General features: G+C 72.8%; 100 protein-coding genes, 3 tRNA genes, 1 rRNA gene, 1 other RNA gene and 1 pseudogene (1 of these 106 running past the window's edge). 61 read left to right on the top strand and 45 right to left on the bottom strand.

What is annotated here, in order from left to right; all coding sequences use genetic code 11:
• Window positions 1-77 (top strand): 5S ribosomal RNA (gene rrf / locus D7147_RS33775); the annotation flags it as partial.
• A gap of 158 nt (window positions 78-235) precedes the next feature.
• Window positions 236-862: pseudogene (locus D7147_RS19975) on the top strand (NADPH-dependent F420 reductase); the annotation flags it as partial.
• Between the two features lie 52 nt (window positions 863-914).
• Here the strand turns inward: D7147_RS19975 and D7147_RS19980 are convergent.
• Entirely contained in the window at window positions 915-2714 is a 1800-nt protein-coding gene (locus D7147_RS19980) for a VanW family protein (RefSeq protein WP_120679944.1), read from the bottom strand.
• A 287-nt stretch (window positions 2715-3001) separates the two neighbouring features.
• Between D7147_RS19980 and nudC the strand changes: the two genes are divergently transcribed.
• The 3 genes from nudC to D7147_RS19995 all read left to right on the top strand — a co-directional run bounded on the left by nudC (window position 3002) and on the right by D7147_RS19995 (window position 6597).
• Window positions 3002-3925, top strand: a complete 924-nt coding sequence (gene nudC / locus D7147_RS19985) for an NAD(+) diphosphatase (RefSeq protein WP_233563252.1) — start codon at window positions 3002-3004, stop codon at window positions 3923-3925.
• Between the two features lie 435 nt (window positions 3926-4360).
• A complete protein-coding gene (locus tag D7147_RS19990; RefSeq protein WP_120680605.1) occupies window positions 4361-4921 on the top strand; it encodes a DUF6230 family protein in 561 nt (186 codons plus the stop codon).
• A gap of 80 nt (window positions 4922-5001) precedes the next feature.
• The gene (locus tag D7147_RS19995) at window positions 5002-6597 is read left to right on the top strand and encodes a DUF6114 domain-containing protein (RefSeq protein WP_120679946.1); all 1596 of its coding nucleotides are present in this window, start codon (window positions 5002-5004) and stop codon (window positions 6595-6597) included.
• A gap of 53 nt (window positions 6598-6650) precedes the next feature.
• On the opposite strand, the gene D7147_RS20000 is transcribed toward D7147_RS19995, so the two are convergent.
• The gene (locus tag D7147_RS20000) at window positions 6651-8321 is read right to left on the bottom strand and encodes a DUF885 domain-containing protein (protein ID WP_120679948.1); all 1671 of its coding nucleotides are present in this window, start codon (window positions 8319-8321) and stop codon (window positions 6651-6653) included.
• 52 nt (window positions 8322-8373) lie between these two features.
• A complete protein-coding gene (locus D7147_RS20005) occupies window positions 8374-8970 on the bottom strand; it encodes a Uma2 family endonuclease (RefSeq protein WP_120679950.1) in 597 nt (198 codons plus the stop codon).
• Between the two features lie 108 nt (window positions 8971-9078).
• Between D7147_RS20005 and D7147_RS20010 the strand changes: the two genes are divergently transcribed.
• On the top strand, window positions 9079-10059 hold the full coding sequence (locus D7147_RS20010; protein WP_120679952.1) for a DMT family transporter: 981 nt from the start codon (window positions 9079-9081) through the stop codon (window positions 10057-10059).
• A gap of 141 nt (window positions 10060-10200) precedes the next feature.
• Here the strand turns inward: D7147_RS20010 and D7147_RS20015 are convergent, their stop codons facing one another.
• Together D7147_RS20015 and D7147_RS20020 are read right to left on the bottom strand one after the other, a co-directional pair.
• Window positions 10201-11271 carry a PHP domain-containing protein gene (locus tag D7147_RS20015; protein WP_120679954.1) on the bottom strand — a complete coding sequence of 357 codons (1071 nt, stop codon included), beginning with the start codon at window positions 11269-11271 and terminating at the stop codon, window positions 10201-10203.
• A 28-nt stretch (window positions 11272-11299) separates the two neighbouring features.
• Entirely contained in the window at window positions 11300-12037 is a 738-nt protein-coding gene (locus tag D7147_RS20020) for a M23 family metallopeptidase (RefSeq protein ID WP_120679956.1), read from the bottom strand.
• 61 nt (window positions 12038-12098) lie between these two features.
• On the opposite strand from D7147_RS20020, the gene D7147_RS20025 reads away from it, so the two are divergent.
• The 4 genes from D7147_RS20025 (at window position 12099) to D7147_RS20040 (ending at window position 14024) form a co-directional block, all read left to right on the top strand.
• A complete protein-coding gene (locus D7147_RS20025; RefSeq protein ID WP_120679958.1) occupies window positions 12099-12491 on the top strand; it encodes a hypothetical protein in 393 nt (130 codons plus the stop codon).
• Between the two features lie 76 nt (window positions 12492-12567).
• Complete coding sequence (locus D7147_RS32710; RefSeq protein ID WP_199716648.1) at window positions 12568-12735, top strand: hypothetical protein; 168 nt, start codon at window positions 12568-12570, stop codon at window positions 12733-12735.
• Between the two features lie 124 nt (window positions 12736-12859).
• Window positions 12860-13387, top strand: a complete 528-nt coding sequence (locus D7147_RS20035) for a tRNA adenosine deaminase-associated protein (protein WP_120679962.1) — start codon at window positions 12860-12862, stop codon at window positions 13385-13387.
• A gap of 184 nt (window positions 13388-13571) precedes the next feature.
• A complete protein-coding gene (locus tag D7147_RS20040) occupies window positions 13572-14024 on the top strand; it encodes a nucleoside deaminase (RefSeq protein ID WP_199716670.1) in 453 nt (150 codons plus the stop codon).
• A gap of 80 nt (window positions 14025-14104) precedes the next feature.
• Here the strand turns inward: D7147_RS20040 and D7147_RS20045 are convergent, their stop codons facing one another.
• Window positions 14105-15328, bottom strand: coding sequence for a sensor histidine kinase (locus D7147_RS20045; protein WP_120679966.1), 1224 nt, complete (start codon window positions 15326-15328; stop codon window positions 14105-14107).
• Window positions 15325-15981 (bottom strand): response regulator transcription factor, encoded by a 657-nt coding sequence (locus D7147_RS20050; RefSeq protein WP_199716649.1) that lies wholly within the window; start codon window positions 15979-15981, stop codon window positions 15325-15327. Before D7147_RS20050 ends, D7147_RS20045 begins: the two co-directional genes overlap by 4 nt.
• Before the next feature lie 130 nt (window positions 15982-16111).
• On the opposite strand from D7147_RS20050, the gene D7147_RS20055 reads away from it, so the two are divergent.
• The 4 genes from D7147_RS20055 to D7147_RS20070 are packed head-to-tail and all read left to right on the top strand — an operon-like array spanning window position 16112 to window position 19621.
• Window positions 16112-16639, top strand: a complete 528-nt coding sequence (locus tag D7147_RS20055; protein ID WP_120679970.1) for a hypothetical protein — start codon at window positions 16112-16114, stop codon at window positions 16637-16639.
• Complete coding sequence (locus D7147_RS20060; RefSeq protein ID WP_199734213.1) at window positions 16636-17718, top strand: peptidoglycan-binding protein; 1083 nt, start codon at window positions 16636-16638, stop codon at window positions 17716-17718. The genes D7147_RS20055 and D7147_RS20060 overlap by 4 nt, the downstream gene beginning before the upstream one ends.
• A complete protein-coding gene (locus tag D7147_RS20065; RefSeq protein ID WP_120679974.1) occupies window positions 17715-18413 on the top strand; it encodes an ABC transporter ATP-binding protein in 699 nt (232 codons plus the stop codon). Before D7147_RS20060 ends, D7147_RS20065 begins: the two co-directional genes overlap by 4 nt.
• Window positions 18413-19621, top strand: a complete 1209-nt coding sequence (locus D7147_RS20070; RefSeq protein ID WP_120679976.1) for an ABC transporter permease — start codon at window positions 18413-18415, stop codon at window positions 19619-19621. Before D7147_RS20065 ends, D7147_RS20070 begins: the two co-directional genes overlap by 1 nt.
• A gap of 85 nt (window positions 19622-19706) precedes the next feature.
• Here the strand turns inward: D7147_RS20070 and deoD are convergent, their stop codons facing one another.
• On the bottom strand, window positions 19707-20414 hold the full coding sequence (deoD, locus tag D7147_RS20075; protein ID WP_120679978.1) for a purine-nucleoside phosphorylase: 708 nt from the start codon (window positions 20412-20414) through the stop codon (window positions 19707-19709).
• A gap of 75 nt (window positions 20415-20489) precedes the next feature.
• On the opposite strand from deoD, the gene D7147_RS20080 reads away from it, so the two are divergent.
• A tRNA-Ser gene (locus D7147_RS20080) sits at window positions 20490-20576 on the top strand.
• 310 nt (window positions 20577-20886) lie between these two features.
• Here the strand turns inward: D7147_RS20080 and D7147_RS20085 are convergent.
• The 3 genes from D7147_RS20085 to D7147_RS20095 all read right to left on the bottom strand — a co-directional run bounded on the left by D7147_RS20085 (window position 20887) and on the right by D7147_RS20095 (window position 22322).
• Window positions 20887-21378, bottom strand: a complete 492-nt coding sequence (locus tag D7147_RS20085; RefSeq protein ID WP_407663381.1) for a hypothetical protein — start codon at window positions 21376-21378, stop codon at window positions 20887-20889.
• 83 nt (window positions 21379-21461) lie between these two features.
• Window positions 21462-22028: a hypothetical protein gene (locus D7147_RS20090; protein ID WP_120679982.1), complete on the bottom strand. Its 567-nt coding sequence runs from the start codon at window positions 22026-22028 to the stop codon at window positions 21462-21464.
• Between the two features lie 209 nt (window positions 22029-22237).
• Window positions 22238-22322 (bottom strand) — tRNA-Ser (locus D7147_RS20095).
• 81 nt (window positions 22323-22403) lie between these two features.
• Between D7147_RS20095 and ffs the strand changes: the two genes are divergently transcribed.
• From ffs to D7147_RS20140, 9 genes are all read left to right on the top strand, one after another.
• Window positions 22404-22493: signal recognition particle sRNA small type (ffs, locus tag D7147_RS20100), an RNA gene on the top strand.
• A 191-nt stretch (window positions 22494-22684) separates the two neighbouring features.
• Complete coding sequence (locus D7147_RS20105; RefSeq protein ID WP_120679984.1) at window positions 22685-25285, top strand: DNA polymerase III subunit gamma and tau; 2601 nt, start codon at window positions 22685-22687, stop codon at window positions 25283-25285.
• A 117-nt stretch (window positions 25286-25402) separates the two neighbouring features.
• Window positions 25403-25711, top strand: a complete 309-nt coding sequence (locus tag D7147_RS20110) for a YbaB/EbfC family nucleoid-associated protein (protein WP_233563284.1) — start codon at window positions 25403-25405, stop codon at window positions 25709-25711.
• Window positions 25712-25718: 7 nt separating this feature from the next.
• Window positions 25719-26312 (top strand): recombination mediator RecR, encoded by a 594-nt coding sequence (gene recR, locus D7147_RS20115; protein ID WP_120679988.1) that lies wholly within the window; start codon window positions 25719-25721, stop codon window positions 26310-26312.
• A gap of 254 nt (window positions 26313-26566) precedes the next feature.
• Window positions 26567-28240 carry an ABC transporter substrate-binding protein gene (locus D7147_RS20120; RefSeq protein ID WP_120679990.1) on the top strand — a complete coding sequence of 558 codons (1674 nt, stop codon included), beginning with the start codon at window positions 26567-26569 and terminating at the stop codon, window positions 28238-28240.
• Window positions 28241-28337: 97 nt separating this feature from the next.
• Window positions 28338-29345 carry an ABC transporter permease gene (locus D7147_RS20125; RefSeq protein WP_120679992.1) on the top strand — a complete coding sequence of 336 codons (1008 nt, stop codon included), beginning with the start codon at window positions 28338-28340 and terminating at the stop codon, window positions 29343-29345.
• Entirely contained in the window at window positions 29342-30355 is a 1014-nt protein-coding gene (locus tag D7147_RS20130) for an ABC transporter permease (RefSeq protein WP_120679994.1), read from the top strand. The genes D7147_RS20125 and D7147_RS20130 overlap by 4 nt, the downstream gene beginning before the upstream one ends.
• 73 nt (window positions 30356-30428) lie before the next feature.
• The gene (locus D7147_RS20135) at window positions 30429-31415 is read left to right on the top strand and encodes an ABC transporter ATP-binding protein (RefSeq protein WP_120679996.1); all 987 of its coding nucleotides are present in this window, start codon (window positions 30429-30431) and stop codon (window positions 31413-31415) included.
• On the top strand, window positions 31412-32509 hold the full coding sequence (locus D7147_RS20140) for an ABC transporter ATP-binding protein (protein WP_120679998.1): 1098 nt from the start codon (window positions 31412-31414) through the stop codon (window positions 32507-32509). Before D7147_RS20135 ends, D7147_RS20140 begins: the two co-directional genes overlap by 4 nt.
• Before the next feature lie 216 nt (window positions 32510-32725).
• Here D7147_RS20140 and D7147_RS20145 read toward each other — a convergent pair whose 3' ends face one another.
• Both D7147_RS20145 and D7147_RS20150 read right to left on the bottom strand, forming a co-directional pair.
• Window positions 32726-33184: a hypothetical protein gene (locus D7147_RS20145; RefSeq protein ID WP_407663371.1), complete on the bottom strand. Its 459-nt coding sequence runs from the start codon at window positions 33182-33184 to the stop codon at window positions 32726-32728.
• Complete coding sequence (locus D7147_RS20150; RefSeq protein WP_120680000.1) at window positions 33181-33825, bottom strand: HNH endonuclease family protein; 645 nt, start codon at window positions 33823-33825, stop codon at window positions 33181-33183. Before D7147_RS20150 ends, D7147_RS20145 begins: the two co-directional genes overlap by 4 nt.
• A 108-nt stretch (window positions 33826-33933) precedes the next feature.
• Between D7147_RS20150 and D7147_RS20155 the strand changes: the two genes are divergently transcribed.
• On the top strand, window positions 33934-35427 hold the full coding sequence (locus D7147_RS20155) for an MFS transporter (RefSeq protein WP_120680002.1): 1494 nt from the start codon (window positions 33934-33936) through the stop codon (window positions 35425-35427).
• A gap of 40 nt (window positions 35428-35467) precedes the next feature.
• Here D7147_RS20155 and leuA read toward each other — a convergent pair whose 3' ends face one another.
• On the bottom strand, window positions 35468-37219 hold the full coding sequence (gene leuA / locus D7147_RS20160) for a 2-isopropylmalate synthase (RefSeq protein WP_120680004.1): 1752 nt from the start codon (window positions 37217-37219) through the stop codon (window positions 35468-35470).
• 236 nt (window positions 37220-37455) lie between these two features.
• Complete coding sequence (locus D7147_RS20165; protein ID WP_158609368.1) at window positions 37456-38727, bottom strand: MFS transporter; 1272 nt, start codon at window positions 38725-38727, stop codon at window positions 37456-37458.
• 79 nt (window positions 38728-38806) lie between these two features.
• On the opposite strand from D7147_RS20165, the gene D7147_RS20170 reads away from it, so the two are divergent.
• Window positions 38807-39805 (top strand): ArsR/SmtB family transcription factor, encoded by a 999-nt coding sequence (locus D7147_RS20170; RefSeq protein ID WP_120680007.1) that lies wholly within the window; start codon window positions 38807-38809, stop codon window positions 39803-39805.
• On the opposite strand, the gene D7147_RS20175 is transcribed toward D7147_RS20170, so the two are convergent.
• Window positions 39806-40333, bottom strand: coding sequence for a nitroreductase family protein (locus D7147_RS20175; protein ID WP_120680009.1), 528 nt, complete (start codon window positions 40331-40333; stop codon window positions 39806-39808). It lies immediately after the preceding gene.
• Between the two features lie 84 nt (window positions 40334-40417).
• Window positions 40418-41314, bottom strand: a complete 897-nt coding sequence (locus D7147_RS20180; protein ID WP_233563256.1) for a hypothetical protein — start codon at window positions 41312-41314, stop codon at window positions 40418-40420.
• A gap of 307 nt (window positions 41315-41621) precedes the next feature.
• Here D7147_RS20180 and D7147_RS20185 point away from each other — a divergent pair, with 307 nt between their 5' ends.
• Entirely contained in the window at window positions 41622-42887 is a 1266-nt protein-coding gene (locus D7147_RS20185; RefSeq protein ID WP_120680611.1) for an aspartate kinase, read from the top strand.
• A gap of 5 nt (window positions 42888-42892) precedes the next feature.
• Entirely contained in the window at window positions 42893-43954 is a 1062-nt protein-coding gene (locus D7147_RS20190) for an aspartate-semialdehyde dehydrogenase (RefSeq protein ID WP_120680011.1), read from the top strand.
• A gap of 49 nt (window positions 43955-44003) precedes the next feature.
• Here D7147_RS20190 and D7147_RS20195 read toward each other — a convergent pair whose 3' ends face one another.
• Window positions 44004-45425, bottom strand: coding sequence for a sensor domain-containing diguanylate cyclase (locus D7147_RS20195; protein ID WP_120680013.1), 1422 nt, complete (start codon window positions 45423-45425; stop codon window positions 44004-44006).
• 215 nt (window positions 45426-45640) lie between these two features.
• On the opposite strand from D7147_RS20195, the gene D7147_RS20200 reads away from it, so the two are divergent.
• Window positions 45641-46420: a phosphodiesterase gene (locus D7147_RS20200; protein ID WP_120680015.1), complete on the top strand. Its 780-nt coding sequence runs from the start codon at window positions 45641-45643 to the stop codon at window positions 46418-46420.
• 228 nt (window positions 46421-46648) lie between these two features.
• A complete protein-coding gene (locus D7147_RS20205; protein WP_120680017.1) occupies window positions 46649-48349 on the top strand; it encodes a bifunctional metallophosphatase/5'-nucleotidase in 1701 nt (566 codons plus the stop codon).
• Window positions 48350-48628: 279 nt separating this feature from the next.
• Here D7147_RS20205 and D7147_RS20210 read toward each other — a convergent pair whose 3' ends face one another.
• Window positions 48629-49921 (bottom strand): MFS transporter, encoded by a 1293-nt coding sequence (locus D7147_RS20210; protein ID WP_120680019.1) that lies wholly within the window; start codon window positions 49919-49921, stop codon window positions 48629-48631.
• Window positions 49922-50046: 125 nt separating this feature from the next.
• On the opposite strand from D7147_RS20210, the gene D7147_RS20215 reads away from it, so the two are divergent.
• Together D7147_RS20215 and D7147_RS20220 are read left to right on the top strand one after the other, a co-directional pair.
• Window positions 50047-50520: a hypothetical protein gene (locus D7147_RS20215; protein WP_199734215.1), complete on the top strand. Its 474-nt coding sequence runs from the start codon at window positions 50047-50049 to the stop codon at window positions 50518-50520.
• 57 nt (window positions 50521-50577) lie between these two features.
• Entirely contained in the window at window positions 50578-51786 is a 1209-nt protein-coding gene (locus D7147_RS20220; RefSeq protein ID WP_120680022.1) for a low temperature requirement protein A, read from the top strand.
• 24 nt (window positions 51787-51810) lie between these two features.
• Here the strand turns inward: D7147_RS20220 and D7147_RS20225 are convergent, their stop codons facing one another.
• Entirely contained in the window at window positions 51811-52236 is a 426-nt protein-coding gene (locus D7147_RS20225; protein WP_120680024.1) for a glutaredoxin domain-containing protein, read from the bottom strand.
• A gap of 198 nt (window positions 52237-52434) precedes the next feature.
• Here D7147_RS20225 and D7147_RS20230 point away from each other — a divergent pair, with 198 nt between their 5' ends.
• A complete protein-coding gene (locus D7147_RS20230) occupies window positions 52435-52959 on the top strand; it encodes a GNAT family N-acetyltransferase (protein WP_120680026.1) in 525 nt (174 codons plus the stop codon).
• Window positions 52960-53063: 104 nt separating this feature from the next.
• The gene (locus tag D7147_RS20235; RefSeq protein WP_120680028.1) at window positions 53064-53885 is read left to right on the top strand and encodes an alpha/beta fold hydrolase; all 822 of its coding nucleotides are present in this window, start codon (window positions 53064-53066) and stop codon (window positions 53883-53885) included.
• Window positions 53886-54021: 136 nt separating this feature from the next.
• Here D7147_RS20235 and D7147_RS20240 read toward each other — a convergent pair.
• Window positions 54022-54098: transfer RNA gene (locus D7147_RS20240), tRNA-Pro, on the bottom strand.
• Between the two features lie 281 nt (window positions 54099-54379).
• Window positions 54380-55273: a metallophosphoesterase gene (locus D7147_RS20245; protein ID WP_120680030.1), complete on the bottom strand. Its 894-nt coding sequence runs from the start codon at window positions 55271-55273 to the stop codon at window positions 54380-54382.
• Window positions 55274-55298: 25 nt separating this feature from the next.
• Here D7147_RS20245 and D7147_RS20250 point away from each other — a divergent pair, with 25 nt between their 5' ends.
• The gene (locus D7147_RS20250) at window positions 55299-55754 is read left to right on the top strand and encodes a GatB/YqeY domain-containing protein (RefSeq protein ID WP_120680032.1); all 456 of its coding nucleotides are present in this window, start codon (window positions 55299-55301) and stop codon (window positions 55752-55754) included.
• Between the two features lie 297 nt (window positions 55755-56051).
• Here D7147_RS20250 and D7147_RS20255 read toward each other — a convergent pair whose 3' ends face one another.
• Window positions 56052-58493 (bottom strand): penicillin-binding protein, encoded by a 2442-nt coding sequence (locus tag D7147_RS20255; RefSeq protein WP_120680034.1) that lies wholly within the window; start codon window positions 58491-58493, stop codon window positions 56052-56054.
• 404 nt (window positions 58494-58897) lie between these two features.
• Between D7147_RS20255 and D7147_RS20260 the strand changes: the two genes are divergently transcribed.
• Window positions 58898-59209: a WhiB family transcriptional regulator gene (locus D7147_RS20260; protein ID WP_120680036.1), complete on the top strand. Its 312-nt coding sequence runs from the start codon at window positions 58898-58900 to the stop codon at window positions 59207-59209.
• Here D7147_RS20260 and D7147_RS20265 read toward each other — a convergent pair.
• The 3 genes from D7147_RS20265 to D7147_RS20275 are packed head-to-tail and all read right to left on the bottom strand — an operon-like array spanning window position 59196 to window position 61999.
• On the bottom strand, window positions 59196-60347 hold the full coding sequence (locus D7147_RS20265; protein ID WP_199716652.1) for an ArsA family ATPase: 1152 nt from the start codon (window positions 60345-60347) through the stop codon (window positions 59196-59198). The genes D7147_RS20260 and D7147_RS20265 overlap by 14 nt on opposite strands.
• 54 nt (window positions 60348-60401) lie before the next feature.
• Window positions 60402-61379, bottom strand: a complete 978-nt coding sequence (locus D7147_RS20270) for an ArsA-related P-loop ATPase (protein ID WP_120680039.1) — start codon at window positions 61377-61379, stop codon at window positions 60402-60404.
• Between the two features lie 26 nt (window positions 61380-61405).
• A complete protein-coding gene (locus tag D7147_RS20275; RefSeq protein ID WP_233563287.1) occupies window positions 61406-61999 on the bottom strand; it encodes an Rv0361 family membrane protein in 594 nt (197 codons plus the stop codon).
• A 573-nt stretch (window positions 62000-62572) separates the two neighbouring features.
• Here D7147_RS20275 and D7147_RS20280 point away from each other — a divergent pair.
• The 7 genes from D7147_RS20280 to D7147_RS20310 all read left to right on the top strand — a co-directional run bounded on the left by D7147_RS20280 (window position 62573) and on the right by D7147_RS20310 (window position 70527).
• Window positions 62573-63061: a hypothetical protein gene (locus D7147_RS20280; RefSeq protein ID WP_120680041.1), complete on the top strand. Its 489-nt coding sequence runs from the start codon at window positions 62573-62575 to the stop codon at window positions 63059-63061.
• Between the two features lie 43 nt (window positions 63062-63104).
• Window positions 63105-63260 (top strand): DUF4177 domain-containing protein, encoded by a 156-nt coding sequence (locus D7147_RS20285; RefSeq protein WP_120680043.1) that lies wholly within the window; start codon window positions 63105-63107, stop codon window positions 63258-63260.
• 52 nt (window positions 63261-63312) lie between these two features.
• A complete protein-coding gene (locus D7147_RS20290; protein ID WP_120680045.1) occupies window positions 63313-63774 on the top strand; it encodes a RidA family protein in 462 nt (153 codons plus the stop codon).
• Window positions 63775-63901: 127 nt separating this feature from the next.
• Window positions 63902-64735, top strand: a complete 834-nt coding sequence (locus tag D7147_RS20295; protein WP_120680047.1) for an MBL fold metallo-hydrolase — start codon at window positions 63902-63904, stop codon at window positions 64733-64735.
• On the top strand, window positions 64732-68322 hold the full coding sequence (locus D7147_RS20300; RefSeq protein WP_120680049.1) for an adenylate/guanylate cyclase domain-containing protein: 3591 nt from the start codon (window positions 64732-64734) through the stop codon (window positions 68320-68322). The genes D7147_RS20295 and D7147_RS20300 overlap by 4 nt, the downstream gene beginning before the upstream one ends.
• A 141-nt stretch (window positions 68323-68463) precedes the next feature.
• Window positions 68464-68967 carry a hypothetical protein gene (locus D7147_RS20305; protein WP_120680051.1) on the top strand — a complete coding sequence of 168 codons (504 nt, stop codon included), beginning with the start codon at window positions 68464-68466 and terminating at the stop codon, window positions 68965-68967.
• A 30-nt stretch (window positions 68968-68997) separates the two neighbouring features.
• Complete coding sequence (locus D7147_RS20310; protein ID WP_120680053.1) at window positions 68998-70527, top strand: serine/threonine-protein kinase; 1530 nt, start codon at window positions 68998-69000, stop codon at window positions 70525-70527.
• Window positions 70528-70702: 175 nt separating this feature from the next.
• Here D7147_RS20310 and D7147_RS20315 read toward each other — a convergent pair whose 3' ends face one another.
• Window positions 70703-71026: a hypothetical protein gene (locus D7147_RS20315; protein WP_147434680.1), complete on the bottom strand. Its 324-nt coding sequence runs from the start codon at window positions 71024-71026 to the stop codon at window positions 70703-70705.
• A gap of 215 nt (window positions 71027-71241) precedes the next feature.
• On the opposite strand from D7147_RS20315, the gene D7147_RS20320 reads away from it, so the two are divergent.
• The 3 genes from D7147_RS20320 to D7147_RS20330 all read left to right on the top strand — a co-directional run bounded on the left by D7147_RS20320 (window position 71242) and on the right by D7147_RS20330 (window position 75192).
• Window positions 71242-73041 (top strand): alpha/beta hydrolase, encoded by a 1800-nt coding sequence (locus D7147_RS20320; RefSeq protein WP_120680057.1) that lies wholly within the window; start codon window positions 71242-71244, stop codon window positions 73039-73041.
• 121 nt (window positions 73042-73162) lie between these two features.
• Window positions 73163-74101 carry a transporter substrate-binding domain-containing protein gene (locus tag D7147_RS20325; protein WP_120680059.1) on the top strand — a complete coding sequence of 313 codons (939 nt, stop codon included), beginning with the start codon at window positions 73163-73165 and terminating at the stop codon, window positions 74099-74101.
• Window positions 74098-75192 carry a hypothetical protein gene (locus D7147_RS20330; protein WP_120680061.1) on the top strand — a complete coding sequence of 365 codons (1095 nt, stop codon included), beginning with the start codon at window positions 74098-74100 and terminating at the stop codon, window positions 75190-75192. Before D7147_RS20325 ends, D7147_RS20330 begins: the two co-directional genes overlap by 4 nt.
• A gap of 65 nt (window positions 75193-75257) precedes the next feature.
• Here the strand turns inward: D7147_RS20330 and D7147_RS20335 are convergent, their stop codons facing one another.
• From D7147_RS20335 to D7147_RS20375, 9 genes are all read right to left on the bottom strand, one after another.
• Window positions 75258-76421 carry an acyl-CoA dehydrogenase family protein gene (locus D7147_RS20335; protein ID WP_120680063.1) on the bottom strand — a complete coding sequence of 388 codons (1164 nt, stop codon included), beginning with the start codon at window positions 76419-76421 and terminating at the stop codon, window positions 75258-75260.
• The gene (locus D7147_RS20340) at window positions 76418-78493 is read right to left on the bottom strand and encodes an acetyl/propionyl/methylcrotonyl-CoA carboxylase subunit alpha (RefSeq protein WP_120680065.1); all 2076 of its coding nucleotides are present in this window, start codon (window positions 78491-78493) and stop codon (window positions 76418-76420) included. The genes D7147_RS20335 and D7147_RS20340 overlap by 4 nt, the downstream gene beginning before the upstream one ends.
• 127 nt (window positions 78494-78620) lie before the next feature.
• On the bottom strand, window positions 78621-80222 hold the full coding sequence (locus D7147_RS20345) for an acyl-CoA carboxylase subunit beta (protein WP_120680067.1): 1602 nt from the start codon (window positions 80220-80222) through the stop codon (window positions 78621-78623).
• Window positions 80219-81415: an acyl-CoA dehydrogenase family protein gene (locus D7147_RS20350; protein WP_120680069.1), complete on the bottom strand. Its 1197-nt coding sequence runs from the start codon at window positions 81413-81415 to the stop codon at window positions 80219-80221. Before D7147_RS20350 ends, D7147_RS20345 begins: the two co-directional genes overlap by 4 nt.
• Entirely contained in the window at window positions 81412-83022 is a 1611-nt protein-coding gene (locus tag D7147_RS20355; protein WP_233563289.1) for an acyclic terpene utilization AtuA family protein, read from the bottom strand. The genes D7147_RS20350 and D7147_RS20355 overlap by 4 nt, the downstream gene beginning before the upstream one ends.
• Before the next feature lie 56 nt (window positions 83023-83078).
• Complete coding sequence (locus tag D7147_RS20360; protein WP_120680073.1) at window positions 83079-83912, bottom strand: TIGR03084 family metal-binding protein; 834 nt, start codon at window positions 83910-83912, stop codon at window positions 83079-83081.
• A 39-nt stretch (window positions 83913-83951) separates the two neighbouring features.
• A complete protein-coding gene (locus D7147_RS20365) occupies window positions 83952-84557 on the bottom strand; it encodes a TetR/AcrR family transcriptional regulator (protein WP_120680074.1) in 606 nt (201 codons plus the stop codon).
• Window positions 84558-85396: 839 nt separating this feature from the next.
• A complete protein-coding gene (locus tag D7147_RS20370) occupies window positions 85397-86140 on the bottom strand; it encodes a metallophosphoesterase family protein (RefSeq protein ID WP_120680075.1) in 744 nt (247 codons plus the stop codon).
• 133 nt (window positions 86141-86273) lie between these two features.
• On the bottom strand, window positions 86274-86951 hold the full coding sequence (locus D7147_RS20375; protein ID WP_076467173.1) for a Crp/Fnr family transcriptional regulator: 678 nt from the start codon (window positions 86949-86951) through the stop codon (window positions 86274-86276).
• Between the two features lie 215 nt (window positions 86952-87166).
• On the opposite strand from D7147_RS20375, the gene D7147_RS20380 reads away from it, so the two are divergent.
• The 6 genes from D7147_RS20380 (at window position 87167) to D7147_RS20405 (ending at window position 92460) form a co-directional block, all read left to right on the top strand.
• Complete coding sequence (locus D7147_RS20380) at window positions 87167-87829, top strand: adenosylcobinamide amidohydrolase (protein WP_120680076.1); 663 nt, start codon at window positions 87167-87169, stop codon at window positions 87827-87829.
• Window positions 87830-87885: 56 nt separating this feature from the next.
• Entirely contained in the window at window positions 87886-89040 is a 1155-nt protein-coding gene (locus tag D7147_RS20385) for a CapA family protein (RefSeq protein WP_120680077.1), read from the top strand.
• A gap of 65 nt (window positions 89041-89105) precedes the next feature.
• On the top strand, window positions 89106-89894 hold the full coding sequence (gene nth, locus D7147_RS20390) for an endonuclease III (protein WP_120680078.1): 789 nt from the start codon (window positions 89106-89108) through the stop codon (window positions 89892-89894).
• On the top strand, window positions 89891-90529 hold the full coding sequence (locus D7147_RS20395; RefSeq protein WP_120680079.1) for a TlpA family protein disulfide reductase: 639 nt from the start codon (window positions 89891-89893) through the stop codon (window positions 90527-90529). The genes nth and D7147_RS20395 overlap by 4 nt, the downstream gene beginning before the upstream one ends.
• A complete protein-coding gene (locus D7147_RS20400) occupies window positions 90526-91218 on the top strand; it encodes an NUDIX hydrolase (protein ID WP_120680080.1) in 693 nt (230 codons plus the stop codon). The genes D7147_RS20395 and D7147_RS20400 overlap by 4 nt, the downstream gene beginning before the upstream one ends.
• A 63-nt stretch (window positions 91219-91281) precedes the next feature.
• A complete protein-coding gene (locus D7147_RS20405; protein ID WP_120680082.1) occupies window positions 91282-92460 on the top strand; it encodes a MarP family serine protease in 1179 nt (392 codons plus the stop codon).
• Between the two features lies 1 nt (window position 92461).
• Here the strand turns inward: D7147_RS20405 and D7147_RS20410 are convergent, their stop codons facing one another.
• From D7147_RS20410 to eccCa, 3 genes are all read right to left on the bottom strand, one after another.
• The gene (locus D7147_RS20410; protein WP_120680084.1) at window positions 92462-93232 is read right to left on the bottom strand and encodes a phosphatase PAP2 family protein; all 771 of its coding nucleotides are present in this window, start codon (window positions 93230-93232) and stop codon (window positions 92462-92464) included.
• Between the two features lie 39 nt (window positions 93233-93271).
• The gene (mycP, locus tag D7147_RS20415) at window positions 93272-94603 is read right to left on the bottom strand and encodes a type VII secretion-associated serine protease mycosin (protein ID WP_120680086.1); all 1332 of its coding nucleotides are present in this window, start codon (window positions 94601-94603) and stop codon (window positions 93272-93274) included.
• Window positions 94604-94679: 76 nt separating this feature from the next.
• Window positions 94680-98660 carry a type VII secretion protein EccCa gene (gene eccCa / locus D7147_RS20420; RefSeq protein ID WP_120680089.1) on the bottom strand — a complete coding sequence of 1327 codons (3981 nt, stop codon included), beginning with the start codon at window positions 98658-98660 and terminating at the stop codon, window positions 94680-94682.
• A 103-nt stretch (window positions 98661-98763) separates the two neighbouring features.
• Here eccCa and eccD point away from each other — a divergent pair, with 103 nt between their 5' ends.
• Window positions 98764-100161: a type VII secretion integral membrane protein EccD gene (eccD, locus tag D7147_RS20425; RefSeq protein WP_120680091.1), complete on the top strand. Its 1398-nt coding sequence runs from the start codon at window positions 98764-98766 to the stop codon at window positions 100159-100161.
• A gap of 34 nt (window positions 100162-100195) precedes the next feature.
• Here the strand turns inward: eccD and D7147_RS20430 are convergent, their stop codons facing one another.
• Window positions 100196-100702, bottom strand: a complete 507-nt coding sequence (locus tag D7147_RS20430) for an inorganic diphosphatase (RefSeq protein ID WP_120680093.1) — start codon at window positions 100700-100702, stop codon at window positions 100196-100198.
• Window positions 100703-101064: 362 nt separating this feature from the next.
• Here D7147_RS20430 and dacB point away from each other — a divergent pair, with 362 nt between their 5' ends.
• The 3 genes from dacB (at window position 101065) to tilS (ending at window position 104913) form a co-directional block, all read left to right on the top strand.
• Window positions 101065-102759, top strand: a complete 1695-nt coding sequence (dacB, locus tag D7147_RS20435; RefSeq protein WP_120680095.1) for a D-alanyl-D-alanine carboxypeptidase/D-alanyl-D-alanine endopeptidase — start codon at window positions 101065-101067, stop codon at window positions 102757-102759.
• Between the two features lie 92 nt (window positions 102760-102851).
• A complete protein-coding gene (locus tag D7147_RS20440) occupies window positions 102852-103919 on the top strand; it encodes a zinc-dependent metalloprotease (protein ID WP_120680097.1) in 1068 nt (355 codons plus the stop codon).
• Window positions 103920-103929: 10 nt separating this feature from the next.
• Window positions 103930-104913, top strand: a complete 984-nt coding sequence (tilS, locus tag D7147_RS20445) for a tRNA lysidine(34) synthetase TilS (RefSeq protein ID WP_120680099.1) — start codon at window positions 103930-103932, stop codon at window positions 104911-104913.
• Window positions 104914-105005: 92 nt separating this feature from the next.
• Here tilS and D7147_RS20450 read toward each other — a convergent pair whose 3' ends face one another.
• The gene (locus D7147_RS20450; protein WP_120680101.1) at window positions 105006-105968 is read right to left on the bottom strand and encodes a GlxA family transcriptional regulator; all 963 of its coding nucleotides are present in this window, start codon (window positions 105966-105968) and stop codon (window positions 105006-105008) included.
• A gap of 100 nt (window positions 105969-106068) precedes the next feature.
• Between D7147_RS20450 and D7147_RS32150 the strand changes: the two genes are divergently transcribed.
• The 4 genes from D7147_RS32150 (at window position 106069) to folE (ending at window position 110185) form a co-directional block, all read left to right on the top strand.
• Window positions 106069-106257, top strand: coding sequence for a hypothetical protein (locus D7147_RS32150; protein WP_147434681.1), 189 nt, complete (start codon window positions 106069-106071; stop codon window positions 106255-106257).
• A gap of 101 nt (window positions 106258-106358) precedes the next feature.
• Complete coding sequence (gene hpt / locus D7147_RS20455) at window positions 106359-106934, top strand: hypoxanthine phosphoribosyltransferase (RefSeq protein ID WP_120680103.1); 576 nt, start codon at window positions 106359-106361, stop codon at window positions 106932-106934.
• A 531-nt stretch (window positions 106935-107465) separates the two neighbouring features.
• A complete protein-coding gene (gene ftsH / locus D7147_RS20460) occupies window positions 107466-109481 on the top strand; it encodes an ATP-dependent zinc metalloprotease FtsH (protein WP_120680105.1) in 2016 nt (671 codons plus the stop codon).
• A gap of 38 nt (window positions 109482-109519) precedes the next feature.
• Window positions 109520-110185 carry a GTP cyclohydrolase I FolE gene (gene folE / locus D7147_RS20465; RefSeq protein ID WP_120680107.1) on the top strand — a complete coding sequence of 222 codons (666 nt, stop codon included), beginning with the start codon at window positions 109520-109522 and terminating at the stop codon, window positions 110183-110185.
• A 69-nt stretch (window positions 110186-110254) separates the two neighbouring features.
• On the opposite strand, the gene D7147_RS20470 is transcribed toward folE, so the two are convergent.
• Together D7147_RS20470 and D7147_RS20475 are read right to left on the bottom strand one after the other, a co-directional pair.
• Window positions 110255-111019, bottom strand: a complete 765-nt coding sequence (locus D7147_RS20470; RefSeq protein ID WP_233563258.1) for a hypothetical protein — start codon at window positions 111017-111019, stop codon at window positions 110255-110257.
• Window positions 111016-113640 (bottom strand): FtsK/SpoIIIE domain-containing protein, encoded by a 2625-nt coding sequence (locus D7147_RS20475; protein ID WP_120680109.1) that lies wholly within the window; start codon window positions 113638-113640, stop codon window positions 111016-111018. Before D7147_RS20475 ends, D7147_RS20470 begins: the two co-directional genes overlap by 4 nt.
• 193 nt (window positions 113641-113833) lie before the next feature.
• Here D7147_RS20475 and D7147_RS20480 point away from each other — a divergent pair, with 193 nt between their 5' ends.
• Window positions 113834-114388 (top strand): hypothetical protein, encoded by a 555-nt coding sequence (locus tag D7147_RS20480; protein WP_120680111.1) that lies wholly within the window; start codon window positions 113834-113836, stop codon window positions 114386-114388.
• Window position 114389: 1 nt separating this feature from the next.
• On the opposite strand, the gene D7147_RS20485 is transcribed toward D7147_RS20480, so the two are convergent.
• Complete coding sequence (locus D7147_RS20485; RefSeq protein WP_120680113.1) at window positions 114390-114989, bottom strand: hypothetical protein; 600 nt, start codon at window positions 114987-114989, stop codon at window positions 114390-114392.
• Window positions 114990-115002: 13 nt separating this feature from the next.
• On the bottom strand, window positions 115003-115343 hold the final stretch of the coding sequence (locus tag D7147_RS20490; RefSeq protein ID WP_120680115.1) for a M23 family metallopeptidase. Its footprint extends 829 nt past the window's final position; only the last 341 of its 1170 coding nucleotides appear in the window; its start codon lies beyond the right edge, outside the window; its stop codon occupies window positions 115003-115005.

Consider the following 115343-nt stretch of genomic DNA (forward strand, 5'->3'; position numbering starts at 1 on the left):
CGAACCCGGAAGCTAAGCCCTCCAGCGCCGATGGTACTGCACTCGGGAGGGTGTGGGAGAGTAGGACACCGCCGGACATTCTTTCCGTTCAGGGTCACCCCTTTCAGGGGTGGCCCTGAACGCGTTTTCTGGGCAATTCAGGTATGGCCTGGACGCCCTCCGCCGAACCCACGAATCAGCAGGCCCCCCTCGGTAGCGTCGAGCACGGACCACGTCTCGACGATCAGAGGAGCGGCCCATGAAGATCGGCGTCATCGGCTCCGGCCATGTCGGCGGCAACCTGACCCGCCGGCTGACCGCAGTAGGGCACGACGTCACGGTGGCGAACTCACGTGGCCCGCAGACGCTGCGATCGTTGGGCGGCGAGACCGGCGCGGAGACCGGCACGGTAGAGGAGGCGATCCAACACTCCGACGTGGTGGTGGTCGCCGTACCGCTCGTGGCCGTCCCCGACCTGCCGAGCGAGCTCTTCGCCGGGAAGGTTGTGGTCGACGCAGACAACTACTACCCGAACCGCGACGGCGACATCCCGGAGCTGATGGACGGCACGGCCTCCAGCCGATGGACGGCCGACCACTTCCCCGGCGCCCGCCTGGTCAAGGCGTTCAACACCATCGCCGCCCAGCACCTGCTGGAGAACGGCACCCCGCCCGGCACTCCTGGACGGATCGCCCTGCCCGTGGCGGGCGACGACCCCGACGCCAAGCGGATGGTCATGGACCTGGTCGACGCGATCGGGTTCGACCCGGTCGACGGCGGCGGCCTCGACGACAGCTGGCGTCAGCAGCCCGGTACCCCGATCTACCTGGCCGACCGGGACGCGGACGGCGTACGGCAGGGTCTGGTCGAGGCGCGGCGCTGAGCCGCGTTGCCGCTCGGCGAGCGCGCCCCGACCACGGTGCCGGCGGCGACCGTCAGGGCTCCTGGCCGCAGATGTAGCGCGGCTCGGCGTCGTAGCGCCAGCTGAACTTCTCCCGCTTGATGACCTTGCCGTCCTTGCGGATGACCCGGAAGGCGTCCTGGGCGAAGCCGTTGATGCCGCTGCTCGCAATGCAGGAGGGCCCGGGCGTCAGGTAGATGGTCTTCGGCGTGGTGATGTCGCGGCGCGGGCCGTACTCCGTCTTGACGCTGTCGTAGATCTTCGTGCTCCAGATCGACACGGTGATGGTGCTGGACGTGTACGAGGTGTCGATCAGCAGCCCGTACTCGGTGTCGTTCCGGAACCTGAAGTCCAGGTTCGGCCAGAAGATGGTCGACTCGATGACCGCCGGATACCGGGAGAACCAGTACGAGTGCGGCTTGTGCTCGACGTCCTCCAGGCCCGCGTAGTAGGTGGCGTTGAAGAACGTGGTGGTGAACTGCGAGATGCCGCCGCCGACGCCGGGCACCAGTTTGCCGTCGAGGATGACGGGCGCGTCCCGGTAGCCCTGCGCGTAGCCGCGCTCACCGGTGTGCCCGTTCAGCGAGAAGGTCTCACCGGGCAGCACGACCGTGCCGTCGACCTCCCGGGCGACGGTGACGATGTTGTGGCTGCGCGACGAGGACAGGCCGCCGGTGAATCGGGTGGTGAAGGAGGAGACCTTCTCCTTGATACCCAGGCCACCGAGCTTCTCCGCGGTCAGCTCCGGTTGCGCCGGTGCGAGCGTTCCGGTCACCACGCGCCCGTCCGCCTTCGGCAGAACGGCGAGCAGGTCCCGGGCGAGCCCCGCCGTGTCCAGCTGCCGACCGGGACGGCCCGGGTCGACCACCTTCGGCCGGCCGGCCGTCACGGCCATCCGCGCGTCCTTCGGCGGCACCTCGACTGACGAGAGGTCGTCGCCGAGTGCGGCGCGCAGCCGCTTCACGTCGACCCGTGCGGTCAGCTTGCCGGTCCGGTCCGCCGTGAACCGCAGGCTCTTGGCGATCGCCTTCGGCGCAATGGTCACCGAGCCCTTGTCGGTGGTGAGCTCGACCGGGGCGGCGACCGCCGGCCGGGCCAGCTCCTTCATCAGCCGGTCCACCTCCTCGCCGGTGGTGGCCGGGTGCGACTCGAGCAGCGGTACGGTCACCGGTCCTCCGGCGAGCCAGCCGGCCCGGACCACCTCGGCGGAGCGTTGCGGGTCGAGCGCCAGGCCGGGTTTCGGGTGCACCGCCTTCGGGGTCGTCCCGGCGTACGTGATCGCCGGCAGGGTCATCTTCCGGCCCTGGTCACCGGCCATCTTCTGCAGGGCGGCGTGCAGCCGGTCGACGTCGACTGAGACGACGGGCTGCACCGACCGGGAGCCGACCAGCCGGCTCACCGGATGCGCCTCGGCCTCGGCCGCGGCCGCCACGGTAGCCGCCACGTCGACCGTGAGGCCGACCTCGGCGGGCACGATCCGGAGATCCCGCTCCCCCACCCGCAGGGCGAGCGGCTCGGCGAGCGCGGCGGCACGCCGGTCCAGCTCGGCCCGCAGCTCCCGGACGGCGTCCGCGCGACTGCGACCGCCCAGCTCCGCCCCGAGCACCGTGGTGCCGCGTGGCACGTCACCGGCGTACGCGTAGGCGCCGACTCCGGCCACCGAGCCGAGCACGGCGACTGCGGCGCCGGCCGCGACCAGCAGCCGGGTCCGGTGTCCACGGCGTGGCGGGACCGGGGCGGTGGGTTCGGACTCGTCGACGGGCCAGGTGACCGCGGTGACCTGGACGGTGGGACGGTCGTCGGCGGGCGGACTCTTCTCGCCGTACAGCGTCACAGCAACCTCGATCGCGACCGTGTCCCCGGGGGCCTTCCCCGAACGGACACCTACGGTAACCAACGCCCGGCCGGGCGGGCAGTCGTCGTCGGGTCCGCCCTGCCCGGCGTGTCGTCCGGCGTGTCGGGCACTTCCGCCGACCGGCGGACGCGACGCCGGCCACCTCGGCACCGTGCCGGCCAGGGCTCGCCGAACATGTCGACCAGGGGCGGTACTACCCGGCTGCCACGCAACCCGGTGGCCTGGCGGTCCTGGTGGCCGCCGACCGTACGTGGCAACGTGGCGGGGTGCGGATCGACGACGGGGTGTTCGCGTACGGCGGTGGGTGGCTCGATCGGGCGGGGGCGCTGCGCGCCGACGAGGACCGGATGGCGGCGTTGCGCGCCGACGAGCGGAGCGTCGTGCTGCCGCACTGGCGTGACCGCTGTCTCGTGACCGCCGAGAACGTTCCGGTGCGGCTCAGCGGGGTCGACGCGGTCCGGGTGCTCGAAGCGGCGGCCGAGACGGCCTTCCTCGGTCTGGACGGCGGCGTGGCGGTCTTCGCGGCCGATCTCAGCGGGCACGCGGAGACGGACGCGGTGGCGCTGGCCGGCGCGGTGTCGACGGTGGACGTGCGGAAGCTGGCCGGTCATCTCGCCCCGGCGGAGGCGGCCGCGCAGGCGTACGCGCGGGGGTTGTTCTACTGGCACCGCCAGCAGCGCTGGTGCGGCAGTTGCGGCGCCGTCACCACCGCCGGTGGTGGCGGGCACGTGCGGGTCTGCTCGGGGGCGGAGTGCGGGCGGCTGTTCTTTCCCCGTATCGAGCCGGCGGTGATCGTGCTGGTCCAGGCCCCCGAGGTGGACCGCTGCCTGTTGGCGCGGCACGCGGGCGCGCCGGAGGGGTCGTACTCGACCCTCGCCGGGTTCGTCGAGGTGGGCGAGAGCCTGGAGGACGCGGTACGCCGGGAGATGACCGAGGAGGTCGGTGTCGAGGTGACCGACCTGGCGTACCAGGGTTCGCAGGCGTGGCCGTTTCCGGCCGGTTTGATGGTCGCCTTCCGCGCCACGGCGGCGTCTGTGGAGGTCAAGGTGGACGGTGTGGAGCTGATCGAGGCGCGCTGGTTCACCCGGGACGAACTGGCTGCTCGGGCCGCCGCCGGGCGGCTCGGCCGGGTGGACTCGATCGACCGCCATCTGCTCGGTTCGTGGCTCACCGCCGGCCAGCCCGGCTGACCCGTACGTCCACTCGGGCCGCCCGTACGGCAGAGGATCCGCTATCCCCAGCGCATTGACAGCTCTTCGTTACTTAACTGTGACTTTCGTCGGCCTCGGCTACCGCAGGTGAAATTCGCCGACCAGCTCGTCCAGATCTGAACCCTTTGTCGCGCACGGATGCGCGATGGCTCGTCGACGCTTCGTGATGCTCGGGGGCGGCCCTGTCACGCCTGGGTTACCGGTCAGTAGCCAGGCCCTTGTGAGCTAGGTCGCTTCGCGAGAGCATCCATCCGCGCACTGCGCCGCCCGTTGGCAACGGCCCCGCAGCGCCTTGCTCTCCCTACCCGAGTCACGTCCCTGACTCGTGACGACATTCCCGTCGAGGAGGATCCCGTGAGTGAATCGGAAGACCGCCAACCCAACGGCGGTACCCGGTGGCGTCGCTTCGCCGCCATGATGGTTCCGGCGACCGCGGTCGCCGGCGGCATCATCCTCGGCATGGCGAACGGCGCCATCGCCGCCTCGTTCGACGTGTCCGGCCAGACCTTCAAGGTCGGCGCGTCGCGACTGGTCGGCGAGGGCTTCGAGCAGTACGGCGGGATGGCCAAGGAGAAGAACGGCACCATCCACCCGGTGGCGGTCTCCGAGATCGCCGACGCCAAGCTCTACGACCTCTGCCAGTCCGTCAACGCCAGCGTTCCCGGCCTGAAGATCGTGCTCACCATCAACGCCGGCGGCGGCGGGAAGCCGGCAACGGCCAAGGGCCTGCTGATCGACATGGACTCCCTCGAGGGCGACGCGACGTTCACCAACATCCAGATCGGCCGTGACGCGACCGACCTGAACGAGCACGCCCAGCCGAAGTCCTTCGGGCAGAGCGCGGACAAGGTGGTCATCAAGGACCTCCGGCAGGTGGCCCGCTCCACCAGCGCCGGCACGTTCACCCTCAACGGCCTGAAGCTCAAGGTCAACGTGGGCGACAAGGCCAAGGAGTGCTTCCCCGACCCCAAGTGACCTGACGCCGAGGCCCGCGGAGGGCGCCCTCCGCGGGCCTCGTCCATGTCCCACCCCGTCAGCAGCGCCAGGAGGAGCACGTGACAACCGCCGAGTCGCAAGAAGCCCGCACCGGCCCGTCCGGCTGGCTGGGCCGGGCGTGGCGCGGATTCCGCCGTTGGCGGCGGCAGCGGCCGTTCTGGGGCGGTCTCTTCACCATGCTGGCCGGCCTGGTGATCTTCGGCAGCACCCAGATGAGCCTCAACGGCCTCGTCTTCAAGATGGGGCCGACCGGCTTCCTGACCTGGTTGATCCCCGCCATCCTGATCACCTGCGGGCTGCTCTTCTGGTTCAGCCCGGCACAACGCACCTTCTACGCCGTGGTCGCGGCGATCACCGCCGTCTACTCCCTGATCGGGGTGAACCTCGGCGGCTTCTTCCTCGGCCTGCTGCTCGGCATGGTCGGCAGCGCGCTCGGCTTCGCCTGGGTACCGAGCAAGACCCCGGCGGCGCCGACGAAGACCGAGGAGCCGTCCGAGGCGGAGGCCGGGCACGACCGGGAGGCCGGGACGGAACCGGCCGACGTCGACGACGCCGCGCTGGTGGACGAGCTGATGCCGCGACAGCGGGACGAGGAGCCGACCGGTGTCCTCGCCGACGTGCCGCCGCCGCCGCGTAACCCGCTGCGGGAGCCGGCGCCCGCCGAGCCGTCCGCGAAGAGCGGGGCGGAGACCAGGCAGGGGCCCGACGTCGACCCGCAGCCACCGGCCGGCGGCCGACACCGCGGTCCGAAGACGTACGCGATCCTGCTCGTCGTCACGGTGTCCGCCGCGGCCGGGCTGGTCGGGTTCCGGTCCGTCGAGCCGGCGGCCGCCGCCCCCGCCTGCCCGAGGCCGACGGCGACCGCGGAGCCCACCGTGAAGCCGAGCGCGTCGGGCTCGCCGAGCCCCTCGACGTCGAGCGCCGCGCCCGCCCCGGACGAACCGTCGGACGGCAACCTGCTGACCGACATCGTCGACGGGATCACCGGCCTGATCACCGGAGACGACTCGGACGATCCCGACGAGAACCGCGAGGCGTCCCCGTCGACCGCCACCCGACCCGGTGCCGGCGCCGCGAGCACACCGACCCGGGCCGCTTCGCCCGGTGTGCCGTCGGCGAAGCCGGGCAAGCCGGCCCGCGACACGTGTGGGACGCCCGCCCCGGGCCGACCGAAGCCGGTCGAGGTCGGCAAGCCGCTGCCCCGGGTCGCCACCGACCCGGACGTGCCGAAGGTCGCCGCCAAACCCGGAAAGCTCACCGGTTCGAAGCAGACCATGACCGGCCTGCACTTCGCGGGGATAGCCGAGCTGGACACCGCCGACGGCAAGCTCAAGACCCTGATGTTCACCATGGACAAGGCCGTCACGAACGACTTCGTCCTGAAGGTGGGCGGCCCGCGGGGCAAGACGGTCCGGTACGTCACCGAACAGCTGACCGTGAAGGGCGAGGTGGCCTTCTACGCCACCCGGTACGTCGGGCGGCTCGCCGGGGTGAAGGTCACGCTCACCCCGGACCTGCCCTTCCCGGACGGGATACCTGTCACCTCACCGGTGCCCATCACCTTCACCGACGTCGAGGTCGACCTGGCGTACATCGCTTGCGACACCCTGACCGCGAAGAAGCCCGCCGGGCCCCTGCACATCGACCTGGCCTGACGCGGGCGACGGCCGGGCGCGGCAACCGCCGCCCCCGGCCGTCCCAGCGGTGCTCAGAGCCGGGCGAGCGCCCGACGCAGCGGGTCCAGACCGAGCGCGCCCAGGTCGAGCGCCTGCCGGTGGAACTCCTTGAGGTCGAAGTCGGCGCCCTTGCGGGCCTTCGCCTCGTCCCGGGCCTGCAGCCAGATCCGCTCGCCCACCTTGTACGACGGCGCCTGCCCCGGCCAGCCCAGGTAGCGGTTCAACTCGAACCGCAGGTTCTCGTCCGGCACCCGGCAGTGCCCCCGCATGAACTCCCAGCCCAGCTCCGGCGTCCACCGCTCACCCGGGTGGAAGCCGAACGGGTTGTCCCGAGGGATCTCCAGCTCCAGGTGCATGCCGATGTCGACGATGACCCGGGCCGCGCGCATCGCCTGCCCGTCGAGCATGCCGAGCTTGTCGCCCGGATCCTCCAGGTAGCCCAGCTCGTCCATCAGCCGCTCCGAGTAGAGCGCCCAGCCCTCGCCGTGCCCGGAGACCCAGCAGAGCAGCCGCTGCCAGCGGTTGAGCAGGTCGGCCCGGACCGCGGTCTGCGCGACCTGGAGATGGTGACCCGGCACGCCCTCGTGGTAGACCGTGGTCACCTCGCGCCAGGTGGAGAAGTCGGTGATGCCCTGCGGCACCGCCCACCACATCCGCCCCGGGCGGGAGAAGTCCTCGCTCGGCCCGGTGTAGTAGATCGCCCCGTCGCTGGTCGGGGCGAGGCAGCACTCGATCCGGCGGACCTGCTCCGGAATGTCGAAGTGGGTGCCGTGCAGCTCGCTGATCGCCTTGTCGGCGAGCGCCTGCATCCAGTCGCGGAACGCCTCCTTGCCCCGGATGGTGCGGGCCGGGTCTGCGTCCAACGCCCGTACGGCGTCGTCGATGCTCGCGCCCGGACCGACGATCCGCGCGGCCACCGCCCGCATCTCGCCCTCCAGCCGGGCCAGCTCCGCGAAGCCCCAGGCGTACGTCTCGTCCAGGTCGATCTTGGCACCGAGGAAGTACTGCGAGGCCAGTTCGTAGCGCTCCCGGCCGGCCGCCTGCTTCTCCCGCCCCTTCGGGGCCAGCTCGGTGCGCAGGAACTGGCCGAACTCGGCGGTCGCCGCGGTGGCCGCCGCCGCGCCCCGGCGCAGCTCGGCGCCGATCGTGCCGTCCGCGCCCAGCCGCTCGACCAGACCGTGGAAGAAGTTGTCGCCGTCCGGGTCGACCCAGACGTCACACTGCTTGGCCACCTCGACCAGCTGCACCTTCGAGCTGACCCGCCCGGCGGCGGCCGCCTCACGCAGCGTGGTCTTGTAGCCGTCGAGGGCGGCCGCGAAGCCGTTCAGCCGGGCCGCGATGTTCGCCTGGGCGTCCGCGCCCTCGTTGGGCATCAGGTCGAAGACCATGCGCAGGTCGTGCAGCCCACTGGCGATCACGTTGACCTCGCTGGTCGTCTCACCCGCCTCGTGGCGGGCGAGGTCGAGGCCGAGCCGCTCCTGCATGGCCTCCTTGGCGGTCCGTTCCGCCTCGGTCTCCGGCTCGGTCACGTCCAGGTCGGCCAGGGTGCGGCGGGTCAGGTCGGCCCGGGCCGCGTACCCGTCGGGCGTCAGGTCGTCGAGCTTGTCGTCGTAGCCGGCGATGCCGACGTAGGTGGCGCCGGTCGGGCTGAGCGGCGCCCATTCGGCCACGTAGCGGTTCGCGAGTTCGTCGATTCGTCCCACACGGCGACCCTACGGGACCGGTCCCGCCCGGTGTCGAGCCCGTTTACCGAGTTCAGGGCAGCAGGTCCGCCGGATCGAACTCGATCGGGAACGGTAGGTCGACCTTCAGCAACTCTCCGCTCACCGCCTGAGCGGTGCTCACGTACGCCCCGCCCGCGAGGGAGAAGAGCTCGACCGCCACGTGCCGTAGGCGACGGGAGATCTCCACCCGCATGAAGTGCGGCACGCCGCCCTCCGCGCAGCGGCGCGGCTTGTCGACGAAGTCCTGTCGCCGGCTGCCCGGCGAGACGAACTCCACCGCCATCGAACAGTAGTCCGCCGGGATCCACCGGTCCTCGTCGTCGGTGGCCGGCACGGTGTGCAGGACGGTGACGTCCGGTTGGATCCAGCGCTGCGGGTTGAAGGTGAGGTTGACCTGGCCGTACACGTAGAAGCCGGCCGCCTTTGCGGCGGGCTTCAACAGGTGGATCAGCTCGCCCTCGGCGTAGCTGTTGGTGCCGGCCTCTGCGGGGGTCATGACCAGCCTTCCGTCGATGCACTCGTAACGCGCGTGCGGCAGCTCGGGCAGCGGGAGGTAGCGGTCGGCGAGCTGGGTGGTCCACAGGCCGTCGAAATCGACGAGCGGGTCGAAACGCATCGGCATCGCCATGGGGATGCACCTCCTCGGCTGGTCAACGCCCCATCAATGTAGGTGCTGTCGCACCTTCGGTCCGAAAGTCGGGCGACATTGTCGTACGCCTTCGGCAAAGTGTCAGGGGTGACGGACCACTTCACTCCTGACAGGCCGGCGCTTCGCAGCTGGCTGCCCGGCTTCCTCGCCCTGGCCGCGATCTGGGGGTCGAGCTTCCTCTTCATCAAGGTCGGGGTCGAGGAGCTCCACCCGCTTCAGCTGACCCTCTACCGGGTCGTCACCGGAGCCCTCACCCTGCTCGTCGTGCTCGCCGTGCTCCGCGACCGGCTGCCCCGCGAGCCCCGCGTCTGGGCGCACCTCTTCGTGGTAGCCGCCTTCGGTGTGTCCGTACCGTTCACCCTTTTCGGCTACGGCGAGCAGCGGGTCGAGTCGATGCTCGCGGGCATCTGGAACGCCACCACGCCGCTGATCGTCCTGCCGCTGGCGGTGCTCGTCTTCCGCACCGAGCGGCTCACCACGCGACGGGCGGTCGGCCTCGCCCTCGGCTTCGCCGGCGTGCTCGTGGTGCTCGGTGTCTGGGAGGGGGTCGGCGGCGCGCACTTCGCCGGCCAGCTGATGTGCTTCGGCGCGGCCGCCTGCTACGGCGTCGCCATCCCCTACCAGAAGCGGTTCGTGGCGGGCAGCAACCACTCCGGCCTCTCGCTCTCCGCGGCGCAGCTGCTGCTCGCCACGGTGCAGTTGGCGATCGTCACACCGCTGGTGGCCGGGGCGCCCCCACTGCCGACCGAGCTGTCGCCGCGCGTGGTGGGGAGCGTGCTGGCGCTCGGTGCGCTCGGCACCGGCCTCGCCTTCGTCATCAACATGCGCAACATCCGGGTCGCCGGGGCGAGCACGGCCTCCACCGTGACCTACCTGATCCCGGTCTTCGCGGTGCTGATCGGCGCCCTGGCCCTCGGCGAGCGGATGAACTGGCACCAGCCGGCCGGCGCCCTGGTCGTGCTCTTCGGCGTCGCCGTGTCGCAGGGCCTGATCGGCCGCCGTCGGCGGGCGGCGGTCGGGGTCGGCGTGCCCGCCGTGCCCGCCGTCGAACCGGCGACCCGCCGCTGAGATCGCGGCCGGCGACCGCGCCCCGACGGCGAAGCGCCGCTACAGCCGGTAGCCGGCGGCGACCGCGCCCCGGCGACCGTGCTCCGGCGGCGAAGCGCCGCAAAGGGCCGGTAGCCGGGCCGATCGGGGCTTCGGGGATCGCTAGGAGCGCCGGCGGGTCCAGTCGACGAGCTGCTCCGCCGACCAGGTGTTGATCACCCGGTCGGCGGGCACGCCGCAGCGGGCCGCGCGCTCGCAGCCGAACCGCTGCCAGTCCAGCTGCCCGGGCGCGTGCGCGTCCGTGTTGATGGCGAAGCGACAGCCCGCCTCCAGCGCGCGACGAATCAGCCGCTTCGGCGGGTCCTGCCGCTCCGGCCGCGAGTTGATCTCCACGGCCACGTCGTGCTCCGCGCAGGCGGCGAAGACGGCGTCCGCGTCGAAGTCGCTCTCCTTGCGGGTACGGGCCCGGTGCCCGCGGTCGCCCGGCCCGGTGACAGCGGCCGGCCGGGACGAGACCATCCGCCCCGTGCAGTGCCCGAGCACGTCCAGGTGCGGGTTGGCGATCGCGGTCAGCATTCGCCGGGTCATCTTCGACCGCTCGTCGTTCAGGCCGCTGTGCACAGAGCCGACCACCACGTCGAGCCGGGCCAGCAGCTTCTCGTCCTGGTCGAGCGAGCCGTCGGCGAGGATGTCCACCTCGATGCCGGTGAGGATCCGGAACCCCTCGGGGAGCGCCTCGTTCACCGTCTGCACGTGGTCGAGTTGGCGGCGCAGCCGGTCGGCGGTCAGCCCGCGGGCCACCGTCAACCGGGGCGAGTGGTCGGTCAGCACCACGTACTCGTGCCCCAACTCCACTGCGGCCAGCGCCATTTCCTCCATCGGCGAACCACCGTCCGACCAGTCGGAGTGCGTGTGGCAGTCACCGCGCAGCGCGGTACGCAGGGCGGTCGCCTCGGCGTCCAGGTCGCTGCCCTCGGTGGCGAGCAGTCGGCGCAGGTAGACGGGCTCCTCGCCGGCCAGCGACTCGGCCACACAGCGGGCCGTGACATCACCGACGCCGGACAGCTCGGTGAGGGTGCCGGCCCTCGCCCGCTCGGCCACCTCCGCCGACGGCAGCGCGGCGAGCGTCTTGGCCGCGGAGCGGAACGCCCGCACCCGGTAGGTCGCCTCGTTCGCCCGCTCCAGCAGGAACGCGATCCGTCGCAGGTCGGCGATGGGGTCCCGGGCCTTCATTCGTCGAACCTAGTCGCCGCCGCGCCGATCAGGGAGCCTTCGGGCAGCCGTGCCGCCGCTGCCAGGCGGTGACCTCGGAGGCCGGTGCCCGGTTGCCGCCCTTGCGCCACGAGTCGAGGTAGCGTGCCGGCCAGATGACGCCCCGCCGGATCCACCAACCGTCCTGCCCGGAGCAGCGCGGGGAGATGCCGAAGTGCAGGTGACAGACGTTGTTCGCGTTGCCCGTGCGGCCCACCTCGCCCAGCTTGAGGCCGGCGCGGACCCGTACGCCGGCCGCCACACCGTCCGCGATCGCGCTGAGGTGCGAGCCGTAGTACCGCACCCCGTCGTCACCGAGCAGGGCGACCGAGAGCCCGCCGTTGTTCGGCCCGAGCGGGCCCCGCTTGTCGAACCGGTCCACCCGGCTCACCTCGAGGATCGTGCCGTCGGTGACCGCGACGACCGGCTCGCCGCAGTCGGCGAAGATGTCCGTCGCCGGGTAGCCGGAGTGCGTCTTGTGGTACGCGACCTTGCCGGACCGGACCGGAAAGACGTGCCGCAGGTCGCCACGGGGGGTGGCCGGCGTCGCGGGAGTGGTGCGCGGCGGGGCCGAGCCGGTCGGATCCGGCGCGGCCGGCTGGTCCGCGCTGGCCGGCGCGCCCGGTGGGCTCGGTGTCGTGCCGCCCGGCGGCACCCCCGGCCGGGTCGACGCGCAGCCCGCGGCGAGGGCCGCGGCGAGCAGTAGCAGGACCGGGTACGCGCGGCGTCTGATCGTCGGCGACGGCATCCGGTCATCCTGGCAGAGTCGGTACGGTGGAACGAGCGTTCCGGCTGAGGGGAGGCGAGGCGTGACGACCGGGCAGCAGCCCCTTCCGTACGACCCGGGTGCCGGTTACCGTCCGCCGACGCGTAACCCCTCGGGGCTCTTTCCGGCCGGGCCGCCGACCCGGCCCACCTACCGTGAGCCGCATCCGGTCACCGGGATCGGCGTGGCGGTGGGCGGCGGGGTGGCCGTCGTCTGGCTGCTCCTCTTCGGGCTGCTCGGCACCGACGTGTCGGGCTACGCCTGGTGGACGTTGCTGGCCGGGCTGCTGGCCTGGCTCGCGGCCCTGGTGCTGGTTCGCCACGGCGATCGTGGGGTCGCCGCCGGGATCGCGATCGTGACCGCCGGCGGCTGGAGCATCGCGGCCGCGGTGGTGGCCGTACGGTGGGCGACCAGCGGGAACTGGCCGCTCTGGTGACTGCGTCGCGTGGCCGGTCGGCTGCGCTCCGGAACCCGGCTTGACGTGCGCCGGTGGACTCGGCACGCTCGGCAGCATGGCCTGGACCACACCGCGGCTCGATCCCGAACGCAGCCGCCGCCGCCTGCAGCTCCTCGCCGATCTGGCCGGGGCCCGGGCGGTACGCCAGCGCGAGCGCCCGCAGCGGCTGCGTACCGCGCGGCTGCGGCAGCTCATCGCCACGAGGCGGCGGCTGGCCGGCTGAGACGGCCATGACTTTGGCAGGATTGACCTGCCCTTCGGGGCGTTGACCAACCGCCCGCCGACCCGACCGGCTAACGTGCACGCGTAACGAGGCGGCGTGCTGTGCCGAGGTTTTTGGGGGGAACGTGTCGTACTTCGCTGCTGCCGTGGTGCGCGATGCGGGCGACTGGACGGCCGCCGAGGTGAACCTGCGAGGGGCCACCGACATCGACGAGGTCGCGGACCGGCTGCGCGACGTCGATCAGGACGCCGACCTGTCGCTGCTCTTCGTCGAGGCCGACGACACCTACCTGGTGATCATGCGTCTCGACGAGGGCGAGGACCTGCGGATCTTCGGCTCCGACTCGGCGTACGCGGAGGAGTCCCGGCTGGGCGCGCTGCTCGTCGGTGACCTGAAGACCTCCGTCACCGGGCTGGACGAGGTGGACGAGCCCCGCTCCGGCGACGGTGGCGGCGAGGAGAGCGAGCAGCCGGCCGTCGACCCCGAGGCCGATCCGGTCGGCGACGCGGACCTCCTGGCCGACCTCGGCATCTCCGCGCAGAAGCTGCTCTCGCTCTGCGCCGAGGAGGGGCTGCTGCCCGCCGACGTGACCGCCGAGGTCTGCCAGGTGCTGGGCTGCGCCGACGAGGTCGAGGAGCTGCGTGAGGTCTGACCCGGCTGGTGGCGCGCCGCTTCTCCCCTCGGGTGGGGAACCGGCGGACGCCACCGATCCGGCGTTCGAGACCGTACGTCCCGGGCAGCCGACACCCGGCCGCCTCGGGCGGGTCGGGCCGGGTGCCGACGAGGGGCTGGCCGATCCGGGTGAGCCGGGACGGCGGCAGCGGCACGAGCTGTGGATGCGCCGGGCGCTGGAGGTCGCGGTGACCGGCCCGGCGGCCGGCGGCCGGGAGGACGGGGAGAGCCCCGTCGAGGACGTGCCGGTCGGCGCGGTGGTCTACGGGCCGGACGGCACCGAGCTGGCCATCGGGCGTAACGAGCGTGAGCTGACCGGCGACCCGACCGCGCACGCCGAGGTGCTGGCGCTGCGCCGGGCGGCGCAGCGACTGCGGCGGTGGCGGTTGGAGGACTGCACGCTGGTGGTCACGCTGGAGCCCTGCACGATGTGCGCCGGCGCGTTGGCGTTGGCCCGGATCTCGACGGTGGTCTTCGGCGCCTGGGAGCCGAAGACCGGCGCGGTGGGGTCGCTCTGGGACGTGTTGCGTGATCGGCGGCTCAACCACCGCCCCGAGGTCTACGGCGGAGTGCTGGAGAAGGAGACCGCCGCCGTGCTCCGCGCCTTCTTCCGCTGACCCCGCCGCACCCTGCTCGCGCCCACCTGCGTCGATCATGAGGTTGGCGGTGCCCGGCACGGCGTGCCGCGCCGCTCACCTCATGATCGACGGGTTCCTGCGGGGTCATCCGGTACGCCGGGAACGGGGGGTTGGGGGGTCGGGGCCTCGGGCAGTCGTACCGTCACCACCAGGCCGCCGCCGTCGCGCGGATGGGCGGAGACCGTGCCACCGTGCGCCCGCGCCACGGCCCGGACAATGGAGAGCCCCAGTCCGAAACCGCGACCGCTGCCCACCCGCTCGCCGGAAAGGCGGCGGAACGGCTCGAAGATGGCCTCCACGTCGTAGCTCGGCACCGTCGGACCGGTGTTGCTCACGACCAGCGTCGCGCGGCCGTCCCGCACGCCGGTACGCACGTCGACGCGGCCGCCCTCGGGGACGTTGTGCCGCAGCGCGTTCTCCACCAGGTTGGTGGTGAGCCGCTCCAGCAACACCGGATCGCCGACCACCAGCGCCGGCTGCAACTGCCGGGTCACGGTCGGGCCGGCGCCCTCGCCGACGACCTGGTCCAGCACGTGGTCGGCCACGTCGGCCAGGTCCATCCGGGACCGGGCGGTCAGCTCCTTCTCCGAGTCGGCGAGGGTCAGCAGCCCGTCGATCAACCTCTCGTGCCGCTCGTTCACCGCCAGCAGCGACTCACCCAGCCGGCGTACGTCCTCCGACGCGTCGGGCCGGCTCACCGCCAGCTCGATCAGGGACCGGTTCAGGGCGAGCGGGGTCCGCAGCTCGTGCGAGGCGTTCGCGACGAACCGGCGCTGCCCGTCGAAGGAGCGGTCCAGCCGCTCCAGCATCTCGTCGAAGGTGTCGGCCAGCTCCCGTACCTCGTCCGCCGGCCCGGAGAGCGAGATGCGTTCGTGCAGTCCGCGGCCCGCCACGTCGGCACCGGCGATCCGCCGCGCCGTCCCCGTGATCTGGTGCAGCGGCTGCAGCGCCCGACCCGCGACCAGCCAGCCGAACGCGATCGCGACCACGGAGACCAGGCCCAGCGCGATCCCGCCCTGGGTGAGCAGCGAGTCGAGCGTCTGGTTCCGCGCGTCGCCCTGAACCTTCCGGACGATCAGCCGCAGCTGCTCGGCCTGGTCACCGGTGAGCTTCCCCTCCACCCCCTGCACGATCGGCTTCACGTCGCGCAGCGCCACCCCGAACGGCGCAGCGGTGCGCTGGTCGACCAGCACATAGGTGACCGCGAGCAGGACCAGCCCGGCGACCAGGAAGATTCCGCCGTAGATCAGGGTGAGCCGGGCCCGGAGGGAGAGTCGCTTCACGCTATCCGGTATCCCACGCCGGGGACCGTCTCGACCACCTGCGGCTCGCCCAACTTGCGGCGCAGCTTCATGACGGTGACGCGGACCACGTTGGTGAACGGGTCGATGTGCTCGTCCCAGACCCGTTCCAGCAGCTCCTCGGCCGAGACGACCGCGCCGTCGGCCCGCATCAACTCGACCAGCACGGCGAACTCCTTGCGGGACAGCGGCACGTACCGGCCCTGCCGGTGCACCTCGCGGCGGGCCGGATCGACCACGATGCCGGCCCGGGTCAGAGTGGGCGGAGCGGCCCGGCGAGCCCGCCGGCTCAGCGCGTGCACCCGGGCGGAGAGCTCGACGAGCGCGAACGGCTTCGTCAGGTAGTCGTCGGCGCCCAGCGCCAGGCCGGCGACCCGCTCCCGTACGGCTGCCGCAGCGGTGAGCATCAGCACCCGGGTCTCCCCGCCGCTGTCGACGATCGCCCGGCACACGTCGTCGCCGTGCACCACCGGCAGGTCACGGTCGAGGACGACCACGTCGTAGTCGTTCACACCGAGCCGTTCCAGCGCCGCGTCGCCGTCGTACGCGACGTCCACGGCGAACGCCTCCCGGCGCAGCCACTCGGCGATGCTCTCGGCGAGCACGCTCTCGTCCTCCACCACCAGCACTCTCACCCGCCCAATGGTGCCCGGTGCCGGCATAACGCCGGCGTAACCATCTGCGGTTACGCCCGGGATACGCCAGATGCCGTGCACTGGCGGCAGAGGCCGGGCGGAGTGCCGGGCCGAGGAGAGGAAGCGTGTGATGCGACGAGGACTGCTCGCGCTGCCGCTGCTGCTCGCCCTGGGCATGGCGGGCTGCGGCGGGTCGGGCCAGGAGCCGGCGGTGGCGACCGCCGGCGGCGGAACCGGGGCGGCCCAGCCGTCCGCCGCCCCGGTGGCCCAGCTCAGCGACGACGAGCGACGGTTGAAGTTCACCGAATGCATGCGGGAGAACGGGGTCGAGATGCCCGACCCGGAGGCCGGCAGCGGGCTGCGGCTCCGGTTCGGCAAGGGCACCGACCCGGCGAAGGTGCAGGCGGCCATGGAGAAGTGCCGCCAGTACCTGCCCAACGGCGGGGAGAAGCTCAAACTCGACCCGGCCCAGCTCGAACAGGCCCGCAAGCTCGCCGCCTGCATGCGGGCCAACGGCGTACCCGAGTTCCCCGACCCGCAGCCGGACGGCGGGCTCCGGCTGCGCCTCGACGAGCTGAACGTCAAGGGACCCGAGGTGAAGGCCGCGATGGAGAAGTGCCGGCAGCACGCGCCGAAGCGGCCCGGAGCCGCCAGGTGAGCGCACGTCGCCTCCGGCTCCGTACCGTCGCGCTCACCGCCGCCGTCGCGGTCGCAGCCTCCGCCGGCGTCGTGGCCGCAGTGGGCTTCGCCGGCACCGACCGGGGTACGGCGGCCGCCGGAACCGTTCCGCCGGCCACCGCCACCGTCACCCGTCAGACCCTGACCGACGTGCAGACCGTGAACGGGGAGCTCGGCTACGGCACCGCGTACGTCGCCGACGCCCGGCTCAGCGGGACGATCACCGCGTTGCCGGAGACCGGCACGATGGTCAAGCGGGGCGGCCGGCTGTACGCGGTGGACGACGAGCCGGTGGTGCTCCTCTACGGGGCGCTGCCCGCATACCGGCTGCTCGAACCGGGGGTGCAGGGGGCGGACGTCGAGCAGTTCGAACGGAACCTGCGGGCGCTCGGGCAGACCGGATTCACCGTCGACGACGAGTACACCGGCAGCACCGCCGACGCCGTCCGCGAATGGCAGGAGAAGCTCGGGCTGCCCGAGACCGGCCGGGTGGAGCCGGGTCGCGTCCGCTACGCCGAGGGAGAGGTGCGGGTGGAGAGCCACCAGGCCGCGGTCGGCGCCGTGACGCAGCCCGGCCAGGGCGTGCTCACGTACACCGGCACCAGCCGGCTGGTCACCGTCGAGCTGGACATGGACGACCAGCGGCTGGCAAAGAAGGGGGCCGCCGTCGGGGTCGCCCTGCCCGACGGCGGTCCGCTCAGCGGCCGGATCGAGTCCGCCCAGACGGTCGTCGACGCCGGCTCGGGCGGCGCCACCGGGCAGGCCGCCGAGGCCGAGACGAAGATCGAGGTCACCGTCTCGGTCGCCGAGCCGGCGAAGCTCGCCGGGTACGACCAGGCGAGCGTGGAGGTCACCTTCACCGCCGAGGAGCGTCCGGACGTGCTCACCGTGCCGGTGGGCGCGCTGCTCGCCCTGGCCGAGGGCGGGTACGGCGTGGAGGTGGTCGAGGGGGAGCGGAGCCGGATCGTCGCGGTCACCACCGGCCTCTTCGCGGCCGGTCGGGTCGAGGTGAACGGGCCCGACCTCGCCGAGGGCATGACCGTGGGAACGCCGGCATGACCGGTGACGCGGTGGTGCTGGAGCGGGTGAGCCGGACGTACCCGGGCGGGGTGACCGCGCTGCGCGACGTCTCGCTGCGCATCGGGTACGGCGAACTGGTGGCGATCGTCGGCCCGTCCGGTTCGGGCAAGTCGACGATGCTGCACCTGATCGGCACCCTCGACCGGCCCTCCACCGGCCGGGTCCGGATCGACGGCCACGACGTGGCGGCCCTGCCGGATCGGCAGCTCTCCGCGCTGCGGGCCCGCCGGATCGGTTTCGTCTTCCAACAGTTCCACCTGGCCGCCGGTACGCCGGTGCTGGACAACGTGGCCGACGGGCTGCTCTACGCCGGGGTGCCGCGCCGGGAGCGGCGGCGGCGCGCGGCGGCCACGCTGGACCGGGTCGGGCTGGGCCACCGGCTGACCCACCACCCGCACGAGCTCTCCGGCGGTGAACGGCAGCGGGTGGCGGTGGCCCGGGCGGTGGTCGGGGAGCCCGCCGTGCTGCTCGCCGACGAGCCGACCGGCAACCTCGACTCGGTGGCCGGCGCCGGCGTGCTCGCGCTCCTGCGCGACCTGCACACGGCGGGCACCACGGTCGTGGTGATCACTCACGACCGGGAGATCGCCGCCGGGCTCCCCCGCGAGGTGGGAATGCGCGACGGCCGGGTGGTGGCCGACCCGGTGGCGCCGAACGGGGAGGGGGCGCGCTGATGGCGATGGACATCCGGCCCCGTCTCACCCCGGCCCGGCTCGGGCCGGGCGACGTGCTGCGGGTCGGCGGCGTGGGGCTGCGCACCCGCCCGCTGCGGGCGTTCCTCTCCGCGCTGGGCATCGCGATCGGTATCGCGGCGATGGTCGCCGTGGTCGGCATCTCGTCGTCGTCCCGCGCCGACCTGGACCGGACCCTCGACCGGCTCGGCACCAACCTGCTCACCGTCGCGCCCGGCAACACGATCTTCGGTGACCAGGCCGAGCTGCCGGTGGATTCGGTGGCGATGATCGGCCGGATCGGCCCGGTCACCGACGTCGCCGCGACCGCACAGATGCCAGACGCCGCCGTCTACCGCAGCGACCGAATCCCGTCCGGCGAGACGGGTGGGATCGCCGTCCGGGCCGCCCAGCTCGGCCTGCCCGCCACGGTCGGTGCGACCGTACGCAGCGGCAGCTGGCTGAACGCGGCGACCGAGCGCTACCCGACGGTGGTGCTCGGCGACGCGGCGGCCCGGCGGCTCGGCTTCGGCGCGGCCGGACCGCAGGTGCAGGTGTACCTCGGCGGTAGCTGGTTCACCCTGGTGGGCATCCTCGCCCCCGCGCCGCTCGCGCCGGAGCTGGACAGCTCGGCGCTGGTCGGCTGGCCGGCGGCCGAGACGTACCTCGGCTTCGACGGGCACCCGACCACGGTCTACACCCGCTCCCGGGAGAGCTCGGTGGAGGCGGTGCGGGCGGTACTCGGCGCGACCGCGAACCCGGGGGCACCGGAGGAGGTGCAGGTGTCTCGTCCGTCCGATGCGCTCGCCGCCGCGGCGGCCACCGACGAGGCGTTCACCGGGCTGCTGCTCGGCCTCGGCGCGGTGGCGCTGCTGGTCGGCGGGGTCGGGGTGGCCAACACGATGGTCATCTCGGTGCTGGAACGGCGGGCCGAGATCGGGCTGCGACGGTCGCTGGGCGCCACCCGGGGGCAGGTCCGTGCCCAGTTCCTGGCCGAGTCGCTGCTGCTCTCCGCGCTGGGCGGTACGGGCGGCGTGCTGCTCGGCATCCTGGTCACCGCCGGGTACGCCCTCTGGCGGCAGTGGCCCACGGCGGTGCCGCTCTGGGCGATGGCCGGCGGGGTCGGCGCGACCCTGCTGATCGGCGGGTTCGCCGGTCTCTACCCGGCCGTCCGGGCCGCCCGGCTCGCCCCGACCGAGGCGCTCGCCTGACCGGCCACCCCGTTCCGCGCCGCGTCTCAGACGAACCGCCCCGCCGATCCGTTCAGATCGGCGGGGCGGCGACGTACGACGGGACTCAGCTGATGATCGTGTCCAGCGCGATCTCGACCATCTGGCTGAAGGTCTGCTCACGCTCGGCGGAGGTGGTCTTCTCGCCGGTCTTGATGTGGTCGCTGACCGTCAGCACCGTCAACGCCCGCGCCTTGAACCGGGCCGCGATCGTGTAGAGCGCCGCGGACTCCATCTCCACGGCCAGCACGCCGTAGTCGGCGAGCGTGTCGTAGAGGTCAGGCCGGTCGGTGTAGAACGCGTCGGCGGCCAGGATCGGCCCGACGTGCATGGTGATGCCCTGCCGCTCGGCCACCTCGACGGCCGTACGCAGCAGCCCGAAGTCCGCCACCGGCGCGTAGTCGATCAACCCGTCGAAGCGCATCCGGTTCATGTTCGAGTCGGTGGACGAGCCGATCGCCGCGATCACGTCCCGCAGCTTCAGGTCCTCCCGCAGCGCCCCGCACGAGCCGACCCGGATCAGCGACTTCACGCCGTACTCGTTGATCAGTTCGTGGGCGTAGATCGAGGCGGAGGGCATACCCATGCCGGAGCCCTGGATCGAGACGTCCACGCCCTTCCAGCGGCCGGTGAAGCCCAGCATCCCCCGGACGGTCGAGTAGCACTGGGCGTCCTCGAGGTAGGTCTCCGCGATCCACTTGGCCCGCAGCGGGTCACCCGGCATCAGGACCCGCTCGGCGATCTCTCCCGGCTTCGCGCCGATGTGCGTACTCATGGCAAGGATCCTGCCAGGCCGCGCGGAGCCATACCGGTTCGGCACCGGAAGCCGCGGTCCTGTAGCCTACTCGGCGGTGGCGTGTCCGAGTGGCCTAAGGAGCACGCCTCGAAAGCGTGTGAGGGTTTACGCCCTCCGCGGGTTCAAATCCCGCCGCCACCGCTCGTAACATGCGAGAACGCCCGGTCGGTCTGTGAGGACCGGCCGGGCGTTCCGCTTTTGTGCTGGTTGTCGCTGACCTATTCACGAGGACCAGGGCGGTCGCGTTCGACGGTGACGAAGGGCCGCCCGTGGGAGCGGCTGGGCGAGCGCGACGACCCGAACGATCAGCACGCTGGCGTTCATCACGGCCGCGACCGCCGTCCAGCTGACCCGCGCGATCGAGTAGTAACAGAGCTGGACGAACGTGATGTCCCGGCCGCCGACGGCCGATCGGGCGCGCGCCGCGCCGCCGCGCTGCGACCGCGTCGTTTCAGCAGGGGCCGTGACCCTCGGAGAAGAGGCGTTCGGCCCAGTCCGCGTACCCCGCGATGACCTTCCGCACGGTCCGGCCGTCGTGCAGGAAGAGGTAGGCGCGGTCACCGTCGCGGGCGAGCAGCCCATCGAGACGGTACGTCCCTTGTGGAGGGTGCAGTGGCGTCAGTTCGGGGTAGCGGACCCGGACCTGCCGAAGTGGGCTGCCGACGCCGACGCCCTCCGTGGTCTGCGTCGAATCGGCGAGCCAGAGCAGCACCAGCCGGTCGTCGACGAAGACGGGGCTGATCGCGGCGTGTCCGGCCAGCGTCTGCCCGCAACCCCGCACATCCGTACGCAGGATGCCGCGTCGGGTCAGCTCGTCCTCGCTGTCGCCGAACTCGATGTCGCGCAGGCCGTTGAGGTCGAGGACCTCGCCGGCCGGAATGATCCGTTGTGGACTCACGGGTGACGTGTTCGGCGGACTTCCCGAGATGACGGCAGCCGTCAGCAGCCCAGCAATAAGGGCAAATTGGCGCAATCTCATAGTTTTCCCCCGGGGTCCCTAACGCCCGGGACGCGGCTAGGTTGCTCTCAACGCCCGGATTGCTCCTCTTCCCACTGCTCGGCGAGCTCGTCCCAGTAGTCCGCGCTCAACCGCCGCCGGCCATGGGCCAACCAGCCGGCGGTGTTCCGCTCCAGGTGCAGCCCCAGCTCCGCGAACGCGTCGATCCAGGATCCCGGCTCGACGCCCAGCTCGACGAGGGCGCTGTTGATCGGCCAGCCCTCGCGCGGGCCGTCGAGGGTGGTGTCGACGCGCGGCCCCCAGTGCAGCGTCCCGCCGAGCCAGACCGCCGCCGACTGGTATCCGAGCCCGCCGAAGAACTCCGCCTCGACGTACGCCACCGGGCCCCGCCTCGACCAGCCGGCCAGCGTCGCGGTCAGGGCCGGGCCGAGGACCAGGTCGAACGGGTGCTCGTCGGCACGTTCCTCGAGCGAGTAGTTCGGTAGCGCGCCGGTCAGCTCCTCGACCAGCTGCGGCGTGACCGGCAGCAGTGCGAAGTCCTGCCGCAGCTCGCCGAGGACCGCGTGATCCAGCTCGGCGGTCTGCTCGCGCAGCAGCTCGACGTCCGCGATCACCGCACTGAGCTGGTAACTCACCTCTCCACTCCGCGATCCACAGCCTGTGGATAGAACATGTGTACGACGGTTCTTCGCGCCGGTTCCCCCACGCCGCCAGTATCGCCGGGTGGCCGTGCGGGGCGCCATTCCACCGGCCCCTGATCCCGGTCGGGGCGGGAGTGACCCCGGGTACGACGAAGGGCCGGTCCCCGTGGGGCCGACCCTGTCGTTCTTGCTGCTCAGGAGAGCGGAGGATACGAGATTCGAACTCGTGAGGGTGTAAACCCAACACGCTTTCCAAGCGTGCGCCCTAGGCCTCTAGGCGAATCCTCCGCGGATCAGGATACAGGTCTCCGTCGGATCGCCCACCCCACCACCCCCTGAAGATCGACGCCGGGTCGGGTAGGCTTGGGCCACCTCCCGTGCGGCGGTATCTCGTGAACCTCCCCAGGGCCGGAAGGCAGCAAGGATAAGCGAGCTCTGCCGGGTGCACGGGAGGCCTTTCTGTCTCGGGCCCCCTGATCGACTCGGCTTCAGTGAAGTCGGGGTGTCCCCGGCGCGCTGATGGCCCGACATCCGTGAAGTCGAGTCGATCAAGCAGTTGATCGAGTGCTTGGGCGTACGTCAGCGGCGGGGTGGGTGGTCACCCGGCGCGTACCGGCGCAGAATGGCTCGGTCGAGAGGAGGCGGGACGGGTGGCACTGGCGCTCTACCGCAAGTACCGGCCGCGTACGTTCGCCGAGGTCATCGGCCAGGAGCACGTCACCGAGCCGTTGTCGCAGGCGCTGCGGAGCGGGCGGCTCAACCACGCCTACCTCTTCTCCGGCCCCCGCGGCTGCGGCAAGACCTCCAGCGCCCGGATCCTCGCCCGCTCGCTCAACTGCGAGCAGGGCCCCACCCCGGAGCCGTGCGGGCAGTGTGAGTCCTGCCGCTCGCTGGCGAACGACGGCGCCGGCTCGATCGACGTCATCGAGATCGACGCGGCCAGCCACGGTGGCGTCGACGACGCCCGCGAACTGCGGGAGAAGGCGGTCTTCGCGCCGGCCCGCAGCCGCTTCAAGATCTACGTCATCGACGAGGCGCACATGGTCTCGTCGGCCGGCTTCAACGCCCTGCTCAAGCTGGTCGAGGAGCCGCCGGAGTACGTCAAGTTCATCTTCGCCACCACCGAGCCGGAGAAGGTCCTCGGCACGATCAAGTCGCGGACCCACCACTATCCGTTCCGACTCATGCCACCGAAGGTGCTCCGGCCGTACCTTGAGCAGCTCACCGAGGCCGAGGGCATCTCCGTCGAGCCGGCGGTCTTTCCGCTGGTGGTGCGAGCCGGCGGCGGCAGCGCCCGGGACAGTCTCTCGGTGCTCGACCAGCTCATCGCGGGCGCCGGCGCGGAGGGGGTCACCTACGCCCAGGCCGCCGCGCTGCTCGGTGTCACCGACTCGGCGCTGATCGACGAGATGTGTGACGCCCTCGCCGCCGGGGACGGCGCGGCCGCGTACGCCACCGTCGACCAGGTGGCCGAGGCCGGGCACGATCCCCGCCGGTTCGCCTCCGACCTGTTGGAACGGCTGCGCGACCTGATCGTGCTCCAGCAGGTGCCCGACGCCGTCGCGAAGGGCCTCATCGACGGCCCGGCCGACCAGATCGAGCGGATGACCGCGCAGGCCCAGCAGCTCGGGCCGGGCACCCTGTCCCGCTGCGCCGACATCGTGCACAACGGCCTGGTGGAGATGCGCGGCGCCACCGCGCCCCGGCTGCTGCTGGAGCTGATCTGCGCCCGGATGCTGCTTCCCGGCGCCGACGACTCGACCGCCGGCCTGCTCCAACGCCTCGAACGCATGGAGCGCCGGCTCACCCTGGGCGGTGCCGACGCCGCCGGCTCCGCGCCGGTCGCCCCGGCCCCGGCCCCGGCCCCGGCCGTACGCCCGACGCCTTCCGCCCCGCCCGCGGCTGCCGCCGCGGCACCGGCCGACCCCGCCACGGCGGCTGCCGCCACCCCCGCACCGGCCCCCGCCGCGGAGCACGTCCCGGCTGCCGGCGCGCCCCGCCCACACTCTCCCGCCGAGGCCGGCCCGACCGCTCAGCCCGCGGCGACCGCCCGCGCGGACGACGCGCCCCGGCGGGTCGTGTCGCCTTCGGCGGTGCTGCCCGACCCGGTCACCCCGGAGCCGCCCCGACCCGGGGCGGAGACGCCCGGCGCCCTCGACGCGGTCGCCGTGCGGCGGGTCTGGCCGGACGTGGTCGGCAAGGTCAACCGGACGAACAAGCGGATCGCCGCGCTGATGCGGGACGCCGTGGTGCGGGAGCTTGACGGCGACACGCTGGTGCTCACGGTGAAGTCCGGTGTGCTGGCCCGGATGATGTCCGACCACGCCGCGGTGCTCACCGACGCCCTCTACGAGGAGCTGGGTGGGCGCTGGCAGATCCGCTGCGAGGTGGCCGGCGAGCGGGGTGGGGTCACGCTCTCCGGCCCGCCGCGTTCGGCCGCCCCGGCTCCCGCCCCCGCCCCCGCCCCGGCTCCCGCCCCCGACCCGGCTCCCGCTCCCGGCCCGGTGCCCGCCGCCCATGGCGTGACCGGCTCGGCTGCCGGCCGGGCCGGCGGCGGTGCGCCCGGTCCGGCCGTGGACGGCGCGGCCGGGGGCGACGACGAGGAGGACTGGCCGGAGCCGGCTCGCCCCGGCGGGGCTGCCCCCGTCGCGGCCGGCGGCTCCGCTCCGGCCGGGGACGCGGGGGACGACTGGCCCGAGCCGGCCCGCCCGGGTGGCGCCCTCGCGGCTGATCAGCCGGGCCCCGTCGACGGCGGCCGGCCCGGACAGCGCGCGGCCGCGCCCGGCTCGGCGGAGGTCTCCGGCTCGGCGACCTCCCCGGGCGGTGCCACCGCGAGCGCCCCGGCCACCCGCAGCGCCGCCCCGGCGAACACCGGCGGTTCGGCCGCACCACGGCAGCCGGTCGCGCAGAACGGCAACGGCGCGCCGGTGAGCAGCGCCATCGCCGCGGCGCGAGCGGCCGCCGCGGGCCGTGGTCCGCGTACCGCCCAGCCGGCCCGGCCCACCGCGGACAACGACTGGGCGGGCGAACCGCCGTACGACCCGGAGTACGACGGGCCGGTCCGACCCGGCGACGGGCGACCGCAGGCGGCCCCGGCGACTCCGGTCTACGACGGGTTCGACCCCGGCGACGAGCCGTTGGACGACGTGATGGACGAGAAGACGGCCCGGGAGTCGAGCGAGGAGCAGGCGGTACGGCTGCTCCGCGAGGCCTTCGGCGCCGAAAAGATCAACGAGGTGGACGCCCGCTGAGCGACGCGGGTGGACGTACCGGAGAGCGGATCGGTCGGACCCAGCGGATAGGCTGAGCGACGGCCCAGCAGACGAGTGCGAGAAGGAGCCATCGTGCGCCCAGGTGGACAGCCGAACATGCAGCAGATGCTGAAGCAGGCGCAGAAGATGCAGCAGCAGATCGCCCAGGCGCAGGCCGAACTCGCCGAGGCCGAGCTGACCGGCACCGCCGGCGGTGGGCTGGTCACCGCGACCGTCGCCGGCACCGGCGAGGTCAAGAGCATCAAGATCGACCCGAAGGCGGTCGACCCGGAGGACGTGGAGACCCTGGAGGATCTGGTCGTCGCGGCCCTGCACAACGCCGCCGAGGCGGCCCGGGAGCTGACCGAGCGGAAGATGGGCCCGGTCGCCGGCGGCATGGGCGGCCTCGGCCTGCCGGGTTTCTGAGCCGCAGATGTATGAAGGCGCCATCCAGGACCTGATCGACGAGCTGGGCCGGCTGCCGGGCGTGGGCCCGAAGAGCGCCCAGCGGATCGCCTTCCACGTCCTCTCCGCCGACCCGGCCGACGTCAACCGGCTGGCCGGCGCCCTGCGCAAGGTCAAGGAGCTGGTGCGCTTCTGCACCAGCTGCTACAACGTCGCCGAGTCCGAGCAGTGCCGGATCTGCCGCGACCCGCGCCGCGCCGACGAGGTGATCTGCGTGGTCGAGGAGCCGAAGGACGTGGTGGCGATCGAGCGGACCGGTGAGTTCCGCGGTCGCTACCACGTGCTCGGCGGGGCCATCAATCCGCTGGAGGGGGTCGGGCCGGACAATCTGCGCATCCGCGAGCTGATGACCCGGCTCGGCACCGGTGCGGTCCGCGAGCTGATCCTCGCCACCGACCCGAACACGGAGGGTGAGGCGACCGCCACCTATCTGGCGCTGATGGTGAAGCCGATGGGGATCGCCGTCACCCGGCTCGCGAGCGGTCTGCCGGTCGGTGGCGACCTGGAGTACGCCGACGAGATCACGCTCGGTCGTGCCTTCGAGGGTCGCCGCGCCGTCTGAGCCGCAACTCAGGGACTGCCGCCGTACGCCCCGGCGGGCGTACGTCTCGATGCCTTGCACAGTCGACAAATCGCTTATCTCCGTAGTCAGGCATGTGTCGCCCTCAACCTCTGGCGGGCCTTCGGGTGTCAGAAGGTGTCGGCTTGATAGCGATTACCTCACGGGCGTTCCACTTCCTGGTTGACCTGTCATAGCCTCCCGCACACGGACCGAGCCACGACTTCGTGTGGTCAGGCGCATGACAGAGGTGAGAGATGCAGGCGAGAAGGCTTAGAACGGCCGTCGCGATCGCGGCCGTCACCGCCCTGGCGGTAGGGGCCGCCGGGTGCGCGGAGAGTGAGCGTGACGGCGACAGCGGAGAGGCCAAGACCGGCGGCACCTTCATCTTCGCGGGTGCCGGTGACCCGAAGAACTTCGATCCGAGCTTCAACGACGACGGGGAGTCGTTCCGGGTAATCCGGCAGATGTTCGACACCCTGGTCACCCACAAGCCGGGCACCGCGGAGCTGACGGGCGGCCTGGCCGAGAGCTGGGAGCACGACGCGTCCGGCAAGGTCTGGACCTTCAAGCTGCGCCAGGGCGTGAAGTTCCACGACGGTACGCCGCTCAACGCGGCAGCGGTCTGCTACAACTTCGACCGCTGGTACAACATGAAGGGCGCCGCGGCCCAGGCGAACATGATCTACTACATGGACACCTTCGGCGGGTTCGCCAAGAACGAGGCCGAGGGTGCCGGCGAGTCGATCTACAACAAGTGCGAGGCCAAGGACGACGGCACCGCCGTCCTGACCTTGAACCGGTACAAGGGTGCCTTCCCCGGCGCCTTCGCGCTGACCTCGCTCTCGATCGCGAGCCCCGAGGCGCTGAAGAAGTACGACGCCGACACGGTCACGCAGAACGGTGACTCGTTCGCGTACAGCGCGTTCGCCAACGAGCACCCGGTGGGCACCGGTCCGTTCACCTTCGGCGGCTGGGACAAGGCCAAGGGTGAGATCACCCTGAACAAGAACCCGGACTACTGGGGTGACAAGGCCAAGGTCGACAAGCTGATCATCAAGATCATCAAGGACGAGAACACCCGCAAGCAGGAGCTGCGGGCCGGTACCGTCCACGGCATCGACTTCCCGGCCCCCGCCGACCGCAAGGCGCTCGCCGACGAGGGCTTCCAGGTCATCGACCGCCCGGCCTTCAACATCCTCTACCTGGGCATCAACCAGAAGAACCCGAAGCTGAAGGACCTGCGGGTGCGCCAGGCGATCGCCTACGCGCTCAACCGTCAGCAGCTGGTGCAGACCAAGGGCCCGGGTGGCTCGAAGGTCGCCGACGAGTTCCTGCCGGACACCGTGCTCGGCTACGCCCCGGACGTGCAGAAGTACGCGTACGACCCGGAGAAGGCCAAGCAGCTGCTCAAGGAGGCCGGCGCCGAGAACCTGACGCTGAACTTCTACTACCCGCCGGACGTCACCCGGCCGTACATGCCGAACCCGCAGGAGATCTTCACCATCCTCGCCAACGACCTGCAGGCCGTCGGCATCAAGGTGAACGGTGTGCCGCGTCCGTGGAACGGTGGCTTCAAGGACGACGTGCAGACGTTCGGCAAGCACGACCTGCACATCCTCGGCTGGACCGGTGACTACAACGACCCGGGCAACTTCGTCGGGACGTTCTTCGGCCGGGCCAAGGCGGAGTTCGGCGACCAGGCGATGACCGAGATGTTCGAGGCCATCACCAAGGCCGACGGCACCGTCGACGAGGCGGCCAAGAAGGCCGCCTGGGAGCAGGTCAACCGGGACATCGCCAGCAAGTGGCTGCCGGCCGTTCCGGTCTGGCACGCCCCGCCGGCCATCGTCGTCACCAAGGACGTCGAGGGCATGGTGGCGAGCCCGCTGACCGACGAGCGGTTCAACACCGTCAGCGTCAAGCAGTGACGCCGATCGGCTGACGCCGTAGGCGGAATCGGCCCGGGTTGGGGGTTTCCCCCGCCCGGGCCGATTCCGCGACCATCGAGAGTCTGGTGTGTGAGAGATGTTGCGAGTCATAGTCCGCCGCCTGCTACAGCTGGTGGTGACGCTGATAGCGCTGTCGGCGCTGATCTTCATCTGGCTGCGGAACCTGCCCGGCGGCCCGGTCGACGCGCTGCTCGGTGAGCGGGCCACCCCTGAGACCCGCGCCCTGCTGACGAAGGCGCTCGGCTACGACCAGCCGATCCACGTGCAGTACGGCAAGTTCATGCAGCGGATCCTGACCGGGGACTTCGGCAACTCGATCCGCACCGGCGATCCCGTCATCGAGGTGATCGGCCGGGCCTTCCCCGCCACCTTCGAGCTGGCCCTTGCCGCGATGGTCATCGCGGTCGGCCTCGGCATCCCGCTCGGCTACCTCGCGGCCCGCTGGCGCGGCCGGTCGCTCGACCACCTGACCGTGGTGGGCACGCTGCTCGGCATCTCGATCCCGATCTTCTTCCTGGGCTACCTGCTCAAGGACGTCTTCACCCAGAACATCCACTGGTTCCCCCCGTCCGGTCGGGTCGGCATCGGGCTGGACAACACCAACATCACCGGCTTCTTCGTCCTCGACGGACTGCTCACCCGGGAGTTCGACGCGGCGGCGGACGCGCTCTGGCATCTGATCCTGCCGGCACTCACCCTCGCCACCATCCCGCTGGCGGTCATCGTCCGGATGACCCGGGCGAGCGTGCTCGACGTGCTCAACGAGGACTACGTACGCACCGCCGAGGCCAAGGGCCTTCGGCACCGCACCATCCGGAAGCGACACATCCTGCGCAACGCGCTGCTGCCGGTGGTCACGACCATCGGTCTGCAGACCGGCGCGCTGCTCTCCGGCGCGGTCCTCACCGAGAAGGTCTACAACTGGGGCGGCCTCGGCACCCTGATCACCGACTCGATCACCGGCAGCCGTGACTACCCCGTGCTCCAGGCACTGATCCTGCTGGCCGCGTTTGTCTTCGTGGTGGTCAACCTGCTGGTCGACCTCTCCTACGCCTTCATCGACCCGAGGGTGCGTGTGCGATGACCGAACCCACCACGCAGGCAGGTACCCCGGCTCCCCGGCGCAAGGACGAGCGTCCGGGCGGCGGGAACCTCAACCGGCTCGGCGACCGCAAGAAGGCGCGCCTGGAGGAGCTGGCCCGCGCCAGCTCCGGCAAGGGCGGCGTCAGCCTCTTCCGGGACGCGCTGCGCCGGCTGCGGCGGAACCCCGCCGCGATCGTCGGCGCCACCATCATCGGGCTCTTCGTGCTCGTGGCGATCTTCGCGCCGCTCATCGCCCCGCACGACCCGGTGCAGCGCTTCGACGAGTTGACCAGCAAGCTCGCGGCCGACAACATCCCCGGACCCACCGACGGATTCCCGCTCGGCTCCGACGAGCTGGGCCGGGACCTGCTCTCCCGGCTGATCTACGGCAGCCGGCAGACGCTCTTCGTGGGCGTCCTCGCCACCCTCATCGGGCTCGCCATCGGTGTGCTGTTCGGCGCGATCGCCGGCGCCTTCGGCGGCTGGGTGGACAACATCCTCATGCGGGTCACCGACGTGATGCTGGCCCTGCCCGCCCTGCTGCTGGCGATCACGCTGGTCGCCCTCGCCAGCCGGTCGAGCCAGTGGACGGTCATCATGGCGGTGGCCATCGTCAACGTGCCGATCTTCGCTCGGCTGCTGCGCGGATCGATGCTCGCCCAGCGGGAGAGCGACCACGTGTTGGCCGCCCGGGCGCTCGGCGTGAAGCAGCGCAGCATCGTCCTGCGCCACATGCTCCCCAACGCCATGACGGCGGTGATCGTGCAGGCCACGCTGACGCTCTCCGTCGCGATCATCGAGGCCGCGTCGCTCTCCTTCCTCGGCCTCGGCGACCCGGACCGGGACCGGGCCGAGTGGGGCGCGATGCTCGGCGACGCCGGCGTCCGCTACTTCGAGGTACGCCCCGAACTGGCCTACTACCCGGCGCTGGCGATCATCGTCGTCGCGCTCGGCTTCACCCTGCTCGGTGAGGCGATGCGTGAGGCCATCGACCCGAAGAACCGGCGGTGACGACGATGCGAGACGACAGCGTCGGCCGACGGCGGCCGCGAGGAACGGACCAGCACGGTGAGGAAGTGACCCGATGAGCCTGCTCGACGTACGAGATCTGAGCGTCGTGTTCCAGCGGCGCGGCGAGCAGCCGTTCACGGCGGTCGACAAGGTCAGCTTCACGGTGGAGCCGGGGCAGACCGTCGGCCTGGTCGGCGAGTCGGGCTGCGGCAAGAGCGTGACCAGCCTGGCGATCATGGGTCTGCTCCCCAAGCGCGGCAACAAGGTCGACGGGGAGGTGCTCTTCGACGGCACCGACCTGCTGAAGTTGCGGCGCGACGACATGCGGGACCGGCGCGGCCGGGACATCGGCATGATCTTCCAGGACCCGCTCTCCTCGCTGAACCCGGTCATCCCGATCGGCGTCCAGGTCGCCGAGGTCCTCGAACGGCACCAGGGGCGCGACCGCAAGCAGGCGCTGCGCGAGGCACGCGAGCTGCTGGACGCGGTCGGCATCCCCGACCCGGACCGGCGGCTCAAGGAGTACCCGCACCAGATCTCCGGCGGTATGCGCCAGCGGGCGCTGATCGCCATCGCGCTGGCCTGCAAGCCGCGGCTGCTGATCGCCGACGAGCCGACCACCGCGCTGGACGTGACCATCCAGGCGCAGATCCTGACGCTGCTCAAGCAGTTGGTGGACGACACCGGGACCGCGCTCATCATGATCACTCACGATCTGGGTGTGGTGGCCGGCCTCTGCGACACGGTCAACGTGCTCTACGGCGGCAAGGTGGTGGAGCGGGCCCGGCGGCACGAGCTGTTCGCGCAGCCCCGGCACCCGTACACGCACGGGCTGCTCAACTCCGTGCCCCGGCTCGACTCGATCCGCGGCGAGCGGCTGCACGCGATCCGCGGCTCGGTGGCCGACAACATCCCGTGGGGGGAGGGCTGCGCCTTCGCGCCGCGCTGCGACAACGTTGTCGACGCGTGCCTCGAAGGACCGCCCCCGCTCGAACCCACCGCCACCGGCGGCGACCTGCGCTGCAACAACCCCGTTTCCGAGGAGGTGGCGGTACCGTGACCGAGCGGACCGGACCACTGGTCGAACTGCGTGACGTGAAGGTCCACTTCCCGATCAAGAGCGGCGTGGTCTTCGACCGCACCGTCGGCTACGTCTACGCGGTGGACGGCGTCTCGCTCTCCATCAACGCGGGTGAGACGTATGGGCTCGTCGGCGAGTCGGGCTGCGGCAAGTCGACGCTCGGCCGGGGCCTGCTGCGGCTGGTCGAGCCGACGGACGGCGAGATCGTCTTCGACGGCACGGACGTCCGCGCGCTCAAGGGCGAGACGATGCGCCGGGCCCGACGGCGGATGCAGATGATCTTCCAGGACCCGCTCTCCAGCCTGGACCCGCGCCAGTCCGTGGAGTCGTTGCTGGTGGAGGGTCTCAAGGCGCACGGGCTGGCGAACGACAAGGCGGAGACGAGCCGGCGGCTGCGCGAGGCGCTGGAGGCGGTCGGCCTGCCCGCCTCGGCGCTCACGAAGTACCCGCACGAGTTCTCCGGCGGCCAGCGTCAGCGGATCGGGATCGCCCGGGCGCTGGTGCTCGACCCGGACCTGATCGTCGCCGACGAGCCGGTCTCCGCGCTCGACGTGTCGATCCAGGCACAGGTGCTCAACCTGCTCAAGGACCTGCAGGCCGAGCGGGGCCTCACGTATCTGATCATCGCGCACGACCTGGCGGTGGTCCGGCACGTCGCGGACATCGTCGGGGTGATGTACCTGGGCGGGCTGGTCGAGGAGGCCTCCAGCGAGGATCTCTACCGCGAGCCGATGCACCCGTACACCCGGGCGCTGATGTCGGCGGTGCCGGTGCCGGACCCGGTGGTGGAGGATCGCCGCGAGCGGATCCTGCTCGCCGGCGACCTGCCTTCGCCGTCGAACCCGCCGGCCGGCTGCCGCTTCCACACCCGCTGCCCCTGGGCGCAGCCGACCCGCTGCGGCGACGAACGGCCGGCGCTGCGCGAGGTGACCTCGGGCCACCGGGTGGCCTGCCACTTCGCCGAGGAGATCGCCGCCGGACGGATCCGGCCGCACGAGGTGGAGCCGGAGCTGGTCCGGCCGGCCGACGGGGCGGCCCCCGGTGACCCGGGCGAACTGATCCCGACGCTCTGACCGCCCGGCCGGTGGTCGCGCCGCCGGCCGCCACCGGCGGAACGTGATGCCGCAGAGGCAGCTCGATGCCTCTGCGGCATCCGGCGTCCGAGCCCCGGTGCGCGGGCCGGGACGGCCTTGCAACCTGCCGGGAGCGTTCAGCCGAGCGGGATGGCCCGGAGACCTGCCGGGAGCGCTCAGCCCTCCGGGCGGGACGGCTTGACCTGCCGGAAGCGCTCAGCCCTCCGGGCGGTCGAGCAGGCCGACGGCGATGCCGTGCACCGCGTCCAGTCCGGCCGGATCCGGCAGGGCGGCCCGACCGCCGGTGACCGCGTACCACTCGTCGGCGTCCTTGTACTGCACCGTGAGGGCGACCTGCCCGTCGGTGTACTCGGTCCGCAGGGTCAGCTCGCCGGTGACGACGCCGACCTCGTCGGTCATCACCCCACCCGGACCGGCCACGATATCGGTGCTCCGGCTCTGCGGGGCACCCGCGACGGAGGTGCCGGCACCCGCCGCGGGGACGCCGCTCTCCGCGTCCGCCTGCATTCCGGCGCCGGGCACCGCCGTGGTGGCGGCCGCCGGCCCGTCGGCGTTCATGCCGGCACCGGGCACCGTCCCCGGCGCTCCGGCGTCGCCGTCCGCGTTCATGCCGGCCGTCGTCGGCTCCGGCCCGGTTCCCCCGCGCGCACTCATGCACAGCCCTCCAGCATGTCGGTCAGGGCGGTCTTCTCGGCGCTGGTCACCGTCAACCGCCAGTGGTGCTTGACGGTTACCCAGTCTTCGGCGTACTGGCACCAGTACGACCGGTTCGCCGGTTTCCACTGGGCCGGGTCCTGGTCGCCCTTCGACCGGTTGGAGGATGCGGAGACCGCGATGAGCTGCGGACGGCTGGTGTCGTTGGCGAAGTCGCCGCGATCGGTGTCGTCCCACTCGTCCGCGCCCGAGCGCCACGCGTTGGCCAGCGGGACGACGTGGTCGATGTCGACGTCGGAGGGGTCGGTGAAGGTCCGGCCGTCGTAGGCGCTCTCCCACCGGCCGCCGACCACGTTGCAGCCGGAGAGCTTGATGTTCTCCCCGTCACGCTTCAGCACGGTGTCGCGTACGTCGCAGTTCGTGCCGGTGTCCCGCCAGTGCGGGAACCGCGCCCGGCTGTAGCCCTTCATCGAGCCGGCGCTGGCGACGGTGAGCTGGCCGAGCATCTCCGCCGCGTTGCCGCCGGTGCTGCTCGGCGCGGCCTCCGGCTCGTCCACGGGCATGCAGCCGGTCACGCCGAGCGTCAGCGTCGCGGCGAGCACGGCCGCCGCGGCCGCGCGCGGTCCTGATCTGGTACGCACAGACGACACCTCTCCAGCTTGCGGGCTTCCGGCGATCCCGCACAGTACCCAAGCACGGTTTCGGCGTTTCGTGGCGTCTCACAGATGGTGAGTGGATGATGGGTACCCGTGTCTCAACCCTCACCTGCCCTGCGGATAGGTACCGCCGCTGGTCGCGGGACCCTGCTCGCCACGGTCCTCGCCTCCGGAATCGTCTTCCTCGACAGCACCGTGGTCAACGTGGCGCTGCCCCGGCTCGGCTCCGACCTGCACGCCACCGTGGCCGACCTCCAGTGGACCGTCAACGGCTACATGCTGATGCTCGCCGCGTTCGTGCTGCTCGGCGGGTCGCTCGGGGACCGGTTCGGCCGACGCCGGATCTTCCTGCTCGGGGTGGTCTGGTTCACCGCCGCGTCCATGCTCTGCGGCCTGGCGCAGGGAACCGGCTGGCTGATCGGCGCCCGGTTCCTCCAGGGCGCCGGCGGCGCCCTGCTCACCCCCGGCTCACTCTCGGTGCTCCAGGCCAGCTTCCACCCGGACGACCGGGGCCGGGCGATCGGCGCCTGGTCGGGGCTCTCCGGCGTCTCCACGGCGATCGGCCCGTTCATCGGCGGCTGGTTGATCGACGCGCTCTCCTGGCGATGGATCTTCTTCCTGAACCTGCCGCTCGCGGTCCTCGTGGTGCTGGCCACGCTGCGCTGGGTGCCGGAGAGCCGCGACGAGGACGCGTCGCGGACCCGCGTCGAGGGCGACCGGCACCGGCGGTTCGACGTGGCCGGCGCCCTGCTCGGGGCGCTGGCCCTGGGCGGGGTCACGTACGCGCTGATCGACGCGCCCGACCGTGGCTTCGGCGCGCCGCCGGTGTGGGGTTCGGCGCTGCTCGGGCTGGTTGCGGGAGTGGCGTTCGTGCTGCTGGAACGGCACCGGGGCGAGGCCGCGATGCTGCCCACCGGGCTCTTCGGCCGCCGGCTCTTCTCGGTGCTGAACATCTTCACGGTGGTCGTCTACGCCGCGCTCAGCGGCTTCACCTTCTTCTTCGCCGTCTACCTGCAGAACGTGCTCGGCTGGTCGGCGCTGCTCACCGGGGTCGCGCTGCTGCCGTGGACCCTGCTGATGCTGGTGGGCTCGGCCCGGGCGGGGGCGCTCGCGGCCCGGATCGGGCCTCGGCTGCCGCTGACCGTGGGTCCGGTGGTGGCCGCGGCCGGGCTGCTGCTGTTGCGGCGGGTCAGCCCCGGCGCGTCGTACTGGACGGACGTGCTGCCCGGAGTGCTGCTCTTCGGCGCCGGGCTGACCCTGGTCGTGGCGCCGCTCACCGCGTCCGTGCTGGCCGCGGCGGCGGACCGGTTCGCGGGCGTGGCCAGCGGGTTCAACAACGCCGCGGCCCGGGCCGGCGGCCTGCTCGCGGTGGCCGCGCTGCCGCTGCTGGTCGGGCTCTCCGGCGAGGGGTACGAGCAGCACGCCGCCCTGGCCGACGCGTTCCGCGGCGCGCTGCTCTGGTGTGCGGGTCTGCTGCTGGCCGGCTCGGTGCTGGCCCTCCTGCTGATCCACCGCCCGCCGCGGGAGGCGCCACCCTCCCAGCCCTGCCCCACGCTCCCGGTCTCGACCCCGCCGGCGAAGAGCTGAGGCGCAGGGGCCTCCGGCGGACGGAGGCCCCTGCCCGGTGTCAGCGGCGGGCGCGGTTCACCGCGCTGGTCACCGCCTTGATCGAAGCGGTGACGATGTTCGCGTCGACGCCGACACCCCAGACGGTTCCGCCGTCGACCTCGCACTCCACGTACGCGGCGGCCTGCGCGTCCCCGCCGGAGGAGAGCGCGTGCTCGTGGTAGTCGAGGACTCGTACGCCCACGCCCACCGAGTGCAGCGCATTGACGTACGCGTCGATCGGGCCGTTCCCGACGGCGGTGAGCGTCCGGTGCTCGCCGTCGACGCCGGCCCGGGCCTCGATCTCTACCTTGCCGTCGGCGGTGCCGATCGTGTAGCCGGCCAGCGTGACCGCCGGCTCGGGCTGGTGGTCCACCAGGTAGTTGCGGGCGAAGATCTCCCACATGGCGGCCGGCTCGACCTCGCCGCCGCCGTGGTCGGTGACCTGCTGGACCACTCCGGAGAACTCGATCTGGAGCCGGCGCGGCAGGTCGAGCTGGTGCTCGGTCTTCATGATGTACGCGACGCCGCCCTTGCCGGACTGCGAGTTGACCCGGATGACCGCCTCGTAGGTGCGGCCCAGGTCCTTCGGGTCGATCGGCAGGTAGGGCACCGCCCAGGGGTGCTCGTCGACGGGGGTTCCGGCCGCCGCGGCGTCCGCCGTGAGGGCGTCGAAGCCCTTCTTGATGGCGTCCTGGTGCGAGCCGGAGAAGGCGGTGTAGACGAGGTCGCCCGCGTACGGGTGGCGCTCGTGCACCGGCAGCTGGTTGCAGTACTCGACGGTCCGCTTGACCTCGTCGATCCGCGAGAAGTCGATCATCGGGTCGATGCCCTGGGCGAAGAGGTTCAGCCCGAGGGTGACCAGGTCGACGTTGCCCGTGCGCTCACCGTTGCCGAAGAGGCAGCCCTCGATCCGGTCCGCGCCGGCCAGCAGGCCCAGCTCGGCGGCGGCCACGCCGGTGCCGCGGTCGTTGTGCGGGTGCAGGCTGAGCACCAGGCTGTCCCGGCGGGGCAGGTGGCGGTGCATCCACTCGATGGAGTCCGCGTAGACGTTCGGGGTGGCCATCTCGACGGTGGCCGGCAGGTTGATGATCAGTTTGCGGTCCGGCGTCGGGTCGATGACGTCGATCACCCTGGAGCAGACCTCCAGCGCGTACTCCAGCTCGGTGCCGGTGTACGACTCCGGCGAGTACTCGTAGTGGATGTCGGTGTCCGGGGTGTGGATCTCGGCGTACTTGCGGCACAGCCGGGCGCCGGTGGTGGCGATGTCGGTGATGCCGTCGCGGTCCAGGCCGAAGACCACCCGGCGCTGGAGCGTCGAGGTGGAGTTGTAGAAGTGCACGATCGCCCGCTTGGCGCCGCGCAGCGACTCGAACGTCCGCTCGATGAGGTGCTCCCGGCACTGGGTGAGCACCTGGATCGTCACGTCGTCCGGGATCAGGTCCTGCTCGATGAGCTGCCGTACGAAGTCGAAGTCGGTCTGGCTCGCCGACGGGAAGCCCACCTCGATCTCCTTGTAGCCCATCTGCACGAGCAGCTGGAACATCCGCCGCTTGCGTTCGGGCGACATCGGGTCGATCAGGGCCTGGTTGCCGTCGCGCAGGTCGACGGCGCACCAGCGGGGTGCGGCGCCGACGTGCCGGGTCGGCCAGGTCCGGTCCGGCAGGTCGACGCGGAACTGCCGTTGGTAGGGCTCGTAACGCTGGAACGGCATGCCGCTGGGGCGCTGCCGGGCGAACGGATCGGTCTCGACGTCGGTGACGGTGTCAGTCATGACGGAGTGGTCTCCTGAACAGGTGGCGTCAGCAATCGGAAGGTGTCGGCTGGTGCCGGGCCACGATGCTCCGGCGGTGCCGATGGGAAGTTCGGATGTGCTGGACGGCGCGAAGCGACTCCGCGACGAGGTGCCGGCCGGTCAGGCCTCGTCGCGGCGGCCAAGGAGAAGAAGCGCCCGCCACATGACCAAGTCACCGTACGTGATGGAACCGGGGGTGGAAAGGTAGGTCCGGATTATGGGACCGGCGTCATGGCCGGCTCCGGGGCCGGGGAACCCAGCCTCGGCGTCCGTCCCGCCCAGGCCACCGCGGGTACGATCGCCAGCCCGATCAGCACGAAGATCGCCGCCGCCGGGAACCAGCCCCAGCCCCCGGTGGTCACCCCGAGCGCGGTCAACCCCGCCGGAGCGATCAGGTACTGCACCTGCTCGCCGAGCCGCAGCGCCCCCACGTACGCGCCGCGCTGGTCGTCCGGCGGCAGGGTGGCGGTGAGCCCCCAGGTGCCCGCCGACTCGATCAGCTCGGCCAGGATCAGCAGCGTCGCGGCAGCCACCAGCACCACCACGGTGAGCAGCCCCCGGGTGACCCCGGAGATCGGCAGGACCAGACAGAACAGGGCGATCAGCAGACCCCCACGACGGGAGGCCCGCGCCGCACCCGCGGCGGTGTCGGCGCCCCGGCTGACGCGCACCTGGAGCAGCACGATCAGAACCGTGTTGAGCAGCACCAGAGCGGCGATCACCGCCTTCGGGGCGTCGGTGTGGGTGAGGATCCAGAGCGGCATGACCGTCAGGTAGAGCACTCCGTGCGCGGTGAGCAGCCCGGAGAGCAGGGACACCGTCATGAACGGCCGGTCCCGCAGCACGGCGAGCCGACCCATCGGTTCCACCGGCCGGGTCACCTGCGGCAGCCGGGGCAGTCGTCGTACGAACAGGGCCGTCACCAGGATCACGGTCGCGATGAACCAGACCATTCCCCGGTACGCCTCGATCGTGTCCACGGCCAGCACCACACCACTGATCACCGCGCCCAGCCCGAACCCGACGTTCAACGACGAACGCTGGTACGCCATCGCCGTGACCCGTTCGGCCGGGGGGAGCGCGTTGATCGAGTAGACCTGGCGGGCCACGCCGGTCGACGCGTCCACCGCCGCCAGCGCCACCACCACGGCGAGGAAACCGGCGAAGCCGCCCACGAACGGGTACGTCGCGAAGAGCGCCGCGTTCAGCACCAGCCCGATGATCCAGACCCGCTGCGGTCCGTACCGGTCGGTGAGCCCGCCCAGCGGCACCGTGCCGAGCAGCGACACCCCTGCCGCGATGGACAGGCCCAGCCCGACCTGGGCGGCGCTGAGCCCCAGCGCCCGGGTGAAGAAGACGGCGCTGCCGGCGTGGAACAGGCCGCTGCCGACGGCATAGACCATGGCCTGCACGGCCAGCGCGCGGGTCAAGCCGGCCGGCGGTACGACGTTTGCGACAGCGGTACGGATGGTGTCTCTGGTCCCCATGGCCGGGAAGTGAACCGGGCCCCCACGACATCGGTCGAGCCTTTTAGGCTGGGCCGAATCCTGCTCCCGGGGAGGGCGCGTGTCCGAGTTGCGGTTCAGCCTGGCCGACGTGGCGGGCGTCCGGCTCGCCGTGTCACCGATCAACGAGACGGTCATGAGCATGTGGGCGCTGGCCAGTCCGGTCCGCTACGCGGTGCACCTGCCCTGGATCGACCGGGCCCGGGTGACAGTGCGCCGTCCCGAGGTCGCCGAGCGGGTCCGACCGCTGCGGGCGTTGGCCCGGCGGGGTTGCTGGCTGCCCGACTTCCTCACCCCGGCGGCCCGACCGAACGTGGAGATCGCCGAGCAGCTCGACCAGATCTCGGCGACACCACCGGCCGTGGTGGTCCAGGACCTGCTGGCGACCACCCCGCGCCGGCCGCTGAACGCGTTCGGGCAGGCGCTCCTCGCCGACCCGCGTGGGCTGTTGCCGCAGCTCGTCGACGCGGTGCGGGTCTGGTACGACGAGGCGATCGCCCCGGACTGGCCACGGATGCGGGCCGTGCTCGACGCCGACGTGGCGTACCGGGCCACCCAGCTCGCCGAGAACGGCGCCGGCCGGTTCTTCGAACAGCTCCACCCGAGCCTGCGCTGGCTCGGCGACCGGGTGGTCAGCGACGACCCGTTCGAACGGGACTTCGACCTCCGCGGTCGCGGACTGGCGCTGAACCCGACGGTGTTCAGCGGGCAGCAGGTGCTGTGGAACCTGCTGGAGGACTCGCTGCCGGCCGGGGCGTACCCGGTGCGGGCGGTCGGGACGCTCTGGGAGGCGACCCCGCCGCCGCCCGGCGACTCGCTGGCGCGGGTGGTCGGCCCCGGCCGAGCCGCGCTGCTGCACCTGCTCGAGACGGCGACCACCACCACTGACCTGGCCCGACTCACCGCGATGTCCGCCGGAGGTGTCTCCCAGCACCTCGGCGCGCTGCACGCCGCGGGTCTGGTCTCCCGGTCCCGGCAGGGCCGGCACGTCCTCTATCGCAACACCGACGCCGCGAGGGTTCTGCTCCGGGCCAGCCGCGGCGGTGACCCGATCGGGTAGTCAGGCGAGCAGCAGGTCCGCGACGGGGTGGCGATGCCGCAGGCCGACCTCCCGACGACGCAGCTCCTCCGGCAGCGTGAACGGGTCACCGATCCGGCCGACGGCCGCGACGACCAGCGGGTGGACCTCGCCGGGAAGGTCGAGCTCCAGGGCGAGGCCCGGCCGGTCGAAGCGGGTGAGCTGGTGCACGTGCAGGCCGAGCGCGGTGGCCTGCACGGTGAGGTGGGCAACGGCCTGGCCCAGGTCGTACGCGGCCCGCTCGTCGTCGCCCGTGTGCGCCCCCACCAACAGCGCGGAGGCGTGCCGCGCCCAGCCCTGGTCGTCGACCGGCAGGCAGGTCAGGATCCGCTTCCACGTCTCGTCGTCGCGGTGGCCGAGCGCGAACCGCCAGGGTTGGCGGTTGCCCGCCGAGGGGGCCCAGCGGGCCGCCTCCAGCAGCGAGGCGGCCTCCTCCGGGTTGAGCTCGGTGCTCGGGTCGAACGCCCGAGGGCTCCAGCGGAAGGCGAGCAGCGGGGTGAGGTCGGGCATGGGATGAAGCGTCCCGTATGGTCGATTCGCCCTAGCGACCCGGGGTGCCGAATGTGGGCAATAGCACCCGTAACGGTATGAAGATCACTGCGTTTGGGGGCTCTGGCTGCCGGGCGAATCGGGCGAGTTGGGTGAATCGGGTGAGTCGGGCGATGGCGGCGCGGCCGTGCCGAGCGGCTCACCCTCGACGATCGGACCGGCCAGCTGCACGGTGGACGGTGCCGGAGCGGGCGTACCGGCCAGCGTGAGCGTGCCGTACTCGGTGCGGACCGCCGTCGGCGTGCCGTCCCGGTCGTAGCAGTAGATGCCCACGTCGAGCGGGGCGTTCAGCGAGGCCGAGGTGGTCTCCACCGAGTAGCAGGCGCCGGGCGCGTCCGGAAGCGGCTGGGCCGGTGAGACCGACAGCGGGGCGCGCCGGTCGGTGAGCACCTCCAGCCAGTCGGTGAACGGGTGCTGCACCCGGGGATCCAGCCGGCGCGGGATCGCGTCGTCGGGGTCGCCGAGGCGTACGCAGCCCGGCGGCTCCGGGCGGGCGGCCGAGGGCAGGGCGCACTGGAAGAGCCCCTCGGTGTTGGCCGCCAGCGAGATGTCCGAGGCGCCGCCGAGCGCGCCACCGGGCACGTCGACCCGCCAGCTGCCGTCGTTCGCGCTGGTGACGACGATCGTCCGGTCCGACTCGCCGCCGCGGCTGAACCGGTAGTGGGCGGTCAGGTGCCGGTCCTGCGCCGCCGCGGCGAGCGCGGCCAGCTCGTCCCGGGCGGCGTCGACCGCGACCGGGCCGGCGCTGATCGGTGGGGGAGCCGGCGGCGGGTCGGCGGAGCAGGCGACGAGGAGCGCCGGCAGGGCGAGCGCGAGGAGCGCCATCGGGGCGGACAGTCGCGGGCGGGCCGCCACCGCCTCGACCGTGGGCGTACCGGTCGTGTGGCGGTCGAGGGTGCGCGGGCCGGTCGCGGGCCGGTTCGGTCGGGAGAGGTCGTACACCGCCTCATTCTCCGGCGCACGAGCCCGCTGCGCCGGTCCGCCCGCCATCGGCGATCGGCGTGTCGCGGAGGGCGACCGGGACCGGCGCGCCGAGGCCCTCCTCGGACCGGGTGTTCCCGGTGTCCGAATCGACGCTGGTCGCGGCGGCTGCGAGGCGGTGCGGGCCGGGGCGTCGGGGCCGGATGGTGGGATCACCTGACCCGGCGGCCCGAGCGGCCCGATACCCTGGGGAGGTCTGACGCGCGCCGCCGGCCCCGTGACCGGCGGCGTCGGCACGCTCAGGGTCACTGGGAGGGAGCGCACCGTCGTGGCACTCGTGGTGCAGAAGTACGGCGGGTCCTCCGTCGGGAACGCGGAGCGGATCAAGCGGGTCGCGGAGCGGATCGTCGCCGCGCGCAAGGCCGGCGACGACGTCGTGGTGGTCGTCTCCGCGATGGGCGACACCACCGACGAGCTGCTCGACCTGGCCAACCAGGTCAGCCCGCTGCCGCCGGGCCGTGAGCTGGACATGCTGCTCACCGCCGGGGAGCGGATCTCCATGGCGCTGCTCGCCATGGCCATTCACAACCTGGGGTACGAAGCCCGCTCGTTCACCGGCTCCCAGGCCGGCGTGATCACCACCTCGGTGCACGGCAAGGCGCGGATCATCGACGTCACGCCGGGCCGCCTCAAGGGCGCGCTCGACGAGGGCTCGGTGGTGATCGTCGCCGGCTTCCAGGGCGTCTCTCAGGACACCAAGGACGTCACCACGCTGGGCCGGGGCGGCTCGGACACCACCGCCGTCGCGCTCGCCGCGGCGCTGCACGCCGACGTCTGCGAGATCTACACCGACGTGGACGGCATCTTCAGCGCCGACCCGCGGATCGTGCCCAACGCCCGGCACATCAAGCAGATCACCTACGAGGAGATGCTGGAGCTGGCCGCCTGCGGCGCCAAGGTCCTGCACCTGCGCAGCGTGGAGTACGCCCGCCGGGCGGGGTTGCCGATCCACGTCCGTTCGTCATACTCGACCAACACCGGCACGATGGTCACCGGATCGATGGAGGACCTTCCTGTGGAGCAAGCGCTGATCACCGGGGTCGCCCACGACCGCAGCGAGGCGAAGATCACGATCGTCGGCGTACCGGACGAGCCGGGCGCCGCCGCGCGGATCTTCGACACCGCCGCGAGCGCCGAGATCAACATCGACATGATCGTGCAGAACGTGTCGACCGAGGGCACCGGGCGCACCGACATCTCCTTCACACTGCCCAAGACCGACGGTCCGACCGCGATGGCCGCGCTCAGCAAGATCCAGGAGTCGGTCAAGTTCAAGGGCCTGCTCTACGACGACCACGTCGGCAAGGTCTCCCTCATCGGCGCGGGCATGCGCTCCCACCCGGGGGTGGCGGCCGGCTTCTTCGCCGCCCTCGGCGCTGCCGGCGTCAACATCGAGATGATCTCGACCTCCGAGATCCGGGTCTCCGTGGTCTGCCGGGACACCGACCTCGACGCGGCGGTCCGTGCCATCCACGACGCATTCGACCTCGGTGGCGACACCGAGGCCGTGGTCTACGCGGGCACCGGGCGGTAGGGCCGATGGGCGAGCTGCCCACCCTCGCCGTCGTCGGTGCGACCGGTGCCGTGGGCACCGTCATGTGTGAGCTGCTCAGCGCCCGCCGCAACGTCTGGGGTGAGATCCGGCTGCTCGCCTCCGAGCGATCGGTCGGGCGGCAGGTCCGGTGCCGGGGCGACGAGCTGACCGTCCAGGCCGTCACGCCGGAGGCGTTCGACGGCGTCGACGTCGCGATGTTCGACGTGCCCGACGAGGTCTCCGCACAGTGGGCCTCGGTCGCGGTCGACCGGGGCGCGATCGTCGTCGACAACTCCGGGGCCTTCCGGATGGACCGGGACGTGCCGCTGGTGGTGCCCGAGATCAACCCCGAGCAGGTACGCAACCGGCCGAAGGGCATCATCGCCAACGCCAACTGCACCACCCTCGCGATGATCGTCGCGGTCGCCCCGCTGCACCGCGAGTACGGCCTGCGGGAGCTGGTGCTCTCCTCGTACCAGGCGGTCTCCGGCGCCGGTCAGGCCGGCGTGGACGCCCTGCACACCCAGCTCGGGAAGATCGCCGGCGATCGGGTGCTCGGTTCCCGGCCGGGCGACGTCCGCCAGGCGGTCGGCGACGAGCTCGGCCCGTTCCCGGCCCCGCTCGCGCTGAACGTGGTGCCCTGGGCCGGCTCGCCGGCCGACGGCGGCTGGTCCTCGGAGGAGATGAAGGTCCGCAACGAGTCCCGGAAGATCCTCGGCCTGCCCGACCTGAAGGTCTCCGCCACCTGCGTACGGGTGCCCGTGGTGACCGGCCACTCGGTCGCCGTGCACGCCGTCTTCGCCACCGAGGTGGATGCCGAGGGCGCTCGCGAGGTGCTGCGGAACGCCCCCGGCGTGATCCTGGTCGACGACCCGGCCGCCGGTGAGTTCCCGATGCCCATCGACGCGGTCGGCACCGACCCGTCCTGGGTCGGCCGGATCCGTCGGGCCCTCGACGACCCGCGCGCCCTCGACCTCTTCATCACCGGCGACAACCTCCGCAAGGGTGCGGCCCTGAACACCGCCCAGATCGCCGAACTGCTCGCCGTCGAGCTGGCCCGCCTCTGACCCCGTCGCTCGTGGCGGGCCGCCCGACCGGGTGATCGTGCGGGGTGGGTCAGGCCGGGGCCAGGCGTACGCCGTCGCGGCCCTGCCGCTTGACCGTGTAGAGAGCCTGGTCGGCGCGGCGGAGAGTGAGCTCCGCGGACTCGCCGGGGCGCGGTAGCGCCACCCCGACGCTGATCGTGTGCCCGGTACGCCGGGCCGCCTCGGTGAGCCGCTCGGCGATCCGGACCGCCTCCTCCGGCCGGTTCACCTCGATCACCGCGACGAACTCGTCGCCGCCGATCCGGTACAGCTCGTCGCCGTGCCGCAGCGCGCCCTCCAGCGCCCGGGCCAGGCCGATCAGCAGCCGGTCGCCGGCCTGGTGGCCGTACGTGTCGTTGACCGACTTGAAGCCGTCCACGTCGACCGCCAGCAGCGCCGTACGCCCCGGCGTGGCCGCCGCGATCCGCTTGCCGAACGGCCCGGTGTGCCGCAGCCCGGTGAGCGGATCGGAGCTGGCCTGCTCGCGCAGCCGGTCGAGGGTACGGATCCGGTCGAGGCTGTTCCAGGCCTGGCCGGCGAGGAGCTCCATCAGGCTCACCGTGGTGGGATCGGGGCGGATCAGACGCTCGTCGGCGACGAGCAGCACCCCTCCGCCGTCGGGAGGCCCGAGCGGGACCGCCACCAGGGCGCGTACGCCCGCGCGGGCCAGCGGAACGTACTCCGCCGTCGGCGGCTGCCCGGCCTCGCCGAGGGTGTAGCCGGCGCCGTACCGGTGGACCCGGCCGACGATCCGGTCGAGCGCCGCCGGCCCGGCCTCGGTCAGCTCGGCGCGAATCCGGTTCTCCAGCTCACCGGGGGTGTGCGGCGGCTTGCCGAGCCGGGTCTGCCCCCGGCCGGTCAGCAGCAGCACCGGGGCGGCGAGCCCGGAGACGTCGCGAGCGGCGCAGATCACCGCCGTGATCAGGTCGCACTCCGTGGTCGCGGCGGAGAGCGCGGCGGCGTGCCGGAGCAGCTTCTCGCTCCGGCTCTCCGCTGGCGGGCCGCCGAGCGCCATGATCCGGGCGCCGAGGCGGGCGGCCAGCCGCTCGGCGGTGACCCGCCACGGCGTCAGGTCGAGCGGCGTGCTCCACTGCAGGTCCAGCACGCCGACCGACCGTCCGGCCGGGTCGACCACCGGTACGCAGATCTCGGCGACGACGTCCGGTCGGACCGGCAGGTGGTCGGGGTCGGCGGTGACGTCGGGCACGACCGCGGTCTCGCCGGTGGCGAACACCCGGCCGACGATGCCGGTCTTCGGTGGCACGGTCGAGAAGACCTGCCAGGCGCCGGTGGCCGCGACGGAGCGCAACCGGTCCTGGACCTGGAGCAGCACGGAGACGGCCGCCGGGGTGTGCCCGGCGAGGGCGGTGACGAACCGCTGGCAGGCATCGAGGACGGTCGGGGCAGTGGGGAGGTCGGCCGTGACGTCACGGATGATCCGCTGGTGATCCACTCGCTCGTCGTTCCAGGTAGGGGTGGGTCGGCCGGTGCCGAACCTGCGACCAAGCGTACTCATGACGTGACCGGCGCCGCCCCGATCAAGATCGCGCAGCGTCTTCGTACACATGTGCCATCCACAGGTTGTGGATACGGCCGGTGGATCCGGCGGGGCCCCGCGCGGGACGGCGCGACGATAGCGTGAAGACCCCGCCTGCGAGGAGGCGTGCCATGCTCATCGCCCAGCTCAGCGACCCGCACCTGACCACCGGCCCGCTCGCCGCCGACCCCGCGACCGGCCTGCACCAGGCGCTCGGGCGGGTGCTCGCGCTGCGGCCGCGCCCCGACTGTGTGGTGATCACCGGTGACCTGGTCGATCGCGGGCGACCCGACGAGTACCTCGTACTCCGCGAGGTGATCGGCAACTTCCCGCTGCCGGTGCACCTGGCGGCGGGCAACCACGACGACCGCGAGTCGCTGCTCGACCAGTTCGGCGGTACGCCGTGGCTGGGTGGGGGCTACTCCGCGTATTACCACGTCGACCACGAGGCGGCCAGCGTCATCGTCCTGGACTCCCTGGTGCCGGGCGCGGACGGCGGGCAGCTCGGCGAGGAGCAGCTGAGCTGGCTCGACGGCGTGCTGGCCGGGCGGCCGGACGTGCCGGCACTGGTGTTCCTGCACCACCCGCCGATGGTCGTGGGAGTGCCGGCCCTCGACGCGATCAGGCTGGCGGACGCCGACGCGCTCGCCGAGGTGGTCGGCCGGCACCGGCACGTGGTCCGGGTCGGGGCGGGCCACCTGCACCGGCCGGTCACCGCGGCCTTCGCCGGCACCGTGCTCACCACCGCCCCCAGCACCTGGCGACAGGTGTCGCTCACCATGACCCCGGACGAGCCGATCAGCTGGGTCACCGAGCCGACCGGGTTCCTGCTCCACCTGGTGGCCGACGGCGGCTGTGTCACCCACACCGTCCAGGTCAGCCACTCCGCCGGAGAGACCTGCGGTTTCTGAGCAACGGCAGCCCCGGGTGTATCCGGGCCGGGCCGCACCGTCACCTCGGGCTTCTCCGGCCGACACCGTGAGTTCTCGACGTAGTCGCAGGTCTCACCGGTCGCCCGGCGGGCCGATCGATGAGAGGCTGGGCCACACGGCAGCAACCTCCGACAGCTGCCTCCTTCCGACTGTGCCGGTCAGGGCCCGGTCGTCCGGGCCTCGTACCCGAGTCCTTCGAGGAGTTCCATGACCATCCCCGCGATGCGTCGGGCCGCCGTCGGCCTGACCGTGCTCGCGGTGGCCGCCTTCGGCGCGGTCACCAGCACGCCGCAGCAGGCCGAGGCGGGCCCGAAGCCCGTCGACGTCACCCTGCTCGCGCTCAACGACCTCCACGGCAACCTCGAACCACCGAGCGGCTCCAGCGGCACCATCGACGGTCAGTCCGCCGGTGGCGTCGAGTACCTCGCCACCCACCTGGCCGAGCTGCGGGCCGCCGCCAAGAAGAAGAACACGGTCACCGTGGCCGCCGGTGACCTGATCGGCGCCTCGCCGCTGCTCTCCGCCGCCTTCCACGACGAACCGACGATCGAGGCGCTGTCGATGGCCGGGCTCGACTACGCCAGCGTCGGCAACCACGAGTTCGACGAGGGCGCCGCCGAGCTGCTGCGAATCCAGAACGGTGGTTGCCACCCCGTGGACGGCTGCGCCGACGGCACCCCGTACCGCGGCGCCGGCTTCCAGTACCTCTCGGCCAACGCGTTCAAGACCTCGACCGGACGGCCACTGCTCCCGCCGTACGCCATCCACAAGGTCCAGGGCGTCAAGGTCGGCTTCATCGGGATGACCCTGGAGGGCACCCCGCAGATCGTCAGCCAGGAAGGCGTCGCCGGCCTGAGCTTCGCCGACGAGGCGGAGACCGCCAACCGGTACGCCCGGGAGCTGCGCCGCAAGGGCGTCGAGGCGATCGTCGTCCTGCTGCACGAGGGCGGCACCCAGGCCGCCGGCGGCGGAATCAACGACTGCGTCGGCATGACCGGCCCGATCGTCGACATCGCCGAACGGATGGACCCGTCGATCGACGTGGTGGTCAGCGGGCACACGCACCAGGCGTACAACTGCGAGATCGACGGGAAGCTCGTGACGAGCGCGAGCTCGTTCGGCCGGCTGGTCACCGACATCGACCTGAAGATCGACCGGCGCAGCGGTGACGTGCTCAGCGCGAAGGCCGAGAACGTCGTGGTCACCCGCGACGTGGCCAAGGACCCGAAGCAGACCGCGCTGATCGACCGCTACAACACCGTCCTCGGGCCGGTCGCCGACCGCCAGGTCGGCGAAACCACCGCGCCGATCACCCGCAGCCAGGAGACCCTCTTCGGTACGACGACGGGCGAGTCCGCGCTCGGCAACCTGATCGCGGACGCGCAGCTCGCCGCGACCGACGACGAGCAGGACGCGGTCGCCGCGTTCATGAACCCCGGCGGTGTCCGCGCCGACCTGGACGCCGGCCCGGTCACCTACGAGGAGGCGTTCACGGTTCAGCCGTTCGCCAACAACCTGGTGACGCTCGACCTCACCGGCGCGCAGCTCTACTGCGTGCTGGAGCAGCAGTTCGCGGTCAACCGGGTCCTCTACCCGTCGTCGAGCGTGCGCTACGTGGTCGACCCGAACGGCACCACGGGCGGCGCTGCCGATCCGTGCGCCGGCACCCGGGTGGTCCGGGGCAGCCTCACGCTGGGCGGCGTCGCCGTCGACCCGGCCGCCACCTACCGGGTGACGGTGAACAACTTCCTGGCCGGTGGAGGTGACGGCTTCAGCGCCCTCACCGCCGGCACGAACCTGGTCACCGGCCTGATCGACCTGGACGCGTTCGTCGCGTACCTGACCGCCGAGAGCCCGGTCTCCGCCCCGGCGCTGGACCGGATCCGCACCACCGGTGAAGCCGCCTGACGGCCGACCCGCCAACGATCGGGCCCCGGAGCACCCCGCTCCGGGGCCCGAGCCGTCTCCGCCCTCCCCAGTGGACCCGCCGCCACCCCCACCCCGCGCGCGCCGCGCGCCCCGCGCCCCGCGCGCGGGAGTTGTCCGCGCACTTTCGGTGAAAGTGTTGCCTCGCCTGGCCCGGAGACAACACTTTCGGTGAAAGTGCTGCCTCGCGTGCCCCGGAGACGACACTTTCGGTGAAGTGCACGAACCGCGGGGCGGGGGCAGGCCCGGGCGGGGCGGGGGTCAGGCGGTGGCCGGGGTCGGCTCGGGCGTTTTCGAGACGCTCTGGTCTGCGGCGACGCGGCCGTCCACGGCGGGGGCGAGCAGGCGGCGCAGGGAGAGCGCCACCACCGAGGCGAGCAGGCAACCGCCGACGACGGCCGCGACCCAGACCTTGCCGTCGGCCGCCCCGATCAGTGGACCGGCGGTCACCGGACCGATCACTCCGCTCACCCCGAAGATCATGGAACTCATCGCGTTGTAGCGGCCCCGAAGCTCGTCGGTGGCGAGCGCGTTGGTCAACGCCGGCATCACGGGCGAGAGCATCGTCTCGCCGAAGCCGAAGATCGCGGAGCAGGCCATCACGCCGAGCGCGGCGACGATCGCGTTGCTCGTACCGACCACCCCGGCGGCGCCGAGGATGAGCCAGGCCGCCGCGAAGACCGCACCCACCACGGCGAGCGCGCCGGTGCGACTGCGCCCCTCCAAGCGCCGGATCACCACCAGCTGCGCCAGCACGATCATCACGGTGTTGGCGGCGAGAGCCCAGGCCACCACCCGGGGGCTCACCTCGACGACCCGGATGGCGTACGCGGTGAAACCCACCTCGATCTGCGCGTAGCCGCAGGTGGTGAGGATCAGGCCGAAGATCACCAGCCGGCGGAACGGACGGTCCCGCAGCACCGTGAGGTAGCCGCCGCCGGATGACCGCTCGTCGGCCGGGGCCGAGCTGATCCGGCGGCCGACGCCGGGCAGGGTGAGCAGGATCAGGGCCGGCATCAGATAGCTCACCGCGTCCAGCAGGTAGATCATCTGGAAGGTCACCGGGCGGCCGGTGTCGACGATCGCGCCCGAGGTCATCCCGCCGATGCCGATGCCGAGGTTGAGCAGGGCGAAGTTCAGGCCGAAGACGCGCTGTCGTTCCCCGTCGTCGGTCAGCGAGGCGAGGATGGTGTTCTGCCCCGACCAGATGGCCGAACTGCCCACCGCGATCACCGTGGCCACCAGGAACGCGGAGCCGGTCGAGTGGACCAGGGCCAGGGAACCGGTGCCGACCGCCTCGATCAGCAGGCAGGGGAGCACCACCCGGCGCGCGCCGAAACGATCGATCAGGGTGCCGCCGAGCGGCGACAGCGCCAGCGTGACCGCGCCGTACCAGCCGATCACCAGGCCGGCGCGCGCGTCGGTGAGCCCCCGTACGTCGGTCAGGTAGATGAAGAGGAACGGCAGGGTGAGACCACGCCCGATCGCCGAGAGCAGGGTGCCGACGAGGATGCGTCGGGCTTCGGAACGGCGGGGTAGGGCGCGGCGCAGCATGCCCGCATTCTCTGCGGTGGCTGCGACAACGTGCGACTCGATTAACGGCCGGCCTGCGCCGTGCGGGCCGGTTCGTGACGGAGACCACCCGAGGCGATGTCCGACCGCTCTGCGATGCTGGCGGGGTGACCACCACCTGGCGCCACCTGCCCGCATCGGCCCGGGAGATCGCGGAGAGCGCCGTCGAGGCGGTCACCGCCGCGCAGCAGCGCGACGTGCCGGCGTACGACGAGGCGGTGGCCCGGCTCGCGACGGCCGAACGGTCCGGGCTGGTGCTCGGTGCGGTGGTCCGGCTGCTGCTCGAGGAGAGCCACCCGGACGGCGTGGCCGGCGACGACGTCCGGCAGGTGTTGGAGCGCTGCGCCCGCAGTGCCGCGCAGTGGTGCTCCGGTGTCGATCCGCACGTGCTGCTGGTCCTGCTCGCCGGCGCGCTCGGGGTGTACGACCCGGACGGCGACGACGCTCCGCCCGATCCACAGGCGATCGCCCGGCACGCCCCGCTGCTCGTCGCCGACTTGGCGGCCGGCACCGGCCGGACCCTCGACGCCTACCTCGCCGCGGCGTTCGCCGAGATCGAGCGCGCCGAACACCAGGACTGAGCCCTCCCCTTCGCCGAACCGGCCTCGTCGCCCCGGTGCCGCCACGAGGATGACGGGGTGCGCATCTCCCGGACCAGGTACGAGACGACCGAGGAGACGCACCGGACGACGAACTTCGAGATCTTCTTCGATCTCGTCTTCGTCTTCGCGCTCACCCGGATCGTCGAGTTCATGGCGCAGACCCCCACGGCCGTCACCATGCTCCGTGGGCTGATCCTCATCCTGCTGCTGTGGTTCTCCTGGTCCTCGTACGCCTGGCTGGGCAACGAGGCGCGCGCGGACGTCGGCCTGGTCCGCACCGGCACGCTGGCCGCCATGGCGGCGCTCTTCGTGGCCGCGTTGGCGATCCCGGACGCCTGGCAGGAGGAGCCCGATCCGCTGCTGCCCGCCCCGCTCCTGCTCGCCTTCGCCTACCTGGTGGTACGGGTCCTGCACCTCGCGCTCTACCTCTACGTGTCCCGCAGCGCGCAGCTCACCCGTACGCTCCGGCTGAGCGCGATCCCGCTGGCGCTGGGGTGGATCCCGTTGGTGGTCGGGGCGTTGCTCGGCGGCACGGCGCAGACGGCGCTCTGGGCGGTGGCGTTCCTGATCGACGTCGGGGGCGGCCGGATCGCTTCCCGTTACAGCCCGTGGGAGCTACGCAGCGTCAGCCACTTCACCGAGCGGCACCGCTTGGTGGTCATCATCGCGATCGGTGAGTCGCTGATCTCGATAGGCCTCGGTGCCGGCGCGGAGCTGGCCACCTGGTGGGTGCTGCTGGCGGCGCTGCTGGGCTTCGTCGTCACCGTCTGCCTGTGGCGGTTGTACTTCGACCGGTTCGCGTCGGCCGTCGAGCGCGTCATGGCGACGGTGCCGCGAGCGCGGCGAGGCACCATCGCCGGCGACGTCTTCAGCCTCGCCCACCTACCGATGATCGCCGGGATCATGTACATCGCGCTCGGCATCGAGCAGGTGCTGGCGATGCTCATCCACGAGAGGGGCGGCGTCGGTCGGCACGCGCTGGGCCTCTCCGGTGTCGTCGCGCTCTACGGCGGCGCCGCGCTCTATCTCGTCGGCCGGGTGCTCTGCGTCCGGCTCACCGCCGTTCGGGCCGCGCTGCCGCCGATCGTCGGCGCCGTCGCGCTCCTCCTGCTCATCGCGCCGGCCCGGGTGCTGCCCGCGCTCTCCGCGTTGGCGTTGCTGGTGGTGGCGCTGCTCGTGCAGTGCGCGGCGGAGCGGCGCTCCGGCACCCTCGGCGCGACGCTCACCGCGAAGCGGGCCGGCTGATCAACTCCCCGGTCGAGTGGGCGACTACCGGCCCAGCCGGGTGCGGAGCCAGCCCGGGGTCGGGTTGACGACCGCCGTGCCGTCGGCCAGCACCACCGTCGGCACGGTCTCGTTCCCACCGGCGATCGCCCGGACGGTCGCCGCGCCGTCCGGGTCGCTCCAGATGTTGACCCAGTACGCCCGGCGGGCGGCGCGGCCGAGCCGCAGGCGCAGCCGGAGACAGTAGGTGCAGCCGGGCCGCCAGTAGACGACCGGCCGCCCGTCCGCGGCACCGCGCCGGCGGGCCTGCGCCGCCGTGACCGAGCCGGGGAAGGCCAGCGGCGACAGCACCGACGCCAGCGCCACGAGGAGCACCAGCCACGTGATGCCGAGCCAGAGCGGTCGCAGGGTGGCCGCCACGTAGACACCGGTCGCCAGCAGCAGCCCCGGTGGACCCCAGATGCGCAGCATGACCCCGAATGTTAGTCACCCTCGCGTCGTCCGCTCCTCGTGCGTTGGCGGGGGTGCCGCCCGAGCGGCCCCGAGGGCTCAGCGGTCGGCCCGCGCCCGCCCGCACAGCGCGTCGGTGGCCCCCCGGCCCGCGCCCGGCCGGGCAGCGCGTCGGTGGCCCTTCCGGCTCGATCCGCGGGAGCCGTTATCGTCGCTGGGATGCCCGAACTGATCACCCCCACCGTCGACCTGCACGCCGCCTGGCTCGAAGCGCACGACGAGTGGGGACCCGGCGCACACGAGGACGGGTTCGGCCTGCGCCCGGCGGACGAGGTGCGGTCGTCCGGCGGCTTCGCCACCTGGGTGGCCCGGCTCATCGAGCAGTCGGATCCGACGAAGCCCCTGAAGGCCGGGCGGGCGCACTGCACGTACCGGTGGATCGTCGAGGGCGACCAGGTGCTCGGCGGAATCGCCCTGCGGCACGCGCTCGACGACTTCCTGTTGCGGGTCGGCGGACACATCGGCTACGGCATCAGGCCCTCCGCGCGTCGGCGTGGGTTGGCCGGCTGGGCGTTGGGCCGGATGCTCGACGAGGCGCGGACGCTCGGCCTGGACCGGGTGCTCATCACCTGTGAGGTGGCGAACGTCGCCTCGGCGCGGACCATCGAGCGCCAGGGCGGAATTCTGGAGGACGTCCGGGACACCGAACTCGGTGCCGTGCGGCGCTACTGGGTTCAGCTGTAGCAGCGGCCACCGGTGGATTACCGGAAACCGGCGGAGCACAGGCCCGAGCAGGGGAAGTGGTGGTTCGGGCTCGGGCAGGGGCGGATTCCGGCAAGCTGGGTGTCATGGCGTACGTCACCGCGAAGGATGGCACCGAGATCTACTACAAGGACTGGGGCTCCGGTCCGGCCGTAACGTTCTCCCACGGGTGGCCCTTGAACGCGGACGCGTGGGACGGGCAGCTGCTCTTCCTGGCGCAGAACGGGTTCCGGGTCGTCGCCCATGACCGGCGGGGCCATGGCCGTTCGGGTCAGGCCTCGGCCGGCAACGACATGGACGGGTACGCCGACGACCTCGCCGCGGTGATCGAGGCGCTGGACCTGAACGACGTGACCCTGGTCGGGCACTCGACCGGTGGCGGTGAGGTCACGCGGTACATCGGTCGGCACGGGACCGGTCGGGTGGCGAAGGCGGTGCTCATCTCCGCCGTGCCGCCGATCATGGTGCAGAGCTCGGACAACCCGGAGGGTCTGCCGCTGCAGGTCTTCGACGAGCTGCGTACGAACCTGTTCAACGACCGGTCGCAGTTCTACCAGGACCTGGCGCAGATGTTCTACGGGGCGAACCGGTCCGGGGCGAAGGTGTCCAAGGGCATCCTCGACCAGTTCTGGTTGTGGAGCATGCAGTCGGGCCTGAAGAACGCCTACGAGAGCATCAAGGCCTTCTCGGAGACTGACTTCCGGGCCGACCTCGCCAAGTTCGACGTGCCCACGCTGGTGATGCACGGCGAGGACGACCAGATCGTCCCGGTCAAGGACTCGGCGCGGAAGACCGCTCAGCTGGTCGCGAACGCCCAGGAGATCTACTACCCGGGCGCCCCGCACGGGATGACCGCCACCCTCCAGGACCAGGTCAACAACGACCTGCTGGCCTTCCTGCGGAGCTGATCCGTCACCGGAGAGGCGCGGACCCGGCCCGCGGCGGCTCCCCGCCAACGGAGCGGGCACCGTCCCGGGCCGCGCGACGGTGCCCGGATACGAATCAAGGCCCCTCAGTTGAGGGGCCTTGACCTGCTCTTACCTCTGGTCGGGGTGGCCGGATTCGAACCGACGACCTCTTCGTCCCGAACGAAGCGCGCTACCAAGCTGCGCCACACCCCGAGGCGTGCCGACAAATAGTAGCCCACCCGGTCGGGGGCTCCAACTCGGTACCCCCTCGGGTCGGCCGCCGCCACGCACCCCCGGAGACCAGGACCGCCCACCGGGGCGACCATGATCCGGACAACTTTCCGGAAGTTGCCGGCCGGGCCGCCATCGAGGCCGCAACTTCGGGGAAGTTGCGGCCTCTCTGGCGGGCTCGGGGCAGGTCGAGGCCTTGGGGACGGGCCCTCGGGGCAGCCGCGGCCTCGGGGAAGGTGGCGGCCTTGGCGGAAGGGGTGGGGTCAGCGGGGGATGAGGGTCAGGATGCTCGCCTCTGGCGGGCAGGCGAACCGGACCGGCGCGGTCGGGTGGGTGCCGAGACCGGCGGAGACGTGCAGCCAGGAGTCGGAGCCCGGCCAGCGGTGCAGTCCCCGAGCCATCGACCGGGGCAGCCCGCAGTTGGTGACGAGCGCCCCGACCCCGGGTACGCAGACCTGCCCACCATGGGTGTGGCCGGCGAGCAGCAGGCCGAAGCCGTCGGCGGCCATCTGGTCGAGCACCCGCGGCTCGGGAGAGTGGGTGAGCGCGATCGACAGGTCGGCCGACCCGGCGACCGGCCCGGCCACGGCGGCGTAGTCGTCCCGCTCGACGTGCGGGTCGTCCACGCCGACCAGATCGATGACCCGCCCGCCGGCCTTCAGCGTCGTCCGGGCGTTGTTGAGGTCGAGCCAGCCGGCGCCGGTGAGCACCTCGCGCAGCTCCTCGTACGGCAGCTCGACGCCCTCCACGTACTCCCGGTCAGGCAGGAAGTAGGTGAACGGGTTCTTCCAGACCGGGCCGGTGTAGTCGTTGGAGCCGAAGACGAAGACACCGGGGTAGTCGAGCAGCGGTTGCAGGGCGCGGAGCACCCCCGGTACGGCGTCCGGATGCGCCATGTTGTCCCCGGTCACCACCACCAGGTCGGGGTCGAGCGCGGCCAGTGACGCCACCCAGCGCTGCTTGCGCGCCTGGTCGGGCGTCATGTGCAGGTCGGAGACGTGCAGGACGCGCAGCGGCTCCGAGTCGGTGGGCAGCATCGGTACGTCGTACCGGCGCAGCGTGAACATGTTGCGCTCGATGAGCGACGCGTACGCCAGGGTGGCCGCGCCCACCGCGGCGGTGGTGGCCGCGAGCCGGAATACTGTGCGCTTTCGCATGCCGATCAGGGTAGTTTGACGGTCCATGAGCACGCTGAAGGACCGCCTGACCACGGACATGCGTAACGCGCTGAAGGCGCGCGACGAGCTGACCACGTCGACCCTGCGGCTCGCCCTGGCCGCCGTGGGCACTGCGGAGGTCGCCGGGAAGGTGAAGCGTGAGCTCTCCGACGACGAGGTGCTCGCGGTGCTGACCAAGGAGGCGAAGAAGCGCCGGGAGTCGGCGGTCGCCTTCGCCGACGCGGGCCGCACCGAGCAGGCCGCCAAGGAGACCGCCGAGGGCGAGGTGCTGGAGCGTTACCTGCCGAAGCAGCTCGGCGACGCCGAGCTGGCCGAGCTCGTCTCACAGGCGCTCGCCGAGGGCGGCTTCACCGGCAAGGCGCAGATGGGCCCGGCCATGAAGTCGGCCCAGGCCGCGGTGGCGGGCCGGGCCGAGGGTGGCCGGGTGGCCGCCGAGGTACGCCGCCAACTCGGCGCCTGACCCTCCCGCCGCGCCCCGGACTCTTTCCCCGAAAGAGTCCCCTCCTCCGCACTGATGGCCACTCTTTCCGTGAAAGAGTCCGCTCCGCCTCGGCGATGGCCACTCTTTCCGTGAAAGAGCCGGCCCTGGGTGAGGGGTGCGGGGTGAGGGTGAGGGGCGTGGGCGGGGAGTGAGAGGCAGGGGCGGGGCGGGGTTGTTGTGCGTGAAGGGCGGGCACCCCCGAGGGGGTGCCCGCCCTTCAACGTTCACGCTGGGCGGTCCGGGCCGGGCGGCTGGTGCCGCCGGGCCCGGCCGGGCTCAGCCGCCGGGACGGTTGCCCGGACGGTTGGGCTGGTTGCCCGGCGGAGTGTCCGGGTTGTTACCCGGCCGGCCGCCGCCGCCACCGCCGCTGCTGATCTGGATGGTCACCACGCCGCCCTTGATGGTCCGACCGTCGGGGTTGGTGCCGGCCACCGAGCCGGCCGGGCAGCTGGAGGCGATCCGCTGGTCCGAGACGACCGCCTCGAAGCCCGCGCCGTTGATCCGGGACTTCGCGGTGTCGACGGACGCGCACTTCACGTCCGGGATCGAGCGCTGGTCACCGACGGAGATCTTCTGACCGGGCGGCTCGAAGTTGATGTCCTTCTTGCCCTTCATGGCGTCGCGCAGCGTCTCGAAGACCGGCGGGTTGATGCCGTGCGGCTGGTTGTGCTGCATCTTCTCGTTGGTCTGCGGCCAGTCGGGGTCGGCCATGATGCCGGCCACCGAGTACTGCTTGGTCATGGCGACCAGGGCAGCGGTCTTCTCGGAGTCGGTGGTGCCGGACTTGCCGGCCACCGGCGCGCCGACGATGCCCCGCACGTTCGCCGCCGTACGGCTGCTGCCGCACTTGGTGGTCGGCGAGTTGTCACCGACCGGGCAGCGGGCGACGTCCACGGCGGCCCGGGCCACCTCGGTGCTGATCCGCTTCTCGCAGCGCGGGTTGGCGATGTCCAGCTTCTTCCCGTCCGGGTCGCGGATCTCCTGCACCGGGATCGGCTCGCAGTACTTGCCGTCTGCGGCGAGGGTGGCGTAGGCGTTCGCCAGCTCCAGCGGGGTGGTCTGCGAGACGCCGAGGGTGAACGCGCCCCACTGATGGGCCTTGTCCTTCGTGCTGGCGAAGTCGGCGTCGTTCGAGGCCCGGAACTGGATGCCCATCCGCTTGGCCGCGTCGACCACGTTCTCCGCGCCGACCTTCTGCTGCAGCGGTACGAAGAAGGTGTTGGTCGAGGCGCTGAACGCGCTCCACATGTTCTGCACGCCGCCGGCCTTCAGGCCGGAGTTGGTCGGGCAGTAGAAGTGCGTGCCCGGGCAGGCGGCCGGGCTGCTGGAGTCGATGATGTATTCCGACTTGAACTGCTGCGGCGAGTTGAAGGTGTAGCTGAGCGGGATGCCCTTCTCCAGCGCCGCCACGATCGTGAAGATCTTGAACGTCGAGCCCGCCTGGTAACCGGTGATGCCGTCACCGCCGGTGAGCAGGGGGTTCACCGTGTTCGGGTAGTTGCCGCGCTTGCCCTTGTCGCGCTGCTTCGGGTCGCTGTGCGGCTTGTTGGCCGGGTGCTTCGGGTCGTCGAGCTTGTAGTTGCGGTTGACCGAGAGCGCGCGGACCCGGCCGGTGCCCGGCTCCACCACGGCCACCATGGCGGCTTCCTTCTCGGTCACCTTCTTCGACTTGCGGACCGCCTTGTCGGCACCGCGCTGCGCCTGCGGGTCGAGGGTGGTGACGATGGTGTAACCACCGCTCTTGAGGCGCCGCTCCCGGTCGTACGAGGTGGAGCCGAAGGTCTCCTGCTGCAGCCACCAGCGGTAGAAGTAGTCGCAGAAGAAGCCCCACTCCTTCACGTTGGTGGCGACGCAGCCGTTCGGTGCCCGCTTGCCCTTGACGACCAGCTTGGTGGCCTTCGCGGCCTCCGCCTCCTGCTTGGTGATGGCGCCGATGTCGACCATGTTCTGGATGACGTAGTCGCGTCGTTGCAGCGCGAGCGGGTAGCCGCTCTTGGTGGTCGGGTCGTTGGTGCTGGGCGCCTTCACCATTCCGGCGAGCATGGCCGCCTCGGGAATGGTGAGGTTCTTCGGGCTCTTGCCGAAGTAGACCTGGCTGGCGGCGTAGACGCCGTAGGCGCCGTTGCCGAACGAGGCGATGTTCAGGTAGCGCTCCAGGATCTCGTCCTTGGAGAGCTCCTTGTCGATCTGGAGCGCGTACCGCATCTCGCGCAGCTTGCGGGCGCTGGTGTCCTCGGTCGCCGCGACCACGTCGGCCGGGTGGGTGGCCGAGTACGCGATGGCCAGCCGGACGTACTGCATGGTCAGGGTCGATGCGCCCTGCTGCGAGTTGGTGCCGGACTGGTTGTTCACGAAGGCCCGGGCGACACCGTTGATGTCGACCCCGTTGTGCTTGTAGAAGTCGTGATCCTCGGCGGCGACGATGGCCTTCGCCATGTAGGGCGAGATGTCGGCGAGCTTCACGTCGCGACGGTTCTCGTCGTACATAGTGGCCAGCGGCGTCTTGCCGTCCTTGGCGAGCAGGTAAGTGATCTGCGGGGCGCGGGCCACCGTCAGCTCCGTGGGCAGAGCGCCGAATGTCTCCGCGCCGGCTTTTGCGGCCAGTCCGGACATCGCCACTGCGGGGAAGGCCGCAGCTGCGACCACCACGCCGGCCAGTAGGCCACATATGAGCAGCGATGCGGCGTTGGTCAGCACATTGTGGTCACGTTTCCGCATCCAGGTCACCTCGACAGGGTACGCGAGTAGGGAACGAGGGGCGCTGGGGCGTTCTTTCCCCATTTCCTGCGCGCGCTGCCCTCGTTGTGCTAAACGCATGACCCCCGGTGTGTGGTTGCGTGTGACCTGCCGCGAGTCTTCCCGCTCGAGTCGGGCCTTCGCAGCGTTTTCACGTTCTGGGGCGGGGTAAGCGGCGGTCGAGGGCCCGGGAAGCCGGGAGTGTCCGGAATGATGGATTTGGCCGACAACGTTGCGTAATCGGGTGACTACAGAGCATGATGGTGGACGGCGACAGCGCCACATGTCGTCCGTGCCGCCTAGGGGAAGGCCGGGCGGGCGATCGGGGGGATTGCCGGCTGACGCGTAACGAGGTCGGTAGGTACTGCAAGGGGGGACGTGTACGCATGGGCATGATTGCTGACTGGCCGTCGCTGGCGGCGTGTCAGAACGGGGACCCGGACGCGCTGTTCGTACAGGGCGCCGAACAGAACGTCGCGAAGCGGATCTGCCGGAGCTGCCCAGTTCGGTACGAGTGCCTGGCAGACGCGCTCGACAACCGGATCGAGTTCGGAGTGTGGGGCGGCATGACCGAACGCGAACGGCGGGCGCTGCTGCGCCGCCACCCGCAGGTCACGAGCTGGCGCAAGATGTTCGAGGCGGCCATGAAGAAGAACGCCAAGGAGAAGGCCGGCAAGGACCTGGTCACGACCGGCTGATCGCCGCGCCGATCGTTCGCAGCCCGTCGACGTCGTGCACGTCGGCGGGCTGTGCTGTCACCGACACCGTCGGTACCTGCGGGAACGCCTCGGTGAACCGGGCGGCGACCTGCTGCTCACGAGCCGCCTGCCGGGCCAGCGCGGAGTGCGCCCGTAGCACCTCGGCGGCACCCTCGTGCCCGCCCAGCTCGGCCAGCCGGTCCGCCGCGGCCCGGCTGGTGGCCGCGTCCAGCGCCGGCACCGTCGGCCGGTGCACCCGGTTGAGCACCAGGCCGGCCAGCGGCATCCGCTCCTCACGCAACCGGCCGGCGAAGTAGGCGGCCTCCCGGACCGCGTCCGGCTCCGGCGCCGCCACCAGCAGGAACGCCGTCTCGCGGGCCTGGAGGATGCGGTACGTCTGCTCGGCGCGCTGCCGGAAGCCGCCGAACATCGAGTCGAGCGCCGCCACGAAGCCGGAGAGATCGGTCAGTAGCTGAGCGCCGAGCACCTTCTGCACGGCCTTGGAGAACATCCCGAACGACGCGGTGACCAGGCTGAACATGCTCCGGCCGCCGCTGCGCGCCGGGGCGAGCATCATCCGCAGCATCCGGCCGTCGAGGAAGCGGGAGAGCCGGGCCGGTGCGTCCAGGAAGTCCAGCGCCGAGCGGGACGGCGGCGTGTCGACCACGATCAGGTCCCACTCACCGCGGGCGTGCAGCTGGCCCAGCTTCTCCATCGCCATGTACTCCTGCGTGCCGGCGAAGGTCGAACTCATGGCCTGGTAGAAGGGGTTGGCGAAGATCTCCGCCGCCTTCGCCGGATCGGTGTGCTGGAGCACCACGTCGTCGAAGGTCCGCTTCATGTCGAGCATCATGGCGTGCAGCTCGCCGCCGCTGGCCTCGACGTCGATCCCCTTCACCTGACGAGGGGTGTTGTCCAGCTCGGTGAGGCCGAGCGACTGGGCCAGCCGGCGGGCCGGATCGATGGTGAGCACCACCGTACGGCGGCCGTGCTGCTCGGCGGCGCGCAGTGCCAGCGCGGCGGCCGTGGTCGTCTTACCGACCCCGCCGGAGCCGCAGCACACCACGATCCGGACGCCCGGATCAGCGAGGACCTGGTCGACATCCAGCTGTGGCGCCACGTCTGCAGAAGGCACCAATCGAGCGTATCGGGCCGACCGGGTCCGTGCGCCCGTGCCGACGACAGGTGTGAGTCAATCGGCTCCGCGCAGGGCCTCTGCCAGGGCGGAGAGCCCGGTCCGGTCGACCCCGTCGGGCAGCAACGGCAACTCGATCATCGGGAGCCCCAACTCGACCAGGTCGGCCCGGAGCGAGTCCTCCAGCTCCCGGCGGATGACCTGATCGTGCGCCTCCGAGTGGAGACCAGCCACGACGTCCCGGTCGGCGGGCAGTCCCGCGGCGAGCAGCCCCCGGCGCAGCTCGGCGGCGCTGACCACCCGGCCGGTCGGCAGCGGCGGACGGGTGCCGTTGACGATGATCCGGCCCACCGGGAAGCCGAAGGAGGTGAGGTCGGCGACCGCGTCCACGGTCTCCTGGACCGGCATCTCCTCGAGCAGGGTGACCACGTGCACCGCGGTGATCGGCGAGCGCAGCAGCGCCGCGACCCCCTCGCTCTGCGTCTTGATCGGGCCGACCTTCGCCAGCCGGGCGGTCTCCGCCGTCACGTTGAGGAACCGGCCGATCCGTCCGGTCGGCGGGGCGTCCAGCACCACGGCGTCGTAGACCCGGCGCTGGTCGACGGTGCGGGTGGTCGCCTCCTTCGCCTTCCCGGTCAGCAGCACGTCGCGCAGCCCGGGAGCGATGGTGGTGGCGAAGTCGATCGCGCCGAACTTGCGCAGCGCCCGACCGGCCGCGCCGAGCCGGTAGAACATGTCCAGGTATTCGAGCAGCGCCTCCTCGGCGTCCACCGCCAGGGCCCGGACCTCACCACCGCCCGGCGCGTCGGCGAGGTGCCGCTCCTCGTAGGGCAGTGGGTCGGTGCCGAAGAGCTGGGCGATGCCCTGCCGCCCCTCGACCTCGATCAGCAGGGTTCGTCGCCCGCCGGCCGCGAGGGCCAGGGCCAGGGCCGCCGCCACGCTGGTCTTGCCGGTGCCGCCCTTGCCGGTAACCACGTGCAGGCGGGCCGGCCACTCGACACCGGCCGGGTCGGCCTGCTGATCAGCTGCTCGCACCCGTCGAGCCTATCCAGCCGTGGCGGTCAGGCGACCTCGCAGACCCACCAACCCGTCTTCTGCACCACGGTGAAGCGCAGTTCCTGCTCGGCGACCTTCTCGTCGGAGGTCGTCATCGTCACCTTGGCCGAGACGGTGGCCCGGTCGGCGTTCCGGTTGTCCACCTTCGGGGCGCTCCACCGGAAGCGGGGGTTCTGGTAGGCGGAGGCGTACTTCTCCACCTCTGCCACCTTCGCCGCGATCTTGTCGTCGTCGCGGGCAGAGGCACAGACCAGGCTCGCCGCCTTCGTCGCGTCCTGCTCCTTGTAGACAGCGGTGAGGAACTGGTCCACCGCCGTCGCCGGCTCGTTCGCCCCCTCGCCGGTCTCCACGTTGCGCAGGGTGAGGAACGCGGCGACGCCGCCGCCGACGCAGAGCACCAGGACCACCGCCAGCGCGATCGCCGCGATCAGCACGCCACGCTTCTTCTTCTTCGGCGGGGCGGGTGGCGGGAAGCCCGGCGCGGCCGGCGGGTAGCCGGTGGGGACCCCGGGCTGGCCGCCCGGGTAGCCCGCCGGACCCGCTCCGGGTCCGCCCGGCGTCGCCGGCTGGCCGGTCACGAAGCCGGGCTGGCCGGCCACGAAGCCGGGCTGGCCGGCCACGAAGCCGGGCTGGCCGGGCTGGGGGCCGGCGGCGGTGGTGGGCTGCCCGGGCAGCGGCGGCTGGGCGGACGGAGCGTCGAGATCCGCCGGGCCACCCGGGCCGGCGGAGGGCGCCGGCGAGACCGGCTGCTCCGCCGGGGTGAGCGGCTGCCCGGCGCCGGGGTGCGCCTGCGGCACGGCCGGAGCTCCGCTCGCGTCGTCGCTGGGTGGCTGGCTCATCTCTTCCCCCGGGGGTGCGGCGCCCGCCGCCACCCGGCGTCGAGCGTGAAGTCGAGGGCGGCCGTATCGTGCGCCGTCCGACCGGAAGGGTAGCGGTCGATCTCCCCGCCGGTGTCGCCCGTGGTGGCCGCTGCAGGTGGGAGCGTGGCCGGCGTCTGTCAGGTACACGGCATCTGTCGCATATGTGACTGGCGGTGCGGGAGGCGCGCGCGTCCTGTTGGCGGGACTCCGGCACCGGACCTACGGTCGTCCCGGCGCGGGGGAACCCGGCCGGGCGTCCCGTCCGGACCGGTGAGCAGGGATCTGACCAGGTACGACGCCCGGAGGAAGTGCATGCACGACGCGGACAACACCCCTCGAGCCCAGTTCCCGGCGAACGATCGCTCACGTCGGGTCGGGACCGGCCCCGCCGGTGAGGGCGACGGGCCGGTCGGGAGCCTGCCGATCAACGAGCGGTCGTACCGGCCGATCGCGGAGCCGGTCGAGGTGGTGCGGACGCTGAAGCGCTCCCTGGAGCGGGGCCGGGAGGACGAGGAGCCCGGCTACGTCATCCACCTGCCGATCCGGGTACCCGACCTGGCCTCGGCCACCGCCCTCGCCGGCCGGATCGCGATCTCCCTGGGCTTCCTGCCCGAACTCGACGCGGGCGAGACCACCGTCTCCAACGCCGACGACCAGAACAACCGGTACCGGGTCTTCTGCGACCTCCTCCTGCCCGACCGCTCCCGCTGCCCACAGCGGTACGAGCACGGCGGCCCCTGCGGGGAGCTGCCCGCCGCGCCCGAGCAGCGTCCCTCGTCCCGGCCCACCACCGGTCCGTAGGCTGTGCCTCGAACGATCCGCGTTTCGAGGGAGCCCTGCACCGATGCAAAAGTGGGAGTACGCCACGGTCCCCCTGCTGGTCCACGCGACCAAGCAGATCCTCGACAACTGGGGTGAGGACGGCTGGGAACTGGTCGCCGTGGTGCCCGGTATGAGCCCGGACCAGCTGGTCGCCTACCTGAAGCGGCCGAAGGCATGAGCGAGCGCAGCGAGCGAATCAGTCGGCTCAGCGCGCGGAGCGAGGTGGCGGCATGAGCAACGGGCCGCACGCGAAGCTCGCCGAACTCGGCTACGAGCTGCCCGAGGTGGTGCCGCCGGTGGCCAGCTACGTGCCGGCGGTGCAGTCCGGCGCGCACGTCTACGTCTCCGGCCAGCTGCCGATGGCGGAGGGGAAGTTGCTGGCCACCGGCAAGGTCGGGGCCGGCGTCTCCGCCGAGCAGGCCAAGGACCTCGCCGAGCGCTGCGCGCTCAACGCGCTGGCCGCGATCGACTCGCTGGTCGGCCTGGAGAACGTCGTGAAGATCGTCAAGCTGACGGGCTTCGTGGCGTCCGCTCCCGGTTTCACGGGCCAGCCCGCCGTGATCAACGGCGCGTCCGACCTCTTCGGCGCCGTCTTCGGGGAGGCCGGTCGGCACGCGCGCAGCGCTGTCGGCGTGGCCGAGCTGCCCCTCGACGCCCCGGTCGAGGTCGAGGTCATCGTCGAGGTCAGCTGACCCGAGTGGTCCCGCTCCGCCCCGCGACCGGCGGCTCGTCGGTGACGAAAGTCGTGAACGGGCAGAAACCTCTACGGTGTGCCGCAAGATCGTGGGGTGGGGCGGGCGGGGTCGTACGATCGCAGCCATGACCGGGCACGTGACCGCGCCGGCAGCGGCGCTCGCCGACCAGCTGCCGACCTGGGTGACGCTGCTTCGCGCCCCGAACCCGGGGCCGATGACGCTCGACGGCACCAACACCTGGCTGCTGCGCGCCCCCGGCGCGGAGCACGCGGTCGTCGTCGACCCGGGCCCCGCCGACGAGGCGCACCTGGCCGCGATCGCCGCGCACGGACCGGTCGCGCTGGTGCTGATCACCCACGGCCACCCGGACCACACCGAGGGCGCGCCGAGGCTCAGCGAGCTGCTCGGCGGCGTGCCGGTACGCGCGGTCGACCCCGTGCACACCGTCGACGGCCGACCGCTCGACGCCGACACCGACCTCGAGATTCCCGGGTTGAGCGTGCGGGTCGTCCCGGCCCCCGGTCACACGAGCGACTCCGTCTGCTTCCTGGTCGAGCGCGGCGACGAGCGGGTGGTGCTCACCGGCGACACCATCCTGGGCCGGGGCACCACCGTGGTGGCCCATCCGGACGGGCACCTCGGTGACTACCTGACGAGCCTGGAGGTGCTCTCGACGTACCGCGGCGTCCCGGCGCTGCCCGGGCACGGCCCGGCGCTGGCCGACTGCGGCGCGGCGGCCGACTTCTACCTGGCCCACCGCCGGGCGCGGCTCGACCAGGTCCGGGCGGCGGTCGCCGCCGGCGCCACCACCCCCGCCGAGGTGGTCGCCGCCGTCTACGCCGACCTGGACCGCTCCCTCTGGTGGGCGGCCGAGTGGTCGGTACGCGCGCAGCTGGAGTACCTCGCGCCCGAGACCCGGGAATGCGTGACCGGGGACACGGAGTTGGAGCTGCCGTGACCTGCCCGGTGTGCGGAACCGTAGCCGTCCCCGGCGCGCGGTTCTGCCACAACTGCGGCGCCGCGCTGCCGGCGGCCGCGACGTTGCCGGCCGCCGAACGCCGAGTGGTGACGGTGCTCTTCGGCGACCTCTCCGACTTCACCTCCTGGTCGGAGGATCTCGACCCGGAGCGGGTCGGTGCGGTCACCGACCGGGTGCTCGCCGCCCTCGCCGGTGCGGTGAAGACCTTCGGCGGGCACGTCGACAAGCTGACCGGTGACGGGATCATGGCTGTCTTCGGCGCACCCGTGGCGCACGAGGACGACGCCGAGCGCGCCGTCCGTGCCGCGCTCTCCATGCAGCGGGCGGTCCGCCGGGTGCTCGACGACGAGCGCGGCGGCGGCGCGCCGCTGGGCCTGCGGGTCGGCCTGAACACCGGCGACGTCATCGCCGGCATCCAGGCCGCCATCGAGTACACGGTCATCGGCGACACCGTGAACACTGCCGCCCGGCTGGCCGACGCGGCCGCCGTCGGCGCGGTCTACGCCGGCGCCCGCACCTCCGCGGCCACCCGGCACGTCGCCTCCTGGCGGGCGCTGCGCCCGCTGCGACTCAAGGGCAAGCGCGAGCCGGTCGAGGCGTACGAGCTGCTCGGCCTCCTGGACGCGCCCGGCACCCGTTCCGGGCTGGGCGACGAGGCCCCGTTCGTCGGGCGGGAGACCGAGATCGGCCGGGTCGCCGGCCGGCTCGCCGAGGTGATCGACCGCGGCGAGCCCCGGGTGCTGCTCATGACGGCCGAGGCGGGAATCGGCAAGTCCCGGTTCGCCGCCGAGGTGGAGCGCCTGGCCGCCGGGTACGACGTGGGCGCCGGCCGGTACGCCGCGCACACCGGCGCCCGGGTGCTCTCGGTGCGCTGTGCGGCGTTCGGCGAGCGGCGGCGGCTCGCCCCGCTGGCCGACCTGGTCCGGGCCGCGGTCGGCTTGCCCAACGATCAGTCCACCGCGCTGACCCGCCCGGCGGTCGAGGAGCGGCTGCGCCGGCTCGGCCAGCGACTGGGCCGCGGCGCCGAACCCGCGCCGATCGTGACCGACCAGCTCCTCGCCCTGCTCGGCTACGCGGAGCTGACCACGGAGGTTCCCGACCAGGGTGGGTGGACCGCCACCCAGCCACCCACCGACGCCGAGGCGGTGCCGAACGCGGTCGCCGACCTGCTCAGCGCGCTCGCCGGTGAGGCGCCGCTGGTGGTCATCGTCGACGACCTGCACGACGCCACGGCGGAGACCATCCGCGCGCTCGGGCTGGCCCTGTCCCGGCTCAGCGGCCCGGTGCTGGTGCTGCTGCTCGGCCGCCCCGAGCTGGTCCGCACCGCGGGTGCGTTGACCCGGGTCGCCGACGCCGAGGTGCACGCCCTGCCGCCGCTGCGCGGCGCCGACGCGGCCCGGCTGTTGACCAGCTATCTGAGCGGCGGGAAGCTGCCGCAGGCGGATACCGACCGGCTGCTCGCCACGGCTCAGGGCAACCCGTTCTACCTGGCGGAGCTGGTCACCCTGCTGCGGGAGCGGGGCGCGCTCACCGCGGTCGCCGGCCGCGCCGGCACGCCGAGCGTGGCCTGGCGGCTGGTGCCCGGCTCGCTGAGCAGCCGGCTGCTCTCCCGGGACCTCGCCGCCGTGCTGGCGGCCCGGCTCGACGCGTTGCCGCCGGAGGCCCGGTCGGTGCTGCGGGATGCCGCGGTGGTCGGTGACACGGTCCCCGCCGGGGCCCTGGAGGCGCTGCGCGAGCAGCGCGCCGGGCTGGACGGGCGGCCCGCCGCCGTGGTCGCGGTCGAGCTCGAACGAGCCGTCGACGAGCTGCTGCAACGGCGCATGCTGCACCGCACCCGGGCCGGGTACACGTTCGCCACCCCGCTGATGCGGGAGGCCGCGTACGCCGGGATCAGCAAGGCCGAGCTGGCCGAGCGGCACGCCGCCCTGGCCCGCTGGGCGGCGCCCGGCGCGGACGGGGACGAGCTGGCGGCCAAGCCGTCCGGCGTCTTCACCGACATCGACCGGGACGAGTTCGTCGCCGCCCACGTCGAGCGGACCGCGGCGCTCGCCGACGCGGTGAAGCTGCGTCCCGACGCGCCGGCCCGCGCGGTGGTGCCGCTCGGGGTCGCCGCGCTCGGCCGGGCCGCCCGCCGGTCCCTCACCGCGGGGGAGCCGGCCCTCGCCGTCGAGTACGCCGAACGCGCCGTCGAGCTCGCCCACGAGGCGGTGCCCGCGGCGGATCTCGTGGTCCACGCCCGCGCCCTGCTCCAGATCGGCCGGGCGGCCGACGCGCTCGCCTCGGCCGAGAAGATCGCCGCCAACGCGGGGGACGAGGGGACCCGGGCCAGCGCGCTCCTGCTCGCCGGGCAGGCGCACCAGACGCTCGGCGACCAGCATCGGGCGGTCGCGGCGTGGCAGGAGGCCCTGCAGGTCGCCACCGCCGGCGAGCTGCCGACGCTGCGGGCCTCCGCGATGCGCCGGCTGGGCATGGCCGACTTCGTGGCCGGGCGGCTCAGCCAGGCGAGCAGCCGGTTGGCGGCCGCGTACCAGGTGAGCCTCGCCGCGAAGGACCGGCCCGGGCAGGCGTGGTCGTTGCAGAACCTCGCCTGGGTCACCACCACCCGGGGTGACTTCGCGGGCGCCGACGCGGTCCTGAACCGCGCCGCGCGGCTCTTCGCCGAGTTGAAGGACCCGTACGGCCGGGCCTGGCTGCGCGGCACCACGGCGTTCGCCCGACTGCTGGCCGGTCGGCTGCGGGAGGCGGACCGCCTGGCGCGGGTCTTCCTGCCGTTCGGCGAGCGGGTGGGGGAGGCGTGGGCGGTCGGGACGCTACGAGCGGTCGAGGCCTTCGCCAGCGCGGAGCTGGGTGATCTGGCCGAGGCGGACCGGGAGGCCCGGCGGGCCTACCGGGACTTCGACGCCGCCTCCGACGAGTGGGGGTGCGGATTCGCCCTGGTGGTGCGGGGTGTGGTGGCGCGCGGGCTGGGCGAGCCGGCGCACGCCGCCGACCTGCTCACCGACGCGCTGGGGTACGCCGAGCGCACGGCGCACCCGCTGTTGACCGGGATGGCCGGCACGCTGCGCGGTTTCGTGGCGCTGGAGTTGGGCGACGTGGCGGCGGCGGAGCGGGACGCCCGGACGGTGCTGACCACTGTCGAGCCGAACAACCCGCAGGCGCCGGCGCAGGTCGCGCCCCGGGTGCTGCTGGCCACGGCCCGCCTCGCGATCGGCGACTCGGCGACCGCGGTGGGGCTGCTCGCCCCGGTGGCCACCGCCGCCGGGAGTACCCCCTCGTTGCTCATCTCCCGCCGGCAGACGCTCGCCCGGTACGCCTCGGCGCTGCTCGCCCACGGGCAGCCGGAGCAGGCGCTCGACTGGGCCTGCCGGGCGGCGGCGGCGCCGGCCGAGGACGTCCGCGGCCAGGTGATCGGGGCGATGGTGCAGGCGGAGACGTTCGCCGCGACCGGCCGTACCGCCGAGGCGCTGGCCGGCGCGGAGGAGGCGGTCCGGCTGGCGTACGGCACCGAGCAGCGCAGTGAGCGGCGCGGTGCCGAGGCGCTCCGGGCCCGCCTGGCCGCCGACTGATCTCGCTCGCCGGTGGGCCGGACGCCGCAGCCGGGGGTTGTGCCGGTTCTGCTGATGTACCGGGGGCCGGGCAGCGGATAGCGTGTCAGGTTCACGCGGCGGTCCACAGTGGCGGCCGTACCGGCTTGGGGGAGGGCCGTCATGAGGCTGCCGCGTTCGGTTGCCGGCTGGACGATCGCGGTGTTCGGCGTGCTGGCGTTGATCATGGGCGCGGTGGGGTTGCTCTGGCCGGAGGCGATGCTCCGCTCGCTCGGCTTCGAGGTGCCCGCCACCCGCGCCCCGGGTGACCACACCGGCACGTTCCTGATGGCCTCCTCGATGGCCTCGTTCAACATGGGCGTCTACTACCTGCTCGCCACCGCCACCGAATGGCGGGTCTTCTACCGGTTCACGGTCTTCTTCCGGCTCGTCACCTTCACCGTCTTCAGCATCGCGGTGCTGGCCGAGATCGCGCCGGGCCGGTTCTTCGGGGTGGCGGCCTGGGAGGGCGCCGGTGCCCTGGCGACCGCCGTCGGCCTGTGGTGGGACGCCCGCCGGAACCGTGGTGTCGGGTCGGCCCGAGGTGGCGACGGGGCGGCCGATCCGAGCGGCCGGGCCGATGCCGGGGCGGCCGGCGAGGCGCCAGCAGCCGACGCGGTCCGCTGACCCGTCAGTACGGTTGGGTATTTTCGAGCTGTGACCGACACCCCGTCCGGCAGTCTGCCGGCACCCATCGTGCCTGGTCTGACTGATTTGCGGGTATTTGCCCGAGGGGGCTACGCCACGGTCTACCGGGCCACCCAGATCTCCGTGGGCCGCGAGGTCGCGGTCAAGGTGGAGAATCGGACGCTCGACAGCGAGCGGGACCAGGCCCGGTTCCTGCGCGAGGCGCGCGCCGCCGGCCGGATGTCGTCCCACCCGCACGTGGTCGATCTCTTCGACGTCGGCGTCACCGTCGACCAGCATCCCTACCTGATCATGGAGCTCTGCGACGGCTCGTACGCCGAGCGGATGCGCAACTCCCCGCTCGGCGCGGCCGAGGCGCGCGACCTGGGCATCAAGATCGCGGATGCGCTCGCCCACTCGCACGGGGCCGGGGTGCTGCACCGAGACGTCAAGCCGGCGAACATCCTCTACTCGCACTTCAACCCGGCCGTGCTCGCCGACTTCGGGCTGGCCGTACTGGCCGAGGTGCGCGATCCGACGGTCACGCTCGAGGTGCTGACGCCCGCGTACGCGCCGCCCGAGATGTTCAACCACAGCCCGCCCTCGCCGGCCGTCGACGTCTACGCGCTCTGCGCCACCCTCTACGCCGTCATGCACGGCCGGCCGCCGCGCTGGCAGGCCGAGCGCAACCCGAGCCTGGTCACCGTGCTGGAGATGTTCAACCAGCCGATTCCCGGGCTGCCCGGTGTTCCGGAAGCACTGATCGACGTGCTGCGCGCCGGGATGGCGAACGATCCGGCCGATCGCCCCTCCGCCGCCGAGCTGCTCGGGCTGCTCGCCGCGCTCCCCATCGAGCCCGCCGCCACCCCGGTCAGCGGCGCGCCCGTCCCGGGGATCCCGAGCAGGGGCGGCTTCACCGGCTCCGGCCCGTACGCCGGCCCGACGAGTCAGCCGCTGCCCCGTAACCCGGCCGAGGACGCCCACCCCACCCTCCCCAGCCCCGCCGAGTCGGCCGGCCGGCGCTGGCGTCGGCGCTGGTTCCTCGGCGGTGCCGTGGTGCTCGCCGTGGCCGGTTCGGCCGCCGCCGGCGCCTGGGTCGCCGACGGCGCGCGGAAGCCGGATCCGTCGGTGAGCCGGGCCGCCGCTCCGGCGACCGAGGGACGGCTGCCCGGCTGCACCGACGCGGCCACCGTGGAGACGCTGCCCGAGGGGGCCCGGTGCGCGACCGGGCTGGAGTGCTTCGGGCCGGTACGGGTGCGCGGCACCCGCGCCGAGGCGACCCAGGTGACCTGCGACGGCCCGCACACCTGGGAGGCGTACGCCGAAGGGGTGCTCCCGGTGCACCTGGTCGGCGCCGGCTACCCGGAGATCACCGCGGACCCGGTGGTCCAGCAGGTGTGCGGCCCGACCACGTTCCGGCTGACCAGCCGGATCGATCCGACGGCCGGTTGGCACCTCGAGGTGTTGCCGCCGGTGGACGGCAGCATCGACCGGACGTTCCGCTGCCTGGCGGGGCGAGGCGTCGACGCGCTGGGCGGCCCGACGCTCACCGGGCACTGAGCTTCCGTACCCACCGGCAGGCCGCCCTCGGCCCGGCGCTCGCCAGGCACTGAGCTTCCGCGCCCACCGGCAGACCCGCCTCGACCCGGTGCTCGCCGGGACGGCGAGCTTCGCATCCCCCCGGCGACCCGCTCTCGATCCGAGGAGGACGGCGGTGCGAGGAGAGCCCGGGCGCTCAGCCGCCGTTCAGGCCGCGCCGACGGTCGCGTACCGCGCGCAGCGCGTCCCGGCTGTCCAACGCGTCGAGGGTGTCCGCGTCCACGCCGGACGGCTCGGGCAGGGGCGGCGGAATGGCCGCCGGAGGGTCCTCCGCCGTCGGTTCGTCGTGCTGGCGCGCCGCCGCCACCGACACGGCGGCGAGGATCGCGAGCAGCACGCAGAGCAGCGCCAGCACCACGCCGAGGAGATCCTGCCGCCGCCACACCAGCAGCGTCACCAGCAGGGAGAGCGCGGCGACCGCCGCGACGACGGCGAGCGTCCGCGCGTCGGGCCTGGTCAACCGGTTCACCCGTCCAGCATGTCGACGGCGCAGCGGCTGTCAACCCGCCACTACGCGCGTGGGGTGGCGTCGAAGTCGGGAAAAACGTTACGGCGGACCGGTGATTGTCGCTTTTGCAGGCGTTTTGCGCGCCACATTCATTGCCTACGATCTCTAGAGTGGCGGAAGTCGGGCGGTGCCCCCGACCTTCCCTGTCGTCCACGGAAGGCGTCCACATGCAACGACGAACCCGGTCCCTGGCCCTAGCAGGAATCATCGGTGCTCTCCTCGCCGGCTCGGCGGTCGCACCAGCGGCCGCAGCACCGGCGACCGGCGCTCACGGGCGACCGGTCACCACCGACCGGACCAGCCCCATCGAGGCCCGCCGAGTCGACCGGGTGCCCACGCCTCGGCTCGACTGGTACCCCTGCTACGACTACGCCGAGTGCGCCACCGTCCGCCTCCCGTTGGACTACGACCACCCCCGGGGTGCCACCACCGAGATAGCCCTGCTCCGGGTCAAGGCCCGCGATCAGCAGAACCGCATCGGCAGCCTCTTCGTCAACCCGGGTGGGCCGGGCGGCTCCGGCACCAGCATGGCGCTCGGCGCCCCCCAGTTCCTCGGCGACGAGCTACTGGACCGGTTCGACGTCGTCGGGGTCGATCCGCGCGGCGTGGCCAGCAGCGAGCAGGTGCGCTGCTTCGCCACCGTGGGCGACCAGACCCGCGCGTACGCGGGGCTCAACGTGGCCTTCCCGGTCACGAAGGCCGAGGAGAAGGCGTACGTCGCCTCGTCGAAGGCGGTCGGTCGGGGCTGCTCGACGACGGGCCGCCCGCTCTCCGGCGCCATGTCGACGGCCGAGGTCGCCCGGGACATGGACGTGCTGCGCCGGGCCGTCGGCGACCGCAAGCTGACCTACCTCGGCTTCAGCTACGGCAGCGTGCTCGGGCAGTACTACGCCAACATGTTCCCCGACCGGGTGCGTGCCCTCGTGGTCGACGGTGTGCTCGACCCGTACGCCTGGTTGGGCAAGGGAAAGGCCCGTGACCTGCTCCAGGAGGACCGGATGCGCAGCGCGCAGGGCGCCTCCCGAGCCCTGCGCGAGATCCTCGTGCGCTGCGACGCGGCCGGCGCGGAGTCCTGCCCGATCGCCGGCGGGGCGGCCGGCAAGTACGAGCTGGTGGCGCAGCGGCTGCGTGCGAAGCCGCTGGTGATCGAGGATCCGGACCTCGGCCCGTTCACGGTCGGCTACGCCGACTTCGTCGCCGCCACGATGAGTGCGCTCTACGACCCGTACGGCTACCTGCAGGTGGCCGGTCTCACCGCCGAGCTGCTGGTTCTCACCGAACCGGCCGCCACCGCCCCGGCCCGGGACCGGGCCCGCGCGGCCGTGACCCGGCTCGCCGCCGAGGCGCGCCAGCAGGCCCGCCGGTACGACTTCCCGTACGAGAACGGCCTGGAGACCTTCCTCGGGGTGGACTGCACCGATGCCAACCACCCGAAGGACGCGGCCTCCTGGCCGGCTCGGGCGGCGAAGGCCGACCGGCGGGACCCGTACTTCGGTCGGGTCTGGGCCTGGATCAGCTCGCCCTGCGCCCGCGACACCTGGACGGTGCGGGACGAGGACGCCTACACCGGCCCGTTCGATCGGCGTACCAGCGCGCCGGTGCTGGTGGTCGGCAACTACTGGGACCCGGCGACCAACTACCGGGGCGCGGTCAGCTCGGCGGCGCTGCTGCCGAACAGCCGGTTGCTGAGCAGCGACAGTTGGGGGCACACGGCGTACGGCACGTCGGCGTGCGCGACCGGCGCGATCGACGAGTACCTGATCGACGGCACGTTGCCGGCGAGGGGCACGCTCTGTGTCGGCGACGCGCAGCCCTTCGCCGAGGTGGCCGGCGGGCAGGCGTCCGACCGGGTGGCGGCGTCCAAGAGCACCCTGTCGGACCAGAGTGTGCCGCGTCGGGGTGAGCCGAAGCGGCTCCCGCCGGTCGTGGCGCCGCTGCCCGCGGTGGGCACGCTGACCGTCCGCTGAGACCGCCGGGGTACGGCGGGCGATCGGGCGCCCGCCGTACCCCGGCCCGGCGACCACCGAAAATGGACGGTGGTCGCTACGCTCGGTCTCCCGCAGGCTGTCCGCGTCAGCGAGGTCACCGATGAACGAATCGTCCACCGGGCTCAGGTTCCGCTCGGTCGCTACCACAGTTGCCGTGGCGATGACGCTCACCCTCGCCGCCGCCGCCGGCTGCGACAGCCGACAGGAGCCGGAGCTTCCGTCGGTGCAGGAGAAGCTCCGCGAGTCGCACATCTACGGGCAGCCGAAGCTGCGGATCGGCGTGGCCAGCAACGAGCCGCTGATGGGCGAACTGCGCGACGGCGTGCACGTCGGTTTCGACGTGGAGATCGCTCGCTACATCGCCGCCTCCCTCGGCTACGAGGGCGACCAGCGGCTGGAGTTCGTCCCGGTCTCCACCGAGGACCGCATCCCCGCGCTCCAGGGCGGCACGGTCGACCTGGTGGTTTCGAGCTTCTCGATGACCGAGGACCGCAGGAAGCTGGTCAGCTTCGCCGGGCCGTACTTCGTCACCACCCAGGAGGTGATGGTGCCGGTCCGGCTCAAGGACAAGATCCGCACCATCGAGGACCTCCGCAACCCGGCGTACAAGATCTGCACCAGCGGTGGCTCGACCACCGAGGCGGAGCTGGAGCAGCACCAGGTCCGCACCTTCGTCGTGAAGGACGTCGGTGACTGCGTCGCCGGGATCCGGGCCGGTCGCTACGACGCGGTCAGCTCCGACGAGACGATGCTGGCCGGCTTCCTGTCCCGGTACCCGACCGAGTTCGAGATCGTCGACATGCCCTTCGGCACCAGCGAGCTGATCGGCGTCGGGGTGCCGATCAGCGATCCCGCCCTCCGCGACCTGGTCGCCTTCTTCCTCGACAAGAGCTACCGGTTGGAGCGGGCCGGCCGGGCCAGCCCCTGGCAGACCGCCTACAACCGGACGCTCGGCCCGTGGCTGCGGGCGGAGAAACCACAGCCTCAGCCACTGGAGGTGCCGGAGCTCGTCGACTTCGACGACAAGGCCCCCCGGTGACCATCCCCTCGTCGGCCCCGGCCCCCGCCGCCGAGTCGGTGGCCGACGGCGATGCCCGGGTCGAGGAGCCGACGGCCTGGTACGACCGCAGCTGGAACGGTGGCGACCGGCTGGACAAGGCGGAGCGGCGAGCGCAGGCCAACCAGTCGTTCTGGACGGCGCTCGTCGGCGTGCCGGCCGTCTTCTCCGTCCTCCGGCTCGGCGTCGAGGCGGGCGGTGAACTTCAGACCACGTTGCTGCTGGTCGCGAACGTCGGGCCGGTCAACCTGCTCGCCGGCTTCCTCACCACGGCCGCCCGGCTGCTCGCCACGGCGCTGGTCGCCGTCTTCGCCCTCGGCGCGGTCTTCGGCGCGAGCGTGGACCGGCTACCGCCCGGCACCCGGCGTCGTCCGCTCTTCGCCCGCTGGGCCGAGATCACCCCGGCCTGGCTGGTGCTGGCGAGCTTCCTGCTCGCCCTGGTCACCTGGCCGCTGCTCTATCTGCCGCTGCTCATCCCGGCGTTCGTGGCCGCCTTTCAGCTGCGCCCCGAACAGCTGCACGAGCGGATCGCGCCCCGGGTGCTGCTGATCGCGGCCCTGCTCGTCGGGTACGCCTGGCTGCTGCTGCCCACCCTGCTGGACGCCGCCCGGCAGGGCAAGCCGCTGGTGGTGGCGCTGCTCGCTCTGCCGCCGCTGCTGGCCCTCGGCATCTCCGGGCCGCTGCCGCGCGTCGTGATCGGGCCGCTCGCCTCGCTCACCGAGGTCGCCGTGCTGGTCGTGCTGGTCTGGGCGTCGCTGCCGGTGATCAGCACCCCGGTGCTCCCGCTGACCGTCACCACCGTCGGGCCGGTGAACGGGCCGACCGAGGACGTACGGGGGCACGTGGTGACCACCGACGACGTGAACATGGTTCTCCTGCAGGAGCAGGGCGGCGTGCGGTACGTGCCGGTCGACCAGGTACGCGCGCAGGTGCTCTGCCCCAGCGAGGAGGAGCTGCCCCGGCACCAGCTGCGAATCCACGACTTCCATGTGGAGGATTCGCTGATGGAGGGGCTGGGTCGCCGGGTACGCCCGGTGCACCGCATCGACGCCGCCTGCCGCGCCGTCGGCTGACCCCACGAGGGTGTTTGAGGAGGCTCGCCCGTAGCGAGCCGAGTGCCAGGCGGCGTTCGGCCCTCTTAGTACGACTTCTCCTGGCCGAGGACGTGCTGGGCCACGTAGTTCAGGATCATCTCCCGGCTCACCGGGGCGATCCGTCCGGCCCGGACAGCGCCGAGCAGCGTCGCGACGCCGTACTCGGTGGTCATGCCGGCCCCACCGTGGACCTGTACCGCGGTGTCCACGGCGAGCGCGGCGGCCTCGCCGGTCGCGTACTTCGCCATGTTGGCGGACACTCCGGCCTCCAGGTCCCGCCCGGCGTCGTAGAGGGTGGCCGCCTTGTAAATCATGAGCCGGGCCAGCTCCACCTGCACGGCGGCGTGCGCCAGCGGATGGGACACGCCCTGGTGCGAGCCGATGCTCCGCCCGCCCCAGACCTTCCGCGTCGCGGTGTACGTCGACGCCCGCTCGATCGCGTACCGGCCGGTGCCGGCGCCCATCGCGGCCACCGTGATCCGCTCCGGGTTGAGCCCGGCGAAGAGCGCCGGCAGGCCGGCCTCCACCGACTCGCCGACCAGCGCGTCCGCCGGCAGTCGCACGTCGTCGAGGTAGAGCAGGAACTGGTTCTCCGGCGAGACGATCTCCATCTCCAGCTTGGAGCGGGTGAGCCCCGGCGCGTCACTCGGCACGACGAACAACGCCGGCTTCAGCCGGCCGGTCGTGGCGTCCTCGGTGCGCGCCACGACCAGCACGTACTGCGCCTCGTCGACGCCGGAGATGAAGCACTTACGCCCCGAGAGCAGCCAGTCGTCGCCGTCGCGCCGGGCCACCGTGCCGAGCCGGTGGAAGTTCGACCCGGCCTCCGGTTCGGTTATCGCGAAGACCACCCTCAGCGTGCCGTCGGCGAAGCCGGGCAGGAACCGCTTCCGCTGCGCCTCGGTGCCGTGCCGGTTGATCACGGTGGCCGCGATGGCGGGGGAGACCACGAGCAGCAGCAGCGGGCAGCCCGCCGCGGCCAGCTCCTCGCAGACGATCGCCAGCTCGGTGATGCCGCCGCCCCCGCCGCCGTACTCGGTGGGGATGTTCACCCCGAGATAGCCGAGCCGTCCCGCCTCCGCCCACAGCTCGGTGGTGTGCTCGCCGGCCCTGGCCTTCGCCACGAAGTAGTCGTGCCCGTACCGCCGGCCCAGCGCTCGTACGGCGTCGCGGAGCTGCTCCTGCTCGTCGGTGAGGTCGAAGTTCATCGCGCGTCCTCCAAGGGGTTGACCACGGCCAGCACGGCCCCGGTGTCGACCTGACCGCCGGTCGGCACCGGCAGCTCCACGACCGTGCCGTCGATCGGCGCGAGCACCGGATGCTCCAGCTTCATCGCCTCCAGGGTCAGCAGGAGGTCACCGGCGGCGACCCGCTGACCGGCCGCCACGTGCACCCGGGTCACCGTGCCGGGCAGCGGCGCCAGCAGCGAACCGGGCGCCAGCTCGGCGGTCGGCTCGGGAAGGCGTGGCAGCTCGGTGAGGGTGACCGACCCCTCGGGGCCGTCGACGTGCACCGCCGAGCCGACCCGGTGCACCCGGTACGCGTACCGCACACCGTCCGCGTCCAGCACGACCCGTTCGGGGGCGGCCGACACCAGCGCCACTGCCGGAATCCCACTGCCCGAGCCCGTCGCGCTGCCCGCGGCCCCCGCGTCGCTGGAGTCGATCCTCGGGCCGTCGGGCGCCGCGCGGTCGCCGCTCACACCGGTGGCCGGTCGGACCGCCCACTCGGCGAGCGCACCCGTCCGGTCCAGGCGGTAGCGCACCTCGACCTCGCCGGTCGGGCCGAGCAGCCGGGTCACCTGCGGATACGCCGGCACGTTCCGCCAGCCGGACGGGAGCCCGGCGAGCACCGGGACGTTCGCCCGCCGGTCGGCCGCCGAGGCCAGCGCCCCGGCCAGCGCGTACAGCGGCACCCGATCGGAGGGCACCAGCGGCACGAACACCTCCGGATGCCGGTCGAGGAAGCCCGTGTCGACCTCGACGGCGGCGAACTCCGGGCTGCGCAGCACCCGGACGAGCAGGTCGCGGTTCGTGGTCACCCCGTGCAGTTCGGCGCGGGCCAGCGCGCCCGCCAGCGCCCGCGCCGCCTCGCCACGGGTCGGTGCCCAGGCGATCAGCTTGGCCAGCATCGAGTCGTAGTGGACGCCGACCGCCGAGCCGTCGACCACACCGGAGTCCAGCCGCAGCCCGACGCCGGTGAGCGCGCCGAACTCGGCGGACACCCCTGCAACGGCGAACCGGTGCAGCACTCCCGTCGCCGGCCGGAACCCCTCGGCCGGGTCCTCCGCGCAGAGCCGCACCTCGACGGCGTACCCGCGGGTTTTCGGGTACACGGCCTCCGCTGGCAGCGGCTCACCCTCGGCCACCAGCAGTTGCAGCCGGACCAGGTCCAACCCGGTGCACAGCTCGGTGACCGGGTGCTCGACCTGGAGTCGGGTGTTCATCTCCAGGAAGTGGATCTCCCCGTCGGGCGTCAGCAGGAACTCGACAGTGCCAGCGCCCACGTAGTCGACGGCCCGCCCGGCGGCCACCGCCGCCTCGTGCAGCCGCTCCCGCACCTCCGGCGGGATCACGCCGGGCGCCTCCTCCACGATCTTCTGGTGCCGCCGCTGGATCGAGCACTCCCGGACGCCGAGCGCCGCGATCGTGCCGAAGGCGTCGCCGAAGATCTGCACCTCGACGTGGCGGCCGTGCTCGACGTACCGCTCGACGAAGACCGTGCCGTCGCCGAACGCCGCAGCGGCCTCGCGACGCGCGGAGGCGATCGCCTCGGGGAGCCCGGCCGCGTCCCGGACGACCCGCATGCCCCGGCCGCCACCACCCGAGGCCGCCTTGACCAGCACCGGAAAGCGGCTGACCTGGTCGGGCTCGGTCCAGGTCGGCAACATCGGCACGCCGGCGTCGGCGAGCAGCGTCTTCGCCGCCACCTTGTCGCCCATCGCGGCGATCGCCTTCGCCGACGGGCCGACCCAGGTCAGCCCCGCGTCGATCACCGCGGCGGCGAACTCGGCGTTCTCCGCCAGGAACCCGTAACCGGGGTGCACGGCGTCCGCGCCGGTCCGCCGGGCCGCATCCAGGATCCGGTCGATCCCCAGGTACGTCTCGGCGGGGCTGTCGCCCGGCAGGCGGACCGCCTGATCCGCCTCGGCGACGTGCGGCGCGTCGGCGTCCGCGTCGGAGTGCACGGCCACCGTCTCGACGCCGAGCCGCCGGCAGGTGGCGAGGACCCGACGGGCGATCTCGCCCCGGTTCGCCACCAGGAGTCGGTTGATCGTCACCGTCGATCCTGCCTTTCGTTCGCGGCTGCGGGACTCCGCTGCGCTGCGTTCCTCGCGCTCACGGGGCTGGTCTTTCGTTCGCGACTGCGGGACTCCGCTGCGCTGCGTTCCTCGCGCTCACCGGGGCTCACATCCGGAAGACGCCGAAGCCGTCGGCGCCCCGCACGGGGGCGTTGTGCACGGCGGAGAGGCAGAGGCCGAGGACGGTGCGGGTGTCCCGGGGGTCGATCACCCCGTCGTCGTAGAGCCGGCCGGAGAGGAAGAGGGCACCGGACTGCGACTCGATCTGCTGCTCGACCATCATCCGCATGGCGGCGTCGGACTCCTCGTCGTACGGACGGCCCCGGGCGGCGGCGGCCTGCCGGGCCACGATCGAGAGCACCCCGGCGAGCTGGGCCGGCCCCATTACCGCCGACTTCGCGTTCGGCCAGGTGAAGAGGAACCTCGGCTCGTACGCCCGCCCGCACATGCCGTAGTTGCCCGCCCCGTACGACGCGCCGAGGTTCACCGTCAGGTGCGGCACCGTCGAGTTCGACACCGCGTTGATCATCAGGGCGCCGTGCTTGATGATGCCGCGCTGCTCGTACTCGGTGCCGACCATGTAGCCGGTGGTGTTCTGCAGGAAGAGCAGCGGGGTGTCGGCCGCGTTGGCGAGCTGGATGAACTGCGCCGCCTTCTGCGCCTCCTCGCTGAAGAGCACACCCCGGGCGTTGGCGAGCACCCCGACCGGATAACCGTGCAGCTCGCCCCAGCCGGTGACCAGCGCGGCGCCGTACGCCGGCTTGAACTCGTCGAAGTCGCTGCCGTCCAGGATCCGGGCGAGCACCTCGCGCGGGTCGAACGGCACCTTCAGGTCGGAGCTGACGATGCCGAGCAGCTCCTCCGGGTCGTACTTCGGCGGCTGCGGCGACGGGTCGCGCGGTGCTGGGCCCTGCTTGCGACGGTTCAGCCGGCGTACGCACTGCCGGGCCAGCCGGATGCCGTCCCGCTCGTCGGCGGCGAGGAAATCCGCGAGCCCGGATGCGGTGGCGTGCATCGCCGCCCCGCCGAGGGACTCGTCGTCGGTGACCTCGCCGGTCGCCATCTTCACCAGCGGCGGCCCGGCCAGGTAGACCTGCGACCGCTCCCGGATCATGATCACGTGGTCGGACATCCCCGGCACGTACGCGCCGCCCGCCGTCGCGTTGCCGAAGACCACGCTGACCGTGGGGATCCGCGCCGCGGAGAGCCGGGTCAGGTCGCGGAAGACCCGCCCACCCGGAATGAAGATCTCCGCCTGGGTGGGCAGGTCCGCGCCGGCCGACTCGACCAGGTTGACCATGGGGAGCCGGTTGGCGAGCGCGATCTCACCGGCCCGGCGGGTCTTGGCGAGCGACCACGGGTTCACCGCGCCACCCCGCACCGTCGGGTCGTTCGCGACGACGAGGCACTCGACCCCCTCGACCACACCGATGCCGGTCACCACGCTCGCCCCGACGGGGAAGTCGGTGCCGTACCCGGCCACCGGCGACAACTCCAGGAACGGGCTGTCCGGGTCGAGCAGCAGCTCGATCCGCTCCCGGGGAAGCAGCTTCCCCCGGGCGTGGTGCCGGGCCACGTACTTCTCGCCGCCCCCGGCCCGCGCCTGCTCCTGCGCCGCGTCCAGCTCCGCCAGCCGCTCCAGCAGCGCCGCCCGATTCTCGGCGAACCCCGGCGAGGACGGGCCGAGCGAGCTGTCCAGTACGGTCACAACCCCATCCCCTTCGCGATGATCTCGTTCATGATCTCGGTGGTGCCGCCGCCGATGCCGAGGATCCGCGCGTCGCGGTAGTGCCGCTCCACCTCGGCGTCGCGCAGGTAGCCGAAGCCACCGTGCAGCTGCAACGCCTGGTCCACCACCTCGGCGCAGGCCGTCACGGCCACGTTCTTCGCCATCGCCACCTCGGTCACCACCGGCTCGCCGGCGGCGACCCGGGCGGCCACGTCGTGCACGTACGCGCGGGCAGCCTCGGTGCGCGTGTGCATCTCCGCCAACCGGTGCCGGACGACCTGGCGGCTGACCAGCGGCCGGCCGAAGGTGGCGCGGTCACGGCACCAACGTAGGGCCAGCTCGACGCAGCGCTGTGCGATCGCGTACGCCTGCGTGGCGAGCGAGATCCGCTCAGTGGCGAAGTGCTGCATGATCGACAGGAAGCCGGTCTCCTCCGCGCCGATCCGGTTCGCCACCGGCACCCGTACGTCGACGAAGGAGAGCTCGGCGGTGTCCGAGCAGTGCCAGCCCAGCTTCTCCAGCCGGCGGCCCACAGTGAAGCCGGGCGTGCCCTTCTCGATGACGAGTAGGGCTAGCTCGCCGCTGCCCGGGAAGTCGGTGCAGACGGCGGTGGTCACGAAGTCGGCCCGGACCCCGCTCGTGATGTAGCTCTTCGACCCGTTCACCACGTAGTGGTCGCCGGCCCGGCGCGCGGTGGTGCGGATCCCGGCCACGTCCGAACCCCCGTCCGGCTCGGTGATCGCCAGCGCGCCGATCATCGTCCCGGCGAGCGTGGGGCGGACGTACCGGTCGACCAGCTCGTCGCCGGCCGGGTCCGCGACGGCGCCGAGCCGACCGCCGAGCGAGCCACCGGTCCGGCCGCCCGCAGCGGTGACCATGTGCGGAAGCGCGATGCCGTGCGTGAAGAGCGCAGCGACCAACCCCGACGACCCACCGGACCGGATGATCTCCTCGGTCACGATGATCGTGTCCAGCAGGTCGCCGCCGCTGCCCCCGACCGACTCGGGGAAGCCGACGCCGAGCAGGCCGACCTTCGCGGCGGTGGCGTGCAGCTGGCGCGGGACCTCGCCGGCCCGCTCCCAGTCGTCCAGGTAGGGCAGCACCTCCCGGGCGACGAAGGCGCGGGTCAGCTCGCGCAGCTGACGCCGCTCCGGGGTGTCCACGATGGTCATCCGGTCGCCTCCAGGATCGGCAGCTCGACGATCCGTGAGCGGAGCAGCTCACCGAGCGCCTTCGCCTGCGGGTCGAAGCGGGTGGACCCGGCGACGCCCGCACCGAGCAGACCCCGGATCAGGAAGTTGACCGCACGCAGGTTCGGCAGTTCGTACCGCTCGACGGTCAGCGTCACCGTCTCCGGCAGCAGCTCGGCCAACCGCTCGACGCTCAGCCAGCCGCGCAGCCAGTCGTACGCGGCGTCGCTGCGGGCCCAGACCCCCAGGTTCGCGTCGCCGGCCTTGTCTCCCGACCGCGCTCCGACCAGCTCGCCGAGGGGACCCCGGCGGGTGCGGTGCCCGGCGGGGATCGGTGTCGACGCATCCTGCTGTGCGTCGGTCTCCGGCGCAGAGGTGTCGGGCGGCGGCGGAATCGATACGCGGGTGCCGTCGGGGAGCACCGCGACGTGCGACACCGCGTCCTGCGGCACGAGGTCCGCGGTGAAGACCCCGTACGGGGTGGCGTCGCCCGGCGGGGTGGTCAGCGTGCACCCGGGGTAGGAGGCGAGCGCCAGCTCCACCGCGGCCGCCGAGAACGCCCGCCCGGCCCGTGCCCGGTCGGCGTCGCGCAGGTGTACGTGCAGCAGCGCGCTCGCCGTCTCGGTGTCGCCGGAGTCGGGGTGGTCGGTGCGGGCCAGCGTGAACTCCAGCCCGTCCGCGCCGACCGCCGCTTCGAGCTGCCCCCGGACGAGGGCCGCCTTGGCGGGGATGTTCAGTCCGCAGAGGATGAACGTCATCGAGTTGCGGTAGCCGCCCAGGTTGTTGACGCCGACCTTGAGGGTGGCCGGGGGTGGCGCTCCCCGGACGCCGGAGACCCTTACCCGGTCGTCCCCCTCGGCGTGCAGGGTCGCCGTGTCGAGCCGGGTCACCACGTCCGGCCCGAGGTACGCAGGCCCGCCCACCTCGTACAGCAGCTGTGCGGTGACGGTCTCCACGGTCACCGCGCCGCCGGTGCCGGGGTGTTTCGTGATGACGCAGGAGCCGTCGCGGTGCACCTCCGCGATCGGGAAGCCGGGGCGGCGGCCCCCGTCGGGCAGCTCGGTGAAGAAGCTGAAGTTGCCGCCGGTGACCTGTGCGCCGCACTCGACGAGGTGCCCGGCGACGGTCGCGCCGGCGAGCGCGTCGAGGTCGTCGCGGGTCCAGCCGTACCAGGCGATCGCCGGACCCACCACCAGCGAGGCGTCGGTGACCCGGCCGGTGACGACCACGTCGGCCCCGCCGTCGAGGCAGGCGGCGATCCCGAACGCGCCCAGGTACGCGTTTGCGGTGAGCGCGTCCGGCGGGGCCAGTGCGTCGCCCTCCACGTACCCGACCCGGACGGTCAGGCCGAGCCGGTCGGCGAGCGCGCTGATCGCGGCGGCCAGCCCGGCCGGGTTCAGCCCACCCGCGTTGGTGACGAGCTTGACCCCGTGGTCGAGCGCGGTGCCGAGGCAGCCTTCGAGCTGCCGGAGGAAGGTCCTCGCGTACCCGAGCGAGGGGTCGCGCAGCCGGTCCCGGCCGAGGATCAGCATGGTGAGTTCGGCCAGGTAGTCGCCGGTCAGCACGTCGAGTTCTCCGCCGTCGAGCATCTCCCGCCAGGCCGTGAAGCGGTCGCCGTAGAAGCCGGAGGCGTTGCCGATGCGGATCACGCTCGTACCCCGGGGGTCTGCGGCGCGGCCGGCGACGGACGGCCGGATCGCGGGTCCAGCGGCGGGCGACCGGCGCCGGGCGGGCCGGCGAAGGCCTGCGCCACGTCGAGCCACTCGTCGGCGACCGGGCCGGTGACGCGAAGCGCCAGGTCGGCCCGGTGCCGGCGCTGGGTCACCAGCAGGCAGAAGTCCCGGGCCGGTCCGGTGACCCGGTCGGTGGCGTCGGCCGGACCGAAGCTCCAGGTCTCCCCGCGGGGCGCGGTCAGCTCCACCCGCACCGGCGCCGCGGGCATCGGCCGGCCGTGGGTGGCGAAGCTGTGCCCGAGGGTACGCACGCCGAGGTGGGCGATGTGCCGGAGCCGGTCGGTGTCGGGGCGGCGTACGTCGAGCGCGTCCGCGACGTCCTCGCCGTGCGCCCAGGTCTCCATGATCCGGGCGGTGACCATCGAGGTGGGCGACATCCGGGTGCCGTACCAGGGCAGCTTCTCTCCGGGTGGGCAGGCGGCGAGGACGGCGGCGAGGGAGGCACGACCGGCGCGCCAGCGGAGGAGCAGCTCGGCCGGCGGGGCGAGGAACTCTCTCGTACCGGTCTCGACGAGCCGGGCCGGGTCCGGGGCGGCGTTCACGGAGGCGAAGAAGGCCGTGGAGTCGGTGCCGGCGAGCAACGCGACGTGGTCGGTCCAGGCGAGGTGGGCGATCTGGTGCGCGATGGTCCAGCCCGCCGCCGGGGTCGGGCGGGACCAGTCGGCCGGCGGCAGTGGACGGACGAGAGCCTCCAGCGCCTCGGACTCCTCGGCCAGGTCGGCGAGCAGGTTCGTCAGGTCGACCATGGTGCCTCCGGTCTGGTCGTGCCCCCGGGCGCGGGCGGGTCAGGGCGTGAGGAGCGTGGCGAGTCGTCGCTTCCAGGTGTTGAGGAGGGCGGCGCGCCGGACGCTGTCGTCGGTGAGCAGGTTGGCCACGCCCAGCCCACGAAGCAGGTCCAGGGTGGCCTGGACCGTCTCGCGGACCCCCTGGCGTCGCTCGTCGACGTCGAGCAGCGCGACGGTGAGTCGGTGCATCTCCCGGCCCACCCGGGCCTCCAGGGGTATCAGCGCCCTACGCAGCTCGGGATCGGTGCGGGCGGCGACCCAGAGTTCGAGCGCGGCGACGAAGAGCGGACCGGTGAACGCCACTTCGAGCAGGTCGATCACCCGGTCGAGCCGCTGCGGCCCGATCGGCAGGGCTGCTGCCTCGGCGCGCAGCTCGGCCGCGCGACGCTCGGCGAGGTGCCCGACGGCCGCGGTGACCAGCGCGGCCTTCGTCGGGTAGTGATGCAGCTGCGCACCGCGGGAGACCCCGGCCCGGGCCGCGACCAACGTGGTCGTGGTGCCCGCCCAGCCGTGCTCCACCAGGCACTCGACGGTCGCCTCCAGCAGTCGCGCCTGCGTGGCGCGGCTGCGTTCCTGCCGAGGCACGCGGATCGATGCGGCGGACACGGGAACAGCGTGCCGGGATCAAAACAAACAGTCAAGCCTGACTTTTTCGTGCCCCGTGACCGTGGTGTCCACTGCGGACCACCGATCGGCGTCGGCGGACGCCGAGTGCTGGTGCGCGGAGCCTTTGGAGCTGATGTCGCAGGCGAGTCAGCGAGCCTGCGGTCGCGCGTTGACGCTCCGCCGCGCCCGTCGTCGCCGTGAGCCTGAGCCGTGAGCCGTGAGCCGTGAGCCGTGGGCCGTGGGCCGTGGGCACCCCCGCGCAGTCGGCAGGATGTGTCCGCTTTGTGGACCCGGCGAGCGATGGCGACCTCGCGACCGAACGGTGACCGGACGACAGCGACCCCGCGTGGCGGTCCAGGCGCATGCAGCCCGCCTGATCCGCCCCATGGTCAACTCGGGTTCCTTGATGTCGGGCCGTCCGGACCACCCGGACACCCCGACTTCAAGGAACCCGAGTCGATCGACGAGGCCGGCCTGGCTGGCGGCCTTGAACGCCGCGCCTGCGGGGCGGCGGCGGACCTCGAGATGCCTCCCACCTGTGCCCGGAGAACGTCGCGCGATCACCGTCGTCAATGACGCCGATCTGCCGGGACACCGGCTCACCCACGAGCGTGCGGGCCGAGAGCGGTCGTGGCCGGGGCGCAGTGCGTCGTCGACCACCGGGCAGACCACTTCCCCGTGTTGGCGTGCCGGCCCCGAAGGCGACGTGAGCCGGCAGAGGTTCCCCGACCCGACCCGATGTCGTGGGTGATTCAGCTCCAAAGGCGCCGCGCACCATATCCCTACCCCCTTCGGCGCGTCTCCCGGCGCGCTGTTTGGAGGGGTTGGGGCCGGTCCGCTCAGCGTCCGTCGCGAGGGGCGAAAACGGCGAGCGCGTCCGCGTCGCTGTGCCGGGAACGGACGTACTCGTCGGCGAAGCCGGCGGCGTCCGGGAAGCTGGACTCGGCGGCCAGCCGGACGCAGGCCGCATCCACGTCGAAGTCGGTACGGCGCAGCTGCACCCCGGGGCCGAGCAGCGCCCAGTACGCGCCGGTCCCGCCGTACGGCATCCCGACGCTGCCCGGGTTGACCACCAGGCGCCGGTCGACCAGCCGCGCGAACGGCATGTGGGTGTGCCCGCAGACCACCGTGCGCACCTCCGCCGGCAGGTCGGCGAAGACCTCGGCCCAGCGGGCCATCCGGCTGTCGACCAGCACGACCTCCTCGTCGTCGCGGGGCGTCGCGTGGCAGAAGAGCACCGGACCGAGGCCGGCGACGGGCAGGGTCACCGTGCGGGGCAGCGCCGCCAGCCGGTCGACCTGATCGTCGCGGAGCTGAGTCGCCGCCCAGTTCGAGACCTCGATCGGGAGGCTGCGCCCGGCTCGTGCCTCCACCAGTTCCCGGTCGGCGTTGCCGCCCACCCAGCAGACCCGGTCGCCGAGGTCGGCGAGCCGGTCGAGCACCTCGACCGGCTGCGGGCCGGCGGCGATGTCACCGGTGAGCACGATCAGGTCGGCGGCAGCCACGTCCGGCTCGGCCAGCACGGCCTCCAGCGCGGGCAGCACCCCATGGATGTCGGAGAGGACGGCGACCCGGTTCAACATCGGTCCACGATCCCGCCGCGCCGGGGGCGGTGTCGAGCTTTTCTGCCCGGGGCAGACACGAAGCGGCCCGGACCGCGCGAGGCGGTCCGGGCCGGAGACGCTCCGGGATCGGGCGGGCGGCCCGACGGGTCGCTCAGACCCGCGCGCGGCGGGCCAGGCGCTCCGGATCCAGGATGATGATGCTCTTGCCGTCCAGGCGCAGCCAGCCCCGCGAGGCGAAGTCCGCCAGCGCCTTGTTGACCGTCTCCCGGGAGGCGCCGACGAGCTGGGCGATCTCCTCCTGGGTGAGGTCGTGGGTCACCCGCAGCACGCCGCCGTCGCGGGTGCCGAAGCGACCGGCCATCTGGAGCAGGTTCTTCGCGACCCGGCCCGGCACGTCGGTGAAGATCAGATCGGCGAGCGAGTCGTTGGTCCGGCGCAGCCGGCGGGCCAGCACCCGGAGCAGCTGCTCGGCGATCTCCGGCCGGTTGGCCAGCCACGGCCGCAGGGCCTGCTTACGCAGCCGGACCAGGCGGGTGTCGGTCACCGCGGTGGCCGTCGCCGTGCGGGGCCCCGGGTCGAAGAGTGACAGCTCGCCGACCATGTCCGACGGGCCCATCACCGCGATCAGGTTCTGCCGGCCGTCCGCCGCGCGGCGACCCACTTTGATCTTGCCGGACAGCAGGATGTAAAGACTGTCGCCGGGCTCACCCTCGTTGAACACGACCTCGCCCTTGCGGACCTCGATCGTCTCCATCTCCTTGGCGAGCGCCTCGGCAGCCTCCGGGTCGACACCCTGGAAGATCCCGCTGCGGGCCAGTACCTCGTCCATCGCGCACCTCCGGTTGCGCGTTGCCGTCCCTCGGCCGGGTCCGCCGTCCGCTGGTCCCTCGCGCGCCGACAAGTCTAGGCGCACGTGAGCCGGAATCAGAGGTCGCCCCTGGAAACGTGATCGTTGGGCGTAATCCGCCCGTTCCGCCTGACCAGCGAGGACGCCGGCAACCGACCACCGGCGTCACCGGAGCCGGCGGCCCGTAGGGTCACCGCGTGCTGAGCGAGCCGCTGCTGACCACCCGCCACGAGGACGGGCTCGACGTTCCGCTGCTGGTGTGGCGGGCCACCACACCGCTGCGCGCGGTGAGCACCGCGTCGCTGGGTGGTGGGATCGGCGTACGGCACTGGGTCGTGAACGCGACCGTGCCGATGTCGTACGACCGGGACGAGCCGGCCGACCACCTGGCCGCGCTCGCCCACGGACTCGGGCTCGACGGACCCGGCGTGGGGCTGCTCACCGGCGTGGACGTCGCCGAGGTGGTCGCCCGGAGCGACGGCGGCGTGCGGGTGTGGGCGACGGTCGGGCTCGGCCTCCCCGTCCGGGCTGCCGAGCCGGCGCCCGAGGCGCTCGGCGAACGGGTCGGCACGATCAACATCGTGGTGTACGTGCCGGCGCGGCTCGGCGACGCCGCCCTGGTCAACGCGGTGGCCACCGCGACCGAGGCGAAGGCGCAGGCGATCTCGGAGCTGGGTCTGGCGGCCACCGGCACCCCGACGGACGCGGTCGCCGTGCTCTGCCCCGTGGACGGCCCCGATTTCGCCTACGGCGGGCCCCGCTCGACCTGGGGTGCGCCGCTCGCCCGCGCGGTGCACGCCGCCGTGCTCGCGGGCGGGGTATGCACAGTCGTGCCCTGGTCAGAGCGGCTGAACGGCTGAAATTCCGGCCGATCGGCCGTCGTTTCCGCGAAGCCTGCCCGGTAGGGTCGCGGGCGATGTACGGTGCCGCCCACCCCTCGCGCCGCCGCCGGACCGCCCTGGTCCTCGGCGTGCTGCTCGCTGTTCTCGTGGCCGGGTGCGGCGAGTCGGCCACCTCCCCGGTCTGGCGACCCGGCGCGGGCGGTGGCGCCCCCGGTGCGCCGGTGACTGACGTCACCCCCTCGACGGGCGGCTCCGCCGCGGCCGAGAAGGAGATCGTCTCGCTCTCCGCGACCGGCGACATCATCATGGGCAACGCCCCGAACCGGCTGCCCGCCAACGGTGGCAAGGGCTTCTTCAACTCGGTCACCAAGGCGCTCGCCGCCGACGTGGTGATGGGCAACCTGGAGGAGCCGCTGACGGTGGACACGGGCACCGGCAAGTGCGGGGCGGACTCCACCCGCTGCTTCCAGTTCCGGGCCCCGCCCGAGTACGCGGCCCACCTGCGTGAAGCCGGCTTCGACCTGCTCAACCAGGCCAACAACCACGGCTACGACTACGGCCCGAAGGGCTACCAGAACACCCAGCGGGCCCTCGAGAAGTACGACCTGGCGCACACCGGCGCGCCGGATCAGATCACTGTCGTCGAGGCCGAGGGCGTCAAGATCGCGGTCGCGGGCTTCTCGTCGTACGTCTGGTCCAACAGCCTCGTCGACATCGCCGCCGCGAAGCGGGTCGTGGCGAAGGCGGCCACCATGGCCGACCTCGTCGTGGTGCAGGTGCACATGGGCGCGGAAGGCTCGGACAAGACCCGGGTCCGGCCCGGCACCGAGATGTTCCTGGGCGAGAACCGGGGCGATCCGGTCAAGTTCTCGAAGGCGATGATCGACGCCGGGGCCGACCTGATCGTCGGGCACGGCCCGCACGTGCTGCGCGGAATGGAGTTCTACAAGGGCCGGCTGATCGCCTACAGCCTGGGGAACTTCGCGGGCGGGGGCGGCTCGCTCAGCAACAACGGCCGGCTCGGCTGGGGTGGCGTCCTCAAGGTGTCTCTGCACCGCGACGGCAGCTGGGCGGGGGGCTCGTTCACGTCGACGTACATGAACGGGGCGGGCAAGCCGACCATGGACCCGGATGATCGGGGCCTGGGCCTGGTCAAGCAGCTCACCGGCAGCGACTTCCCGAAGACCGGGGCCCGCTTCGACGCCGCCGGCAAGATCAGCCCCAGCTGACCCCGGCTAGGTGCTCCGGGGCGTGGACCCGGGAGGAGCCCGAGCGGCGACGTAGGCTGGCCGTCGTGACCCGTAGCTCTCCCGGTGTCGACGAGACCGACCTCGGGCGCAAGCGACGCGCTCGGCGGATCGGCCGGGTGCTCGCCGAGACCCACCCCGACGCGCACTGCGAACTGGACCACTCCAACGCGCTGGAGCTGGCCGTCGCGACGATCCTCTCGGCCCAGACCACCGACAAGCGGGTCAACGAGGTCACCCCGAAGCTCTTTCCGCGCTACCCGACGGCCGCCGACTACGCCGCCGCCGACCGGGGCGAGCTGGAGGAGCTGCTCCGCCCCACCGGCTTCTTCCGGAACAAGACCGACTCGCTGATCAAGCTGGGGCAGGCGCTGGTCGAGCGCCACCACGGTCAGGTGCCGGGCCGGATCGCCGACCTCGTGGCGCTGCCCGGGATCGGGCGCAAGACGGCGAACGTCATCCTCGGCAACGCGTTCGGGGTGCCCGGGATCACCGTCGACACCCACTTCCAGCGCCTGACGCACCGCTGGCGGCTCACGGCGGAGACCGACCCGGTCAAGATCGAGCATGCGATCGGCGCGCTCTATGAGAAGCGCGACTGGACCATGCTCTCGCACCGCGTGATCTTCCACGGCCGCCGCGTCTGCCACGCCCGCAAGCCGGCCTGCGGGGCCTGCACGCTGGCGAAGCTCTGCCCGTCGTACGGCACCGGACCGACCGACCCCACGGTCGCCGTCAAGCTGCTCAAGGGCCCCCGGGCCCGCGACCTGGCGGTCGCCGCCGGGATCGACCCGCAGCTGGTGCCGGCCCAGGCGGTCACCGCGGAGGTGCCGTGAAGCGCCGGATCATCGCCCTGCTCCTGCCGCTGCTGGTGGCCGCCACCGCCGGCTGCACCGCCGCCGGCACCGAGGAGTCCGCCGCCCCGTCACGGCCGCGGGCCGAGCGGCCGTCACCGTTCGAGGACTGCGCGACGCTGACCACCCCGCCGGCCACCCCGACCGCCGGCACGGCGACCCCCGACGCCGCCGACTCAACCGTCGGCACCGGAGATCCCCTGCCGGAGCTGACCCTCTCCTGCTTCACGGGCGGGGCGCCGGTCGCCCTCCGCGACGTACGTGGCCCCGCTGTGATCAACATCTGGGCGTCCTGGTGCCCGCCGTGCCGCGAGGAGCTGCCCGCCTTCCAGCGGCTGAGCAAACGGGCCGGTGACCGGCTGCACGTGATCGGCGTGAACAGCCAGGACAGCCGCAGCGCAGCCCAGTCCATCGGCGAGGACCTCGGCGTCGGCTTCCCGATGCTGGTCGACCAGGGCACGGCGCTGCAGCGGGCGTTGAACCGCAACGCCTTCCCGCTGACCCTCCTCGTCGACCCGCAGGGGCGGGTCGTGCACACCGACGCGTCCGGCGCGCTGGACGACGCACGCCTCGGCGAGCTGGTCCGCGAGCACCTCGGGGTGGCGGTGCCGGCGTGACCCGGAGACCGCCGGAGTGGATGGCGCCCCTGCTCGCCCGGGTCGGAACGGCCCGCGCCGAGGACTTCACCCGGCTGGTGACGCCGGAGAGCGGCGGGCGGGAGAGCGCCGTGCTGGTGCTCCTCGGCGAGCAGGCCGAAACCGGTCCGGACGTGCTGATCCTGCAACGGGCGGCCACCCTGCGGACCCACGCCGGTCAGCCCGCCTTCCCCGGCGGCGCCGCCGACCCGGAGGACGCCGACGCCCGGGCCACCGCGCTGCGGGAGGCGAACGAGGAGGTCGACCTCGACCCGGGCAGCGTCACCGTCCTGGCCGAACTGCCGAAGCTCTGGATACCGGTCAGCGACTTCGTGGTCACCCCCGTCCTCGCCTGGTGGCACGCACCGCACCCGGTGCGCCCCTGTGAGCCGGCCGAGGTGGCGCACGTGGCCCGGCTGCCGATCGCCGAGCTGGTCGACCCGGTGAACCGGGTGCGCGTACGCCACCCGAGCGGCTGGGTCGGCCCGGCCTTCGCGGTCCGCGGCATGCTGGTCTGGGGCTTCACCGCCGGGGTGCTGAGCACCCTGCTCGACCTGGGCGGCTGGTCCCGCCCCTGGGAACCGGGTCGGCTGGTCGACCTGCCGCCCACCGGGGCGACGCCGGCTCCCTCCGCGGGCACCGACGAGGTCGACGAGACACCCGTACGCTGATCACGCGGTCACCTTCCGCAAGCGATGGTCATCCGACGGGCCGCCGGCCCGTACGCTTGACCCGTGTCCGCCGTCGATCTCGTCCTCCTGCTGCTCATGCTCGTGTTCGCGATCAGCGGATATCGCCAGGGTTTCGTCATCGGGATCCTGTCGTTCACCGGGTTCTTCCTCGGCGCGTTGATCGGGCTCCAGGCCGGGCCGATCCTGGCCCGCCAGTTCGTCGACAGCGGCACACGGGTGCTGATCTCCCTGGTGGCCGTCTTCGGTCTCGCCGTGGCCGGGCAGGCGCTCGCCGGCTGGCTGGGCTCGAACCTTCGGGCCGCGATCACCGGTCCGGTCTTCCGCAAGATCGACGACGTCGGCGGCGCGTTCGTCTCCCTCTTCGCGGTCCTCCTGGTCGCCTGGCTGGTCGCGGTGCCGCTCGGCTCCTCCTCGCTGCCCTGGCTGGCCTCCTCGGTGCGGAACAGCGCCCTGCTCAACGTGGTCGACCGGGTCCTGCCCGACCAGGCGCAGCGGCTCTCCACCGCGCTGCGGGACACCGTCGACACGAACGGCTTCCCCGACGTCTTCGGCGACCTCGCGCCCACCCGGGCCCGGCAGGTGGAGCCGCCCGACCCGGCGCTCGCCGGCTCCCAGGTGGTGGTCAACGGGCAGCGCTCGGTGGTGAAGGTGCTCGGCTCCGCGCCGAGCTGCTCCCGGCGCATCGAGGGCTCCGGTTTCGTGTACGCCGACGACCGGGTGATGACCAACGCCCACGTCGTCGCCGGCACCCGCTCGGTCGCCGTGGAGCTCGGCGGCGACCGGTACGACGGGGACGTGGTCGTCTACGACCCGGACCGGGACCTCGCCGTGCTCCACGTGCCGGGGCTGCCCGGCCCCTCCATGCGGTTCGCCGCCGGCAACGCGGGCACCGGCGCGGACGCCATCGTGCTCGGCTTCCCGCTCGACGGGCCGTACAACGCCCAGTCGGCCCGGATCCGCGACGTGGACCGGATCACCGGGCCCGACATCTACTCGTCGGGGGACGTGACCCGGGAGATCTACACGATCCGTGCGCTGGTCCGCAGCGGCAACTCCGGCGGGCCGCTGGTCTCCTCGAACGGGCTGGTGCTCGGGGTGATCTTCGCGGCGGCCGCGGACGACCCGAACACCGGGTTCGCGGTGACGGCGGCGGAGGCCCGGCCGGTGGCCCTGGCCGGTGCCGAGCGCACCCGTGGCGTCGACACCGGCGAGTGCACCTGAGCTACCTGCGGGGCGGCGCGGGCTCCCGGTGGGAGAGCGGTCGGGCGACCGGTGAGGTGTGCCGCCAGACGGTGAAGCCCGCCGCGGTGGCGGCCAGGACGGCCGTGCCGAGGAGCCACCCGCCGATCACGTCGCTGGTCCAGTGCACGCCGAGCGCCACCCGGCTCGCCCCGGTCAGCGCGGCGATCAGCAGGGCCGTGGCCCAGAGCGCCGCGCGCTGCGCCGGGCGCCGGGCGAACGGCAGGAAGACCACCAGCAGCACCCCGGCGGCGAGCGCCGCGTTGAGCGCGTGACCGGAGGGGAAGGCGTACCCGGTGGCCCGGGCGACCGGTTCGAGCAAATCCGGGCGGTTCCGGCCGACGAGCAGCTTGAGCAGGGGGCCGAGCAGCCCGCCCAGCACCATGGTCACCACCACCCAGAGGGCCAGCCGGCGGGCGTCCCGGCGGACCAGCCAGACCACGAGCGCCAGGGCGGCGGCGCGCAGCGGCATGGGCGCGAAGACCTCGGTCCAGACCGCCATCAGCCGTACCCAACCCGGGTGCTCCAGCGCGTGGTCGTGCAGCGCCCCGGTCACCGACGTGTCCAGCCGGTGCAGTGGCGGCCACGCCCCGAGCACGAGCAGGGCGAGCGAGGTGAAAGGCGCCAGCACCAGGAAGGCGGCGGCCACCGCCAGGGTCAGCCGCAGTCCGCGCGGCGCCGCCGGGTCGAGCCGGCGTCGCCGCCAGGACGTCTCGGTGCCGGGAACGAGGGTGCGCGGACCGGTCGTACTCATGGCATCCGTTCTACCCGACCCGGCGGTTGATCAGCCGCCTCAGCGGTGCTGCCGGCGCCGCCGGCGAAGCATCAGCGCCGCCCCGGTGAGCAGGGCTACGAAGAGCGCGGCCCCCGTCCAGAGCCGTTCCGGCTCCGAGTCGTCCTGGCCGCCCGCCGGGCGGGCGGTCCACCGGGTCTGTTGCTGCGGGGCGTTGAAGCCGAGCGCATCACCGATGCGGGCCGTCTCGTCGCCCTGGGCGAGACCCGGCGCCGGCCCGAAGCCGGCCACGCCGGGAGAGGTGTTGTCGTCGAGCGGGTTGCCGGCCACCGTCGGCACATCGGCGGAGAGCGCGGCCACCGGGTCGACGAGCCCGAAACCGAAGCGGTCGTCCCGCCCCGTCGGCCCGAGATCACGAGCGGTGGACATCAGCCGGTTGACGACGTCGCCCGCCGACATCTGCGGATAGCGGGACCGGACGAGGGCCGCGGTCGCGGAGACCAGCGGCGCGGCGAAGCTGGTCCCCTGCACCCGCCAGTAGCCGCCGGGGCGGGCGCCGACGAGCCCCGTGGCCGGCGCGGAGAGCACGGCGGCGCGACCGGTGATCGAGCCGGACCAGAGGTTCTCGCTGTTTCGTTCCAGGCCGGCGACCGCGATCACACCCGGCTCCCGGGCCGGGTACCAGACCTCGGTCGTCGTCGAGCTGGCGACGTTGCCGGTGCAGGCCACCACCACCACGTCGCGGGCGAAGGCGTAGTCCAGGGCGGCGGCGAGCGCGGGGCTGTCGCCGCTGCCGCCGAGCGACAGGTTGATCACCCGCGCGCCGTGGTCGACCGCCCAACGCACACCGCGCGCCACGATGAGCGCGTCGTCGTACCGGTTCTCGTCGTCGAGGACCCGGACCGGCAGGATGCGGGCGTCCGGCGCGAGGCCGACCACGCCCCGCTTGTCGTCCCGGCGGCCGGCGATCAACCCGGCCACCGTGGTGCCGTGGCCCACCGGATCCGCCTGCTCGCCGCCGCCTGGGGACACCAGGTCGTACCCGGGCAGCACCTGCCCCGTCAGGTCGGGGTGGGTGGCGTCCACTCCGGAGTCGACGACGGCGACGGTCACCCCGCGCCCGGTCGACGTGCGCCAGGCGGTGGCCGCGTTCAACTCGTCGATCTGCCACTGCTCGTCGCGGATCTGGTCCGGCCGGTCCGGGGCCACGTCCGGCGCGTACGCCAACGGGGTGGCGGCGACCGGGTTCGCGCGGACCGGAGCCGCCGCGACGGGCACCGCGGGAACGGTCACCGCGACGACGGCCGCCGTCACGCCGAGCAGCGCCCGGCCGGCGGTCCGTCGGCCCGCTGCCGGGCAGCTGCGCCGAACCCCAGTCACATCCTCAGCCATTCATCGCCAGCGGAACCACAACGATCGGAGATTACCGGTTCCCCGCCCGATCGAGGGACGATCCGCAGGACACGGTTCACGGCGCCGGCAGATGTGCCAGCTGGACCAGGCGTACGCCCTCTCGCCGGGTGACCAGCCGACCACGGCCCGGCGGCAGCGGGCCGGGGCGGACCGGCCCGACCAGCGCCCCCTCGTCCGGGCTGCCGGTCATCACGAGACCGGCCGTGGCGAGTTCCCGCAGCCGCTGGACGATCGGCTCGTACTGGGCGCGGGCGGCGCCGCCGCTGCGCCGGGCCAGCACCAGGTGCAGGCCGATGTCGCGGGCCTGCGGAAGGTACTCCTCCAACGCGCGCAGCGGGTTCGCCGGCCCCGTCGCCACCAGGTCGTAGTCGTCGACGAGCACGAACAGCTCCGGCCCCGACCACCACGAGCGCTCGCGCAGCTGCTCGGAGGTGACCTCGGGACCGGGGATGCGGCGGGCGAGGTAACCGGCGGCCGACTCGACGAGGTCGGTGGCGTGCGCGGCCGCGGTGCCGTAGCCGATCAGATGGTCCGTCTCGATCGCCCCCAGCAGGCTCCGCCGGTAGTCGACCAGGATCACCCGGGCCTGCTCCGGGGTGAACCGGGTGGTGATGGTGGCGCCCAGCGCACGCAGGAACGAGGACTTGCCGCACTCGGCGTCGCCGAAGACCACGAAGTGCGGTTCGGCGGCGAAGTCGAGGGCCACCGGGCGCAGGTCGGCCTCGGCGATCCCGATGGGCAGCCGCAGCCCGGTCGCCGCGGCGAGGTCCAGGTCGGCGTAGGGGAGCACCGGCGGCAGCAGCCGTACGCGGGGCGCGGGCGGAGCGTTCCACGCCTCCGCTACCTGCTTGACGAGGTCGGCGGTGTCGGCTCCGGCGAGCCGGGGCAGGGCGGTCAGGAAGTGCAGGCCGTCCGCGTTGACGCCCCGGCCCGGAGTCTTCTCCGGCACGTTCGCGGCCGCCCGGCGGGCCACCAGAGAGTCGTTCGGATCGCCGAGGCGCAGCTCCAGGCGGGACCCGAAGAGGTCCCGGATCGCGGGGCGGAAGTCCAGCCAGCGCAGCGCGGTGGTCACCACGTGCACCCCGTAGGAGAGCCCTCGGGTCGCCAGATCGGTGATCAGGGGCTCCAGGTCGTCGTACTCGGCGCGCAGCGTCGTCCACCCGTCCACCACGAGGAAGACGTCGCCGAACGGGTCGACGTCCGGCCGGCCGGCGCCGGTGGGTTCGCTCCGCCACCGCCGGTACGCCGCCATCGACTCGACGCCCAGCTCGGCGAAGCGGCGTTCCCGCTCGGCGAGCAGGGTGGCGACCTCGCCGATGGTGCGGCGGACGGCGGTCGGGTCGGCGCGCCCGCTCACCCCGCCGACGTGCGGCAGGTCGCGCAGCGCGGCCAACCCACCCCCGCCGAAGTCCAGGCAGTAGACCTGCACCTCGCGCGGGGTGTGGGTGAGCGCCAGCGCGCAGATCAGCGTCCGCAGCACCGTCGACTTACCGCTCTGCGGGGCGCCGACCACCGCGACGTGCCCGGCCGCCCCGTCGAGGGCCAGCCAGAGCAGGTCACGACGCTGCTCGAAGGGCTTGTCCACCACGGCCACCGGAACGCCGAGCGCACCGTGCAGCTCCGGGTTGCCGGTGCTGAATCCGCGCGCGGAATCCACCGTGACCGGGCCGAGCAGCTCGTCCAGCGCGGGTGGCCGGTCGAGCGGAGGCAACCAGACCTGGTGGGCCGGCGGCCCCTGGCCGGCCAGCCGGCCCACCAGGACGTCCAGCAGGCTCTCCCGGCCCTCCTCCTCGGCCGTCGGCGTGGGCTTGGCGCCCGGGTCGGGTATCGGCACGAAGTGGGTGTCGAAGGTGAGCAGGCGCGGTGGTCCGTCCACTTCGGGGCCGCCCGCCGGGCCGCGCCGGGGCAGCGCGCCGGAGACGTACGCGGCCTTGAACCGGACCAGCGGCTCGGTGCCGAAGCGCAGGTAGCCGTGCCCGGGGGTGCGGGGCAACTCGTGGGCGTCCGGTACGCCGAGCACCGTCCGGGACTCCAGCGCGGAGAAGGTACGCAGGCCGATCCGGTACGACAGGTGCGTGTCGAGCCCGCGTAGCCGCCCCTCCTCGAGCCGCTGCGAGGCGAGCAGCAGGTGTACGCCGAGCGACCGCCCCAACCGGCCGATCTGCACGAAGAGGTCGATGAAGTCCGGCTTGGCGGAGAGCAGCTCGGAGAACTCGTCGCAGATCAGCAGCAGGGACGGCAGCGGGGGGAGGGCGCTGCCGGTGGCCCGGGCCCGTTCGTAGTCCCGTACGCCGGCGAAGTTGCCGGCCCGGCGGAGCAGCTCCTGACGGCGCATCAGCTCACCGTTGATGGCGTCGACCATCCGGTCGACGAGCGGCAGCGCGTCCTCCAGGTTGGTGATCACGGCGGCCGTGTGCGGCAGCCGGTCGAACGAGGCGAAGGTGGCCCCGCCCTTGAAGTCGATGAGCACGAAGTTGAGCTGCTCCGAGCTGTGCGTGGCGGCCAGCCCCAGCACCAGCGTGCGTAGCAACTCGGACTTGCCGGAGCCGGTCGCGCCGATGAGCAGCCCGTGCGGGCCCATCCCGTCCTGCGCGGACTCCTTGAGGTCCAGTTCGACGGTGCCGCCGTCGGCGCCCACGCCGATCGGCGTGCGCAGCCGGTCCCGCGCCGGCCGGGGCGCCCAACCCTGCTCGACCGTGAAGCCCTGCGGGTCGCCGAGGTCGAGCAGTTCGGGCAGCCCCGGCTCGGCGTGCAGCGGGGCGTCCGGGCCGTTCGCCGTGCCGGCGAGGCGCAGCGGGGCCAGCCGGCGGGCCACCGCCTCGGCGTCGGCCGGGTCGAGCTGGTCCGGCGCGCCCACCTCGGCGTGCCCCTGTGCCGAGTACGAGTGCAGCCGCCCGTCGCGCAGCTCCAGCAGGAGCGCGTACCGGTCGAGCAGCCGGGGCGGCGGGGTGTCCAGGTCGAGCACGGTGACCGCGTCGATACCGCTGTCGCCGGTCATGTCGGTGGCGCCGGTGAGGTCACCGCCGTCGAGGACGACCACCACGTGCGGCCCGTCCGTCGCCGGGCCGGCCGGGCTGAACCGGGATCGGCTGGCCAGCACCTCGTCGAGCAGCTGCTCCAGTTCGGCGGCGGAGCTGGTGACCAGGCGCACCGGGCCGAGGGCGTCGGCGCGGTCCGGATGCCGGGCGTGCGGCAGCCACTTGACCCACTCCCAGGCGGCGCGTCGTTCGGGTCCGGCGCAGACGGCGATCAGCAGCTCCTCCGGGGCGTGGAAGACCGCCAGCTGGGTGAGGACCGCCCGCACCATCGCCCGCGCCGCCGCGCCCCGGGCCGGGCCGCCGTCCGCCGCCGGCCCGTTGTCGGGTTCGGTGGCGCCGACGTCGCGTACGAAGACCCGGGCGAAGCTGCGCAGCGAGAGCGCCACCGGCAGGTCGGGCACGACCGAGTAGGCGTCGAGGAAGCGGCGCAGCGCGCCGGCCGTCATCGGCTCCAGCTCCTCCAGCGGCCGGGTCACGGGTGGGAGCAGCGGGGTGGCGAGGGTCTGCGGCCCGACGCCGACCCGTACCACCGCGAAGTCCGGATCGCCGGGGCGGCGCTCCCAGACCCGGTGGCTCGTCACCGTCGACCAGAGCCGCTCCGGGTCGGGATGCCGGTAGTAGAGCCCCTCCCGCTGCCGCCCGGCGGTCTCCCGGACCCGGCGGCGCAGGGCGGTCAGGTGCCGCAGGTACTCCCGCCTGGCCGCCATCATCTCCGACTTGCGGGGCGTACCGGACGCGCTGCCCCACGAGGTCACCAGCATCGCCAGCGAGGAGAGCCCGAACATCGCGCCCACCACGTACGAGTAGGCGCCCCCGCCCCGGCCGAACATCATCGCCATCGCCACCGTGCCGCCGAGCATGGGCAGCACCATGAGCAGCTGCTGCCAGCGGCCGCCGGTCACCTCGGGGATCTCCGGCGGGGCCTCGACGGGCAGCTCGCCGACCGGGATCTCGGGTGCCGGTCGGCGGGGCGGCCGTTTGACGACGACGGTGGACACGGAACCTCCTTCCGGAACGCTCGGTAACCCGAAGCTGGCTCATCGTAGGTAAAGTCCTGTCGTCCGCGCAGCCACCGATCCCGTTCGATATGGAGACAGGCCGATGTCATCCGGGCTGGCCCGCGTCACGATCAGCGCCCCGCGACGCCGGCTGGACGTCGCCCTGCCGGGACAGGTCCCCCTCGCGGAGCTGCTCCCGGACGTGCTGCGCCACGCCGCTGTCGGGCTGGCCGACGACGGCGAGTGGCACGGGGGCTGGGTGTTGCGGCGCACCGACGGCGTGCCGCTGTCGACCGCCCAGGGGCTGCATCCGCAGGGGATCCGCGACGGTGAGGTGCTGCACCTGGTCCCGGCCCGCGTCCACTGGCCGGAGCTGGAGTACGACGACGTGGTCGAGGCGATCGTGGACGGCGCGCGGCGTCGGGGCGGGGCGTGGTCGGCGGCGGCCACCCGGACGGTCGTACTGGCCGGCGCCGGTGTGCCGCTCGCGGTGGGGTTGCTCGCCCTGCTCGGCGGCGGGCCGCAGCAGCGGGGCGGCTGGCTCACCGCGGCCGTCGGCGCGCTGCTGCTGGTCGTCGCGGGGACGATCGCCTCCCGGGCGCACGGCGACGGGGTGAGCGCCGCGACGCTCGGCGGCTACGCGCTGCCGTACGCGGCGGCGGCCGGTGCGCTGGCGGTCGGCTCGGGTGACCCGGTTGGTCCGTTCGCGCCGCTGCGCTGGGTGGGGGCCGCGGAGGTGCTGGCCGGCGCGGTGGCGCTGCTGTTGGCGTCGGTGCTCGGCGTGCTCGGGGTCGCCAGCCGGCTACGCGTCTTCGTGGCCGGTGCGACGGTCGGCCTGCTGGGCGCGCCGACGGCCCTCGGCGGGCTGGCGCTCGGCCCGGCCGGAGCCGCCGCGGTGCTGCTCTGCGTGCTGGTCTTCGCGATCGGGGTGATTCCGCTGCTGGCGATCCGGCTCGGCAAGCTGCCGCTGCCGCCGATCACCCTGCCGACGGCGGACGAGGGCGGTACGCCGGTGCGCGACCTGCCCGACCGGGGCCGGGTGTACGCGGCGGTGGCCCGCACCGAGGAGATGCTCACCGGGATGCTGCTCGGGCACGCCGTGCTGGCCGTGCTGGCGGCGGTGGTGCTGGCCGTCACCGGTGGCGTCGCCGGTGCGGTGCTGATCGCCGTCACCGCCGCCGTCCTGCTGCTGCGCTCCCGGCTCTTCGTGGCGGTCCGGCACCGGGTGCCGCCGGTGATCGGCGGTCTGGTCGGTTACGCCGTGCTCGGCGCCGTGCTCGCCGACCGGGCCGGTGCGACCGGTCGGCTCGGGCTGGCCGCCGCCGGGGTGGCGCTGGCCGTGCTCGCCGTGAGCGCCGGCACCACCTACGCCCGACGTCCGGTCTCGCCGTACCTCGGTCGGGTCGCGGACCTGGCCGACACGGCGTTCGTGGTGGCCGTGGTGCCGGTCGCCTGCGCGGTGCTGGACCTGTACGAACAGGCCCGGGGGCTGCTCGGCTGAGCGGTTCCCGGGCCCGTCGTAAAGATCGGTGCGATCAGTGCAGGCCTTCGCCGCGCTCCTCGGCTTCCTTGGCGCGCTGGTAGGAGGCGTGGATTTCGGCCTCGGCCTCGGTGCGGCCCACCCAGGTGGCGCCCTCGACGGACTTGCCGGGCTCGAGGTCCTTGTACACCTCGAAGAAGTGCTGGATCTCCAGCCGGTCGAACTCGCCCAGGTGGTGGATGTCGCGCAGGTGCTCCTGGCGCGGGTCCTCGTAGGGGACGCAGAGGACCTTGTCGTCGCCGCCCTTCTCGTCCGTCATCCGGAACATGCCGATGGTGCGGCATCGAATGAGGCAGCCGGGGAAGGTGGGTTCGGGCACGAGGACGAGCGCGTCCAGCGGGTCGCCGTCCTCACCGAGGGTGCCCTCGATGAAGCCGTAGTCCGCCGGATACTGGGTGGATGTGAAGAGGGTGCGGTCCAGCCGGATCCGGCCGGTCTTGTGGTCCACCTCGTACTTGTTGCGGTGACCCTTCGGGATCTCAACCGTGACGTCGAAATCCATGTGCACGCTCCCTCGTTTGCCCACGCTGGCCAACGGAATCGCCGGCACCGCCGGTGGGCGTATTCACCCGCCGGCCGCGACCGCCGCATAGTGTTCGGACCGAAGTAGTGTCACCCAAGCCAATTTCCGCAGGGGAGGAGGGGGCCGTGGGGAGGGAAGATTCACATTACCGCCCGGACGAGGGGTCTGGACGCGGTACGGGGCGATCTGGTTCCGGTGGCGCCACTGGGCGCGTACGGGTTCCCGGTACTCACCCCTCCCGGACCTCAGGCCCGGGCCCCGACCAGGCGGCGGAGCAACCGCCCACCGGTGGCTCCGCGCCCATTCCGGGACGATTCCCCGCCGTGGGGCCGGAGCGGCCCATGGTCCCTCCGGTCTTCCCCAGCACCGAATCCGGAGGGCCGGCTCCGACCTCTGGTATCCCGACCAGCCCGGCACCGGCCGGACCGAGCCGCGAGCAGTGGCCCGCCGTCCAGGAGTACGCCGGGGCGGCGCTGGGCGGACCGCCGACAACCGGTCCCACCGACCGCACCGCTCCCGCCGGTCCGGACCGACTCGGCGCCGGCGGTTCGCCCGACGGCCCGGTCAGTGCACCGCCGGATGCCGCCGGCCCGACCGCTCCCGCGCCGCGCCGTCGGCTGCCGGTGGTGCTCGCCGTGGTGCTCCTGCTCGTGCTCGCCGGCGTGGGGGTGGCGGTGGTACGCCCCGGCCCGGTCGCCGACTGGCTCGGCGGCGCCGAAGACACCCGGGCCGAACCGGCGGCACCGGAGCCCTCGCCGTCGGCGGTGCTGGCCGGCGCCGACCCGAACGCCCCCGAGCCCACGCCCGACGGGGTGCGCGCCGCGCTCGACCCGCTGGTCCGGGCGGCCGCGCTCGGTGACCGGGTGAACGTCTCGGTGGCGGACGCCGTCACCGGCCAGTCCCTCTTCGGTCGGGGCGCGGACGACGGCACCGTGCCCGCCTCGGTGACGAAGCTGGTCACCGGGGTCACCGTGCTCGCCGCCAGGGGACCCGGATACCGGATCCCGACCCGGGCGGTCGCCGGGGCGAACCCGGGCGAGGTGGTCATCGTCGGCGGCGGAGACCCGACGCTCGCCGTCGACAAGAACGGCTTCTATCCGGGCGCCGCCCGGCTGGACGACCTGGCCCGCCAGGTCGAGCAGGCGCTCGGCGGCGCCAAGCCGACCAAGGTGATCATCGACGGGTCGCTCTACTCCGGCCCGGGCCTCGAACCGGGCTGGGACGAGGACATTCCGACCGGCGGGTACGGCTCGCCCATCACCGCCCTGATGACCGACGGCGCGCGTCGGGACGTGCCGCAGGCCAAGCGGGACCACGAGGCGGGTAACCACGCCGCCGTGCGGGTCTCCGAGCCCGACCTCACCGCCGGCCGCGCGTTCGCGCGGCGGCTCGGTCTGCCGAACAGCGCGGTCTCCCGCGGCACGGCGCCCATCGCGGGGGGCGACGCCACGGCCGGCGCCCCCGGCAGCGAACTCGGCAAGGTCGAGTCGATGCCGCTGATGCGGCTGGTCGACATCATGATCACCGACAGCGACAACATCATCGCCGAGGCGCTGGCCCGCCAGGTCGCGCTGGCCCGGGACAAGCCCGGCTCGTTCGTCGGCGCGGGCGCCGCCATGGACGAGGTGGCCGGGGAGCTGGGCCTGCCGGCCGACGAGCTCTCCCTCGCCGACGGCAGCGGGCTGTCCCGCACCAACCGGATCAGCCCGTCGCTGCTCACCGACCTGATCACGCTCGCCGGCAACGGCAGCCGCCCCGAGCTGGCCGCGATCTTCGGTGGCCTGCCGGTCGCCGCCTGGTCCGGAACCCTGGGCGACAGGTACGAGACGGCCGGCACCGAGGCCGGCGCCGGCGTGGTCCGGGCCAAGACCGGGACGTTGAGCAGCGTGAACGCGATCGCCGGCCTGGTCACCACGAAGGACGGCCGGCTGCTCACCTTCGCGGTGCTCACCGACCGGGTGCCCGGCGGTAGCGATCCCGCCCGGGTGGCACTGGACCGGATCGCCGCCACGCTCGCGAGCTGCGGCTGCCGCTGACCCACCCCGGGCCGGCGGGTGGGGCGTGGCGCCTCCCGGCCGGCCCACCGCAGGCCCGGTTCGGGGTGTTCCCACCCGGGTACGGTGGGTGCATGGCGCAGTTCGTGGACTGGGATCTCGCCGCCGCCACCGCGGGGGCGCTCGGCAAGTCGGGTCCCCGGGTGTCGTACGCCGAGGCCACCGAGGTCGTCGGTGACCTGCGGCGACTCACCGAGGAAGCGGCCCGGCACGTGGCCGACTACACCGGTCTGCGGGCGCAGGTGAGCCATCCGCCCGTCCGGGTGGTCGACCGGCGGGACTGGGCCGCCGCCAACATCGCCGGGCTGCGTGAGGTGCTCGGCCCGCTGGTCGGGCGGCTCGGTGGCGACAAGAAGCCGGGTGTCCTCACCGAGGCGATCGGCTCCCGCCTGACCGGGGTGCAGGCGGGCACCGTGCTCGCGTACCTCTCCGGCCGGGTGCTCGGCCAGTACGAGGTCTTCTCCGGCGACCCGGGGCAACTGCTGCTGGTCGCGCCGAACATCGTCGAGGTGGAGCGGAAGCTCGGTGCCGACCCGCGCGACTTCCGGCTCTGGGTCTGCCTGCACGAGGTGACCCACCGGACCCAGTTCACCGCCGTGCCGTGGATGCGGGCCTACTTCCTCGGCGAGGTGCAGGCGTTCGTGGACGCGTCGTCCGGCGAGGATCACCTGGTCGATCGGCTGCGCCGCGGGGTGGGCACCCTCGCCGACGCCATCCGCGACCCGGAGAGCCGCACCAGCGTGCTGGATCTCGTCCAGACGCCGGGGCAGCGGGCCGTGCTGGACCGGCTCACCGCGCTGATGACGTTGCTCGAGGGGCACGCCGAGTTCGTGATGGACGGCGTCGGCCCCCAGGTCATTCCCAGCGTCGAACGGATCCGTGCCGCGTTCAACCGGCGGCGTGAGGCCGGCAACCCGCTGGAGAAGGCGATCCGCCGGCTGCTGGGCGTGGATGTCAAGATGCGCCAGTACGCCGAGGGCCGCAAGTTCGTGCACGGGGTGGTCGAGCGGGTCGGCATGGAGGGCTTCAACAAGGTCTTCGGCTCGCCGCTGACCCTGCCCCGGATCGACGAGCTGGGCGACCCGGACGCCTGGGTGGCCCGGGTGCACGGCCCCGCCGGTCCGCTGCCGTCGGCCGGCTGACGGCACGTCCGTGGCCGTACTCGCCCCGCCGGTGGCCGCGATCCGGGTGGCGGTGCGCCGCGCCCTGACCGGCCTGCCCGGGGAGGGGCCGGTGCTGGTGGCCTGTTCCGGTGGCGCCGACTCGCTGGCGCTCGCCGCCGCCACGGCGTTCGTCGCGCCGCGCCTCGGCCGCCGCGCCGGCCTGGTGACGGTCGACCACGGGCTGCAGGAGGGCTCCGCCGAGCGGGCCGCCGAGGTGGTGGCGTTCGCCGGCGAGCTGGGACTGGCCCCGGTGGAGCTGGTCCGGGTGGAGGTGGCCGGGCGTCACGGTGGCCCGGAGGCGGCCGCCCGGGAGGCCCGCTACGAGGCGCTGGGGGCCGCCGCCGCGCGGCACGGCGCCGCCGCGGTGCTCACCGGACACACCCGCGACGACCAGGCCGAGACCGTGCTGCTCGCGCTGGCCCGGGGCGCCGGCCCGCGGGGCCTGGCCGGGATGCCCGCCCGCCGGGACCTCGCCGGGGTGCCGCTGCTGCGCCCACTGCTCGGGATCACTCGTGCGCAGACCCTGGCGGCCTGCGTCGTGCTCGGCCTGAAGCCGTGGGTCGACCCGCACAACAGCGACCCCGCGTACTCCCGGGCACGGGTGCGCTCCGACGTGCTGCCCGCGCTGGTCCGCGCGCTGGGGCCGGCGGTGCTGGACGGGCTGGCCCGGACCGCCGGGCTGGTCGCTGAGGACAATGCCGCGCTCGACGACCTCGCCGAGGCGGCCCTGGCGACCGCCCGTGATCCGGCGGGCGGCCTTGCCGTGCCGGCGCTCGCCGCGCTCGCTCCCGCCGTACGCAGCCGGGTGCTGCACGCCTGGGCCAGGGAGCTGGGCGCCCCGCCGAGCGCGCTCTCCCACCGTCACGTGGCGGCGCTGAACGCGCTGGTCACGGCGTGGCGGGGACAGGGCCCCGCGCACCTGCCGGGCGGCCTGCGCGTCCTTCGCCGCGCCGATCGCCTCCTGCTCGCCTGAGGCGCCGGAGGGCACCTCCTGGGCCGGGGCTGGGCGAAGACCCCGACCGTACGCTCGCGTAACACCCCGGTGGTGGTGCCGGGCCCGGTCGGTCAGCCGACGTGGGCGCGGTCGCGGAAGGTGCTGCGGTAGCTCTGCGGCGTGGCGCCGACCCGGCGGGTGAAGTGGTGGCGCAGTGTTGCGGCGTCGCCGAAGCCGGCCCGGTCCGCGACCGCCTCGACGCTGAGCCCGGTCTCCTCCAGCAGCCGGCGGGCCAGCAGCACCCGCTGGTTGGTCACCCAGTCGTGCGGAGTGGTGCCGGTCTCGGCCCGGAACCGGCGGGCGAACGTCCGGGGCGCCATGCCGGCCCGCGCCGCCAGCTCGTCGACGGTGACGGGGCGTTCGAGGTGCCCCATCAGCCACTCCAGGACCGGTTCCAGGGTCGGCGCCTCCGGCGCCCGGGGGATCGGTGCCTCGATGTACTGGGCCTGGCCGCCGTCGCGGTGCGGCGGCACCACCATCCGGCGGGCCAGCCGGGTGGCGGTGGCCGAGCCGTGCTCCTGGCGGACCAGGTGCAGGCAGGCGTCGATGCCGGCGGCGGTGCCGGCGCTGGTGAGCAGCCGACCGTCGGCGACGTAGAGGGAGTTGCACTGGACCCGTGCCGTCGGGTGCAGCCGTTGCAGGTCGTCGACGTACCGCCAGTGGGTGGTGCAGTCGCGGCCGTCGAGCAGCCCGGCCGCGCCCAGCAGGAAGGCGCCCGAGCAGACGCTGAGCAGGTGTGCGCCGCGGGCCTCGGCCCGGCGCAGCGCTTCCAGCACCGGTTCGGGGACGGTGGCGCACCGGTCGTGCGCGGGGACCGCGACCAGGTCCGCCTCCTCCAGTGGGGCGAGGTCGGCGTGCGGGACGAGCTGGAATCCGGCGGAGGTGCGTACCGGCGCGCCGTCCGGGCTGCAGACGTCGAAGCGGTAGGCGGGAAATCCGTCGGCCGTCCGGTCGGTGCCGAAGACCTCCGCGAGCACGCCGAGCTCGAACGGGGCGACCTGGTCGAGGGCGAGTACGGCAACCGATCGGAGCATGTGACGAGGGTAACCCGACTGCTGGCAGTAAATCGATGATCAGTGGCATTCCTGCCACTGTCGGCTCCTGGGTCGAGGTCGCACACTGGGCTCAGATCCGATGCGCATCGGCGGCGAAACCAATATCAACCATTCGAAAGTGGGCGCCGTCATGGAGTTCCTCGTCCTCGTACTGTTCCTGGCCGTCCTCGCCGTCGCCGCGGCGACCGGCGTCACCGCCGACAGCCGCGACTCCGCCGACTGGAAACCGACCGACGCCGGTCGTCGCTCGCCGTCCCGTACCTGCTGATGCCCCTTGGTGTGATTCGACCGGAAAATCCCGGGCGGGACCGCGCCAAAAGGGGCGGCCCCGCCGACGGGGGCCGGTCGGCGTACGGCAGGCTAGGAGCCATGGCAGACGGCTCCTGGTACGACGCCGACATCGACCACGTGATCATTTCCGAGGCGCAGATCCGCGAGAAGACCGCGGAGCTGGCCAAGCAGGTCGCAGCGGACCACGCCCACGTCGAGGACGGGCTCCTGCTGGTCTGCGTGCTCAAGGGCGCGGTCATGTTCATGGCCGACTTCGCCCGGGCGCTGGGCCGCCACGGCCCGCCCGCCGAGCTCGAGTTCATGGCCGTCTCGTCGTACGGGCAGGGCACCACCTCCTCCGGCGTCGTCCGCATCCTCAAGGACCTCGACCGGGACATCGCCGGCCGGCACGTGATCGTCGTCGAGGACATCGTCGACTCCGGCCTCACCCTCTCCTGGCTGCTGCGTTACCTGGAGTCCCGTTCGGCGGCGAGCGTCGAGGTCGTCGCGCTGTTCCGCAAGCCGGACGCGGTCAAGGTCCAGGTGCCGGTCAAGTACGTGGGCTTCGACATCCCGACCGAGTTCGTCGTCGGCTACGGGCTGGACTTCGGCGAGCGGTACCGGGAACTGCCCTACGTCGGCGTGCTGAAGCCCGAGGTCTACGCCCGTTCCTGAACCCTCCTCGCATCGACGCTGACCCGCCGTCGAGGAGGAGAGCCCGCCGGGTACGCGCCGTGGCCGCGCCGGCGCTCCGGCGGACGGCGGGCAGAGACCGAAGAGGGCTCGCTCGTCAAGCGGACGTTCAGCGGATTCTCAGCTCTTCGGACTACCGTGGACGTCGGTGGCGTGGAGGCACCTCCGCGCCCGGCCCCTCGACCGCGTGACCGGGTGTTTGTGGGTGGCCGGGAGTGGACTCCTCGCCACGCCGGTCTCCGCCCGGTCCCGTCGTACGGGATGGCGCGGGCTGGCGGGCCCGACCCACGGGACGTGCCGTCGATGTCCGGCGTGCGTCGAGTGCGGGGCTCGCAAGCTCACTCCGTGCGCACACGGTGTACCGTCGAATGACCGCGGCGCGGCAATTTGTCGCTCCTCGGCGGTCGAGGCCGGCCCGCAGGGCGGCTCCGGCAGCCGCTCCGGCGGCGACACCAATCAGACGGTCAGGACGTCGATCAGGAGGATGCGGGCGCTCAGGCACCCGACAACAGCATGGAACGTACGCGTTTCTTCCGCCGACCGGTGGTCTGGATCATCCTGGTCATCCTCGGCGCCGTTGTTCTCAGTCAGTTGTTCACCTCGGGACCCAGCTACCACCGGGTGGACACTTCCGTTGCGCTGGACCAGCTCCACACAAGCAAGATCGATAGCGCGGTCTTCCAGGACAAGGAGCAGACGCTCCAGCTCAAGCTCGCCCAGAAGACCAAGTTCGGCGACACCACCACCGACCGGATCGAGGCCCAGTTCCCCTACGAGGTGGGCGGCCGGGTCTGGCAGGAGGTGCTCGACGCCAAGGCGGCCAACCGGATCACCGGCCCCGCCGACACGAAGGTGTCGTCCGACAGCATCTGGGTGAGCCTGCTGGTGAACCTGCTCCCCATCGTGCTGCTCGTGCTTCTGCTGCTCTTCTTCATGTCGCAGATGCAGGGCGGCGGCTCCCGGGTGCTCAACTTCGGCAAGTCCAAGGCCAAGATGATCACCAAGGACACGCCGAAGACCACCTTCGCGGACGTCGCAGGCGCCGACGAGGCGGTGGAGGAGCTCCACGAGATCAAGGACTTCCTCCAGAACCCGGCCAAGTACCAGGCCCTGGGCGCCAAGATCCCGAAGGGCGTGCTGCTCTTCGGCCCGCCCGGTACCGGTAAGACGCTGCTGGCCCGCGCGGTCGCCGGCGAGGCCGGGGTGCCCTTCTACTCCATCTCCGGCTCCGACTTCGTCGAGATGTTCGTCGGTGTCGGTGCGAGCCGGGTCCGTGACCTCTTCGAGCAGGCCAAGGCGAACGCTCCGGCGATCGTCTTCGTCGACGAGATCGACGCCGTCGGCCGGCACCGTGGCGCCGGCATGGGCGGTGGCCACGACGAGCGGGAGCAGACCCTCAACCAGCTGCTGGTCGAGATGGACGGCTTCGACACCAAGGGCGGCGTCATCCTGATCGCCGCCACGAACCGGCCGGACATCCTGGACCCGGCGCTGCTGCGCCCGGGCCGCTTCGACCGGCAGATCCCGGTGGACGCGCCGGACATGGAGGGCCGCAAGGCCATCCTGCGGGTGCACGCCAAGGGCAAGCCGTTCACGCCCGACGTCGACCTCGACTCGGTGGCCCGGCGTACTCCGGGCTTCAGCGGCGCCGACCTGGCCAACGTGATCAACGAGTCGGCTCTGCTCACCGCCCGTAAGGACCAGCGGGCGATCAGCAACGACTCCCTGGAGGAGTCGATCGACCGGGTGATCGCCGGTCCGCAGCGCCGGACCCGGGTGATGAGCGACCAGGAGAAGAAGATCACCGCGTACCACGAGGGTGGCCACGCGCTGGTCGCCTGGGCGCTGCCGCACGCCGCGCCGGTGCACAAGGTGACGATCCTGTCCCGCGGTCGCTCGCTGGGCCACACCCTGGTGCTGCCCACGGAGGACAAGTACACCCAGACCCGGGCCGAGATGATCGACACCCTGGCGTACGCGCTGGGCGGCCGGGCCGCGGAGGAGCTGGTCTTCCACGAGCCCACCACCGGTGCCGGCAACGACATCGAGAAGGCCACCCAGCTGGCCCGGGCGATGATCACCCAGTACGGCATGAGCTCCAAGCTCGGTGCGATCAAGTACGGCACCAGCGGCGACGAGCCGTTCCTCGGCCGCAACATGGGCCACGAGCGGGACTACTCGGACGCGGTGGCCGCCGAGATCGACGGCGAGATGCGGGCGCTCATCGAACTGGCGCACGACGAGGCCTGGGAGATCCTGGTCGACTACCGGGACGTCCTGGACAACATCGTGCTCGAGCTGATGGAGAAGGAGACCCTCTCCACCGCCGACATGGCCCGGATCTGCGCCCGGGTGGTCAAGCGACCGCCGCTCGCGCCGTACAACGGCTTCGGCAAGCGCCAGCCCTCCACCGAGCCGCCGGTACTCACCCCGGCGGAGAAGGAGGCGCTCAAGGCGCAGGCCCAGGCCGACGGCGCCCAGGCGGGGGTCGGCGGCAACGCCTCGAACAACTCGGACGGTACGCACTGAGCACCACGGACCCGGCGGCCAGCCCCGAACCTCGGGGGCTGGCCGCCTCCGCGACTGAGCCCGACGGCGACGACATGCTGGACTACATCGCCGCGCGGCTGATCAACGGGAAGCTGACCGGTGGCCCGGTCGAGGAGAGCGTCGACCTGGCCCGGATCGAGAAGGCGGTCCGCGAGATCCTGATCGCGGTCGGCGAGGACCCCGATCGCGACGGGCTCCGGCAGACCCCGGCCCGGGTGGCCCGGGCCTACGCCGAGCTCTTCGCCGGCCTGCGCGTCGACCCGGCCCAGGTGCTCAGCACCGCCTTCGAGGCCAACCACCAGGAACTGGTGATCGTCCGGGACATCGACGTCATGAGCCTCTGCGAGCACCACCTGCTGCCGTTCCGCGGCAGCGCCCACATCGGCTACATTCCCGGCCCGGACGGGCGGATCACCGGGCTCTCCAAGCTGGCCCGGCTGGTCGAGGTCTACGCCCGCCGACCGCAGGTGCAGGAGCGGCTCACCACGCAGGTCGCCGACCTGCTGATGGCGAAGCTCGCGCCCAGAGGCGTGATCGTCGTCCTCGAGTGCGAGCACATGTGCATGGCGATGCGTGGCATCCAGAAGTCCGGCGCCAAGACGATCACGTCGGCGGTGCGTGGCACGCTCCAGAACGACGCGAAGTCCCGCTCCGAGGCGATGGCCCTGATCCTGCCCCGCTGACCCGACGAACCACCCGGCCGGCCGACCCGCACCCAGGGCGGCCGGCCGTTTCCGTACCCGCCCGCGTACTCAGCCGGCCAGCATGGCGAGCAGCAGGCCCGCCGTGACCAGCACCGCCGGCACCAGGCAGACCAGCGCGCCGAACCGCGACGTACGGTCCACCCGGCCGGCGCCCGTCGACCGGAAGAGCCGCCCGACGCCGATCCACCCGGCCACGAAAGCCACCGCCGGCATCGGCAAGCCACAGATCAGGGCGGCGACGGTCGCCGCACCGGCACCGGTCGCGACGTACACCACCACCTGGATCAGCGGCACCACCAGCGCGAGCGGGCCGTAAACCAGCAGGTTGCGCGACCGGGCGGCCCAGCCCGCGGGGCGGAGCGGACGTCGCGTCACCAGCAGCCCCTCCGCCGCGTCGACCCGTTCCCGGGCGGTCCGCAGCCCGGTCAGCACGGCCGCCGGCCCGCCCGTCATCGAGCGGGTCTCCTCGGTCAGCTCCGGCGGCGACGGCACCAGCGAGATCTGCGGTACGCCGCGCTCCCGCAACCGGGTCTGCTGCGCGGCCAGCCCGGTACGGACCTCCGCCAACTCCTCCCGGGCCGCCTGCACCGAGCGGGCCTGCTCACCGGCGGCGGCCGCGGCCGATCGGCGTACCCCGTCCAGCTTGCGAGCCGCCGCCAGGTAGTCCTGCCAGGCGTCCAACGCGGCGTCAGCCGGGGCCGCCGCGTCGGCGATCTTCTCCTGCTGCTCAGCGGTGCGCTGGCGGCCCGGGCCGGCCGGGTTCTGCCCCTCGTCCCGCGTGACCGTGGCCGTCTTCCGCCCGTTGCGGCTCATGCCCTCGGCTCCTCTTCGGCGAACGGCACCAGGACCAGGCCCTGCTCGTCCGGCCCGTCCCAGAGCACCGCCCGGCCCGGGCGTGGACGCCACTCCACCGGACGGTGGAAGACGCTGGCGAGCTGGGCACCCGGCACGCCCACCGCCACGACGGCCGCCAGCTTGTCGACGGCATCCTCCGGCCCGAGCAGAGCGGCGAACGGCGGCACCACCCGCCACCAGCCGAGCAGGTGCCGACCGGCCGGTGGACCCTCCCGGAGCAGCGTTCGCATCAGCTCGACCGGTAGCTCCTCGGCGTCCGCCCGGCCCGCGCCGAAGACCACCAGGTACGTCGGACCGCCGGCCGGTGCGGTCTCCTCCGTGTCGTCCGCTTCCGTGGCGTCTGCGGCGGACCCGGCGGCGGTGGCGACGTCGAGCAGGCCGGCGACGTCGACGGTCGTGGCCGGATGCTCGGCGGCCAGCTCGGCGGTGAGCGCCTCGGCCAGCGGCCGGCAGGCCGGATCTGCGGCGGCGACGACGAACCGGGCCGTGCCCGGCCGGTGGTGAGCGGCGGTGCTCCGGACCGCGGTGGCCAGCAGGAGGGCCGCCTCCGGGCCGGGCCCGAGGACGGCGAGGTTGCGCCCCGCCGCCGGACCGAGCGGTACGACCACAGTCGACCGGGCCACATCCACCGCCCGACCCAGCAGGGCGGCCGGCGCGTGCGCCTCGCCCCCGACCGCCGCCCGGTAGCGGGGGTCGTTGCGCAGCAGCGGCCGGGCGTACCCGGCGAACACCACCGGCGGCGCGGAACCCTCCGGCCGGGCCGTCCAGAGCTCGTGCCGCAGCCGCTCCACCGTCTCCGGTTCGTTCTGCGGATCCGAATACCGGATCAACCGCTCGTGGCCGCGCACCGCTCCCCGAGGGCCACCGAGCCCGCCCGCCGTGTTCACCACCGCGCTGCCCACCGGGAGGCCGGCCGCCGAATCGTTAGTGGGTTCCAGGACCGCCCCACCACCCGGCAAGGCCACCCGGACCGGGAACTGCCCGAGCAGCGAGTCCCGGTGACCGGCGTCCGACCGCCCCGGCAACCCCAGATCCCCGGCTCCGGCCAGCACCAGGTGGACGCCGTACGCCCGACCCGAGCGGGCGAGAGCTTCGAGATGGGCCGCGAGGTCCGCGCCGAGCCGGTCCCGCTCGGCGAAGAGCAGCGCCACGTTCTCGACCACGCAGACGATGCGGGGTAGCGCGGTGTGCTGGCGCAGCTCGGCGAAGCGCTGCCCGCCCACCCGGCGACCTGCCTCCTCGCGGCGGCGCACCTCGGTCGCCAACTGCACGAACAGGTCCCGCACGTACTCGCGGTCGGCGGTCATCGCGGCCGCCCGGACCTGCGGGATCCAGGACCGGTCCCGCTCCGTCTGGAGGAACTCCACGAAGGACTCCCCGTCGGCCAGGTCCACGAGGTAGAGCGCCAGCTCCTCCGGGCCGTACCGGGCGCACAGGCCGAGCAGGGCGTTGGTCAGGAACGCCGACCGGTCGCCGTCGGAGCGGCCACTGACCAGCCAGTGCGGAGTCAGCTCGGTGAACCCGAGCGGCACCGGCCGCCCGCCGGCGTCACCCACCGTGGTCGTCATCCCATCGACCGAGTCCGCTGACCAGAGCACATCGCCGGTGAGCGGCAGCACGTTGGCGAGCGACAACCGGGAACCCGCCTCGACCTCGGCGGCGAGCCGCCGGCAGACCGTGTCCACCAGTTCGGCCGGCGGATCCGGCTCGACGAGGACCGGTGAGTTCAGCCCGTGCGGCGGATCCACGCCGGGACTCGTGAACGAGGTGCCGGGCGGGTCGCCGAGCAGCGCGTACGCGTTGCGCAGCGCGAGCGTCGTCGCCCGGGGCAGCGGCGGGCGGTTCGCGTACGGGCCCGCGCCCGCCCAACCGGCGACCACCAGGTGCAGCCCGGCAGCCGGTCCCTGCTCGGCCAGCGCCTCGATCCGGGCCAGGTCGTTCGGCGCGGTCAACTCCGGAAGGGCGGCTATCACCAGCAGCAGGGTCCGGTCGTGCCGGCGTCGCCCGCTGGCACCCGGAGTCACCCACTGTTCGGCCTCGGTCAACACCGCCCGCAGACCCGGCAGGTCCGACGCCGGTGGCGGGAGCAGGCCGGCGTCGGCCAGCGGGGCGAACGGCGCCAGGGCAGCGCCGGTGGCGTCCACCGCGCGGACCAGCAGCGCGCCGGGTGGCGTCGCCCCGACCGAACGCAGCAGGACGGCGCGGAGCAGACCCGCGACGCGAGCGTCCCGTACGTCGGTGTCGATGCTGAGGTGACCGGTGCCGACCAGCGGCACCAGGGCGGGGAAGCGCGCGTCGTCCAGCGGTGCCGCGGTGCCGACCCGGACGAAGGACGGCGGGCCCTCACCGGGCGGCGTGTCGGCGGCGAGCGTCTCCAGGGCAGCGCCCGCCCAGCCGGGAGCCATCGACGCGGCCACCGTGCGGAGGTGGTTGGCCAGCTCGTACTGCCGGCGCTGATCGGCCGGAGCGGGCCGGATCTCGTCGAGGATGCTCGCGGCCGCCGTCGCGGTGGCGGCAGCCTGGCGGTGCAGTGCGGCGGCGCGATTCGTGCGTGCCTTCGGACCGGCCACCGTGTCCACCCCCTCTGTTCGAGGCTGGCAACCTCCCGAGCAGAGACGGTATCCCAGGTGGTGCCCCTTCCCTCGGAGGTGGGGCGGCGGCGCGAAGGTGTCGTCCGTCATCTCACCGGAGGCGAGCACTCCATCACGATCCGCCGAAAATTGAGGCATTGGGTACGCGGCCTTCGACCGATAGCCTCAGGACGTGGAATCAGTGCAGCCCCCCGCCGGTTCCCAGGTATCCCGCGTACCGGCGCAGCGGCCCCCCTCCGAGCAGCTGCCACCTGTCCCGGTCGCCCCGGCGCCGGAGCGTCCCCGCCGCCCGCTCCGTACCGTCCTCACGGTGGTCGCGGGGGTGCTCGCACTGCTCTGCGTAGGCGCTGGGATCACCGGCTACGTGCTCTACGACCGCGCCACCACTCCGGACCGAAGCGCCCCCGACGTCGTCGTGGACAACTATCTCCGCGCGTTCCTCGTTGACCGCAACGACGTGCGCGCGGAGCAGTTCACCTGCGGGAATGGTCACCCTCAACAGCTCCAGGCGTTGCGGGATGATCTGATGGCGCGCCAAGAGAGGTTCGGGGTGCCGATCACCGTGAGCTGGGGACGCCTCGACGTTCAGCAGCAGGATGACCAGGCGCTCGTCGGGGTTACATTGATCATATCGGCGGCCGTGGGGGGGACCGCCCAAAGCGATCGGCAGCCTTGGCAGGTGAGCACCCAGTTGGGCGACGACTGGCGTGTTTGCGGTGCTAGCCCGGTCGGTTGACTTATTCGATCCAGAGCAGGTGCACCGGTACTTCCAGGGTGGTGGGCGCCTGCCCTCGCCAGGCCCAGCGGTACCACTCCGCCTCGGGCGTGACACGTACGCAGATGTCCCCGTCGGCTCCGGAGTACGTCTCGGTGACCGCGCGTAGGTCGCGCTGTTCGGTCGAGTCGACGACGTGGACCACACGCCGTCCGACCACCGAGTCGGCGTCGATGACCGGGAGCGGCGGCCGGTGACTCGGGCCGTCCAGCGAGACGAGTCGAAGGCCGGGATCACGCCCGGCTGGACCTTCGAGGGGTGCCCCGATCGTCTCGACCCAGACCCGCTCCACCGGCATCAGGGGGGCGAAGACCTCCACCTGGTCGGTCTCGGCGCGGTACCACTCGTGTTCCGGGATGACCGGCACGTACGTCCGGCTGCTCTGCACCACCCGGTCGTCCGCCCTGAGGTCGCCGCGCCAGCCGAGCCCGGGCAGGCCGACCCGCACCCGCTGGCCGCGTAGCCCGACCCGGGCGGTCGCGGGCACGATCTCGACGGGGCGGGGTGGGCGCGGTGCCCAGTCCGGGCGGTCCGCGAACGGATCGGGCAGTGGCTCGTTCATACCGGCCAGGGTTTCACTTTCCCGCCTTGAGGGGCGCGCCCCGCGACCGCATGAACGGCACCGGGTCGGTCGCGCCCCGGCTGCTCCGGTCGCCGTCCTCGTGCACCTCGAAGTGCAGGTGCGGACCGGAGGAGTTTCCGCTGCTGCCGACCTTGCCGATGACCTCACCGGCGGCGACGCGCTGCCCCTCCTGCACCTGGGGTCTGGTCACCATGTGGCAGTAGCGGGTGATGATCCCGCCGGAGTGCAGGATGTCGACGAACCATCCGCAGCCGCCCTTTCCGGGGTAGCCGTCCACGTCGCAGCTCTCCCGCCCGCTGTTGTCGGGGTCGCACTTCGACACCAGCACCCGAC

It is taken from the genome of Micromonospora musae, from assembly GCF_003626545.1.
GTDB lineage: Bacteria > Actinomycetota > Actinomycetes > Mycobacteriales > Micromonosporaceae > Micromonospora > Micromonospora musae.

Coding starts and splice junctions, on each gene's coding strand:
- D7147_RS19990 (WP_120680605.1), top strand. CDS start 4,361: ATGATGGTTCCGGCGACCGCGGTCGCCGGCGGCATCATCCTCGGCATG.
- D7147_RS20005 (WP_120679950.1), bottom strand. CDS start 8,970: ATGGCGATGCCGATGCGTTTCGACCCGCTCGTCGATTTCGACGGCCTG.
- D7147_RS20015 (WP_120679954.1), bottom strand. CDS start 11,271: ATGAAGGCCCGGGACCCCATCGCCGACCTGCGACGGATCGCGTTCCTG.
- D7147_RS20020 (WP_120679956.1), bottom strand. CDS start 12,037: ATGCCGTCGCCGACGATCAGACGCCGCGCGTACCCGGTCCTGCTACTG.
- D7147_RS32710 (WP_199716648.1), top strand. CDS start 12,568: ATGGCCTGGACCACACCGCGGCTCGATCCCGAACGCAGCCGCCGCCGC.
- D7147_RS20040 (WP_199716670.1), top strand. CDS start 13,572: ATGCGCCGGGCGCTGGAGGTCGCGGTGACCGGCCCGGCGGCCGGCGGC.
- D7147_RS20055 (WP_120679970.1), top strand. CDS start 16,112: ATGCGACGAGGACTGCTCGCGCTGCCGCTGCTGCTCGCCCTGGGCATG.
- D7147_RS20065 (WP_120679974.1), top strand. CDS start 17,715: ATGACCGGTGACGCGGTGGTGCTGGAGCGGGTGAGCCGGACGTACCCG.
- D7147_RS20070 (WP_120679976.1), top strand. CDS start 18,413: ATGGCGATGGACATCCGGCCCCGTCTCACCCCGGCCCGGCTCGGGCCG.
- deoD (WP_120679978.1), bottom strand. CDS start 20,414: ATGAGTACGCACATCGGCGCGAAGCCGGGAGAGATCGCCGAGCGGGTC.
- D7147_RS20110 (WP_233563284.1), top strand. CDS start 25,403: ATGCAGCAGATGCTGAAGCAGGCGCAGAAGATGCAGCAGCAGATCGCC.
- recR (WP_120679988.1), top strand. CDS start 25,719: ATGTATGAAGGCGCCATCCAGGACCTGATCGACGAGCTGGGCCGGCTG.
- D7147_RS20120 (WP_120679990.1), top strand. CDS start 26,567: ATGCAGGCGAGAAGGCTTAGAACGGCCGTCGCGATCGCGGCCGTCACC.
- D7147_RS20125 (WP_120679992.1), top strand. CDS start 28,338: ATGTTGCGAGTCATAGTCCGCCGCCTGCTACAGCTGGTGGTGACGCTG.
- D7147_RS20130 (WP_120679994.1), top strand. CDS start 29,342: ATGACCGAACCCACCACGCAGGCAGGTACCCCGGCTCCCCGGCGCAAG.
- D7147_RS20135 (WP_120679996.1), top strand. CDS start 30,429: ATGAGCCTGCTCGACGTACGAGATCTGAGCGTCGTGTTCCAGCGGCGC.
- D7147_RS20145 (WP_407663371.1), bottom strand. CDS start 33,184: ATGAGTGCGCGCGGGGGAACCGGGCCGGAGCCGACGACGGCCGGCATG.
- leuA (WP_120680004.1), bottom strand. CDS start 37,219: ATGACTGACACCGTCACCGACGTCGAGACCGATCCGTTCGCCCGGCAG.
- D7147_RS20165 (WP_158609368.1), bottom strand. CDS start 38,727: ATGGGGACCAGAGACACCATCCGTACCGCTGTCGCAAACGTCGTACCG.
- D7147_RS20175 (WP_120680009.1), bottom strand. CDS start 40,333: ATGCCCGACCTCACCCCGCTGCTCGCCTTCCGCTGGAGCCCTCGGGCG.
- D7147_RS20190 (WP_120680011.1), top strand. CDS start 42,893: ATGGGCGAGCTGCCCACCCTCGCCGTCGTCGGTGCGACCGGTGCCGTG.
- D7147_RS20200 (WP_120680015.1), top strand. CDS start 45,641: ATGCTCATCGCCCAGCTCAGCGACCCGCACCTGACCACCGGCCCGCTC.
- D7147_RS20205 (WP_120680017.1), top strand. CDS start 46,649: ATGACCATCCCCGCGATGCGTCGGGCCGCCGTCGGCCTGACCGTGCTC.
- D7147_RS20210 (WP_120680019.1), bottom strand. CDS start 49,921: ATGCTGCGCCGCGCCCTACCCCGCCGTTCCGAAGCCCGACGCATCCTC.
- D7147_RS20225 (WP_120680024.1), bottom strand. CDS start 52,236: ATGCTGCGCATCTGGGGTCCACCGGGGCTGCTGCTGGCGACCGGTGTC.
- D7147_RS20230 (WP_120680026.1), top strand. CDS start 52,435: ATGCCCGAACTGATCACCCCCACCGTCGACCTGCACGCCGCCTGGCTC.
- D7147_RS20235 (WP_120680028.1), top strand. CDS start 53,064: ATGGCGTACGTCACCGCGAAGGATGGCACCGAGATCTACTACAAGGAC.
- D7147_RS20245 (WP_120680030.1), bottom strand. CDS start 55,273: ATGCGAAAGCGCACAGTATTCCGGCTCGCGGCCACCACCGCCGCGGTG.
- D7147_RS20250 (WP_120680032.1), top strand. CDS start 55,299: ATGAGCACGCTGAAGGACCGCCTGACCACGGACATGCGTAACGCGCTG.
- D7147_RS20255 (WP_120680034.1), bottom strand. CDS start 58,493: ATGCGGAAACGTGACCACAATGTGCTGACCAACGCCGCATCGCTGCTC.
- D7147_RS20260 (WP_120680036.1), top strand. CDS start 58,898: ATGGGCATGATTGCTGACTGGCCGTCGCTGGCGGCGTGTCAGAACGGG.
- D7147_RS20280 (WP_120680041.1), top strand. CDS start 62,573: ATGCACGACGCGGACAACACCCCTCGAGCCCAGTTCCCGGCGAACGAT.
- D7147_RS20285 (WP_120680043.1), top strand. CDS start 63,105: ATGCAAAAGTGGGAGTACGCCACGGTCCCCCTGCTGGTCCACGCGACC.
- D7147_RS20290 (WP_120680045.1), top strand. CDS start 63,313: ATGAGCAACGGGCCGCACGCGAAGCTCGCCGAACTCGGCTACGAGCTG.
- D7147_RS20295 (WP_120680047.1), top strand. CDS start 63,902: ATGACCGGGCACGTGACCGCGCCGGCAGCGGCGCTCGCCGACCAGCTG.
- D7147_RS20305 (WP_120680051.1), top strand. CDS start 68,464: ATGAGGCTGCCGCGTTCGGTTGCCGGCTGGACGATCGCGGTGTTCGGC.
- D7147_RS20320 (WP_120680057.1), top strand. CDS start 71,242: ATGCAACGACGAACCCGGTCCCTGGCCCTAGCAGGAATCATCGGTGCT.
- D7147_RS20325 (WP_120680059.1), top strand. CDS start 73,163: ATGAACGAATCGTCCACCGGGCTCAGGTTCCGCTCGGTCGCTACCACA.
- D7147_RS20335 (WP_120680063.1), bottom strand. CDS start 76,421: ATGAACTTCGACCTCACCGACGAGCAGGAGCAGCTCCGCGACGCCGTA.
- D7147_RS20350 (WP_120680069.1), bottom strand. CDS start 81,415: ATGACCATCGTGGACACCCCGGAGCGGCGTCAGCTGCGCGAGCTGACC.
- D7147_RS20355 (WP_233563289.1), bottom strand. CDS start 83,022: ATGCTCGACGGCGGAGAACTCGACGTGCTGACCGGCGACTACCTGGCC.
- D7147_RS20360 (WP_120680073.1), bottom strand. CDS start 83,912: ATGGTCGACCTGACGAACCTGCTCGCCGACCTGGCCGAGGAGTCCGAG.
- D7147_RS20370 (WP_120680075.1), bottom strand. CDS start 86,140: ATGTTGAACCGGGTCGCCGTCCTCTCCGACATCCATGGGGTGCTGCCC.
- D7147_RS20375 (WP_076467173.1), bottom strand. CDS start 86,951: ATGGACGAGGTACTGGCCCGCAGCGGGATCTTCCAGGGTGTCGACCCG.
- D7147_RS20385 (WP_120680077.1), top strand. CDS start 87,886: ATGTACGGTGCCGCCCACCCCTCGCGCCGCCGCCGGACCGCCCTGGTC.
- D7147_RS20410 (WP_120680084.1), bottom strand. CDS start 93,232: ATGAGTACGACCGGTCCGCGCACCCTCGTTCCCGGCACCGAGACGTCC.
- mycP (WP_120680086.1), bottom strand. CDS start 94,603: ATGGCTGAGGATGTGACTGGGGTTCGGCGCAGCTGCCCGGCAGCGGGC.
- eccD (WP_120680091.1), top strand. CDS start 98,764: ATGTCATCCGGGCTGGCCCGCGTCACGATCAGCGCCCCGCGACGCCGG.
- D7147_RS20430 (WP_120680093.1), bottom strand. CDS start 100,702: ATGGATTTCGACGTCACGGTTGAGATCCCGAAGGGTCACCGCAACAAG.
- dacB (WP_120680095.1), top strand. CDS start 101,065: ATGGTCCCTCCGGTCTTCCCCAGCACCGAATCCGGAGGGCCGGCTCCG.
- D7147_RS20440 (WP_120680097.1), top strand. CDS start 102,852: ATGGCGCAGTTCGTGGACTGGGATCTCGCCGCCGCCACCGCGGGGGCG.
- D7147_RS20450 (WP_120680101.1), bottom strand. CDS start 105,968: ATGCTCCGATCGGTTGCCGTACTCGCCCTCGACCAGGTCGCCCCGTTC.
- D7147_RS32150 (WP_147434681.1), top strand. CDS start 106,069: ATGCGCATCGGCGGCGAAACCAATATCAACCATTCGAAAGTGGGCGCC.
- hpt (WP_120680103.1), top strand. CDS start 106,359: ATGGCAGACGGCTCCTGGTACGACGCCGACATCGACCACGTGATCATT.
- ftsH (WP_120680105.1), top strand. CDS start 107,466: ATGGAACGTACGCGTTTCTTCCGCCGACCGGTGGTCTGGATCATCCTG.
- D7147_RS20470 (WP_233563258.1), bottom strand. CDS start 111,019: ATGAGCCGCAACGGGCGGAAGACGGCCACGGTCACGCGGGACGAGGGG.
- D7147_RS20485 (WP_120680113.1), bottom strand. CDS start 114,989: ATGAACGAGCCACTGCCCGATCCGTTCGCGGACCGCCCGGACTGGGCA.